The sequence below is a fragment of the Microbacterium wangyouchuni genome (assembly GCF_051546305.1).
In the GTDB taxonomy this organism is placed as follows: domain Bacteria; phylum Actinomycetota; class Actinomycetes; order Actinomycetales; family Microbacteriaceae; genus Microbacterium.
This window is the reverse complement of sequence record NZ_JBPTMA010000008.1, coordinates 1-80,770: the sequence shown is the minus strand read 5'-3', so window position 1 is coordinate 80,770 and position 80,770 is coordinate 1. Positions and strand designations below refer to the sequence as shown.

Genomic DNA, 80,770 nt, shown 5'->3' with positions numbered 1-80,770 from the left:
CTCGCCCTCCGCGGCCAGCCTCCGAATCAATGCCCAATCTTCCAAAGTGATCACTCTCCAATAGTTGAGTGTTCACTTTTCAAGCGCCGCTACTGTCCAGTTTTCAAGCGCCGCCGACAAGCGGCAGCGCCCACGGGGGATAACCCCCGTGGAGAATCGGATGCTGGCCTGCTGGTTGTTCGAAGCAGGTGAAGCGAGGGTGGATCTATGACCAATCTCTTACTCAGCACCCAACCTGGTGGCGATTCTGACACGCTGGGACACGTGACTTCTTCGCCGCCCATCGAACGACCGACGCGCGGCTCTGGCTACGGCAGGCTGTGGCGGTCCCTTCCGCGTGAGCTGGGCTTCCTGTTACTTACGCTCCCCATCGTGACGGTGGGTTTCTCAATCGGGTGGGTGCTCTTCGCTGCCGGTCTCGGGACGCTGATTATCTGGATCGGCCTCTTCATCCTCGCTGCCGCCTTGTTCGTCGCCCGCGCCTTCGGCACCTTAGAACTCACCAGGCTGAGTTGGGCCGGACTTCCGGCCATCGCCCGGCCTGGTTGGACGCCGGTCGTGCATCGTCCGGGACTCGTCGGCTGGTTCAAAGACCTATTCAGCAACGCTCACTATTGGCTCTATCTGCTGCACACGGTGCTGCTCGGGTTCATCCTGGGGGTATTCACATGGGCCGTCAGCCTCGTGTGGGTGGCAGTCGGTCTCGGTGGCGTCAGCTACTGGTTCTGGGGTCGATTCCTTCCGCAGAGCGAGCAAGACGTCTGGTTGCACGACGTCGCACTCCGGTTCTTCTTCCCTGGTTTCCAGATAGCAGACAGCTACCTCGGGCGTTTCAATGGTGAGAGCGTGATGTACGCGGTGGCCGGCGTCGTCTTCCTTGTGACGCTGCCATGGGTGGCCAGGGGGCTCATCCTGCTGCACCATGGACTCGCAGTAGGTGTTCTCGGCGCATTCCGTTCAGAGGCGCTCGAGCGAGAGGTCGCCGACCTCGGCGCGTCGCGTGGTGCGGCGGTCGCCGCCGAGGACCACTCGCTGCGCCGCCTTGAGCGCGACATCCACGACGGACCTCAGCAGCGGCTCGTGCGGCTGCAGTTCGATCTGGCTAGCGCAGGACGCAAATTTGAGAGCGATCCGGGTGCTGCCCGCGCGCTACTCGATGGCGCCATGCAGCAGTCGCGCGACACCCTCGAAGAGCTCCGCGAGCTGTCTCGCGGATTCGCGCCACCGATCCTGCAAGACCGCGGTCTTGCCGCTGCAATCGATTCGCTTGCCGGACGAAGCACAGTTCCCGTCACCACAACGCTGACACTCATCGGTCAGACGCTCCCGCCCGAGGTCGAGCGCAGCGCATACTTCGTGGTGGCAGAACTTCTCACGAACGTGACGAAACACGCATCTGCGTCGCGGGTGGAGCTCACAGTCGACTCGACCAGGGCGATTGCCGGCGCGGGAAACCTGCTGTCGATCGTCGTTTCCGATGATGGCGTCGGAGGAGCGAACGCTGCAGTTGGGCACGGGCTCGCCGGTCTCAGCGAAAGAATCCACGGACTCCGCGGCAGCCTCCACCTCACGAGTCCGGCAGGCGGTCCGACAGTCATTTCGGCCAGCATCCCGTATCAGGCGACAGAGGGCACGGTATCTTGATCGGATGGCAGGCCAGAGGGATGACGATCGCACAGTGGTGAGAATCGTGTTGGCCGAAGACTCCCTGCTTCTGCGCGAAGGTCTCATCAGACTCTTCGACGAGGCCGGGTACGAGACCGTAGGCGCCTACGGCGACGCGGATGCCCTGCTCGCCGAGGTGACGGAGCTGCAGCCCGACCTCGCCGTGCTCGACGTACGGATGCCCCCGACCTTTCGCGATGAGGGGGTGCGTGCGGCCATCGAGTTGCGCCGACGGCATCCGAATGTCGGCATCCTGCTTCTCAGCCAGTACGTCGAAGAGACCTACGCGGTGGAATTGCTCGCCGCTGGAGACACGGGTCTTGGTTATCTGCTGAAAGACCGGCTCGCGTCAATCGATGAGTTGAAGGATGCTGTCGCGCGGATTGCCGACGGCGGAACTGTGCTCGACCCGCAGGTCGTGAGCCAGCTCCTCGGGCGCCGCCGGGATCCGCTCGCAGCTCTCACCCCTCGGGAACGCGAAGTCATCGCGCTGATGGCGGAGGGCCGCACCAACGCCGGTATTGCTGAAAGTCTCGTGATCGGCGTCGGTGCGGTTGAGAAACACGCCACATCAATCTTCAGCAAACTGAGTCTCGATGGCTCTGGCTCGGCGCACCGCCGGGTGCTGGCTGTACTCGCCTGGCTGCAACGCTAGGTCCGACAATGATCATCCGATGAAATGGAGACACCACGGTGGCTACTTACGTACTTGTTCATGGTTCCTGGCATGACGGCTCGATGTGGGAGCCCGTTGCCGCTGAACTGCGCAACGCCGGGCATGAGGTCTTCACTCCGACGGTCGCCGGCCACGGTAAGGATGGAGACAAGTCGGCCACCCACGCAGACGCAGTCGCCTCGATCGTCGATGCGATTGTCGGGGCAGGGCTCTCGGAGATTATCCTTCTCGGACACAGCTACGGTGGCACTGTCATTGCCCGGGTGTACGAGGAGATCCCCGCTCGCATCCGTCGCCTGATCTTCTGGAATGCGTTCGTCCCGGAGGCCGGGAACTCCCTCATGGATGAGGCGCCGCCACACTATCGAGACCTTTTCGCGCACCTTGCGGAGACGTCCCCTGACCGCACCGTCAGTCTGCCGTTCTCGATCTGGCGTGAGAACTTCATCCAGGATGCGACGCTCGAGCTCGCCGAGTCGACATTTGATCTGCTGTCTTCGGAACCTTTCGATCCGATGCTCGAGAAGCTGCCACTGGATCGCTTCTATGCCACGTTGTCGCAGGTGGGACGCAGCTTCATCAACGGCACGGAAGACACAGCGCTCCCGCCCGGTGAGTGGGGATGGCACCCGCGTATGTCTGGTCGGCTCATGGGAGCTCGCCTCGTTCAGCTCCCCGGAAGCCACGAGGTGATGTTGACGAACCCGGTCTTGCTGGCGCAGAAGATCCTAGAGGCCGGCCGCGACTGAAGAAAGTTGGCTCCCAGCGGGTGAGATCAAGGTGATTCCGAAGTGTTTCTGCGGGGAACTTCAGCACACACAGACCGTAACCCCGCAGAGTCGATGCATGTCATCTGTGTCACGGGCGATAGCGGCCACCGCCCTTCTTGGAATCATGTGTCTATCCGGCTGCAGTACTCAGATATCGTCCGGTGGTACTGGGACGTTCGAGCCACAGTTGGGGAACGTCGCGCTCGACGACCACGTGCGTGACGCGACCGTGCTGGTGGTCGGGGATTCTCTGGCTCACGCTCTTGGCGAGGGAATGGCCGCGGTAGTGGCCGCAGGTGAGCCGCGCAACGTTACGATTGTGAACGCCGCGATTGGCGGTTGCGGCATTCTGCTTCCCGAACAGCAGCAGGTCGGCGGCGTGATGGCTCCAACGAACCCGGAGTGCAATACCTGGCAAACGCGCTGGCCGGAACTTGTCCAGGAATATCAGCCGGATTACGTGTACTTCACGACTTCTTTCTGGGATGTTGCTCAACAGATTCTTGAAGAGGGCGATGTCGCCACGTCGATCGCGGACGAGGACGTGCAGCAACGGTGGATCGACAACGCGTCCGAAGCTATCGACACCCTGTCTGCTGGCGGCGCGCACGTTTTTCTCGATGACATCAACTCCGATGCGATGTATGGAGTGCAGAGTCGGACAGCCGAGGCCAACACATCCGTTGCCGTCACATTACTTTCCTTAAGAGGGCAAATCTGCACTGAGAACGGTTGCCCGCCATCGATCGATGGCATCCAAGTGTTTGACGACACCGGGCACCCGGCTGGCGAATCTCGTGACCGACTTGCCCGCTGGATCCTCAACCAGATGTTCGCCACTTCGTGACCCAGATCACAGCGGATACAACGGCGCATTCCCCGCGGGCTTCGGTGTTCCCGCTCGTTGCTGGACGTGGCGTACGGATCGATGCGATCGACGGTCTGCGGGCGATCGCTGTGGCCGGGGTTATCGCCTTCCATTTCGGTCTTGGCCCGAACGGAGGGTTCCTTGGCGTCGACTTGTTCTTCGTTATTAGCGGCTTCGTCATCACGCGTGCTCTCATTCGCGAGCATGATGCCACCGGACGTATCAGCCTCTCGCAGTTTTGGAAGCGGCGCTTTCGGCGCATTTTCCCCCTTCTTGCACTGATCCTCATCGCCGTCGCGATCTGGTCATGGACGCTGGAGGTATCTGCCAGCTTCCGGCACGCTGTATTCGAGGGCACTCTTGCAACGCTCATCTCCGCCGCGAACTGGTGGCAAATCTTCGGCTCGAGTGGGTACTGGTCGCTGACAAGCGACCGTGACCCGCTTTCGCACCTGTGGTCGTTGGGCGTCGAGGAACAGTTCTACTTGATCTTCCCGTTGCTCTTCGTCCTTCTTGTTCGCTTCATCGCGCCGGCTCTGCGATTGCGGGTCATGCTCACGGCCGCAATCGCGGCGTACTTGTGGACAGCGGTGTTCGCGACCACATCGCTCGCCAGTGTCGGCGTTGACCGGATCTACCTGGGCACAGATACGCGAAGCGGAGCGTTGTTGAGTGGCTGCGCACTCGCATTGTTCCTCGCGCGCCGAGAACAACGCGCATCGATGCTATTGACGCCAAAAACACGGAAACAGACGCGTCAGTACGCGCGTATCGTGTCGGCGTTCTCATTCGCGGCCGTCGTCGTGCTCATCGCATTGTGGACAGCCTCCGATGTCACAAACCCGTTGTTCTTTACGGTCGAGTTGCCCCTTTCAGGTCTTTTAGCGACGACACTCATCGGATGCCTCGTTCTCGCCCCTGCAAGCCCACTTGCTCGGCTCTTCGCTTTGCGACCGCTGGCGCTTTTGGGCCGCTGGAGCTACGCGCTGTATCTCTGGCACTGGCTGGTTTGGGTATTCCTTCAGCAGACTCCGTTGCGAGGGACAGGGTTTGTCGTCCCCGTCGCACTGGTCGCGACCTTGGCGCTGAGCGGGGCGAGCCACTACCTCGTCGAGCGCCCGATCCTACGTCGCTCATGGTCATGGCGAGTCATTGTGATATCCGTCGCGGTTGTCTCCGCTGTATTGGCGGTCTCGGCGACTATCGCACTCGTCACTACTCCGCTTCCTGAACCCGGGACGGGTGACGTTGTCGTGTCCACCCACTAAACGAAGGTCAGGGACTGCTGCACGGTTAGGTGACAGTTTCTAGTCACGCCGCCAGTGCGACGGTCGTGTTCATGATGGTCTCGAATTCGACGGGCGTCAAACGCCCCAGAGTGGCCTGCCGGCGGCGTCGGTGGTAGGTCCGTTCGATCCAGGTCACGATCGCGATGCGCAGCTGCTCGCGGGTGGTCCAGGAACGGCGATCGAGGACGTTCTTCTGCAACAGGGCGAAGAACGATTCCATGGCCGCGTTATCTCCGCATGACGCGACCCGTCCCATTGATCCGACCAGGCGGTGGCGGGCCAGAGCGCGCAGGAACTTCCGACTTCGGAACTGCGACCCGCGGTCGGAATGGACCACGCAGCCGGCAACATCACCACGCATCTGAACGGCGTTCTCCAACGCGCGAACGGCCAGGCTCGACTTCATCCTGGAGTCGATCGAGTACCCGACGATCTTGTTGGCGAACACGTCCTTGATCGCGCAGAGATAGAGCTTGCCCTCCGCGGTCTTGTGTTCAGTGATGTCGGTCAGCCAGAGCCGGTTCGGACCATCGGCGGTGAACACGTGCCTCACCCGCCCGTTCTCATCGGTCACGGTGCAGAGATCATCGTGAACGGCAGGGCCCGGCTTCTTGCCGTTCTTGCCCCGCTTCTTCCCGAACACGCTCCACCAGCCGTTCGCAGCCGCGATCCGCCACGCCGTCCGGTCCGCCATCGATTCCCCAGCGTCACGGGCCTCGTCCGCGAGCAACCGGTGACCGAACTCAGGATCGTCACGGTGCGCATCGAACAACGCATTCGCACGATATGCCTCCACCACCTCGCTACGCGTGATGGGGTCAGCCAGCCACCGGTAGTAAGGCTGACGAGCAAGCTTCAGAACCCGACACGTCACCGTCACGGGGATCCCCGCAGCGGCGAGCTCAATTACGAGCGGGTAGAACCTTTTCCCGGGAGATTCGCCTGCGACAGATACGCCGCCGCACGTCGCAGAACCTCATTCTCTTGCTCCAGCAGCCGAATCCTCTGACGCGCCTCCCGCAACTCCACGGTCTCACTGCGCGTCACACCGGGCTTGACCCCGTCATCGACCGCCGCACGCTGCAACCACTTGTGCAACGTCACCGTATGAACTCCGAAGTCTTTCGCGACCTGCTCGATGGTCACACCGGGCTCGCGGTTGCGCACGACGCGCACGACATCGTCACGGAACTCTCGCGGATAGGGCTTAGGCATGATGCCATCCTTCCAGGCCAGCCCGCCGGGCTAGCCAACTCAGATGTCACCTATTCATGCAGCAGTCCCTCATCTAGATGCTTCGAAATGCTTGCAAGCTACTATTCTCTGGGGTGCTCATAGCCCTATTCTGCGGATTCGCCACTCCCGCCGTTGCCTCGGAAGTCGTCACCGCAGACGTCGCTGATGTCGAGGCAGTGACGCTGGCTGATTCCTCTTTGGTGAGCGAACGGTCTGAACTCGTAACGCGGGATGAGGTACTTGCGCCGGCCGAATCGATAGGGGGCTGCTGCGGCCAACTGTGATCATCGACGATTTCGAGGACGCCACCGATGTCGTAGAGAATCCATTTCATCCCGGCAACCTATCCCGAGTGGATCACAGATGCAGTGTGATCTCGCCTTCTTCACGCAACTGGGCCGCCAGCGCCTGGTAAGCCTCGGATTTCTTGGTGTTCACGGCCTGTTCGACGATCTGCGGTTTCACCTCTTCGAATGTCGGCAGCGCCTCGCCACCGGACTGCTCCTGCTGGGCTACCGCCTGATCGTAGATTTCGCGAAGTTCCTGCTCGGTCGGTTCCGTATCGCCGACTTCCTCAGTCAGAAGTCGGTCCACCCGCTGCTGCATTTCCAGCTCGGCGTACACCTCTTCCTCGCCCATGCCCTGTTCCTTCAGCGCTGCGAGTAGTTCGTCCGTCGATCCCATCTGGTTGGCTGCGGCGAGCTGCTCCAGTGCGGAATCAAGTTCATTCTGAGTCAATTCGATCTTGCGTTCGTCAGCTTCCTGCGAGAGGAGTTCCGAGTCGACCATCGCTTCCGCCGTCTGCGTGCGCAACTGATCCTGATCGAGCGCTTCGCCAGTCTGCTGCGCTTGCATCTGCCACTGCGTGAACTGCATCTCATAGATACTGACGAATTCGTCCTTGGTGATCTCCACGCCGTTCACCTCCGCAACCACGTCGGGGACGCCCTCCAGATCAGGCTGCTGCGATGAACCCTCCTGTTGACTGCTCTCAGCTGGTTCCTCTGAACCGGTGCTGCTGCATCCGACGAGGCCCAACAATGCAACTGCGACGCCTAGCCCTACCCAAATTTTGCGACTCACTCAACTGTCCTTTCGCTGACGGGCGACGCTAACAGTGCGACCTGTGCGGCAGATCAATCGGGGGTGCGGAGTGTCAGCGTCCAAACGCCGACTTGCATCTCAAGCCGCTTGAGGTTGCAAGGTGGGAACATGAACATCTCAGATGACACTCTCTACTCCATCGGCGAAGTCGCGCATCGCACCGGGCTCAGCGTCAGCGCCATCCGTTACTACGCCGATGAAGGGCTCGTGCACCCGACGGACGCGACTGACGGCGGTCACCGCCTGTATGACGTGGATGCGATCGCCCGCCTGGAGTTCGTCCGCACGCTGCGCGACCTCGAGACCGGCCTGGATCAGGTGCGCCGCGTCCTCGCCGGTACGACATCGCTGCGCGATATTCTCGCTGAACATCTCGATGTCATCGAGAAACGGTCGAAGGATATTCAGTCGAAGCGGGCAGTGCTCCGCGCGCTTGTGCGGCAGGAGGGCACGGCCGAACGCGCGAACCTTCTGCGCAAACTGGTGACGATGTCCGACGCCGAGCGTCAGCGGCTGGTCGACGACTTCCTGGAGGACGTCTCCGCAGGGCTTCCGGCGGAGACGATCGAGCGGATCCGTGCAGCGCAGCCGATGCTGCCGGCGGACCCCGCCCCAGAGCAGCTCGATGCGTGGGTCACCTTGGCGGAGCTGCTGCGAGATGACCGGTTCCGCGCGGCGACCCGTTCCTATCTGCACGAGACGTACGCGGAGTTTCCCGGCTCGGAGATGGCGAAACCTCACGTGCAGAACTTCATCAACTCGGCGGGCGCTGATCTGACGCCGAAGCTGAAGGCTGCTCACCAGGCGGGATTCGCCGCCGATGACGCTCAGGTGATCGCCCTCGCCGCACAGATGGTCGAGCAATTGGCGCAGGCGTTCGGAGTCGCAGCCGACGACGACCTCCGACGGCGGCTCGCCGGCCGCTATCGCGATCTCGACAGCACCACTCTCGAGGCGCTCCAGGATCCGGAATACAACGCCACCGAGGGGCGCTACCTCGAACTGGTCTCGATCATCAATGATCAACCGCATCCGGATGCGGCTCTCCTGGACAGCGCTCGCCGAGAGCAGAGCGACGGTGACGGACCCAGTTTCCGAGACCTCGGCCGGTGGCTGTCCGCCGCAATACTCGCCGCACGGTGATTCAGAGGTCTGCACGAACGGAGGCGCCTCGTGATGATCTTTACAGGCTGCCCCGGAGCTGCGTCTAGACGGGTCAGGTCGGGCACGAGACCGTCTTCGTGTCGACCGGACGCCTCAAGGTCGCGGTTTCGTGGGCGAAGGAGCAGACTGGCTTGATGCTGATTCGCGACGCTACCCCCGCCGATTGGCCCACTATCTGGCCCTTCCTGCAAAAGATCGTAGCGGCGGGAGACACCTTCACCTACTCCCCGGAACTGAGTGAGGAAGAGGCCGAGGCGGCGTGGATGGTGCGGGCGCCGGGTCGCGTGGTCGTAGCTGAAGCAGCCAGTGGCGGCGTGGTCGGAACCGCAAATATGTATGCAAATCGCGCTGGCCCTGGCGCCCATATTGCCAGCGCGAGCTACATGGTGGACCCAGACCACCAGGGCAGAGGGGGAGGGCGGGCGCTCGTCTCGGACTCACTCCGCTGGGCACGAGCGCGAGGCTTCCGTGGGATGCAGTTCAATGCTGTCGCCGAGACCAACTCCTACGCAATCAGGCTCTACGAGTCGCTCGGCTTCACCATAATTGGAACCACCCCAGGCGGCTTTCGCCACCCAGCGGAAGGCGATGTGGGGCTGCACGTCATGTTCTGCCCGCTTTGACCAAAGCTACCGGTTTGAGCCCGCTTACCACCGTGTGTGAAATCCTCGCTCGGCATGAGTTGTCTCCGGGGACGAGCGCATCGAGGTGCGCTCCGCAGGTTCCGTCCCCGCCGACCTCCGCAATCAGGAGAGGAGGAACCCGTCCGATAGCCTGGCGCAATGAAGCGCAGGAGATTGGTAGCCCCGACAGCAGTTGCTCCGGAACCCGCACCCCCGGCTCTCTCGCCGGCGTTGCGCGTTCTCATCGGGCTTGCCGCCGCAGTGGTCGTGCTCGCGGGGATGTTCTTCGCACGGGAGGTGATCGGGCCGCTCGCGCTGGGCGCAGTCATCGTCATCATCTGCCATCCGCTGCGGCATCCGCTCGAAAAACGCGGATGGCCGCGCTGGGCAGCGACTACCGCCGTCATCGTCGTTGCGTACCTGATCCTTGCCGCGCTCGCCGCAATGCTCATCTACGCGGGCGCACAGTTCGCGAAGCTCGTCGGCGATGTGTACAGCGACCTCCAGGCATCCGTACGTGATCTGACCGGCTGGTTGCAATCAGTGGGGCTCGGCAGCGAGGTGACCGAGGCCACGGCCGCAATCCTCAAGCCCGCGAACGTACTGTCGTTCGTCTCGTCACTCAGCGGGTCTGTTCTCGCCGTGCTGACCGCGTTCTTTTTCGTTCTCGCGTATGTCATCTTCATGGCCGCCGACGGATCGCGGTACGCGCGCGCAGAGGCATCGTTCGGTCCCGCCGCGCGCCCGGCCATCGCACGCTTTCACACCTTCAACGCGGGTGTTCGTCGCTATTACATCGTCAACGCGACGTTTGGTGCCATTGTCGCCATCGTCGACGGGCTTGCACTGTGGGCGTTGGATGTGCCGGCGCCGATCGTGTGGGCGATTCTTGCGTTCGTCACGAACTTCGTGCCGAACATCGGGTTCGTGCTGGGTCTGCTTCCGCCGGCCATGCTGGCGTTTGTGGTCGGAGGCTGGCCGCTCATGCTCATCGTCATCGCGATCTACATCGTCGTCAACGTCACACTGCAAGTGCTCGTGCAACCGAAGTTCGTCAGCGACGCGGTCAACCTGAGCCTGACGCTGAGCTTCTTCTCGGTGATCTTCTGGACGTTCGTCATCGGTCCGCTCGGCGCTATCCTGTCGATTCCGCTGACGCTGCTCGTCCGAGCTCTCGTTCTCGAGGGGGACCCCGGCGCGCGCTGGTTGCGCTGGCTTTCCGGAGATGCGGACGCCGCGGTCAATCCCGCGTGATCAGCGTTCGAGGATGCCGCGTGTCATCGTAGTGGGACGAAGATCGAGCCGGCGCAGCAGCTGAGCATTGAGCGCGACAACGATGGTGGACAGTGACATCAGGATCGCGCCCACCGACATCGGCAGGATGAAACCGATCGGTGCGAGGACGCCGGCGGCGAGCGGCACGGAGATGAGGTTGTAACCCGCGGCCCACCAGAGGTTCTGACGCATCTTCCGGTAGGCGGCGCGAGACAGCTCGATAACAGACAGCACAGAGCGCGGATCGTCGCTGGCGAGGATCACACCGGCCGATGCGATGGCAACATCCGTTCCTGCGCCGATCGCCAAACCGACATCCGCCTGGGCAAGAGCGGGCGCATCGTTCACACCGTCACCGACCATGGCGACCTTCCGGCCTTCGCGCTGGAGTTCCTGAACCTGTGCGGCCTTGTCTTCTGGACGGACACCGGAGAAGACACGATCGATTCCGAGTTCGTGGGCGACCGCCTGGGCGACAGCTTCCGCATCTCCCGTGATCATCACCACCTGCAGGCCCAGACCGTGCAGCGCGTCGACGGCGCTGCGCGATTCTGAGCGGATCTCATCGGCGAGTTTGAGCGCACCGATGACCCGGCCGCTGTCGAGGACATGGAGGATGATCGCGCCGTCGGCGCGCCACTTCTCGGCGATCGCGAGCTCATCGACGCGTTCTTCGCTGAGCAGGTGAGGCCCGCCCACGCGAACAGTGCGACCTTCGACCGTGGCGGTGACACCCACAGCAGGCGAGGACGCGAACTGGGAGCTGTCGGGCACGGCCAGCTGCTTGTCGGCGGCGGCGCGCACGATGGCCCGCGCGAGTGGATGCTCGCTGTCGGCTTCCGCCGCCGCTGCCAGCACCAGCACCCGGTCGGCGTCGAGGCCGTCGACCGCGACCACCTCGGAGACGACCGGCTCACCTCTGCTGAGGGTGCCGGTCTTGTCGAACAATACGGTGTCGACCGTGCGCATACTCTCGAGTGCCAGACGGTCCTTGACCAGTACGCCAGCGCGCGCCGCACGCTCGGTGGCGATGGACACCACAAGCGGGATGGCAAGGCCCAGAGCGTGCGGGCAGGCGATGACGAGCACAGTGATGGTGCGGATCACGGCGGCGTCCGGCATCCCGACCAGCGTCCAGATGAGCGCGGTGAGCAGCGCGGCACCCAGTGCGAACCAGAACAGCCAGCCGGCGGCGGTGTCGGCCAGGCGCTGCGCGCGAGAAGACGAGTTCTGCGCGTCGGCTACCAGACGACGGATGCCGGCGAGCGCCGTGTCGTCGCCCGTCGCGGTGACCTCGATCCGAAGACCGGAGTCGGTGGCGACGGTTCCCGCGGTGATCTGGTCACCGACGCTGCGGCTCACCGTGCGGGACTCTCCGGTAACCATGGATTCATCCATCGATGCCCGCCCGTCGACGATGCGTCCGTCAGCAGGGACGCTGCCGCCCGGCCGCACGATGACGAGGTCGCCGATGATGAGATCGGCGGGAGCGACGGTGACGACGTCATCGCCCTCGATGCGTTCGGCCTCGTCGGGGAGAAGCGCGGCGAGTGAATCCAAAGCTGATGTGGTCTGGGCGAGCGAGCGCATCTCGATCCAGTGCCCCAGCAGCATGATCACGACGAGGAGTGCGAGTTCCCACCAGAAATCGAGTTCGTGGTGCAGCAGCCCCAGCGTCGCGCCCCAGGACGCTACGAATGCGACGGTGATGGCCAAGCCGATCAGGAGCATCATGCCCGGTTTGCGAGAGCGGATTTCGCTGACCGCGCCGACCAGGAACGGCTTACCGCCCCAGAGATACATGACCGTTCCCAGTGCGGGCGAGACCCAGTGCAGCAGCGGGGCATCCGGAAGCGGGTATCCGACGATCATCGCGAACATGCCGGACAGCGCGACCGTCGGGATCGCGAGCGCGAGCATAATCCAAAACAATCGGCGGAACTGGCCGGCGTGATCGCCATGCCCGCCGTGCCCTGCGTGGCCGCCATGACTATCGTGCTCTGCGTGACTGCCGTGTGCGTCGGGCGCGTGCTCTGCGTGCTGTCCGTGCGAGTCGTGCTCTGCGCCCTCACGCCCGCCATGGTGCTCGTGGTGTGTCGAGGTCATGATGCGCCCAACCTTATACCCACCCGGGGTATGGGTGGGAGTCACTCGGTGGAACGACTCCCCGTGGTGTGGCGCTGCCTGGTCGCCTCATAAAGGATGGCCGCGGTCGCATTCGCCGCGTTCAGGGAAGACGCGTGCCCGGTCATCGGAATGCGAGTGAGGACATCGCACGCCTCTTTCCACGCGGCCGACATTCCGGAGTGCTCGTTGCCGGTCACGATCAGGGTGGGACCGGTGAGATCGACGTCCCAAACATCAGCCGTGCCGGCTTCATCGGTGCCGACGATCTGCACATTGATGCCCTGGTCGCGCAACTGCGCGACCCAATCGAGAACCTGACGGATGCTGGAAAGCCGCACTGTCGGGGTCATGATCGCCGATCCCGTCGAAGCTCGCAGTGCCTGCGGGTCGTAGGGATCGGCGGCGTGGCCCGTGGTGATCACGCCGTGCCCGCCGAGCGCATCGACCGTGCGCACGATCGAGCCGATGTTGCCTGGTGAGGCTGGGCGATCCAGTGCCACGTACAGCCCGTCCGCCGGCGTCGGCAGGCGCGACAGATCATCCGCCGGAATGCCGGCGATCAGCAGCAGTTCCGGTGCGTCATCGCTCTTCTCGCCGAGCTCTGCCATCAGCTCCGGCGCCACCAGATACGGCACCGCACCTGCGCGCTCCGCAGCCTCGATCGTCTCCGACGCCCACGACGAGCGTGTGCTGCCATGCGTGATCAGCACCGCACGCAGCGACAGGTCCGATGCCAGCGCGAAGTTGATGGGGCGCACGCCCTGCACGATCATCTCTCCCGCGCGATTGCGCTTGGTGCGATTGCCGAGCAGGGTCTCCCAATACTGGAAGGTCGCGTTCCTGGTCGATACGGCCTTGGTGCGACGCGGTCGAGAATCCGGAGACATCGTGTGGGCTGGGCCTCTCTGCGGGGGTGTGTCGCCGGGGAGGCGACACCTTCGAGCGTACCGAGACTCAGTACCAGTTGACCGCCTGCGAGTGACCCCACGCGGAGCACGGTGAACCGTACACGCGCTGGATGTAGTCCAGGCCCCAGCGGATCTGGGTCGTGGCGTTGGTCTGCCAGTCGGCGCCGAAGCTTGCCATCTTGTTTCCGGGCAGTGACTGGGGGATGCCAGTGGCGCCGGAGGGGTTATACGCCTGGTAATCCCAGCCGGATTCCTTCTGCCACAGCGAGTTCAGGCAGGAGAACTGGTCGGCGCCCCAGCCGTAATCGCTGGCCGCGATCTGCTGCGCCACGGCCCGAGCGCCATCCGGAGTGTTGGCCGCCGCGAGGGCAGCCACGGCAGCTTCTGCCGCCTGCTTCTGTGCGACCGCAGCATCCAATCGCTCGCGCACGGCCGCGCTCTGGGTCACCACCTGCTCGGTTTCCGACGCCAGATCGCCGGTGCGCTCTACGCGATCCAGTACCGCGTCCGCATCGGGGTCATCGAGCCGATCCAGCGCGCTCAGTAGCCCCGCCGTATCGATCGCGATGGAGTCTGGGCCCAAATCGAGTCCGGAGGAGCGTGCATCCGTGACGACGACGGCTGCGTCGTTCAACGCAGCGCGCGACGCCGCGGTCGCAGCTTCTGCCTCCTCGAGGCCGATGCCGAGGTCAGCCGCCTCCATAACGACAGCTCGAGCCGGGCCTGCCGCAGATGCGGGGGCTGCGGTGGCGATACCAAGGGTGGCGAGAACGCCGATCGCTGCGCCGGCGACAAGCGTAAGGGCGGCGATGCGTGGGCGGACAGGGGTGAGCAGAGCAGTTTCGGGCATGACGAACGTAACGATCCTTTGAAGTAACGGGGGCCGAATGGCCGGCGCGCTGTCGGGTCAAGTGCGCAAGGTAACGATTCTGCATCAGCGTCCCTGTGTGTGGCCTCCCGGATTCCTGGATGCCCGGTGTGAGCGGTGTGAAGGGAAAACTCGCTACTCGGCGTTGCCAAGTAGCGGTACCTGTTCGACGTCGCCGCAGCGCCGAACGATGTGCGTGAATCGATCAGCCTGACCTGGTAGGAAACCCCTCGATCGTGGGCACGGGCGCGCTCCGACTTGTTCGTGGGGGTTAACCGGGGGCGAACTTTGTGGCCATGTCGTGGCGGGAATCGAATCGGGCACCGCCGAACCCTATATTCGGAGTCAAGTCGCCCTGCGATATTCCGGTCCGCAGAGCGACAGAGACACACAGCGTTGCCGTTGCACGTGCCGCCCGACTTCGTCGCGCGTACGTCAGCGGCGTGGCAGTGGTTGAGCGCCGAGGGGGCAGCAGTGATGAGGAATGCGCAGAGACGCCGTACACGCGGACGTGGCACAGAGGAGCTCGGGTTCGGACAGCACATGCGGCGTATCGCTGCCCTCGCCGCCTCAGCACTCGTCGTCGGATTGTTCGCAGCAGTGTCACCGCTGGCAGCTCCCACCGCGAGCGCCGCGCCGGGCGATCCGTTCGATGGCTCACGGCCTACGGTATTCGTCGCGCAGTCGCAAACAGGCGACCCTACGGGGATGTACCGCTCGGAGACCTCCGGAGACGGCACGTACGCATTCACGCCCGAGGGTGGTCCGATCGCCAGCGGCAACTACAACGCGATCAGCTACAACGCCGATACTCAGCTTGTTTATGGCGCAGTGATCACCGCCATCGGAGCGATTCCGCGGAACGCGTTCGTGCGCATCGGCGAGGGCGGTTTCGTGACCCGAGTCGGCTCGGCGACCTACCCAGTGGCGCAGTGGGCTGGTGCGTTCAACCCTGCAAACAACCGGCTCTACACGACCAATGGCGGGGTGGGCATATCGGCCGTTCTCTACCAGGCGAATCCCGCCACGGGAGCGATCACCGCCGGTGCCACGATCACCGGCACGAACTGGACGCTGGCAGACTTCGAGTTCCACGACGGATACCTCTGGGCCTTCAATTACAACGCCGCTCAGCCGGCCGGCACAATCGCCCGCATCGATCCGACCACGGGCATCCTCACAAACTTCCCCGGAGTGATTCCGGGTGCGGTGGGTGGCGCCTGGGGTGCAGCCTGGAAGTTCGGAAACGGGAACCTCGGATTCTCCAACAACGGCACCGGCAACATTGCGCAGCTTCGCATCACGGATGGCGCTTCCGCGACGCCCACGTTCGAGGTCATCTCGATGTCCGCAGGTCCTCCCTCATCGGGTAATGACGGCACGGCGATCCCCGGCGACCCGGTGGATCTGGTGATGGACAAGGCCGCTCCGCCGACGTTCGTTCCCGGTGGTGACGTGACATACACCCTCACGGTGATGAACAACGGCCCCGGCGAATCAAGCGGCTGGGCCTTCTCCGACGTCGTACCGGCCGAGTTGACGGGCGTGACTGTCACGAGCGCCGACGCCACCTGCACCGCCAACGGCAACACGGTGAACTGCGCGGGCGGTCGCCTGCTTGCAGGGGACAGCGTAGAGATCACGATCACGGGTACCTCCTCTGCGACAGCGGTGGCCTGCTTCAGCAACACCGCGACCGTGCTCGGCAACGAGCTCGACCCGGATGAGACGAACAACTCCGATTCCGCGGAGGTATGCCCTCGCATCCTCGAGATCACCAAGCAGTCTGACGCCACGCAGGACACGCGCGTGGGCGACACGGTGACGTACATCGTCACAGCGACCAACGTCGGTGCTGCCGACTACACCGACGCGGATCCCGCCTATGTGTTCGACGACGTCTCGGCAGTTCTCGACGATGCGACCTACAACGCTGATGCTTCCGCGACGCTTCCAGGCACGGTGTCCTACACCGCTCCGACACTCAGTTGGTCTGGTGCACTCGCTGCCGGCGCGACGGTCGAGCTGGAGTACACCGTCACGTTGGTTGCGGGCGGCGATGGCGACGTCCGCAACGTGGCGTGGGAGCCCAACGTCCCGACGGACTCGACTCCTCCGACGTGTGCTCCGCCCGTCGACGGTCGTGACCCGGTGACCGGGGAGAGCTGTGCAGAGGTCGAGTTCCTGCTGCCCAAGCTCACCATCACGAAGACCGCGGATCGCACCGACCTTCCCGCGGTCGGGGAGAGCGTCGAGTACACCGTCGTCGTGACCAACGTCGGCCCCGGTGTGTTCACCGCGGCAGAGCCGGCAACCTTCACCGATGATCTGACTGAGGTTCTCGACGACGCCACCTACGTCTTCGGGAATTTGTCGTCGGGGGTCGTGATGTACGTCGAGCCCAAGCTCTCCTGGTCCGGCGCCCTCGGTGTCGGCGAGTCGGCCACCGTAACCTACTCGGTCGTCTACACGGGTGCCGGCGACCAGCTCCTCGACAACCGGGCGTGCATTCCCGCCTCGGAGACGGCTGCCGGCCAGCCGAGCTGCGACACTGTGCAGATACCTGGCTCTGATCTGACGCAGTGGAAGCAAGCGACGCCGTCGTCGGATCCCGTAGTTGCGGGATCGACCATCACTTACACGCTGTTCTTCAACAACACAGGGGAAGCCCCGGCAACGGTCAACGCCGTGGACAACCTCGTGCACGTTCTCGATGATGCTGAGGTCACCATCGAGCCGGTCTCGCCCAACGGGTTGACCGTCGTGCGCGATGGGGACGAGATCGCGATCAGCGGCGAGGTGCCGGTAGGCGAGCAGTACACCGTCACCTACACCGTGACCGTTCTGCCGGATGCCGAGCGCGGCGACAGCATCGCGACGAACTTCCTGCTTCCGCCGGGAGAGACACCTCCGGGGGCCGATGTGTGCGTGCCGACCGATCCGCAGCAGCCGGACTGCACGACCACTCCGATCAGCGGGGTTACCTACGCCAAGTCCGTGGTCGCCTCGGAGAATCCGGTGAGCGCAGGCACGGAGCTCACCTACACGATCGTCGTTACCAACACCGGCGCGACCGATGTCGCAGTCAACCGCGACGACGACTTGAACGGCGTGCTCGACGACGCGACGATCACAACCGCCGTCGCATCCGACACGGCAACCGTCACAGCGACAGGACCCGATGCGGGGATCATCGCCATCCGCGGCACGCTGCCGGCAGGCGCAAGCGCCGAGATCACCTATACCGTGACGGTGAAGCCTGCGGCAGAGCGTGGCGACAGCACCGCAGCCAACTACCTGGTGAACCCGGGAGAGGAACCAGACCCGAATTGCGACCCCGCAAGCGGGCAGTGCACATCGACACCGATCAAGAGCTACAGCGTTTCGAAGACCGCAGACAAGGACACCGTTGTTCCCGGTGAGATCCTCACCTACACCGTCTCGGTCGTGAACACCGGAGCCGTCCCCTTCGATGCGGCAGAACCAGCGTCGTTCGTCGATGATCTCGCGGAGGTGCTCGACGACGCGACATACAACGACGACGTCTCCGCCGGCGGCACAGTGGCGGGCGACGAGCTCAGCTGGACCGGCCCGCTCGCCATCGGAGAGACGGTGACGGTCACCTACTCCGTCACAGTCAACGATCCGGCGACTGGTGACGGCGTTCTCGGCAACGCGGTCGTACCGAACCAGACGATCGGCGAGTGCGATCCCGCACTCGTCTGCGAGACGCAGACCCCGGTGCGTTCGCTCACCGTGGAGAAGACTGTCGACGTCGCTTCGGCGATGCCTGGTGACGTCGTCACCTACACCGTCATCGTGACGAATACCGGTCGGGCCGACTACACCGACGAGGTACCGGCGGCTTTCGCCGACGAGCTCGCGGCGGTCCTTGATGACGCCGTGTACAACGACGACGCGTCCGCCGGTGCGACACTCTCCGGCACGGTGTTGTCCTGGTCCGGCCCGCTCGCAGCGGGACAGTCCGCCACCGTGAGCTACTCGGTGACCGTCAACGACCCGATCAGCGGCGACCAAAACCTCGTCAACACTGTCACGTCCCCGTCTCCCGGAAGCACATGTGCGCTCGATGCAGAATGCATCACCGAGACCCCGGTCGCGTCGTTCACCGTGAACAAGGAAGCAGATCAGGTCTCTGTGCTGCCCGGCGGGATCATCAACTACACGGTCACCGTGACGAACACGGGCGAAGTTGCGTACACGACGAGCAAACCGGCGAGCTTCTCCGACGATCTGTCCGGGGTGTTCGACGATGCCGTCTACAACGACGACGTCTCCACCGGCGGTGAGATCAGCGGCAACACGCTCACCTGGTCTGGTGCGCTGCCAGTGGGGGAGAGTGTAGAGGTGACGTACTCGGTCACCGTCGATGCCTCTGTCACCGGCGACTTCACGCTGAACAACGAGGTCGTACCGACCGCCCCCGGTGGTGCCTGCGATGTGTGCCTGACGGAGACCCCGGTCTCTGCCTTCCACGTCAAGAAGTCTTCCGCGTCAACCGAAGTCGTCCCCGGCAGTGTCGTCGACTACCGGATCGTCATCACTAACACCGGTCAGGTCGACTACACAGATGCCGAACCTGCATCCTTCAGCGACGACCTCGCCGCGGTCCTCGACGACGCAACTTACAACGGCGACGCGGCCAGCGACAGCGGTGCGGGCGTCGAATACGTCGATGGCGTGCTCGAATGGACCGGGCCACTGGCGATCGGCGCATCCGTGACTGTTACGTATTCCGTCACCGTCAACGACCCCGCCACCGGCGACCGTCGCCTCGACAACACCGTGGTGACGCCGCCCGGGGGTAACTGTGAGATCGGATCGAATGATCCCGATTGCACGAAGAAGATTCCGGCGGCATCGTTCTCGCTCTCCAAGAGCGCGGATGTGACGAGCGCGGTTCCCGGTGACATCATCACCTACACCGTGACGGTCACGAACACCGGCACCGTCGACTACACGGCCGGCTCGCCGGCGTCGTTCAGCGATGACCTGTCGCGTGTGCTCGACGACGCGGCATACAACGACGATGTGTCCACCGGCGGTGTCGTCACCGACGATCTGCTCGAGTGGAGCGGAGCGCTCGCCGTGGGCGAGGCCGTGACCGTGACCTACTCGGTCACGGTGGACGACCCGGTCACCGGCGACTTCGTCCTGAGCAACGTCGTCACACCGACGGCTCCGGGCGGAGAGTGCATCGAGGGCGAATGCGCGACGACGACACCGATCGCGTCGTACCTCGTCTCGAAGGCTGCTGACCCGGCGACCGTCGTGCCCGGTGATGTCGTGATCTACACGGTCACCGTCGAGAACATCGGCGCCGTTGCGTTCGATGTCGACTACCCGGCGACGTTCACGGACGACCTGTCCGAGGTGCTCGACGACGCCACGTACAACGGCGATGTCACCGCTGGAGGCAGTGTCGCAGGCGAAGAGCTCAGCTGGACCGGCTCGGTCGATGTGGGTGCGACGTCGATCGTCACGTACTCCGTCACGGTCAACAACCCGGCGACGGGTGATGGCACTCTCATCAACGCAGTGATGCCCGATGGTCCCGGTGGCGATTGCGACCCTGATCTCGAATGCGTGGTGGAGACACCGGTGCAGTCGTTCTCCGTGGAGAAGACAGCCGACGTCCCTACCGCGATGCCAGGTGACGTGGTCGCATACAGCGTGACCGTCACGAACACGGGGCACGTGGACTACACCGACGCGGCACCGGCATCCTTCACGGATGACCTCACCGCTGTACTGGATGACGCCGTCTACAACGACGATGTGTCATCTGGTGCAACGGTCGACGGAACGGTGCTGGCCTGGGCTGGAGCGCTGGCAATCGGCGAGTCCGTGACCGTCACCTATTCGGTGACAGTCAACGATCCGATCAGTGGCGACCAGACGCTGCGCAACTCGGTCACCCCCACCGCCCCAGGCGGAGTGTGCGTTACGGACACCGATTGCGTGGTCGAAACACCGGTGGCCTCGTACACGGTGAGCAAGCAGGTGGATGCTGCGACGTCGCTTCCCGGCGGTGTAGTCACCTATTCGATCACGGTGACCAACACCGGCGCGGTTGATTACACCGAGGCGAACCCGGCGAGCTTCTCGGATGATCTCGCAGGTGTGCTCGACGACGCCGTCTACAACGGCGACGTCTCTGCGGGCGGCACTGTCAGCGGCAACACGCTCACATGGACCGGTCCGGTCGCGGCGGGTGAGAGCATCACGGTGACATACTCCGTCACCATCGATGACCCGATCCTCGGCGACTACACGCTTGTCAACGCCGTGATTCCAACGGCGCCCGGCGGAGAATGCGACCTGGAGTGCACGACTCGGACACCGTTGGCGTCATTCCATCTGGCAAAGACGACCGCATCGACCGAGGTGGTCCCGGGTGATGTCGTCGAGTACAGCATCGTCATCACCAACACCGGTCAGGTCGACTACACCGATGCGATGCCGGCTTCCTTCACGGATGACCTCGCGGCGGTGCTCGATGACGCCACCTACAACGGCGATGCGACAAGCGACAGCGGTACAGGCATCGAGTACGTCGACGGCGTGTTGTCGTGGTCCGGCTCGCTTGCGGTCGGGACCAGCGTCACGGTGAGCTATTCCGTGACGGTCAACGATCCGCTCACCGGTGATCACCGACTCGAGAACGCGGTCGTGGCGCCTGAAGGGATCGGTGGCAACTGTGCACCGGGTTCGACGGACCCCGACTGTGTGGCCAACGTTCCCGCGGCATCCTTCACCGTTTCGAAGAGTGCGGATCAGGCATCCGTACTTCCGGGTGACACCGTCACCTACACCGTGACTGTCACGAACACAGGCGAGGTCGCCTACACACAGGAGGAGCCCGCCTCCTTCACCGACGACCTGTCGCGTGTTCTCGACGACGCCACCTACAACGATGACGTCTCAGACGGCGGCACCGTGGATGGTGACACGCTGAGCTGGAGTGGCCCATTGGCCGTCGGCGAGAGCGTCGAGGTGACGTACTCGGTCACCGTGGACGTTCCCGTCGAGGGAGACTTCACGTTGCGCAACGTCGTCATGCCTTCCGCCCCCGGCGGCGAGTGCATCGAGGGGGAGTGCGTCACTCAGACGCACGTCGCGTCGTACACGGTCTCGAAGGCCGCGGACGTCGAAGACGTGATCCTCGGCGGAGTCGTCACCTATAGCGTCACGGTCACGAACACCGGCCAGGTCGCGTACACGGCGGATGCTCCGGCATCCTTCGTCGATGACCTTTCTGACGTCCTCGACGATGCCTCCTACAACGGAGACATCTCGGAGGGCGGCGCGGTAGACGGAGACGAACTGACCTGGTCCGGGCCATTGGCGGTGGGCGAGTCGGTGGTCGTCACCTACTCCGTCACCACCACTAAGCCGGCAACGGGTGACGGGATCCTCCGAAACGCGGTGTTCGCCGACGGGCCTGCAGGCGGCTGCGCCATCGGCACGGAATGCATCGTGGAGACGCCCGTCGCATCCGTGCACGTGACGAAGAAGGCGTCCACGAGTACCGCAGCGGTGGGCGACACTGTGACCTACACGATCACCGTGACCAACACTGGACAGGTCGACTACACGGATGCGCGCCCCGCAGCGTTCACAGACGACCTCAGCTCGGCGCTGAAACTTGGCGTCTACAACGACGATGCTTCTCAGGGCACGACGTACGAGAAGCCGGTGCTGCGCTGGCAGGGAGCGCTTGCGATCGGTGAAAGCATCTCGGTGACGTACTCGATCACGACGACGCGCGTGGGAGAGATCCGCAATATCGTGGTGACGCCGCTGGATTCCGGCGCGAACTGTGCGCCGGAATCGGACGATCCTGATTGCCTGACGACCACTCAGGTCGTTCCGGGACTGGCGATCACCGGTGGCTCCGCCTGGGTACTCGGCGGCGCTGGGGGAGTGGTGCTGGTGGCGCTCGGGATCTGGCTATATGCCAGACGTCGCGGCCTCCACGCCGTGGCATAACAACTCTCCGGACGCTCCTGCCCACCGCCCCACCGATGGGCAGGAGCAGTTGGAGCAGTGCCTCCCGACAGCGGATTCCTCCCCAGGGCGCTCGTTCGGGAGGCATGGCAAGAGGCCAGCTGCACATGCGCTGGCCTCCTCTGCCCGATTGGCCGACGATGCCACGTCATCGATATGGTCGAATCGATCAGAGTGGACGGAGCCGCATTGCAGACGGGCGAGAAGACAATCGATGCCCTCGAGTCTGGGCGGCGAGCCCCGGCTGCTTACCGGTTGGATGGCCCAGAACGATTCGTCATCATCCCGGCCGGGTCAGCATCCGAGAGCATCGATCATGTAGTGGCTTGGACGCGGGGTTCGGCCGCCGCGGCATCCGCCGTCGTTGTCTGGCTGGATCCGCGCTCGCAGGCCGAAGGAACGACCGCGCGTGCTGGCGCGCTCTGGGTACGGATGATCACTCTTCTGCACTCGCACGGGCACATCGACGATGACAGGCTCTATCGTGATCTCATGGCTGCCTCTGCCAGTGGGGACAGCGCACTTGGCATTCTGGCGAGAATCATTCAGGACCTGGACCGCGCGGTCGTCGTGGTTTTTCATGGCGAGGGAGCGGCACCGGCTTTCGCCGCGCAGGTGGAATCCGATGTCGCAGACCTGCTCGCCCAGACGACGAAGTTGCGAGTGATCGTGGTGAAAGAGGTCGCTCCTTCGCTGGCGGAACCCCTCGAGTCTTCGAAGGCGGCACCCCGTTGTGTCGACCTTGCGATGCAGAGATTCATCCGTGACACAGGAGCGGCGCCTTATCTCGATGCGCAGCTCGCGAGAGCATTGACGGGTCACGACGACGCGGCGCTCCAGCTCGATCGGCTGGTGCAGAAAGGGCTCGGCACCTGGCACGCAACATCCGATGGCAAACCGGAGTTTTACTACGTCGACGGCGTGTACGAAGAAGCGCAGGCTAACGCCACAGGCTTCTCCCGGAGCCGCACCGAGCAGGGCACGGCAGCGGTCATAGCGCGCTGGTTCCTCACCGAGCGATTCGATCCGAGCGCAGCGTTGCCGTTCGCCGTGCGCAGCGGCGACATCGACCTGATCGCTGCGGTCGGCATGCGATTGTTCCCCCTGGGCGGAGACGACGGTGATGTGTACGCAGACATGATCCGGCGCATTCCACGATCCGAGCAACTGGCGCATCCGATCCTGGCGCTGTGGATGGGCACCCAGCTCGCCCTTCAGCCCGACGGCATGGATCGCGCAATGGTGTATCTCCGGGCAGCAGGTGACAGGGCTGCTGCTACCGCGCGTTCGCTCCCGCCTACCGAACGTGCGATCCTCGACGGAGTGGAGGCGTATGTGCTGCGCCGGAGTGGTCAGGTGAGCGCGGGACGTGCGAAGGCGAGGATCGCGTCACGTGACCTGGCGAAGCTCGCGCTGAATCGAAAGCTCGATCCCTCTCTGAATCAGGTTCTCGTGACCGTGTGGCATCAGGTGGGCGTCAGCCTCGTCTACGCCGGGGCGCGCAACGAAGCGGTCGAGCTCTACCGTCTTCTCTTCGACTACTGCGACGAGCATGCGCTGGGGCATCGGCGCAACTCATCGGCGTCGATGCTCGCGTTCATCGCCGCCGACAACGGTTCCGTTCGCGAAGCCGAGAGGTGGCTGGAACTGGTCATCGAGGAGGATTGGCCGTCGGCGTGGCGTACCGGTTACACCAGAACCTACCGTGACCTCGCCGAGATACTGATCGCTGTGAACCAGGTGGACGCGATGCGTCTCGACGGAGTCTTGTCACGCTTCATCGCGTTCGAATCAGAGACGGAGCATTGGGATATTGTCGTGTTCGCGCAGGTATGCGCCGCGTTGATCCGGGGCGATGTCTCGGCGGCATCGACCTGGTTCGATGAGCGTGTCGGTGAGCGGCTCGATGGGACGACGCATCCAGTCATCCGTGAACGCCTGCGCCTGTTGCGCCTGATGCTACGAGCGGCCGGCGCCGATCCTCACCAGGAGATCACGGGGCGACGGACGGTCGCAGCCAGGGCCACGCACGCTGCTCTCAGTGCAATTATCGCCGCGCGCACGGCGGATGCGGACCGGGCGGTGGCAGATGCCGTCACCGCAGGCCTCTCGGCACGCACCCCGCTTGAGCAGGGCTTTGCGATCATCGCCTCGCTGCTCGTGGCCCGCCACAGCGCCCACTCCGTCGATCTCGTGACTGCGCGCACCAAACTCCATATGCTGGCTGAGATCCATGGACTGCGCTTCCCGCTCATCTATCTGTCCGCGTCTGATCGTCAAGCATTGCTCGCCGGGTCAGGTGCCGGCACCGAATCGCCGCATCCCCTTCAACCGGTGCTGCGGGCGGTGCCGACCTGTGTGCAATCGGACGGAATGGAGACCCGCCGGGCTCTGCTGACGCGTCAGGAGATCGCCGTGCTGCGCGCCCTGTGTGCTCACAGCTCACGGCAAGACATAGCGGAGCAACTGCACTTGTCGGTGAACACGGTGAAGGTGCATCTCGGATCCGTGTATCGAAAGCTCGGTGTTCACTCGCGCGCCGAGGCTCTGGTGGCCGCATCGCTGCTCGGTGTGCTCCCGAAAGAACGATGAATTTCGGCGTGCCCGCGTTACTCGACGAGCTTGCCCTCGGACGAGACGCTGCGGATGAGCGCCTGGATCTCGGCCGGCACGGGCGGGATCTCCTCGCGGGTCACGCCGGCGGCGGGTGACCAGACGAGGTTCACCTGCAGTGCCGGATCAGTCTCGGGGAAGTCGCTACGGTTGTGGCATCCGCGGGTCTCGCGCCGCTCCAACGCCGCTTCGAGAGTTGCCCGCGCAGCCAGGGCCGAGCCCTTGAGGTCGCACGCGTGCGCGAGATCCTGGAAGCCGGCGATGTCGGGATGGATTCCGACGTCGTTCATGCGTTCCTCGATGAGGGCGAGCTCCGCAAGACCGGTACGCAGCCCGTCCTCGGAGCGCACCACGCCGGCATACTCGGTCATCATGTTGCGGATGCCGCGCTGCAGCGCGCGCACATTCTCACGCCCGTCGGCTGCCAACAGATCATCGATCTCGGCGCGCGCCTGCGCGACAGCGACCGGGGAGCGTCGTTGCGAGTCCAGCGCCGAGGCATGTGCGACCGCCGCCTGGCCGACCAACCGCCCATACACCAGCAGCTCGATCAAAGAGTTGCCTCCGAGACGATTCGCGCCGTGCAGGCCGCTGGATGCTTCGCCGATCGCGTAGAGTCCGTCGACGTCGGTGCCATGGTCCTCCGGGCGTACCCATACGCCGCCCATCGAATAGTGCGCGGTCGGGGCGATCTCGATCGGATCGGTCGTGATATCGAGCATCTGCAGTTCCATCATCGTCTGGAAAACGCGGGGGAGGCGGGACATGATCGTCTCGCGAGGAAGATGCGACACGTCGAGCCAGACTCCGCCGTTCTGCGTTCCGCGGGCTTCAGCGATCTCGGTGTATGCAGCGAGAGCCACACGGTCGCGGGTCGACAACTCCATCCGCTCGGGGTCGTACTTCGACATGAAGCGCTCGCCGAGCGCGTTGCGCAGGATGCCGCCCTCACCGCGCGCCGCCTCGGAGATCAGCGTGCCGGCTGCATTCTCGGGTTCGATGATGCCGGACGGGTGGAACTGCACGAGCTCGGGATCGCGCAGCCGCGCCCCGGCGTCGACTGCCAGGCGGAACGCGTCCCCGGTGTTCTCATCGCGACGCGATGACGTGCGGCGCCAGATCCGGGTGTGTCCGCCCGCAGCCAGGATCACGGCATCCGCGTGGATCAGATAGCGCGTGCCGTCTGACTGGTCGAACCCGTACGCGCCGAAGACGACGTTGTCCTTCACCAGGATGCGTGTGATGTACACGCCGTCGAGGATCGGTACATTAAGCTGCTCGGCCCGTCGTACGAGCGTGCGCTGAATCTCGAGTCCGGTGTAGTCGCCCGCAAATGCGGTGCGGCGGAAAGTATGGGCGCCGAAGAACCGCTGCGAGATGCGCCCGTCGTCTTCGCGAGCGAAGTCCATACCCCAGCGCTCCAGATCACTGATGCCTCGTTCAGCACCGCGGGTGACCACTTCGACGGTGTGCGGGTTCGCCAGGAAGTAGCTCTCCTTGATGGTGTCGGCGGCGTGCTGCTGCCAGCTGTCGTCAGGATCCATCGTGCCGAGAGCAGCGTTGATGCCGCCCGCCGCGAGCGAGGTGTGCGCGTCATCGCGGTGACGCTTACCGACCGCCAGCACATCGACACCGCGTTCGGCGACTTCGATGGCTGCGCGGAGGCCGGAACCGCCGGTTCCGATGACCAGGACGGTGGTGGAGATCTGTCGCTCGCGTGTCGTCATCCTTCCACGCTAAGAACATGCACCCAATAACTCCAATGCATTGTTCTTCTGGTGTCAATAGACTAAGCACATGAACCTGGAGCAGTTGCGCGGTTTCGTTGAGATCGCCGAGATCGGGCACTTCACGCGCGCTGCTGAGAATCTCCACCTCGCTCAGCCATCGCTGAGCCGGCAGATTTCAACGCTCGAGCAGGAACTCGGTTCGGAACTGTTCCATCGCGCTCGCGGCAACATCTCGCTTACCGCAGCGGGGGAGGTTCTGTTGCCTCGGGCGCGGCGGATGCTGGCGGATGCCGAAGCAGTTCGCTCCGAGATGGCCGAGCTGGCCGGGCTTCAGCGCGGGCGCGTGCGCCTGGGGGCTCCACCCACGCTGTGCATCAGTCTGGTGGCCGAGGTGATGAGCGCATTTCACGCGGCCCACCCCGGCGTCGAACTGCAACTGACCGAGGCAGGCACGCATCCACTCGTCGAAGATCTTGCCGCCGGAGCGCTGGATATGGCACTGATCACCGCGTCAGAAGGGCTCCCGGTCGCGGGGGCGGCGCTGGTGCGCACTCCGCTGCTCACCGAAGAGCTCGTTGTGGTCTCGTCAGCTGCGCAGCCGCCGGTGGCTGATGGGGAGAGCATCGGCCTGCACGACCTCGCTCGGTTGCCGCTGGTGTTTCTTGCGGAGAGCTATAGCCTGCGCGCAGCGACCGATGCGGCCTTCCGTGCCGCCGGTCTCAGCCCGACCCCGGTGGTCGAAGGGGCCGAGATGGACGCAGTGCTGCGCTTCGTCGAACGCGGACTCGGCGTCGCCGTCGTTCCGGCGATGGTGCTGCTTGATCGGCCGAGTCTGCGGTCGATGCGGTTGGGGGATCGAAGGCTGACTCGGACGGTCAGTCTCGCGCATCGCTCGGACGTGAATCTGACCCGGGCAGCCACCGCCATGCGGGCCAGCATTCTCGCCACTGCGGACGACTTCGCCGCCCGCTCACCGGGCACAACCAGTCTCACTTCGTGAATCACTGAAGGTCTCAGTTCGGTCACATGCTTGCGGATTAATTAATAAGTGTGGATTATTAATTAATCCACCGTTCGCGGTGGTCCACCGAGAGACTCACAGAGGAGTTCAGATGCGTAAGATCATGCGCGTGGCAGCGTTCGCCACGGCTGGAGTGGCCGCCCTAGCGCTGGCCGGATGCGGTTCAAGCGGCAGCGCCGCCGGCGGAAGCGAGCTTCCCGAAGGAATCCCGGAAACGGTGGATGCTTCAGGTGAGACCCTCACCGTCTGGATCATGCAGGACGACTACAACGATGCGTCGCTCGAGGCCATCAAAGCCGAGTTCACCGAGCGTACCGGTGCGGAAGCTGATGTCCAGATCCAACAGTGGGACGGCATCGGCACCAAGCTCTCCACCGCGCTGGGGACCTCGACCCCGCCGGACGTCGTCGACATCGGCAACACGCAGGTGGCCGGTTACGCTGCAAACGGTGCCCTGATGGATGTCACCCCGTACAAGGACGACCTCGCTCAGGGGAACACCTGGCTGTCCGGACTCGAAGACCCGGCGACGGTTGACGGCACCCTGTACGCCGTTCCCGGCTTCGCCGGCAACCGTGCGGTGATCTACAACAAGACCATGTGGGCTGAAGCCGGTGTCACCGAGGCACCCACCAGCTGGGACGAGTTGACCAGCGCTCTGGACAAGGTCCAGGCCGCCAACGCCGCCAGCGACTTCTCGGCCCTCTACCTGCCGGGCCAGCACTTCTACGTCGGACTGCAGTTCGTCTGGGACCATGGCGGGGAGATCGCCACGCAGAACGACGACGGCACGTGGACGTCGACCGCGAGCGACAATATCGAGGCGCTGGCAGAGTGGCAGAAGTTCCAGGACGCCTACTCGGTGGCCGCCGCAGACACAGTATTCACGGACAGCCCTGAGCAGGAGCAGATCCTGGCCGACGGCAAGGCTGGCGCGATCATCGCCACCAACGGCGCGATGGCAACGGTCCTTGCTGCCAACCCAGACCTCACCGAGGACGACCTCGGCACCTTCGCACTGCCGAGCCAGACCGGCACGGGCACACAGCCCGTCATGCTCGGCGGCTCGGACTGGGGCATCGCAGCCAAGAGCGACAACCAGCTGCTCGCCCTGATCTGGATTCAGATCGCGACCAGCGACGTGATCCAGAAGGACCACGTCTTCGGCGACCAGGGCCTGATGCCCAACTCTGTCGAGGTCGGCGAGCAGATCCTCGCTGATGTCCCCGAGGTCAAGAGCGGATTCTTCTCCGCAGCGCTGACCTCGCGCGCCACACCGGCCTCGCCCGGATGGACCGACGTCGAGAGCTCGGGAGTCCTGAAGGACATGTTCTCCACGATCGCCTCTGGTGCCGCGACACCGGAGGAGGCCGCGGCCACGTACGACGAGAAGGCCAACGCGTACCTGCAGTGACATATCGGGGTGGGCGCCAGAACGGCGCCCGCCCCGTTCGGCTGCACTCGACCCGGAGAACGAAGTGACCCAGAAGACACCAAGATCGGCCCGTGCTTTCGCGGACCGTCGACTGCCAGCATTCCTGCTGATGACGCCAGCGGGCCTCCTGCTGCTGGCGGTGACGATCATCCCGCTTGGCGTGATGATCTGGATGGCCTTCACCGACTACAACAGGAAATCGCTGTTCACCGGTGCATACTCGATCGTCGGGTTCGATAACTTCCTCGACATTCTCACGAACGACGAATTCTGGTGGTCGTTCATCCGCACGATCCTCTTCACCGCCGCCCTCGTCGTCGGCAGCCTCCTCATCGGCGTCGCGATCGCCCATCTCATGACGCGCCTGGGATCGAAGATGCGCGTCCTCGTCACGATCGTGCTCGTGTTCACCTGGGCGATGCCCAACGTCGCCGCCTCCCTGGTGTGGAACTGGCTGTTCCAGCCCGGTTACGGAGTGTTCAACTGGATGCTCACGCAGCTGCGTGTGTTCGGCGACATGACCAATACGGACTGGGGCTCGGACACCGGTCTCGCATTCACCTCCATCTGGTTGCTGGTTGTCTGGCAGGCTGTGCCCTTCCTCGCGATGACCGTCTACGCCGCTGAGACTCAGGTCTCGCCGGAGTATAAGGAGGCTGCGCGACTGGATGGCGCCTCCGAACGGCGGATCTACTTCAACGTGACCCTGCCCTTCCTGCAGCCCACGATCCTGCTTGTCACGATCCTCTCCGTGATCTGGGACTTCAACGTGTTCAACCAGATCTGGCTGGTCTCCCAGGGCGGCCCGGACGGCACCACCGCGACGCTCGGCGTCTTCACCTACATCACTGCCTTCGTCTCCTTCGACCTCGGCACCGGAGCGGCGCTCGCACTCATCACGGCCATCCTGCTTGCCGCGCTGACGAGCGTCTACATCCGCCATCTCATCCACTCCGGGGAGGACGACCTGTGAGCACCATCACTTCGACCAGGAGCCGACGCGCGGGGAAACTGAACCGCACGTCGCCGACGGCAAACGTCATCGCGTTCGTCTTCTGCGTGCTCTGGGCCTTCCCGATCTATTGGATGGTCAAAACCGCGTTCACGAAGCGTTCCGATGCGCTCAGCTCCACGCCGCAGTTCTTCCCCACCGACCCGACGCTCGCCAACTTCCACACCGCACTGTTTCAAGCAGGCTTCTTCGAGAACCTGCGCAGCTCGGTGATCGTGGTGGTCGGCGCCGTCGTGTTCGCGATCGTGGCCGGACTGTTCGCTTCTGCCGCACTGTCGCGTTTCCGCTTCAGTGGCCGCCGCACCATCTTGGTGACCATCCTGCTGATCCAGATGATCCCCGGGGGAGCGACGCTGATCCCGCAGTACTTCGTCTTCAACGCGACGGGGCTGCTGGGAACATACTTCGGGCTCATCCTCGCCTACGTGTCGGCAACGCTCCCGTTCTCGATCTGGATGATGCGCAGCTTCTTCCTCGCGCTGCCCAAGGAGCTCGAAGAGGCCGCGCAGTTGGACGGCGCGACGACGTGGCAGGTACTCACCCGCATCCTTTTCCCCCTCGTGCTGCCGGGCGTGCTCGCCACGAGCGTGTTCACCTTCATGAACGCCTGGAACGACTACCTCATCGCCTACACCTTCATGAAGGATCAGTCGATGTACACGCTCCCGGTGTGGCTGGCCTCATTCAGCTCTCCCATTACCGGAACAGACGTCAGTGGGCAGATGGCGGCATCCGTGCTGTTCTCGCTGCCTGTGGTCGTGCTGTTCGTCTTCCTGCAACGAAAACTCGTCACCGGCATGACCGGCGGGGCGGTGAAGGGCTGATGATGAAGCACACTGTGATTCCGCGTCCACGTCAGTTTGTCGAGCGCGTCGGAGAGTTCGTCATCGCCGAGTCGGTCGAGGTGCTCAGGGTTCCGGATGCCGCGGATGCTGTCGCCCTGCTGACTGAGCGGCTGTGGGCCGGAGCGTGCATCCGCGTCGATAACGCTGAATTCGATTCGGCCGGGATCTGCTTCGTCGATGATGCCGCGCTGCAACCGGAGGCCTACCGGCTGGAGGTCGCACCACTGGTCATCACGATTCACGCGTCGGATGCGGCTGGCTTCCACCACGGCGTCATGACACTGCTGCAGCTGATGGGCGAGCACGTCTGGCGCGCAGCATCCACTCATCCGCGCACCGTAACGATCCCCGCCTGCCGGGTCGAAGACGAGCCGGCGTTCGCCTGGCGCGGCATCATGATCGACGTCGCTCGGCACTTCCTGCCGGTGCGCGAGGTGCTGCGCATCATCGATCTCATGGCGATGCACAAGTTCAACCGACTGCACCTGCACCTCACCGATGATCAGGGGTGGCGCATTGAGATCCGTGCCTTCCCACGGTTGACCGAGATCGGCGCCTGGCGAGACCGCACGCAGGAGGGGGCCGACGACGCGAACGCTCCCGAAGTGATTCGCCCGCACGGCGGCTTCTACACGCAGCAGGACATCCGCGAGATCGTGGCGTACTCCGCTGCCCGCGGCGTCACCGTCGTTCCTGAGATCGACCTACCCGGTCATTCCCAGGCGGCGATCTCCGCCTACCCAGAGCTGGGAGTTCCCGGCCCCGATGGCGCGCAACCGCAGGTCGAGGTCTACCCGCGCTGGGGTGTGAGCGCGTACCCGCTGAACGCGGAGAACGTGACAGTGGACTTCTTCCGCACCGTGCTCGACGAAGTGCTTGAACTTTTCCCCGCTGTCGACATCGGGCTGGGTGGCGACGAGGTTCCTGCCGGCCCCTGGGAGGCAGACCCGCGCTCGCAGCAGCTGGCCCGGGAACGCGGACTCACCGGTCCTCGCGAACTGCAGTTCTGGTTCCTCGAGCAACTGCGCGCGCATATCGAGCAGAGCGGTCGGCGCATGCTCGCCTGGGACGAAGTGCTCGAGCATGACGTCACCGCGGATGTGACGGTGCTCGGCTGGCGAGGGGACGCCGGCATCGGTGAAGCCCTGCGTCGCGGCATCCCGGTCATCGCGTGCCCCGACAATCAGCTCTACTTCGACTACCGGCAATCCGATGATCCCCGCGAGCCGATCCCGGTCGGCGTTGTGGTGGGGCTGCGAGAGGTTTACGACTTCGACCCGATCCCGGCATGGGCGAGCGAGCATCAGGCCACCTTCCTGCGCGGTGCCCAGGCGAACCTGTGGGCCGAGCACCTGGATTCCGGACGCGTCCGCGACTACATGCTGTGGCCGCGCGCTTGCGCGCTCGCTGAGGTGCTGTGGAGCGGGCCTGGTGGCGACTTCGACGAGTTCTCAGCACGGCTCGATACGCACCTCGGACGACTCGACGAGCGTGGCGTGGAGTACCGGCGCGGCTCGGGGCCGCTACCGTGGCAGGAACGGCCCGGAGTCAGCGGGCGGATTCAGAATCAGGCGGAACGTCAGCAGCAGATCGACGAGCTGACCTCGACGATCGTGCGGTGACGGAGCCAGGAGAGCAGGACGAAGTGGTGGTGGCACGAAAGCCCAACGACGCCGATGCGCGGGGCATCCTGTCGCTGACTCCCGATGAACTCAAGGCGCTTCGTCGCTCACGAAAGCACTCCGGCGGTGAGGCGATTCACGTCACGCGGCAACACAACCTGTCGGTGATTCGACGGCTGCTGTACGCGAACGGCCCGCAGACCAGGCCGGAGCTTGCTCGGTTGAGCGGGCTGTCGTTGCCGACGGTAGGCGGGCTCGTCTCCGAGCTCGTGGGGGCCGGCACCGTGCATGACCTGGGCGTGGTGGCCGAGGCGCGCGTCGGTAAGCCCGCTTCTCGTGTGGCGATCGACGCCGAAGGCAACTGCACCATTGTGCTCGATCTCACCCACGACGACACTTTCACCGGAGCGATCATCGACCTCGACGGCACCGTCGTAGATCGGGCACAGCTCAGTATCGGCGGCGCGCACGGCGAGCCGGCGCTGGATTATGCCGTCGACCTGGCGAGACTACTGATCAAGCGCGCCTCCAGTCAGGTGATCGGCATCGGCGTCGCATCCCCGGGGCTCGTGGACGACACCGGTCTCGTGCATGTTGCCGACCGGCTGCGCTGGCGAGACGTGCCGCTGGCAGACACGATCCAAACCCGCACCGGTCTTCCGACCGTCGTCGGCAACGACGTCAACCTGCTCGCGCTCGGCCTCAGCCGTTTCCGCAACCGATCCGGCCGCGACGCGATCGTCGTCGACATGGCGAACGGCGTCGGCGCGGCCGTGCTCGAGGGCGGTGAGCCGGTGCTGGGCGAGCAGTTCGCGGCGGGTGAGATCGCACACCTCACCGTTGACCCCGGCGGCGAGCTGTGCCCATGCGGTCGGCGTGGATGCCTCGACATGGTCGTGGGCGCACCACACCTTCAGCGACGGGTCGCAGCCGTTGGCGCGGAGGTGCTGGAGCCGGCCGGTCGCACGCTCGGCGAAGTGCTCGCACCGATCGTGATCATGCTGAACATCAACGTCGTCGTTGTGGTGGGCCCGGGAGGCCTTGTCGAAGGGGCGTTCGCGGACGGTGTGGTCGACGGCATCCATTCACGGCTGCGCCCGGCGATCATCGAGGGGCTGAAGATCGAAGTCGGCGCGAACGACCCGGACCTCGTGCTGCTCGGCGCCGCGGCCGCAGTCATGGAGTCTCAGCTCGGTGTGCGCTGAGCGCTCGCCCTGAGCGCCCGCCACCCACCGCGCGTACCACCCACTGCGCGCGCCCCCACTGTTCCCGTCGCACTTCGTGTCGCTAAAAGCCGCGAATAGCGACACAAAGTGCGACCGGAGCGGCTGATTATTGGGTCCCTTGAGCCGTGCCTTCCGCCGGCTCACGGGCCCGCAGCCTCATGCCTGCGGCGTCAGTGCGGAGCGTGATACTCCGGCTCGTCACGCTTCCAATAGCCCTTCACAACAGCCTGCTTCGGGTCGACGCCCCAGCGCCCGAGCAGAGCGCGTCCGGGCTTCACGATTTGCTGCTCGGCGGCGATGAAGACGAACGGGTCGTCGCCCGGAGTATCCGTCACGCCATCGATGAAGGAGATGAGCGCAGACCCGGCCGGCGCATCTCCACGATGCGCCCACTCGACCGTGACGGGAGCATCGAGCGGGATCTCGTCCTCTGAGCCGCGCACCTCGATGACGATGCGTGCCGGCTGATTCTCGATCAGCGCCGCGAATCGGCGGATTGCCGGGATTGCCGTCTCGTCGCCGGCGAGGAACCATGAGCCGGGTGTGCCGGTGATGACCGCTGATCCGCGGGGGCCGCCCACGCCGATCTTCGAGCCGATGGGGGCATTGGCTGCCCAGACCGAGGCCACGCCTTCGCCTCCGTGAACGGCGAATTCGACTTCGAGCCAGTTCTCGGCCCACACCAGCGGGGTGTACTCGCGGCTGGGGGCAGCGCGCAGTTCCTCGACGGTGTCCGGCATCTCGTCCGGGAAGAACAGGCGCATGTGATCATCGCTGCCGGGGGAGGCAAAGCCATACAGATCATCGCCCTCCAACCGCACGCGAACGTAGTTCGGCGCGACCTCTTCCCGTGCCGTGAGCGTGACGACCCGGAAGTGCAGATCGAGCGGATGACGCTCCAGAGAAAAGGAAGATTTCGATTCGGCCATAAAGTTAGGCTAGCCTACATAACGAGCAGTTGAGGTAAGCCTTACCTAGCCGCCAGATCCCCTCTCTTCCGTACAAGGAGCTTCATGTCTTCACGCCGCCCGCTGGCCGCAGCATCCCTCGTCCTCGTCTCAGCACTCACACTCGCAGCCTGCGCAGCGAGCCCTGCCGCAGAAGCCGAAGCGCCCAGCTCCGCAGACGAGCCGACCACGGTGATGGTTGAAGACAACAACGGTGAGCACACGATCGACCTTCCGCTCGCGTCGATCGTCGCAACCGACAACCGCACCTTCGAGACGCTCGAATCATGGGGCGTCGAACTGACCGCGGCTGCCGTCTCGCTCATGCCGAACACGAACTCCTACACGGAGGACGAGACGATCATCGACCTCGGCAGCCACCGCGAGCCGAACCTCGAAGCGGTCGTCGCGGTCGAGCCCGACCTCATCATCAATGGCCAGCGCTTCGCGCAGTTCCACGACGACTTCGTCTCGTACGCGCCGGATGCCGTCGTGCTCGAACTCGACCCGCGCGAGGGCGAGCCGTTCGAGGAAGAGCTCAAGCGTCAGACCACCATCCTGGGCGAAGTGTTCGGCAAGCAGGCCGAAGCGAAGGCCCTCAACGACGCCCTGGACGCGGCCATCGAGCGGGTCGCGGCGGCATACGACGACTCGGAAACCGTCATGGCCGTCACAACCTCGGGCGGAGAGATCGGCTACATCGCCCCGCATGTCGGACGCACGCTCGGCCCAGTCTTCGATTTCGCCGGACTCACTCCTGCGCTTGAGGTTGCTGAAGCCACTGACGACCACCAGGGTGACGACATCGCCGTCGAGGCGATCGCCGATTCCAACCCGGACTGGATCCTCGTGATGGACCGGGATGCCGCAGTCGGCGCTGACGACCCGAACTTCTCGCCCGCCGCTGACGTCCTCGAGAACTCGGAGGCACTGGCCAAGGTCACCGCCGTCGTCGAGGGAAACATCATCTACATGCCCGCTGACACCTACACGAACGAGGGCATCCAGACCTACACCGAGTTCCTGGAATCCTTCGCGGACGCACTCGAAGGAAACTGATCTCAGCGCAGGTGTGGGGCCGGTGCGTGCACGACCGCCCCCACACCTGCGAGACAATAAGAGAAACACCATGATGCGAACGACTCTGAGCCCGACGCCGCGAACGCGCGGTCGGCTCTTCGACCCCAAGCTCGTGATCGGGATCGTCGTTGTCGCTCTGCTGCTGGTCGTGTCGTTGTTCGTCGGGGTCTACGACATCTTCGGCGCGGATGACGGCGCCGAGATGTTCGCCATCACTCGCATCCCGCGCACCGCGGCCCTCATGCTCGCCGGAGCGGCGATGGCCATGTCCGGTCTGGTGATGCAGCTGCTGACGCAGAACCGTTTCGTCGAACCGACCACCACCGGCACCACCGAATGGGCGGGCCTCGGACTGCTCGCCGTGATGATCATCTTCCCGACGGCCGGCATCGTGCCCAAGATGACCGGCGCGATCATCGCCGCATTCATCGGCACGATGGTCTTCTTCCTGTTCCTGCGGCGGGTGTCGCTGCGCTCGTCTCTGATCGTGCCGATCGTAGGGATCATGCTCGGCGCGGTCGTCGGCTCGATATCCACCTTCATCGCCCTGCAGACCGACATGCTGCAGAGTCTCGGCGTCTGGTTCGCCGGCAGCTTCACCTCGGTGCTGCGCGGACAATACGAGGCATTGTGGATCGTGGCCATCGTCGGCGTCGTCATCTTCATCGTCGCCGACCGCTTCACTGTCGCTGGCCTGGGCGAGGAGATCTCCACCAACGTCGGCCTCAATTACAACCGCGTCGTGCTGCTGGGCACCGCCCTGATCGCGGTTGCCACCGGTGTCGTCACCGTCATCGTAGGCAACCTTCCGTTCCTCGGACTGATCGTGCCGAACATCATCTCGATGATCCGCGGAGACGATCTGCGCAGCAACCTGCCCTGGGTCTGCCTGCTCGGCATCGCCATCGTCACAGTGTGCGACATCATCGGTCGCACGATCATCATGCCGTTCGAGGTCCCTGTCTCACTGATCCTCGGTGTCGTCGGATCGCTCGTGTTCATCGCCCTTCTGCTGAAACAGCGCCGTCGTGCTTAGGGCCGTCGATTCCGCACGCGCCCCGCGGCTGGCCGAGCGCCGTTCAGGCCCGCTGCCGAGCGGACGCGCCAGGCGCAGATACTTCACGATCCTCGGCATCCTGATCGCGCTCGCGGCATTCTTCGCCATCGGGATCCTGGTGTGGGACAACCCGGTGCCCTTCGGCACCGACGGATTCTGGCGCATCACGCAGATGCGCACCACGAGCATCATCGTGATGCTGGTCGTCGCGTTCTGCCAGGCGATCGCGACGGTCAGCTTCCAAACTGCCACCGAGAACCGCATCATCACCCCGTCGATCATGGGATTCGAGGCGCTGTACGTCGCCGTGCAGACAGCCGCGGTCTACTTCCTCGGGGTCACCGGACTCGTGATGCTGCAGGGCAACGCCCAGTTCGTGTTGCAGATCGTGGTGATGGTCGCGCTGTCAGTGCTGCTGTACGGGTGGTTGCTCTCGGGTCGCTACGCCAACCTGCAGGTGATGCTGCTGATCGGCATCATCATCGGCGGCGGGCTCGGATCGGTGTCGGCGTTCATGCAGCGCCTGCTCACACCCAGCGAGTTCGACGTGCTCACCGCCCAGATGTTCGGCAGCATCTCCAACGCCGACCCTGAGCAGTTGCCCATTGCGATCCCGCTGTGCCTGGTGGCCGGCATCCTGCTCTGGATGAACGCCAAGCGACTCAACCTGCTCGCGCTCGGCAAGGACATCACGACAAACCTCGGGCTGAACCATCGACGTGAGCTCATTCGCGTGCTGCTGCTGGTGTCGATTCTGATGGCGGTGTCGACGGCGCTGGTGGGACCGATGACGTTCCTCGGATTCCTCGTGGCGACGTTGGCTTACCAGTTCGCCGACACATACGACCACCGGTATATCTTCCCGATCTCGGTGCTGACCGGCTTCGTCGTGCTCGCCGGAGCATCGTTCGTGATGAAGCACCTCTTCTACGCGCAGGGCGTCGTCTCGATCATCATCGAGCTCGTCGGGGGCGCGCTCTTCCTCATCGTGATCCTCAGAAAGGGTCGACTGTGATCAGTCTTACCGACGTCCGCAAGCAGTACAGCGACACCGTCTCGATCGGTCCCGTCGACCTGCAGATTCCGGCCGGGGGAGTCACTGCCCTGGTCGGGCCGAACGGTGCCGGCAAGTCGACACTGCTGACCATGATCGGTCGATTGCTGGGCTTGGACGAGGGGACGATCGAGATCGGCGGGTATGACGTCGTCAGCACGCCCTCGAAGGATCTCGCCAAGATCGTGTCGGTGCTGCGCCAGGAGAACCACTTCATCACCCGACTCACGGTTCGCCAGCTCGTCGGTTTCGGCAGATTCCCACACTCGAAGGGGCGGCTCAACGTCGAGGACGAGCGGGTGATCAGCGAGGCGATCGAGTTCCTCGGTTTATCTGATCTTGAGACCCGGTACCTCGACGAACTCTCCGGCGGACAGCGCCAGCGAGCGTATGTCGCGATGGTGCTCGCCCAGGACACTGATTACGTGCTGCTGGATGAGCCGCTGAACAACCTCGACATGCGCCACTCGGTGCAGATGATGCAGCACCTGCGGCGCGCGGCTGCTGAGCTCGGACGCACGATCGTGATCGTGCTACACGACATCAATTTCGCGGGACACTATGCCGATCACATCTGTGCGGTCAAGGACGGCAAGGTCGTGCAGTTCGGTGCACCGGACGAAATCATGACGGATGCTGTGCTCAGCGACGTCTTCGACACCCCAGTACAGGTGATCGACGGTCCGCGCGGGCGGCTTGCGGTCTACTACTGAGGGCTGCGCTTAGAGTTCGATGCCGCGAGACTCGTCGTTCACGCCGCTGTTTCCGCCCTTGCGGGACTCCGCGGCGATCAGCCAGATCAGCGACACGATCAGCGCGAGCAGCAGCCCGAGCCAGACGTTCTGCAGGACCAACCCGATCACCAACCCGAGGATGAACAGCGCGATGGTGCCGCCGAGCCAGGTCCAGCGTTGCTTCTTCGTTGCCGCCATGGCCCCAGCATAGGGGGAAGCGCGTTTCCGTGCCGTGGTGCGGCGTGGCGTTGGCGCGAGGGATTCGTCTAGCGCCGGCGATGGTCCTCGGGTGCGAGGCGTGGTCCACGGCGTGCTTCGCGTACGCCGCTGGCGAGGATGAGGCGGATGACCCGGTGGCGGTGGCCTGCCCACGGCTCAAGGAGCGCCAGCATCCCGTCATCGTCGGCGCGTGCGCCGGTCAGTGTGAAGCCGACCTCGTGGGCGAGGTGGTAGTCACCGACGCTCACGGCGTCCGGATCGCCGAGGGCGCGCACGCGGGTTTCGGATGCGGTCCAGGGGCCGATTCCCGGCAGGCTGGTGAGAACACGGTCGCGATCGGCGCCGGTGGGAGCTGCGAGCACGGCATCGGCGATGCGCTGCCCTCGTTCGGCCGCGCGCACCAGCGCACGTGACTGCGGCGGCTCGACGCCGGCTTGATGCCAGTCCCATGACGGGATGCCGTGCCAGCCGGCGACGGTCGGCGGTGCGAACATCGCGCGCGGCGTCGGGCCGGGGGCCTGCTCACCGAAGCGGGTGACGAGCACACGCCAGGCTCCGAACGCCTGGAACGACGTCACCTTCTGCTCGATGACGGCGCTCGCGAAGGCGTCGAAGACGAGGTCGGTGCGGGTGAGGCGGAGCCCGGCGTGACGGCGCGCAGCCTCGGCGATGAGCGGATGCAGCGATGCGTCGAAGCCGGCCGGATCGTCGTCGGCACCGCACAGCGCCGGAAGCTGTGTCAGGGCCCACTCAGCACCAGGACCCCAGGCGGTGGCATGCACGCCCTCCGTGCTCTGCCGCAGTGCCAACGTCGCGATGCCCTGCGGGGTGCGCGAGGCACGCCACAGCGTGGTGCCGTGGACGAGCATCGTCGGATCTTTCGGTCCGCGCATGAGAGCGCGGACCGTGCGGAACATGTTCAGCGGGTGCGGGGGCCGATACACCGCCGTCAACGGCGGGGCCGACGCGGCAGCGGGGGCCGTGGCATCCGCTGTCGTGGTCATGCAGATACCCTACGTCCGGTCTCTGACAGTGCCCGTTGCCGTCGCGCCGTCCCCGGTTGCCGTGGCCCCTGTGCACAACTCCTGAACTTTGGGCTGGAACGGTCCGGATCCGGCCGGTTTTCGCTCCGAGCGGCCCAATCTTCAGGAGTTATGGCCGAGGAGGCGGACTGGCCGATCAGGCTGGATGCAGGGTCGAACTGACCGCCGACAGCCTCAGAAGCGGTCGGGCGAAGGCGTGCCGTGTCCGTAGCGGATGGCAACATCGGCGTGACGGTCGAACCGGTAGCCGACACCGCGGACGGTGCGCACGATGTCCTCGTAACGGCCGAGCTTCGCGCGCAGGCGCCGCACGTGCACGTCGATGGTGCGCTCGCCAGGGGTCTCGTCATCCGGCGACTGCCAGAGCGCAGAAACCAGCTCCGTGCGCTCGATCGTGCGGCCTTCGCGCAGAACGAGATATTGCAGCAGCTCGAACTCTTTGTAGGTGAACGCAGCGGAATCGCCGTCGATCAGAACGCGCTTGCGGGAGATGTCGACGGTAACGCCGTAGTTCTCGTCCTGCTCCTCGTCCTCGGCCGCCTTGGAACGGGCGATCGCGCCCGGTTCCTGCAGGGCGAGGCGGACGACATCGAGGTCGCGTCCACCGGCACCGTGCGGTGCGAGGGCGACGGTGGCGTGCGTCTCAGCTCCAGGAGCGAGCTCGGCGAGCGTGCGGCGCAGTGCGTCGACAAGCACCGGCAGGCTCACACCGGCTTCGGCGGCCTTGATCTCGTCGAGACCAACGTAGAGGGCGAAGCCGCGCGGCGAACGGGTGGCGGGAAGATCAGCGGCAGTCGGCGCAACGGCGGCAGACACTGCCGGCGGCTGGACGGCACGAAGGTGCGCGGCGGAAGTAACGGGACGCTCGAGGAGTGCAGTATTCGACATGATGATGAAGTCCTTGTGAGGGTGAGCTGATACAGCTCTGATGTGTTGCATGAATGACCGGAAAGGCCGGGAACGAGCACAAGGGGTGGATGCTCGGGGGCTCAGAATTCGCAGATGGCGATTCCGTCGAGCCAGACGGGTTGGCTGGGGTCAGCTACACATTCGGCAACACATGCCAACGCAGCCGGGCATCATCATCCCGGCAGTCCTGTTCGCCTCCTGGGCGGACAAAGGGCGCGCGTTGGTGGTCATGGGGGGATTATTACTGACGATGTCGTCTCGTGTCAAAACGAGTCCCTGCGTGTCGGTGTGGCCTACCGTGTAGAGATGAGTGAATCCACGATGATTGACGGTTTCCTTCTCACCGACGAAAAGGATGCTTCGCGCTACACGCTCACCCGAGACGGAGTGCTCGTCAGCGCTCTTGATTATCGCGACGACGGGGCGACGATCGCGCTCACCAGAGCCTTCACCATCCCGACTTTCCGCGGAAACGGGCATGCTGCCCGTGTGGTCGCCGGTGCCGTCGCCGATATCGAGAACCGCGGCGATCGCAAGGTCGACCCGGTCTGTTGGTACGTCGCCGAGTGGTTCGAACAGCACCCCGCGCACGCCGGGCTGCTGCGCCGGCGCTGAGCGCTCAGGTGTGTGACCTTCTATTACGCATCGTGTGGCGTCTGCAAAGATGAGGGCATGAAACTCGCTGAGGCACTGACGGCCAGAGCAGACCTGCAGCGCCGCTTCGAACAGCTGCGCGCACGCGTCACCGCGAACGCCCGCTACCAGGAGGGCGAGGAGCCTGCAGAGGATGCCGCAGCACTGCTGGGTGAAGCCGAAGCCGACCTCGGTCAGTTGCGCGATCTCATCCGGCGGATCAACGCGACCAACTCCCGGCTCTCCCTCGGCGCGGACGGGACAATGACGGATGCGCTCGCCGCGCGCGATGTGCTGCGCCTGCAGCATTCTTTATTGGCGGATGCTGCGGCCGCAGCATCCGGAACCAACTCCGTCGGCATGCGCCAGATGCGATCAGAGCTGCGGCAGATCGCAGCGCTCCCTGTCTCAGAAGTGCGCGCGGCGGCCGACGGCGTCGCGCAGGAACTGCGCGAGCTGGACAATCGGATTCAGCAGGCCAACTGGACGCACGACCTGGAGGAATAGAGCGGAAGTCGGTAGCCACGACGAAGCGGGCACAAGCCCTGCCGGAGGGTCAATTCCGGCTCCTGTAGGGCGGAGGGCAGTCCAGATCTCGCATCGTGCAGCCCCGTACCCCGCACAGGTGAAAGTGCAACGCGCACACTGTATGACCACGTGTCGATCGTCGCGGTGAGGGTGGGTCAGGGGACCTTCCGGCTCGAATCCACAGCGTGGCCTCAGATACAATGGAACTCTGCTCAGCACCGTTAGCTGAGGCGGTCAGCCTCTGAACGGAAGCTGGTCCGAGGCTTGAAACCTCCGGCATCCTCACCAGACACCGGAGGTATTTTCATGTCTCAGACCCTGCGCGCCCGCCCCAAAGCCAAATGGTGGGCCCTGTTCGTCATCTCGTTGACCCAGCTCGTCGTCGTCCTCGACGGCACCATCGTCAACATCGCTCTGCCGCAGGCGCAGATCGCTTTGAACATGGATGATCATCTGCGGCAGTGGGTCGTCACCGCCTACGCCCTCGCCTTTGGGGCGCTGCTGCTGCTCGGCGGACGCATCGCCGACTACTGGGGCCGCAAGCGCACGTTCATGGTCGGCATGATCGGCTTCGGCCTGGCGTCGCTGTATGCAGGCTTGGCGACCGCCGGGTGGGAACTCATCCTCGGTCGCGGGCTGCAGGGCGTCTTCGCCGCGATGCTGGCGCCGGCCGCGCTCGCACTGCTGACCACGCTGTTCCCCTCCGGCAAGGAGCGCAACGTCGCCTTCGCCGTGTTCGGAACGGTCGCCGGCACCGGCGCGGCCGTCGGCATGGTGCTCGGTGGATTCCTCACCGAGTTCTTCGACTGGCGCTGGTGTCTGCTGGTGAACCTGTTCTTCTGCGCTGTCGGTATCATCGGCGGCGCGCTGTTCCTCACCGAGAGTAAAGCGGCGGGCGACAAGCGCTACGACCTGTGGGGTGCGCTGCTGGTCACGGCTGGCCTGGCATCCTTCGCGTACGGTTTCAGCCTCGCGGAAACGGGCTGGACCAACCCGTTCACGATCGGCTTCATCGTGCTGGGGCTCATCATCCTCGCGGCGTTCGTGTGGGTTCAGGCGAAGGTTTCGAACCCGCTGCTGCCGCTGCGCGTTGTCGCCAATAAGGTGCGCGGCGGGGCGTTTCTCATTCAGGCCGTCGCCGGCAGCGTCATGATCGGCGCGACGCTGTACCTGACCTTCCACCTGCAGATCGTGCTCGGTATGGGAGCGCTCGAGGCCGGAGTGGCCAGCCTGCCGCTGCCACTGGGAACGATGGTGCTGGCCGGATTCGCGACGAAGATGCTCGGTCAGGTCGGCCCGCGTCCGATGCTCATCGGCGGTCCTCTCGTCGTCGCGGCGGCGCTCGTCTACCTGTCGTTCATCACTGCCGACGGCAACTACTTCGTGCAGGTCGCCCCGGCCCTGCTGGTCATGGGCCTCGGAATGGCGTTCGTCTTCATCCCGTTGCAGAATGTCGCCCTCACGGGGGTAGCGCCGCACGATGCGGGTGTCGCATCCGCCGTCACCAACTCGGCCATGCAGATCGGCGGCTCGGTAGGTCTGTCGATCTTCACTGCGGTCTACGCCGCGATCATCGGCGGTCACGCCCAGGGTGAGGTCGGACGAGACGTCCTCACGAACGGCTACGGCGGAGTTTTCCTCGCCGCCGCGGTCGGTATGGTGCTGGCATCCGTCGTCGCGTTCACCATGGTGCGCGGGCGCAAGGAGGATCTCCTGCCGCGCGAGCCGATGACGCAGGACGAATCCGTCTCCGAGGACGGTCCCGTTTCCGAGGACACCGGCACCCTCGCACTGGCCAACTGATCGGGATGCCACGGCACGCCTCTGAGGGAATGTCCGCGGCCCTCCGTACGGTGTGAATATGCGAATCCTGCACACCTCCGACTGGCACATCGGCCGCACGTTCCATGGCAACTCGACCATGGATGCGCTGGCTGATGTGCTGTCGGCGCTGGTGCGGCAGGTGGCTGAGCTCTCGGCCTCTGAAAACCCAGTGGATGTCGTGATCATCGCCGGCGACGTTTTCGACTCCGCGACTCCGGCAGGCCCCGCGTACACACTGCTCGGGAACACGCTCGTCGCGCTGCATGAGACGGGCGCTCGCGTCATCGTCACCAGCGGGAACCACGATTCTGCTGCCCGGCTGGGATTCCAGGCGCAGCTGCTGCGTGACGGCATCCATGTGATGACCGATCCGCTCGCGATCGGTCGGCCGGTGACGATCGACGATGCAGATGGTCCCGTGCACTTCTACGGCATCCCGTACCTCGAGCCAGCGATCGTGCGACAGCACTGGCCCGAGGCCACCCTGCGCACGCAGGCGCAGACCATGGCGCACGCCATGGGTCTGGTGCGAGCCGATTTGGCGTCGCGTGCGGGGCGTTCGGTCGCGATCGCACACTGCTTCGCGGCTGGCGTCGAGGCGACAGACGGCCTCGAACGCGAGGTTCGTCAGGGCGGGCTCGACGTTGTACCGCTGAACGTGTTCGACGGACCTGACTATGTCGCACTCGGCCACATCCACGGGCGACAGACCCTCAGCGAACGCGTGCGATATGCCGGGGCTCCGCTGCACTACAGCTTCGGCGAGCAGCATAAGGAGCGCGGTTCCTGGCTCGTCGACATCGACCGCGTGGGGGCTGTGTCCGCGCAGTGGCTCGCTCTGCCAGTACCGCGCAGGCTCGTGACGCTGACCGGAGCGCTCGACGAAATCCTCTCCGCCGAGAACGTCGCAGCCCACGCCGACGACTGGGTCTGCGCCGTCTACACCGACACTCTCCCACAGGCCGAACCGATGCGGCGCCTGAAAGAGCGATTCCCTTACTGTGCGATGGTGCAGCACGCGCCCGTCGGGGCAGCTGAAACCGAAGAGCGCTCGTACTCGGACCGGCTGAAGACGGCCGTCACCGATACCGAGCGCATCGAGGCCTTCCTCGAGCACGTACGCGCAGGTCACGGGGCCAGCGAACGCGAAAGCGAGCTGATCGACGAGATCCTCGATGAACGCGTTGCCGCAGAGGCGCTCGTCTAGTGCGTCTGCATCGGCTGGAGATCGAGGGGTTCGGGCCGTTCCTCGACCGGCAGATCGTCGACTTCGACCGCTTCGCTGACGATGGCATCTTCCTCATCGCGGGGCGCACGGGCGCGGGTAAGTCCAGCATTCTGGATGCTGTCTGCTTCGGCCTGTACGGGGGCGTTCCGCGGTACGAAAGCGGTGACAAGCGCCTGCGCAGCGACCACTGCGCTCCGGACGACATCAGCGAGGTCGTCATCGAGTTCAGCACCACCGCCGGACGATTCCGGGTGACGCGCTCGCCGGAGTATCTGCGTCCGGCCAAACGCGGTGGCGGCATGACCAAGCAGGCGTCGGCCGTCGCCCTCGAAGAGTGGGTCGACGAGACCTGGGTCGGTATCGCGGCGCGGGCTGTGGACGTGGCAGGCGAGCTCGACATGATCCTGCAGCTCAGTCGCGAACAGTTCCTGCAGGTCATCCTGCTCGCACAGAACCGTTTCGCACGCTTCCTGCTCGCCGACAGTAAGGAGCGCCAGTCGCTGCTGCGCCGGTTGTTCGCGACGGAACGCTTCGAAGACGTGCAGGCGCGATTCGACGAGCGGCGCCGCTCAGCCGAGTATCTCCTGGAGGGGCGTCTGGCGGCTGTCAACGCTGGCCTCCAACAGGCCGAGCGCATGGTGACCAGCACTCAGCTGTGGGGCGAGCATGAGCTCGATCAGGTTTCCAGCGGAACCACCGAGGAGCGCCTCGAGAAGCTTCGGGCTGCGCTCGAGCGCGCCCAGTACCATCTCGAACGCCGAGATGCCGAAGGTGCAGAAGCCGAGACGCGACTCACCGCGGCCGACGCGGCACTGACAACCGCGCGCGAGGAGCAGAACGCGCAACAGAACAGGGACGCGGCCAGGGTTGCGATGCAGCAGCTGGACGCCCAACAGCCCGAGATCGCGGCGGCCCGCACCACCCTGCAGCGTGCCCGGGCAGCAGAAGCGCTGCGCGGCACGATCAGCGCCGCCGATCGTGCCGCGAGCGACCGTGAGAAGGCTGAGGTCGCCGCATGCGCGGCCCGCGAGGCGTGGGCTGCGGCAGAGGTCGAACTCGAGGAGGTCACCGCAGAGACGCTGGAAGTATGGGCGGAACAGCGGACCAGTCAGAGCGGCGAGTGGAAGCGCGCAGCCGAGCTCGAGCAGAACGCCCCGAACCTCGCTGCGCAGAAGACGGATGCTGAGACGCAGGCGGTAGCGGCATCCGAGCTCGTCGACGCGCGCGACGCGGAACGGGCAGAGCTTCCGGCCCGGATCGCCGAGCTGATCGCACAGCGAGACACCGCGAGGCGCAGCGCCGACCGGGCCGACGACCTGGACAGGGCGATGAGCGCCGCGGTGGCACGCCGAGACGCAGCGGTAAAAGCCGAGCGGCTTCGGGAAGATCTCAAGCAGGCGGAGCGGTCGCTCGTGGACGCGAGCAGTGCCCTCGACGATGCACAGCTTGCGCTCACACAGCTGCGCCGCCGCCGTCTGGACGGCTTCGCTGGAGAGCTCGCGGCCGCACTGGTGCCGGGGGAAGCATGCTCCGTGTGCGGGGCGACGGAGCACCCCGCGCCGGCCGAGCACAGCGATCCCATTTCGCAGGACGACGTCGCCACCGCCGAAGCCGCGCGTGATGTCGCCGCCAAGGGCGATCGTGAGGCGCTCGATCGCGTAACAGAGCTTAAGCGCGAGCTGGCCGTCGTAGACACGGTGACGGAAGGCCGCACCGCCGTCGTCGCCGAAGATGAGCTCACCGCTGCGACAGCGCTGTGTGCCGAGGCACAGGTAGCCGTCGGCACACTCGCTGACGCCGAGCAGGCGCTGCGTGAGACGACAGCACGATCGGCGCAGCTTGAGAAGGACCGTGCCGAAGCGGCAGCAGCGTTGGCGCAGGCGCGCGAGGCACTCGCCCTGATCGCGCAGCGCAGCACTGAGGCTGAGGCAGCTGTCGCCGACGCACGCGGCCCCTTCGGATCGGTCGCTGAGCGCATCGCCGCGGTCACCGCGCACGTCGGAACTGCTCGTGCTCTTGCCGATGCGCTGGAGGAAAGCGCCCGGCGGACGACGACACACGCCGAGGCTGTGGCCGAGCAGGAGCTGGCGCTCGATGCATCCGACTTCGACGATGTCACGGCCGCACGTCAGGCGCTGCTACCGGCAGCCGAGCAGCAGGAGCTCGACTCGCGCATCACATCGCACACCGTGCAGCGCGAGAAGCAGCGAGAGCTGCTGCTGGCATTGGAGATGCGCGCGCTTCCCGAGGCTCCGATCGACCTCGGCGGGCCCGAGGACGCAGCACGTGCGGCGCGCACGGCATGGACGGCCGCGCTCGACGCCGCAGCGAGAGCGAAGACCACCGTCGAACAGCTCGGCGAACTCATCGAATCAGCCGCAGTGGAATATGCCGCCAGCGCCGAGCAGCAGGCCGATTTCGCGGTGCTCAAGAGCCTCGCTGACACGATCGCCGGGCGCTCCGGAAACACGCACAAGATGACGCTTGAGACGTTCGTCCTCGCCGCGGAACTCGAAGAGATCGTGGCGGCTGCCAACCGACGGCTCAGTGATATGTCGACCGGTCGGTATCAGCTGCAACATTCCGATGCACTCGCAGCCCGTGGCGCGGCATCCGGTCTCGGAATCGTCGTCTTCGATGCCTTCACCGGCCAGACCCGGCCCGCGCAGTCACTGTCCGGCGGCGAGACCTTCCTCAGCTCGCTTGCGCTCGCACTCGGACTGGCCGAGGTTGTGACCGCGCGCGCCGGTGGCATTCAACTCGACACGCTCTTCATCGACGAGGGCTTCGGGTCACTGGACGGCGACACTCTCGACGTGGCCATGCGCACGCTCGACGAACTACGCTCCGGCGGACGCACTGTCGGCATCATCAGCCATGTCGAGTCGATGCAAGAGCAGATTCCCGCTCAGCTTCTCGTCGAGCAGACCGACAGCGGCGCCAGCCGGATCAGAGTCTGAGTCTGCAGGATCGCACTCCGGCTGTCTCAGACGTTCGCCGGGCTCCACTCCGATACCGAATCCACCGCACCCAGTTCATCTGCGGTCAGCTCCAGCGCGGTGCTGGCCAGCAGATCTGCCACCTGCTCCACACGTGACGCGCTGGCGATGGGAGCGGCAACCGTCGGCTGTTCGCGCAACCACGCGAGAGCAACGGCGGCAACTGACGCGCCGTGCGCCGCAGCCACGTTCTCCAACTCGGCGATCACCCGCAGTCCGTGTTCCGTCGCGTACTTCGATGCTCCGCCGGCGCGCGGTGAGTTCACGGTCGTAGCATCCGTCGAACGGTACTTTCCGGTGAGGAAACCGCTGGCCAAGGCGTAGTAGGGCACCAGGCTCAGCCCGAACTCCTCGGCGACCGGGATGATGTGCTCCTCGACGTCGTTTCGGTGCACGATGTTGTAATGCGGCTGCACGGCGACCGGTAGCGCGATGCCGGCATCCTGCGCGATCTCGATCCACGAGCGGATGCGGTCGGCCGAATAGTTTGACACGGCGATGTGACGGACGAGGCCATCGTCGACGAGCTGACCGAATGCGGCGACCGTGTCCTCGAGAGGGGTCGCGGCATCGTCGAAGTGCGCGTAGTAGAGATCGATCGACTCGACGCCCAGACGATTCAGCGATGCCTCCGCGGCCGCGCGGATGTTCTTCGCTGACAGACCCCTAAATTCCGGATGGCTGCTGACCTTCGTCGCGATCGTCAATCCGCGGGGCTTGCGGGAAGCGAGCCACTCGCCGATGATCGTCTCACTCTCGCCGCCGCTGTTGCCCGGTACCCAGGCGCTGTACCCATCGGCGGTGTCGATGAAATTCCCGCCACCGGCGACGAAAGCATCGAGGATCTCGAAGGAGGCGTCGCGGTCGGCGGTCCAGCCGAACACATTGCCGCCCAGCGCGAGGGGCAGCACATCGAGGTCGCTGTGGCCGAGAACAGTCATGAGGAGCTCACTTTCTTAGCCGCTGGTGGGGCAACCAGCGCCGTACGCCACCCTATTGCCGGCTTCGCGGGATCGCGTCATTGCTTCGTAACAACCAACGACGATACTGGAGACATGACGCTTCAGAAGGAGATCGCACAGGCCCTTGGCGTGCAGGCAGACATCGACCCGCGCGAAGAGATCGAGCGCCGGGTTCAGTTCCTCGTTGACTACCTCACGACAACAGGCGCTGCCGGGTACGTGCTCGGCATCTCCGGTGGTCAGGACTCGACCCTCGCCGGGCGCCTCGCGCAGTTGGCTGTCGAACGTGTGCGTGAGTCGGGCCGTACGGCATCATTCATCGGTGTGCGTCTGCCCTACCGGGTCCAATATGACGCGGATGATGCCATCGCGGCTGTCGCGTTCGTCGCTGCCGACCGCGCCGTGGATGTCAACATCCAGCACGGCGTCGACGGTGTCGAAAAAGATATCGAGCAGGCGGCCGGCGCAGAACTGACGGACTTCAATCGCGGGAACATCAAGGCGCGCATTCGAATGGTGACGCAGTATGCGTTGGCCGGACACGACGGGCATCTGGTGCTCGGTACCGATCACGCGGCCGAAGCGGTGACAGGTTTCTACACGAAGTTCGGTGACGGCGCAGCCGACATCCTGCCCCTTGCCGGGCTCACCAAACGGCAGGGCAAGGCGCTGCTTCGTGAGCTGGGTGCCCCGGACCGCCTCTGGATGAAGGTGCCCACCGCCGACCTGCTCGACGGGCAGCCGGGACGAGCCGACGAGGACGAACTCGGGCTGACCTACGAGCAGATCGATGACTACCTCGAGGGCAAGCCAGTGGATGCTGCCACCGCCGCGCTAGTGGAAGCCAAGTATCTGGGCAGCCGGCACAAGAGACACCTTCCGGTCACCCCAGACGACACCTGGTGGCGCAGCGCTCGTTGAGCCGCGCGCCCGCGGTGATGTCGGATGCCGCGGCTAGTGTCGAAGCATGCGAATCGACACCCACGCTCAGCGCGTTATCTGGAGCGCCAGCGACCTGAAGGCCGCCGCCGAGTGCGAGTTCGCCTGGGCACGCGCAATCGATGCGAAGCTCGGCCGTGTGCCCCGGGTGGAAGAGCCCGAAGACGCTACGCTCGCCCGGGCCGCTCGGCTCGGAGACGTGCACGAACTGAATGTGCTCGAGGCATATCGCCAGCGTTTCGGCGTCGACTCCGTGTACGAGGTTTCCCCGGTCTCATCGGCCGAACCAACGGCGCTCGCGGCCGCTGTGGCACAGAGTACGGTGGCGCTTCGCTCCGATGCGCGGGTGGTGTTCCAAGCAGCCTTCTCCACCGACGAGTTCGTCGGCTTCGCGGACTTTCTGCTGAAGGATGACGACGGCCGCTGGCGGGTGCAAGACTCCAAACTCGCCCGCACTGCGCGAGTCACTGCCCTCATGCAGCTTGCGGCATATGTCGACCAGCTCGATCGCCTCGGCATCCCGCGTGCCGACGAAGTCGACCTCATTCTCGGCGACGGCACCATTAGCACGCACGCCGTCGATGATCTGCTGCCGCTGTTCCACGTCCGTCGAACACGTCTGCGCGCAATCATCACCGATCGTCGAGTTTCTGACGGTCCAGCGGGTGAGGCACTGGCCTGGGGCGATGGGCGCGATGAGCTCGATATCACCGCGTGCGGGCGCTGCGCCACCTGCACCGAGCAGGTCGATGCCGCCAGAGACCTGCTGATGGTGGCGCGCATGCGTCCGGTACAGCGTGCACGACTGCGTGCCGCCGGCATCCAGACGATCGATGAGCTCGCCGCCGCGGTACAGGCTCCGACGGGCATGAACGTCGATTCTTTCGAGTCTCTCCGTGATCAGGCGCGACTGCAATTGCGGGCAGACGCCGATGACGCGCCGGTGTTCGATGTCTACCATCCGCAGGCCATCAACACGCTTCCGCGTCCGAGCCGCGGTGACATCTTCTTCGATTTCGAAGGAGATCCGCTCTATACCGAGCCTGCACCTGACGGGCACACCCAGTGGGGGATCGACTACCTCTTCGGCTGGGTCGATAACGACGACCAGTACACGCCGCTGTGGGCGCATACCTTCGCCGATGAGAAGCGTGCGCTCGAGCAGTTCCTCGATTTTGTGAACGCTCGCCGCGCCGCCCACCCCGACATGCACATCTACCACTACGCGCCGTACGAGACGTCGCACCTGGTGGCGATGGCTGCGCGTCACGGGACCGGTGAAGCGGCCGTCGACAAGCTCCTGCGTGACGGAGTGTTCGTCGACCTGTACCCGCTGGTGCTGCGCACGGTACGTGTCGGTTCGCGTTCCTACTCCATCAAGAAGCTCGAACCGCTTTATATGGGCGAGGACGTGCGCACGAGCGACGTGCAGAAGGGGGATGACTCGATCGTGCAGTACGTCGCCGCGCGGGAGCTCTCCGCTGCTGGCGAGGCTGCGCAGGCGCAGGCGGTGTTCAACGACCTGGCCGATTACAACCGTTACGACTGCGTCTCCACCCGCCGGCTGCGTAACTGGTTGATCGAGATCGCCAAGCAGAAGGGGGTCAACCCGGCACCGCCTGATATCCCCGAAGAGCTTGTCTATGAGCCATCGCACCGCTCCGTCGCGCTGCTGGCCGACGCCGCTCGTGACGTCGAAGCCGGGGGAGACGGCGAAGCGCACCGGGTCGCCGCGGCAGCGATCGACTATTTCCCGCGCGAGGCCAAGAGCTTCTGGGTCGGCCACTTCCAACGTCTGCGTGAGCCGGTATCGATGTGGGACCAGACCCGCGACGTCGTTCGGGTCGATGCTGCGCAGAGCACGCTCCGGCGCGATTGGAGTGTCGAAGAGGGACGACGCGTCTCCTCGCGTGAAATAGAGATCCGCGGCGAGGTCTCACCAGGCACGACACTGGGCGAAGGGTCGAACCCGTTCGCGCTGTACCCGTATCCGGCTCCCTTCGATGCGGAAGCACCGTCGCGCGCGGTGCATGTTGCCCGCACTCTTACAGTGCTCGAAGTGCTGGACGACGGCTACGTGGTCGTTGAGACGGCAATCGGCGGTCAGACCTGGGATGAGTTGCCTCTCGCTCTCACCCCGGCGTCCCCGCCACGTGTCGCATCTCTCCAGGGCGCGATCGATGAGTGGGCGGATGCGGTGCATGCCGAGGCACCCGCGTTCCCGCAGGACGCCGCGACCGACATCCTGCGTCGCATCCCGCCGCGTACTGTTTCCGGAAATGCGTTGCCGGCAGCGGACGACGACCGAATCGATGCGATCGTCCGGGGCATTCTTGATCTGGACCGCAGCTATCTTGCCGTACAGGGCCCGCCCGGCACCGGGAAGACCTACACCGGCTCGAAGGTGATCGCCCGCCTCGTGAACGAGCACGGGTTCCGGGTCGGAGTAGTGGCGCAGTCGCACGCGATCGTGGAAACGCTGCTCGAACGGGTCATCGTCGATGGTGTGCCACCGGGCCAGGTCGCAAAGGCCCCGAAGGACAAGCACAGCAACCCGACGTACACCCCGATCCCGAAGCCCGGGATGGCGGCGTTCCTCGCTGAACGTGGTGAGCAGGGTGTGGTCGTCGGGGGCACCGCTTGGGACTTCAGCCACACCGGCCGTGTCGAACGTCACGGGCTCGACCTGCTGGTCATCGATGAAGCCGGACAGTTCTCCATCGCCTCGACGATCGCGGTGGCAGCCGGTGCGAAGCGGCTACTCCTCCTCGGCGACCCGCAACAGCTGCCGCAGGTCAGTCAAGGAGCGCACCCGGAGCCCGTGAACACCTCGGCGCTGGGATGGGTGATGGACGGCGACGCCGTCGTCCGAGCAGAGTACGGGTATTTCCTCGACCGCAGCTGGCGGATGCATCCGGCAGTTGCCGCTCCCGTCTCCCGGCTCTCCTATGCCGGCAAGCTCGCTTCCGCGCCCGGCACCGAACGACGCTCCATCGCCAGTATTGAACCCGGCGTGCACATCGTCCCGGTGCGTCACCGGGGCAACGCCACGCAGTCTCCACAAGAGGCCGCCGAGGTCGTGCGAATCATCGGCGAATTGCTCGGCCGCGAGTTCACCGATATGGATCAGGACTCTTCTCCTAGGCCCCTGGGCGAGTCCGACTTCATCGTCGTGGCACCGTACAACGCGCAGAAGCAGCTGGTCTCCGACGCTCTTGCCGCTGCCGGGTATCCCGGGGTCCCGGTGGGCACCGTCGATAACTTCCAAGGCAAGGAAGCGGCTGTCTCGATCGTCACGCTCGCGGCATCCAGCGGCCGTGATGCGCCGCGTGGTCCCGAGTTCCTGCTGCTGCAGAACCGGCTGAATGTCGCAATCTCACGAGCGCAGGTGGCTTCGTTCGTCATCCACTCGCCCGCCCTCCTCGATGACCTGCCGTACACGCCGGAGGGCGTGGCGCGGCTGAGCGCATTCGCGCGGTTGGTGGGTGCAGACCGCGACGAGAGTGCGAAGGACGACCGCGCGGACTCGATGTCGCCGGCCGGTGCTAGCGTCGCGCCATGACAAGAAGTGGGCGGTCTGCTCGTCGCATCCGAGTCGCGGGCGAGCGGCGGACCGTTCGTGCTCTTGTATTCAGATGACCTCGATGCCACGGCGCGCGCGATCGCTCAGGCGGGCGGTCGCATCGTGCAAGAACCGTACGAGTTCCCCGGCGGGCGACGGCTGCACTTCGCCGACCCGAGCGGCAATGAACTCGGAGTGTGGGCGCTGCGCTGATCGCCGGAGCGCTGTCGCCCGGTCGTGCTTAGGTCGTGTTCCCGGTCGCGCTCAGGCCGTGCCGTACAGGCGGTCGCCGGCGTCGCCGAGGCCCGGCACGATGTAGCCCTTTTCGTTGAGGCCCTCGTCGAGTGCTCCCAGCACGAGCGTCACGTCGCGGTCGCCGACGATCTTCTCGATCGCGGCAACGCCCTCGGGCGTGCCCAGCAGGCAGATCGCCGTGACATCCTGCGCACCGCGCTGGAAGAGGAACTCAATGGCGGCCCCCAGCGAACCGCCGGTGGCGAGCATCGGATCGATAGCGAAGCACTGCCGATCGCTGAGGTCATCGGGAAGGCGCTCGGTGTAGGTCGTCGGCTCGAACGTCGTCTCGTCGCGGATCATCCCGAGGAAGCCGACCTCCGCGGTGGGCAGCAGCTTCACTAGGCCCTCCAGCATCCCGAGCCCGGCGCGCAGAATCGGCACGACGATCGGGCGCGGCTCCGAGATCTTCACGCCCATCGTGGTGGTGACGGGCGTGGTGATCTCAACCGGACTCACCTTGACATTGCGCGTCGCCTCATAGGCGAGCAGCGTCACAAGCTCCTCCGTCAGCTGCCGAAAAACAGGCGACGGGGTGCGCACATCGCGCAGCACCGAGATCTTGTGGGTGATGAGAGGGTGGTCGGCGACGTGAACACGCATGGTTACAGGGTAATGCGCTGCACGCCTGCGACACGACTCTGATTGCACTAGATCAGGCTTTGGACGCTGCACGAGCGGCGATACGGGCCTCACGGCGCTCACGCCACATAGCGTTTGTCTTCTTAGCGTTCAGAGTGGTGATCACGGCGACGAGCAGCGGACCGGCGGAGATGGTGGCGATGTATGCGAAGTTTTCCATGTCTTCAATCTTGCCGACGCCAGCGGATGAGCGGATCAGCCCGGTGGCTGATCTTCGGCATCCGCCCTGAGGGGGATGCCGACACGACCGAGAACTAAACTCGACGCATGACCCGCTCCGATGACCGTGCGATGCAGCGTGCGCTCACGCTCGCCGCTGAGGCTGCTGCAGCCGGCGAAGTCCCGGTTGGTGCGGTGGTGTTGAATGCCGAAGGTCAGGTGGTTGGCGAAGGGCGCAACAACCGCGAAGAAACGCACGACCCCACCGGGCACGCTGAGATCGTGGCGCTGCGGCAGGCCGCGGCATCCACCGGATCATGGAACCTCGAAGCGCACACCCTCGTCGTCACGCTGGAGCCGTGCGTGATGTGTGCTGGCGCGATCCTGCAGTCCCGGATCGGGCGGGTGGTGTTCGGGGCGTGGGACGACAAAGCAGGGGCCGCCGGGTCGATGTACGACGTTCTGCGTGATCGCCGCCTTCCCTACCGTGCGGAGGTTGTCGCCGGTATGCAGACGGATGCCGCAACCGCACTGCTGCGCGAATTCTTCGAGCAGCGCCGCTGAGTCTGTCGTCGCGCTCGACGCGCTCGTCGCGGACGTCAGTCCGCGGACTTCAGAACGAACACGTCCGTCGACGGCTCGGGGTCGATCGCTGGACGGTAGATGTCGGGCTGGATGTAGATGGCGCGTGCCGTGGGAACGGTGTCGCGGATCTGCTGCTCGATCACTTCGATGTGATCGGCCAACTCCCGCACGGTCTTCTCCGCCGGGAAAGCGATCTTCGCGGCGACGAGTAACTCACCGGGCGCAACGATGAATGTCTTCAGGCTGATGAGCTTCTCGATGTCGGGGCATCCGATGATGGCATCGATGATCAGGTCCACGTCGTGTTTGCTCGCAGATGCACTCATGACGGTGATTCTAGTTCGCGCCGCTCAGGATGCCCAGGACCTGATGGCGGATGCCGCTAATAGGATGGCCGCATGGCTGAATCGCTCCCGTCTCTCGCGTTCCTCGGTGCCGGATCGATGGGAGGCGCCATCCTGCACGGCGTCGTCGCCTCCGGCCTCGGTGTCGACGGCGGCATCATCGCCACCAACCGCACGGCCGAGAAGGCCGCGGCTCTCGCCGAGCTCGAGAATGTCACGGCGGTCGCGCTGGAGGAGCACCCGACCGGCAACGTGGATGCCGTGGCGTCGGCCCGTATCATCCTCGTGGGTGTGAAGCCTGCGATGGTGCCCGATCTGCTGCGCGAGATCGTGCCGGCTCTGCGCGAGGATGCCATTGTCGTGAGCCTTGCCGCCGGCGTCACCCTGGCGACCTTCTCCGAGCACCTCGGGCCGGACGTCAGCGTGATCCGGTCGATGCCGAACACGCCCTCGACCGTGGGCAAGGGTGTGACCGGCCTCGCGGCCAGCGCGGCCGCATCCGCTGATGACCTCGCGGTGGTGCGCCGACTGTTCGAGCTTGTGGGCGCGGTCATCGAGGTGCCAGAAGAGCGCATCGATGCGCTCTCCACGATCTCCGGTTCTGGGCCCGCGTATGTGTTCCTCCTGATCGAAGAGCTGACGAAGGCAGCGATCGGCAAGGGCTTCGATGAGGCGGATGCGCGTCTGATGGCCGAGCAGACATTCATCGGAGCGACCGCGCTGCTGGCGGCATCCGGCGAGACCCCCGCCGAGCTGCGCCGCCGTGTGACCAGCCCGAAGGGCACCACGGAGCGGGCCATCGCCGTGCTTCAGGAAGCGCACCTCGACGAGCTTTTCGCCAGCGCGACCGATGCTGCGCTGGCCCGTGCGCGGGAGATGGCAGCCGGGAACTGAGCGCGCTCAGCCGCGGGGATGCCGCATGACGCGCAGCAGCGCCGCGCGGAAATCCTCCGGACGCTCGAGGTGCGGAGAGTGTCCAACACCTTCCCAGACGACCTCATCGACCTCGCCGCCCGCGGCGGCGTAGGCGTCGAGCACCGCTCTCGTCTGCGACACCATCTGCTGGGCGGGAGCAACATCTGCTCCGGGCCAGCCAGGGATCGCGCCGATGGCGCCGAGGTGGTTCAGATCGAACAATGACGCATCCGACACGATGGCGTCAGCGGTTCCGCGGACCCAGAGGATCGGCGGCTTCTCGACCAGGTCGATCAGGCGCGAGACGTTGAAGTTCCCTGGCGCCATCGTGTTCAGCACACCGGTGTCGCCCGCGCCGAAACCGGGCCAACTCGTGCTTGTGACGCTGTTGCCGGGGTAGTTTCCGGGTTGGGTTGAGGTCGAATTCATTGCGGCCACCCAGATGTCCTCGTGTTCGGCGATGTGCCCGGGGGCGACGTAGCTGGCGCGGAACACGTTGCGCGGCGATGTTGGCGCATCGGCAGAGGTGTCGCCGGCGCGCAGACGGTCGATGAAGTCCGGATTGCCGCCGCCACCTCCGCAACCGGCATCATCATCAGTCAGTCGCGATCCATCCAGGCGCGTTCCGCCGAAGCCATAGGGCGAGACCGGAGCCTGAAGCGTCAGACTGAGCACCGGGTAGTCGAGTGCGTACTGCATCACGACGCCGCCGCCCATCGACCATCCGACCAGGTGTGCCGAGGGCACGCCGATCTCCTGCAACGTGGCATACACGTCATCGCTGAAATCGCTGAGGCCGCGCGTCGCATCCACCGGCAGCGCCTCGCTGCCACCGAAACCGCGCAGATCCACGGCGATCGACCGCACATCCGCAGGAAGGCTCAGCATCGTCTCCTGCCAGAACAGGGCCGATGAAACGTTTCCGTGCACGAAGACGACCGTGCGCAGCGGGGGAGTGGAGGGGGCATCGGCCGTGCGCTCGAGGATGTTCACGCGCAGTCGCGACGTCTCGATCACCCGCGCGGAGATACCGTCAAGAAGGATATTTTTGGTGATCGACATAGCCAGTTGCTCAGCGGTCGAGAGCGGCGAAGCGTTCGATATCGCTGTTGGTGCCGGAAACGATGATGAGGTCGTGGTTGGTGACCACGGTCGTCGCCTCCGCGTAGCGGAAAGGCTTGCCCGGGCTCTTGACTCCGACGACGGTGACTCGGTACTTGGACCGTACGCCGGATTCGTTCAGTCCCACGCCGCGGATGAACTTCGGCGGGTACATCTTGACGAGCACGAAGTCGTCGTCGAAGCGGATGAAGTCCAGCATCCGCCCGCTGACCAGGTGCGCCACGCGTTCGCCGGCCTCGCGTTCCGGGTAGATGACGTGGTTGGCGCCGACACGGGCGAGGATTTTGCCGTGCGACTGCGAGACGGCCTTGGCCCAGATCTGCGGCACCTTGAGATCGACAAGGTTGGCCGTGATGAGGACGGATGCCTCGATGAGCGAACCGACCGCGACGACGGCGACCTGGAAGTCCTGGGCGCCGATCTGCTTGAGCGCATCGAGGTTGCGGGCATCGCCCTGCACCGTGTGCGTGACTCGGTCGGACCATTTCTGAACGAGCTCGAGGCTTTCGTCCATCGCCAGCACGTCGCGGTCCAGACGGTCGAGCTCGCCAGCACATGCGGCGCCGAACCGACCGAGGCCGATCACGAGTACGGGGGCGTCGCCCCGGAGGACTTCAACCAACGATCGGCCTTTCCACGGGCAGCGAATAAAGCTGCGAACGCGATGTCGCGGCGACTGCCGCGGCGAGAGTCACTGTACCAATGCGCCCCATGAAGATCGTGGCTGCCATGACGTATGACGCCGAATCCGGCAGCTGTGCGGTCAGCCCCGTGGAGAGCCCGACGGTTCCGAACGCAGAGATCACATCGAAGAGCACCTCGGCGATGGGTGCTTTGGTTATCTGGGCGATCACGATCGTCGACAGGGCGACGATCGTGGCGCCCCACGCGACGACGCTGAGTGCGACCCGCTGCACATCGCTCGGGATGCGGCGGCCGAATGCCTCGACGGACTGGCGTCCGCGCGCCTCTGACCACACCGCAATGGCGAGGACTGCGAGCGTGGTCACCTTGATGCCGCCTGCGGTGGATGCTGAGCCGCCGCCGACGAACATCAACATGGATCCCGCAACCAGTGAAGAGCCGTTGAGATCGCCGATGTCGATGACGCTGAAGCCGCCAGAACGGGTCATAGCCGAGAGGAAGAACGCCTGGAATGTGGTGTTTCCGGCATCCATTGATCCGAATGTCAGCGCGTTGTCGTATTCCAGCACGAGGAAGACCCCGGCGCCCGCGACGAACAGGATTGTGGTGGTGATGAGGGTGAGTTTCGCGTGCAGTGACCAGCGCTTGACGTGCCAGTGGTGCTTGGCGAGCGTGTAGATCACAGGGAAGCCGATGCTGCCGAGGAAGACGCTCACCATGAGCACGGAGAGCACGAAGTAGTCGTCGGCAAACTCCAACACGCCGCCCGTATTCGGGGTGAAACCGGTGTTCGTGAACGACATCGCCGCGTAGTAGGGGGCCTCCCACAGCGCCGCGAGCGGGGGGATTCCGGCCATCACCAGCCCGGGGTAGAGCAGAACAGCCACGACGAGCTCGATGATGAGCAGCGACAAGGCGACTGTCTTCAGTAGCTGTCCGACTTCACCGAGGCGCACAGTCTGGCCCTCATTGACAGGACCACCATGTGCACGCAGCGGGTTGCTGTCACCTGCGGCGAGAAGCTTGGCCCGCAGGCCGAGCTTCTTGGAGATCACCAAGCCCAGCACGGAAGCCAGCGTGAGCACACCCATTCCGCCGATGTTCACGCCCAGGAAGACCAGCACGTGTCCGAATGGTGACCAGTGTGTCGCCATGTCGACTGTCGCGAGTCCGGTGACACAGATCGTGGATACCGCGGTGAACAGAGCATCGCTGAGAGGCGTGACCGTTCCGGATGCCGACGCGATCGGCAGTGAGAACAGTGCGGTGAACACGAGGATCAGCGTGGCGAAGATGGCGATCGCGAAACGTGAAGGGGATGACGTCACGATTCGTCGCATGAAGTGCCACGCGTCGCGGATCTTCCCCTGCGACGACGGAGATGCCCAGGCGCTCGACATCGGTGTCCCTCCCTGCGCTTCATCTCAGGCTTCTACGAGGATCGCTGAAGCGCCTTCGACATGGTACTCCGGGCCCGGGACGGCTAGCCTGATCTCATGACCGACATCTTCGACGTGATCGCAGACGGCACAAGGCGCGACATCCTTCAGCTGCTTCTGCGTCGCTCGACCGAGGAAGATGCCGGCACGAGCGTCTCGCAGATCGTCAGCGAGCTGGGCATCAGTCAGCCGACCGTGTCGAAGCACCTCAAGGTGCTGCGCGAGGCGCAGCTGGTGAGTGTCCGCGAAGACGGGCAGCGTCGGTTCTACAGCATCGATGTCGGTCCGCTCGAAGTCGTCGACGACTGGCTCGTGCCCTTTTTGATGGATGCCTTCGGCGATGACGCGCCAGACATCGATTTTTCGTTCACTCCGCTTCCGGACGGCGCATCGCACGCGGCCGAGGTTGTCGGCCGCGCCGCAGCATCAGCGAGGCACGTGGTGACCACGGCGTTGAAGCGGCTCGGGGCCTGATCACTCCGGCAGTCCCGAACGGGGCCTGCATCCACGACGGTGCGTCCTCAGTGATTGCACAGTGGTCACATAGGTCACAATCACCACATGGGTTTACATGCGTCCCGCATTCCCCATAGGATCGGGGCAGAGAAAGGGGTAATGGGGATGCCCGAAGTTCCAGATGTCCGATTCTTGACCGTCGCAGAGGTCGCAGAGCTCATGCGTGTGTCGAAGATGACCGTCTATCGACTGGTGCACTCCGGCGAGTTGCCGGCGATTCGATTTGGTCGCAGCTATCGCGTGCCCGAATCGGCTGTTGCCGACGCTCTCCAGCGCCCGATCTCTGAGGTTGGCTGACCGCTTCGGATCAAGTCTCGACAATGTGCACTTTGCACCGGTCGTGGTTTGCTAGAATGATCCGAGGCATTTACCGTGCCCGTACTCGGGCGTCCGAATTTTTTGACGCCCAGCCACTGACTTAGTGAGGTTTCCGTGGGTTCTGTCATCAAGAAGCGCCGCAAGCGCATGGCGAAGAAGAAGCACCGCAAGCTGCTTCGTAAGACTCGCCACCAGCGCCGCAACAAGAAGTAAACGCGGCAAGACACGAGCGCCTGTCTTCGGACGGGCGTTTTGTGTATGCAACCGCGTTCTGAGGAGAGTCATGAAATCGATCACCATCGCCGAACTTGCTGCACGCGAGAACACTCCGCTTGTCGATGTGCGCGAGGAAGATGAGTTCGCGGCCGGGCACGTGCCCGGAGCGGTGAACATCCCGATGTCGCAGCTCGGCGACCGGCTCGACGAGCTGCCTGCCGAGGCGTTCGACGTCATCTGCCAGGCCGGTGGTCGCTCCGGTCGCGTGGTGGAAGCGCTCGAGCCACGCGGTTACGACGCCACCAACGTCGATGGCGGCACCGGTGAGTGGATTGCTGCCGGCCACCCGGTCGAAGTACCCTCGGCGTGACCACCGTCACCATCATCGGCAGGCCCGGCTGTCATCTGTGCCCCACAGCACGAGAGATCGTTGAGGCCGTCGTGGCGGATCTTCCCGATGAAGTCGGCGACGGCATCGAGATCGTCGAGAAATCAATCGATGAGGATGCTGCGCTGTATGAGCTGTGGTGGGAAAAGATCCCCGTCGTTCTCATCAACGATGAATTTCATGCGCAGTGGCGGGTCTCGCCCGAGCTGCTGCGCCAAAGACTGGAGACGCAATGATTCGCCACGTGGTCACTTGGAAGCTTGCCAGCGAGGATGCTGCTGAACGCGGTGCGCAGGCAGCCGAAGTCGCGCGGCGGCTGAACGCTCTGGACGGCGTCGTTCCGCAGTTGCGGTCGATTTCGGCTGGAGCGAACTCGATCTATCCAGAAGCGAACTGGGACGTCACCCTGGTTGCAGATTTCGATTCTGTTGAGGCGCTGGAGCAGTACGTTGTGCACCCGGCCCACGAAGAGGCCGCGGTCTACATTCGCTCGGTCGTCGCCTCTCGCGTGGCCGTCGATTTCGAGGTTTGAGCAGCCGACACCGCCCGCGTGTGCAGGAGTGCAACGCAAACGTAACCGTCTGAACGGGATTTCTTCGTCGCTGCGTGTCAGGATGATCTGCATACCCGTCCGAGGGCATCGTTGCCCCGTCACTCTGGAGCGGTAATGTCCCGACGCCGTAATCTCATCTTCGGTCTCGCCCTCGCGGCGACCGCCACTCTTGCCCTTTCTGGGTGCGCCGGTGGTTCCGACACCCCGGGAGGAGAAGCGGCTCCCGAATCCAGCGGAGACGACTACGGCCTCATCTCTGCCGGCGAGCTCACTGTCTGCTCAGACATCCCGTACCCGCCGTTCGAGTTCGAGGACTCCAGCACTGAGACGGGTTACTCGGGCTTTGACATCGATCTGCTCGGCGCTGTCGCTGAGAAGCTCGACCTGAAGCTGGCCGTCCAGGATGTCGGCTTCGACGCGTTGCAGTCGGGTACGACCCTCGCCGCCGGACAGTGTGACGTCGGCGCATCGGCAATGACGATCACCGAGGAACGCAAGGCGAACATCGATTTCGCGGACCCGTACTATGACTCACTGCAGTCGTTGCTGGTCCGCGCTGACTCCAGTATTAAGAGCATCGCTGATCTGGACGGCAAGACCGTCGGTGTCCAGCAGGGCACCACAGGTGAGGCCTACACGAACGAGAACGCCACCGGAGCCGAAGTCGTCTCCTACCCCTCCGACGGTGAGCTGTGGCCGGCGTTGCAGGCCGGCAACATTGACGCGATTCTGCAGGACCAGCCGGTGAACATCGAGCATGAGAAGGCCGACTCGACGTACACGATCGTCGAAGAGTATGACACTCAGGAGCAGTACGGCTGGGCGTTCGCCAAGGGTGAGCGCGACGCTCTGATCGAGGCCGTCAACACTGCGTTGCAGGAGTTGAAGGACGACGGAACCTACCAGACGATCTACGACTCCTACTTCGCGGCGAACTGACCCGCGGCGCCCGCGAACAATGGCAATGAGGCGCACGACTCGCGCGAAGCTCTATCGGTTCACGATGTACGCGATTTTCATCGCGGCCGTCGTCGCTGTCGCCTTGGCGACCGACTGGGTGAAGATCGGCACGGTCTTCTTTAACGTCGAAGTCGCGATCAAGCAGTTCCCGAACATCATCGTGATCGCCCTGCGAAACACGGTGCTGTTCACCCTGATCGCATTCGTCGGAGGAACTCTTCTCGGCGTGGCTTTCGCCGTGATGAAGCTGTCGAGCGTCGCCCCCTATCGCTGGTTCGCTACGGCGTGGATTGAGCTCTTCCGCGGGATGCCAGCGATCCTGACGCTGTTCATCATCGCCTACGGCCTGCCGATCGGTCTGGGATTCAAAATGCCAGGAGGCGCGATCGTCTCGGGTCTTCTGGGCCTGATTCTGGTGTCGTCCGCGTATATCGCAGAGGTCGTGCGCGCGGGGATCCAGGCAGTTCCGAAGGGCCAGATGGAGGCCTCGCGGTCGCTGGGAATGTCACCGCTGAAGACGATGTTCTGGATCATCCTTCCGCAGGGCTTCCGCATCATCATCCCGCCGATGACGAACGAGTTCGTGCTGTTGCTGAAAGACACGTCTCTCCTGTTCGTCGTGGGCTCGACCCTAGCGACGAGGGAACTCACCACGTTCGCTCGTGACGGGCTGTCCTCGGAGGCGAACTCGACGCCGTTGATCATGGCTGCGCTGTTGTACCTGGCGGTGACCATTCCGCTGACCCGGGCGGTTGCGTGGCTCGAGCGAAGGATGGCGAAGCAGCGATGAGCACAGATTTGATTGATATTCACGCGCCGGCGATCGAAGTGCAGCAGCTGCGCAAGAGTTTTGGTGACAACGAGGTTCTCAAAGGCATCGACCTGACGGTCTCTGCTGGGGAGGTTGTCTGTGTGATCGGGCCCTCGGGGTCGGGTAAATCAACGCTGCTGCGCTCGGTGAACCTTCTCGAAGAGCCCACGGAGGGGAAGATCTTCATCGAGGGCATCGATATCATCGACCCCGAAACTGACATCGACCGGGTGCGCACGCGCATCGGCATGGTGTTTCAGAGCTTCAACCTGTTCCCGCACCTAAGCGTGCTCGGAAATCTCACCATCACACAGCGGCGCGTTCTTCGGCGATCTAAGGCCGAGGCTGAGAAAGTCGCTCACGCGATGCTCGAACGAGTGGGACTGTCTGAGAAGGCGGACGCCTACCCTGGCCATCTCTCGGGCGGTCAGCAGCAACGCGTCGCGATTGCGCGGGCGCTGTGCATGAACCCCGACATGATGCTCTTCGATGAGCCGACCTCGGCACTTGATCCTGAACTCGTCGGCGAGGTGCTGCAGGTGATGCGCACGCTGGCTGATGAGGGGATGACGATGCTCGTCGTGACCCATGAGATGGGCTTTGCACGAGAAGTCGGCTCACGCCTGATCTTCATGGATGGCGGAGTGATCCTCGAAGAGGGCGATCCGCACGAGGTGCTCGCGAATCCGCAGCATCCGCGCACGCAGGACTTCCTGTCGCGGGTTCTGTAAGTCTTTCAGCGAGTTACGGTGTACAAGTCGCTCAGTGGGTGACTGGGTACTTGAAGCCGATGTGCGAGCCGGCGTATCCGAGCCGCTCATAGAACCGGTGCGCATCGGTCCGGGCGGCATCCGAGGTGAGTTGAACCATCGCAGCCCCCAGGGCAGGGGCGGCGGCATCCGATACCCAGCGCATGACGGCGGATCCGATGCCCGATGAGCGAAGCGTGCTGCGCACCCGCACAGCCTCGACCAGCAGCCGGCGCGATCCGCGGCGTGTCATCCCGGGAATCGACGTGAGCTGCAGTGTGCCGACCACGCTCCCGTCCACGTCGACGACGAGCAGGTCATTCGAGGGGTCCGCGAGGATCTCCGCGAGCGCGCTCGTATAGGCGAGGCGGTCAGCGTCGGATGCGACATCTCCACGCGAAGCGCTGATCGCATCGTCTGCGAGCAACTCGATCAGAGCGTCGGCGTCCTGCGGCGATGCGCGTCGCAGAGTCGCCCGGCCTGCGGCGCAGTCGAATGCGTGCGGTAGGGGAAGAGCATCGAGCATGCCGCCAGTCTGCCACCACCCGTGCGTCGCCGCGTGCGGCAGCACGTGCGTGCGGACGTATTCTGATCTGATGGAGATCGGTGAGCTGCTCGGGCTGGAACAGCTCACCTGGGGGATGCTGGTGTTCGTCGTCTTCGCGGCGTTCGCGGCCGGCTGGATCGATGCGGTGGTCGGCGGTGGCGGGCTGCTGCAACTGCCCGCGTTGCTGCTCATCCCCGGCATCGCGCCGGTGCAGGCGCTTGCGACGAACAAGCTCGCGTCGGTCTTCGGCACCGCCACCAGCAGTGTTACGTATTATCGGCGTGCGAAACCAGACATCCGCACCGCTCTGCCCATGGCCGGGATTGCGCTGGCGGGCTCATTCGGGGGAGCGGCGGTGGCCACCGTGCTGCCACCAGCCGCATTCAAACCGATCATCATCGTCGCCCTGCTCGCCGTGGTGATCTTCACGGTGTTCCGGCCCGAGTTGGGAGCGGCGACCAAGCTACGCTTCTCCGGTCGCAAGCACCACATCATGGCGGGGACCGCCGGGCTGGTGATCGGGTTCTACGACGGGATGATCGGTCCCGGAACCGGCACGTTCCTCGTCATCACGCTCGTGGCGCTCATGGGATACGACTTCTTGCAGTCCAGCGCTAAGGCGAAGATCGTCAACCTCGCAACGAACGCTGGGGCACTGCTGCTGTTCATCCCGCACGGGGCAGTGCTGTGGCTGCTGGGCGGCATCCTCGCCGTCGCGAACGTTGCCGGCAGCTACCTGGGCTCGCGGATGGCGATCGCGCGCGGGACGACCTTCATCCGCGTGGTCTTCCTCATCGTCGTAGTCGTGCTCATCGGGAAGCTCGGTTTCGACGTGTGGAACGAGAACATCGTCCCCGCGCTCGCGCTACTCGCGCCCTGAGCCGTGCATACGGCGAAACCCCGTCATATGCACGCTTGGGGTCAAGCGCGATTACGACGGGGTCTCGACGAAGAGCGAAGAGGCGAGGCTCAGGCCTCGGTGTCCTCCGCGACAAAGTCCACGCCGGCCTCGGCGCGCTGCGCGTCGGTGATCGGAGCGGGGGCACTCGTCAGCGGGTCGAAGCCGTTGCCGGTCTTCGGGAACGCGATGACCTCGCGGATCGAATCGGTCTTGGTCAGGTGCTGTAGCACGCGGTCCATGCCCAGCGCGATGCCTCCGTGCGGCGGGGCGCCGAACTTGAATGCATCCAGCAGGAATCCGAACTGCTCCTGGGCAACCTCATCCGAGATGCCCATGACCTCGAAGACGCGCTTCTGCACGTCCTCGCGGTGGATGCGGATCGAGCCGCCGCCGAGCTCGGTTCCGTTGCAGACGATGTCGTACGCGTAGGCGAGCGCGGACCCTGGATCGGTGTCGAACGTGTCGGCAAACTCCGGCTTCGGGCCGGTGAAGGCGTGGTGCACGGCCGTCCACGCACCAGCACCGACGGCGACGTCACCGGATGCCACGGCATCCGCCGCAGGCTCGAACATCGGGGCATCGACCACCCACGTGAACGCGAAGACATCAGGGTCGAGCAGCCCCAGTCGGCGCCCGATCTCGACGCGTGCAGCGCCCAGCAGTGCACGCGAGTCCTTGGCAGAACCGGCCGCGAAGAACACGCAGTCACCTGCCGCAGCGCCCACGAGGTCGGCGAGACCGGCCTGTTCCTTTTCGGACAGGTTCTTGGCGACGGGGCCGCCGAGCGTGCCGTCCTCGTTGAAGAGGACATAGGCGAGGCCGCGGGCGCCGCGCTGCTTGGCCCAGTCCTGCCAGGCATCCAGCTGCTTGCGTGGCTGTGAAGCGCCACCGGGCATGAGGACCGCACCGACGTAATCGGACTGGAAGACCCGGAACGTGGTCTCGGAGAAGTACTCGGTCGCATCGACGAGTTCAAGACCGAAGCGCAGGTCGGGCTTGTCCGAGCCATACTTGGCCATCGCGTCGGCATAGGTGATGCGCGGCAGCGGTGTCTGCACGTCGACGTCGATCGTCTTCCACATCGCGACGATGAGAGACTCCATCATCTCGATGACGTCTTCCTGGTCGACGAAGCTCATCTCGATGTCGAGCTGCGTGAACTCCGGCTGGCGGTCGGCACGGAAGTCTTCATCGCGGTAGCAGCGGGCCATCTGGTAGTACTTTTCGACACCGCCGACCATGAGCAGCTGCTTGAACAGCTGCGGGCTCTGCGGCAGTGCGTACCAGCTGCCCGGGTGCAGACGGGCGGGCACGACGAAGTCGCGGGCGCCCTCGGGGGTCGAGCGCGTCAGCGTCGGGGTCTCGACCTCGATGAACTCGCGCTTTTCGAGTTCGTTGCGGACCGCCCTGTAGACGTTCGATCGCAGGCGAAGAGCGGATGCTGCGGACGGGCGTCGCAGGTCAAGATAGCGGTGCTTGAACCGCACATCTTCGCCCGCCGTCTCGGAGTCGCCAAGGCCGGTGGAGACCTGGAACGGCAGCGGAGCGGACTCGTTGAGAACCTCGACCGCAGTTGCGATGACCTCGATCTGGCCGGTGGGCAGGTTCGGGTTCTCGTTGCCGTCCGGGCGGCGGGAGACCTCGCCGGTGACCTTCAGGACGAACTCACTGCGCAGCGGGTGCGCAGTCTCTTCGTCGCGGATGACCACCTGGGCGATGCCCGAGGCATCGCGGAGATCAATGAACGCGACTCCTCCGTGATCACGACGACGATCGACCCAACCCGTGAGGGTGACGGTCTGACCGATGTTCTCGGCTCGCAGGGAGCCGGTCGTGTGAGTGCGAAGCACGGAAGATTCCTCCAGTTCAGTAAAGGGAACTCGCCCATTCTACGTGGGCGTGCCACCCTTCGAAGAGACAACCTCCTCGGGTGGGTAGACTCCGTCGCAAGAGGCGGACAGCGCCTTTCACACAAAGGAGTGAACCCGTGGATTCAAATCTGGTCACCGAACAGCTGTTCTCGACGAGTTCGGTGCTGTTGGGCATCGTGGTCTACGTGATCTATGCGATCACAATGTGGAAGGTGTTCGCCAAGGCAGATTATCCGGGCATCCTCGCTCTGATTCCGATCGTCAACTGGATCATTCTCGTGAAGATCGCCGGGATGAGTGGCTGGTTCGTGCTGCTGTATCTCATCCCGATCGTGAACATCGTCTTCGCGATCGTTGTGGCGTTCAAGGAGGGCGCCAATTTCGGCAAGGGCGGTGTCTTTTCGTTCTTCCTGCTGTGGATGTTCCCCTTCATCGGGCACTTGATCATCGGGTTCGGCTCCGCGAAGTACCGTCGCGTCTGAGCGACGACACGGTGTCTGGGGGATCCCTAGACTGAGCGGTATGCCTGCCGAACGCCTCCATCTCGTCCGCCACGGTGAAGTGCACAATCCGGGGCGCGTGCTGTACGGCCGCCTCCCGCATTACCGTCTGAGTGAAGACGGCAAGCTGATGGCGCGCGCCGCAGCCGAGCACATCGCCGATCTTGGGCGACCGGTCACCTCGTTGCGCTGCTCGCCGTTGCAGCGTGCTCAGGAATCCGCCGAGCCGTTCACCCAGGTCTTCGGGCTGGAAGCGGCAATCGACGAGCGCGTCATCGAGCCGACGAACGTGTTCGAAGGCACGCAGATGCGGCGATCGCTGCGCGACCCGCGCAACTGGTGGCATCTGCGTCGTCCCTCTGTGCCCAGCTGGGGCGAGCCATACTCGTCGATCGCCGAACGCATGCAGCAGGCGATGAACAGTATCTGGGATGACACGGTCGAGGGTGACGCGGTGATCGTCTCTCACCAGGCGCCGATCTGGATCACGCACCTGCGCGTCGCTGGTCTCCGGTTGCCGCACGACCCCCGAACCCGGCGCTGTGCTCTGTCGAGTGTGACGTCGTTCGAGCGCGTCGGCGACGTCTGGCGAGAGGTCAGCTACGCCGAGCCCGCTTCGGGGGGAATCGACCTCGGCGCGGTCTGAGCCCGTCAGGCGCTCAGCTCTTGGACGACGAACGACGCCGCCAGCTGTCCTGCGGCAGCGGCTTGAATGACGGATGCCATCGGCCCCGGCATGCTCGCCCGGTGCGCAAGATCGCCCGCGGCGAAGACTCCCGCAACCGACGTGCGGCCGAAATCATCGATCTCGATGCAGCCGCTTTCGAGCATCCGCAGCCCGAGCTGCGCGGCGAACGGGGTGCGCTGGTGGAAGCCGCCTGCGGCGAGGAACAGTCCCGCCACGGTGTGGCTCTCCTCGCCTGTGACGACCGTGACTCCGCCGTCGTCTGCGGCCTGCACGCGGTCGACGACGGCCGCTGAAACACGGGCACCGGCTGCCTCCAGTGCGGAGATCTCTTCGGTTGCGGGTGGGGTGTCGATCGGGAATACAGCGATGCTCTGGGCGATGCGCCCGAGCATGCCGAGCAGGTGCTGCGCGCGCGGACCGGCACCGATGATCCCGATGGTGGCATCGTGAAGTTCATGGCCGTCGCAGAACGGGCAGACGAATGCGCGTCGTCCCCACAGCTCGCCGAGTCCGGCAATGTCGGGCAGGTCATCGACGAGTCCGGTGGCGAGGATGATGCGACGGGCGCGTTCGCTGCAACCATCGGGGAAATGGACGGTGAAGTCGTCGGCGCTTCCGGTGATGGCCGATACGGCACCGCGGGCCACGGTGACATCGCGATACGCCGCAAGCTGTTCGCGAGAGCGTGCGCGGTAGTCCGCGGGGGCCGTTCCATCATCGCCCACCACATTGTGCATGTGCGCGACGGTGCCGTTGCGGTACTCGCCGGAATCGACGACCATCGTGCGGCGGTGCATCCTTCCCAGCGTGAGTGCCGCCTGCAGGCCTGCGGGGCCGGCGCCGATGATGATCGCGTCGTACATGAGATCTCCTTCTGATCTTGTGTTCTCGACCAGTGTGTGACTTCATGTCAACATGAAGTCAAGTTCGAAGCATCCGTGGTCTGTCGGCGAAGTCGCCGAACGGTTCGACCTGCCCACCAACGTGCTCCGGCACTGGGAAGCCGTCGGACTCCTGACACCCGCGCGCGACACCGCGGGGCGGCGACGCTACGGTCAAGACGAGATCGTGCGGATCGCGGTGATCCAGCGCAGCAAAGCGGCGGGGATGAGTCTGGAGCAGATCGCGGTGCTGCTCGATGACGGCAGAAGCGGTCGGCACGAGGTGCTCTTCGCGCATCTGGCCGACCTTGACCGCCGGATGCTTGAGATGCAGCTGTCGAGGGCGATGACCGAACATGCCATCAGGTGCAGCGCGCACGACATCACCACCTGTCCGCAGTTCCGCGCCGGAGTCGAGGATGTGCTCGCGAGATTCTAAGAACCAATGTGCGTGCGGTGCCGACAGGGGAGTGGCCAGAGCATCCAGAGCACCCATAGGATCTCGCGCCTAAACTGGGGTCGTGCCTCTCGCCTCGACGAATCGTGACGGCCGCCTCTCCCGCACTCGACGTTCGCGTCGGATGATCGGAGCCGCGTTCGCCGTGCTGTCCGCTGTCGCCCTGAGCGCGTGCACACAGGACTCCGTCGCCGAGCAATACCTCGAAGGCAGTGACAAGGGGTACATCTCCGCCGATCTGACCGTCGTGGAGATCGCGCCGGACGACCGCGGCGAACCCGTCGAATTCGGTGGAGTCACCGAGAACGGCGACGAGTTCACCAGCTCCGAGATCGCCGGAGACGTCACCGTCGTCAACTTCTGGTACGCGGCCTGCGGCCCGTGCCGAGTCGAGGCGAAAGACCTCGAGGCCGTCTGGCAGCAGTACGAAGACGAAGCCGTGTCTTTCGTCGGTGTCAACACCTACGACCAGCCCGACACCGCCCGCGCATTCGCTGACGAGTACGGCATCACCTACCCGAGCCTCATCGACGTCGACTCGGGTGATGCGAAGCTCTCCTTCGCGGAAGTCACCCCCATCCAGGCGACACCGACCACGCTCGTGCTCGACAAGCAGGGACGCGTCGCCGCTCGGATCATCGGCCAGCTCGACGGGCCGAGCATCCTTTCCACGCTCGTGAGAGACGCGCTCGCGGAGAGCGCGTGAACACTCAGGAGTTAATCGGCTCCGGGGCCCTCTGGCTGGCGATTCCGGTCGCCATGCTTGCCGGGCTCGTGTCGTTCCTCTCGCCCTGCGTGCTGCCGCTCGTGCCGGGATACCTCGGTTTCCTCGGGGGGACAGGGGCAACGACCCGAGGCACACGTGGACGCCTGGTGCTCGGCGTGCTGCTGTTCATCCTGGGCTTCAGCGTGGTCTTCATCGCGTTCACGGTCATCGGCGGCACGGCATCAGTGTTCTTCCTGCAGTGGGGCGACATGATCACCCGCATTCTGGGCATCGTGATCATTGCCATGGGCCTGATCTTCGTCGGATTGTTCGGATTCATGCAGCGTGAAGTTCGGCTGCAGGTCAACTCCAAGACCGGTCTCATCGGTGCGCCGCTGCTGGGCTTCGCCCTCGGTATCGGGTGGGCTCCGTGCATCGGACCGACCCTTGCCGCCATCACCGCCGTCTCCTGGACCCTCGGTGACCCCGTGCGCGCCGGCTTCCTCGGGCTGGCCTACAGCCTCGGCCTCGGCATCCCGTTCCTGCTTGTCGCCCTCGGGTTCGGCTGGGCGACGAAGGCGATCGGGTTCCTGCGCCGTCACATCCGCATCGTGAACATCGCCGGCGGCGTGCTGCTCGTCCTGCTCGGCGTGCTCATGGTTACCGGCCTGTGGACGGACATCATGTCGCGCCTCGGGGCGGTGATGGGCAGTGTCATCCTCCCGCTCTGATTTCTCCGCTCACTCCCAGAACAAGAACAAGGATGCCGTGAACAACGACGCCTCGGATCCGCTGCGCCCCTCCGACCACATCGACGGCGATGGTGGCAGTATCAACCAGCCCAAACTGGGCTTCGTCGGCTGGTTGCGGTGGGGATGGCGTCAGCTGACCTCGATGCGCACAGCGATCATCCTGCTGCTGGTACTGGCAATCGCTGCCATCCCCGGCTCAATCTTCCCGCAGCGGATGGCCGACCCGAACGGCGTCACCCAGTGGCAGACCGACAACCCCGATCTGTTCCCTGTGCTCGATGCCATGAGCCTGTTCGACGTCTACCTGTCGCCATGGTTCTCGGCAATCTACCTGCTGCTGTTCATCTCGCTCGTCGGCTGCGTCATCCCGCGCATCAAGCATCATCTGAAGGCGCTGCGCTCGCGTCCGCCACGCACACCTGCTCGGCTGCAGCGACTCGAGGACTACCGCGAGGTCACCCGACCCATCCCGGCTGGACAGTCGACGGGCTCCGACTCCGAGGCAGAAGCATCCCGCTCGGTCGATGTCGCACAGAAGCAGCTGCGTGCGCTCGGGTACCGCGTCGAACGCTACGACAAGGGGCGCTCCTTCTCAGTCTCGGCAGAGCGCGGATACTGGCGTGAAACCGGCAACCTCGTCTTCCACCTCGCTCTGGTCGGCGTACTCATCACCGTCGGCGTCGGCGGCAGCTTCGCATACACCGGCCAACGTGTGATCGTCGAGGGGCAGACCTTCGTCAACACGCTGCTGGATTATGAATCGATGAACCGCGGGCGATTCGTCAGTGACGATGCACTCCAGCCCTACGCGATGACCCTCGACTCCTTTGATGTGACGTACCAGGAGTACGGCTCCGCAGCATCCGGTCAGGCGGGCAATTTCTCGGCCAACGTGACCGTGCGCGAAGACGGCGAAAGTCGCGAGGAATCAGTGCGGGTGAACCACCCGCTGGGCCTCGCCGGAGACAACGTCTACCTGCTCGGCAACGGCTACGCGCCCACGATTACGGTGCGAAACGCCGACGGCGACGTCGTCTACAGCAACTCGGTGCCGTTCCTCCCGCAGGACAACAACATGACCTCGCTCGGTGTCATCAAGGTCACCGATGGGATGCCGCAGCAGCTCGGCATCGCGGCATTCTTCTACCCGAGTGCTGCGCGTCTGGACACCGGTGCTTTCACATCTGCGCACGGCGATCTCCTGTCGCCGTTACTCACCCTCGACGTCTACGAGGGCGACCTCGGGATCAACGAGGGAACGCCGCGATCGGTGTACGTGCTCGATACCGGGGAGCTCACCAAGCTCACCGGCCGCACCACCGATGTGGATTCGATCGAACTCCTTCCCGGTGAGACTGCCGACTTACCGGGTGGCCGGGGCACGATCACCTTCGAGGATGAAGCTCCCGCCGGTGCGACCACATACGAAGACTCGGTGAAACGCTTCGTGTCGCTGCAGATCCACCATGACGCCTCGGCCGTATGGGTGCTCGTGTTTGCATTGCTCGCATTGGCCGGACTCATGATCGCGCTGTTCGTACCGCGCCGGCGGATGTGGGTGAAGGCGACCGCAAACGACGACGAAGTGCAGCTCGAATACGCCGGGCTCGCTCGCGGCGAAGACCCGACCCTGGCCGCTGCCGTCGATGACCTCGTCGCCGGTCACACCCGGCTGCTCGATACCGACTCCACTCCGCAAAACCCACGAAAGTAGAATGGGATCATGCCCGACTTCGACTCTCTCTCGATCCTGTTCATCTGGACAGCGATCGCGATCTACGCCGCAGCATTCATCGCCTATGCGTTCGATCTTGCGCGTCGCTCCGAGGTCACCTCTGACGCACGCCTCGCGCGCGAAGCGGCACTGGTCGGTGCTGGCGGAGTTTCGGTCGACACGGCGGATACAGCATCCGCCCCGCCTGCCAAACCCCGCTACGTAATGGCGCGGATCGGAACCACGCTCACCGCGCTCGGCTTCGTACTGCACCTCGCCGCCACGGTGCTGCGCGGCATCGCCGCCGAACGGGTGCCGTGGGCGAACCTGTACGAGTTCGCGATGATCGGCACATTGCTGGTCGTCTTCGTGTATCTGCTCGTGCTCACGCGTGTGGACCTGCGTTATCTCGGCACCTTCATCACGGGGCTGGTCGTCGTGCTGATGGGCGCGGCTGCGATCAGCTTCTACGTCGGCGTCGTGCCGCTGATGGATCCGCTCAAGAGCGTCTGGCTCGTGATCCACGTGTTCGTCGCTTCGCTGTCGACAGCATTCTTCGCGCTGGCCTGCGGGCTCTCGGTGCTGCAGCTGATGCAGTCGCGCCGCGAGCGCCGTCTCCTCGAGAACGTGGACAAGCCAGGGCCGCGGTTCCTCAGCACGCTGCCGAACGCCGACCGGCTGGAAGGAACGGCGTTCCGCTTCGCGATCATCGGCTTCATCTTCTGGACCTTCACCCTCATCGCCGGCTCCATCTGGGCGCAGGATGCCTGGGGCCGCTACTGGGGCTTCGACGTCAAGGAGACCTGGACGTTCATCGTGTGGGTGCTGTACGCCGGGTACATTCACGCTCGCGCCACTCGCGGCTGGCGCGGCAACCGTTCAGCATGGCTGTCCATCGTCGGATTCACCGCGGTGATCTTCAACTTCACGATCGTGAACGTGTTCTTCAAGGGGCTGCACGCGTACTCCGGCCTGAGTTGAGTCGCGGGGGCTGTGTGCCTCGTCCCAGGTGCCAGACGCCACGGCGTCGCTGCGGCGTGGCAGGGCAGGATTCTGCTGTGACACGCCGCCCATGACACTTCCCGTCTGGGATTCGGGCCTGGTGGCCGAACGTGTTCTTCGCGGGGGCTGTGTGCCTGGTCCCAGGTGCCAGACGCCACGGCGTCGTTGCGGCGTGTCAGGGCAGGATTCTGCTGTGACACGCCGCCCATGACACTTCCCGTCTGGGAATCGGGCCGGTGGCCGTACGTGTTCTTCGCGGGGGCTGTGCGCCTCGTCCCAGGTGTCAGACGCCACGGCGTCGCTGCGGCGTGTCAGGGCAGGATTCTGCTGTGACACGCCGCCCATGACACGTCCCGTCTGGGATTCGGGCCTGGTGGTCGACGACCAGCGGATGCTACGCCGAGGCGAGCACCGCCTTCGTCGACGTCGTGCGACGCAGCGCCACGGCGATCGTGGTGCCCACGATCGACAGCACCCCCCACACGATCAGTGCGGCAATGGCTCCACCGTTCGCACTGATCAGACCGGTGAACGCCGGGGCTGTGGGAAGCGCAGCGCCGAGGGAGGCGAGCCACCCCGGCACAGTCGAGATGAGTCCGGTCGCCACCGCGATGACCCCGACCAGTGCGCTGATCCAGCGACCCACGCCGCCGAATACTGCGACGAGCGCCTGGTTCACCGCGGCGAATGCGACCCCGGCGACAACCGCAGTACCCGCGAACGCCCACCAGGTGCCGGCTTCATACTGCGCCACGATCTGCACGATCAGAGCGACGAGCACGCCCTGTCCTGCTCCGATCAGCGCGGCGGGCAGGAACGCCCGCAGCGTGAGTGCAGCAGACGAACGCCGTGAGGTCAGAGTGCGAGCTGTGTGCGCGCGCATCACGATGAAGGACGCCAGCCCACCGAACCACAGCACGACGGCAGCGAGCAGCGGGATCGCGGTTGGGCCGAACAGGGCGTTGCCGCCAGCATCCGATGACACCGGATCGGCGATGACCGACGCCAGTGAGCTGGATTCCTGATCGGTGAACGAGGGGAGGGAATCCGCCGCGGTGCGTAGGCCTCCGGCGAGGTCTCCGGTTCCGGTGGCAAGAGTGTCCAGTCCCGTTGCCAACTCACCGGCTCCATCAGCGAGCGCCGAAGCGCCCGTGCCGAGGTCAGTGGCACCGGATGCGAGCTGGCCGGCACCGCTGGCCAGTTCCCCTACGCCGCCGGCGAGCTCGTTCGCCCCGGCAGTCAACGCAGCAGCGCCGCCGCTGAGATCGCCGGCACCCGTGCTGAGCGCGGTCGCGCCAGCCTGGGACTGGTCGACGCCGCCAGCGAGCTGGTTTAGCGCGTCGGCGAGTGAGCTCGCACCGGTGCCCGCGGTGCGCAGCTGCTCAGCGATCGTGGCTGTGGCCTGGCCGTCGAATGCTTCGAGGCCTCCAGCCGTTCCGGCAGATGCCTGTGCGGCCGCGTCGGCCGCGCCCTGAAGCTGCGGCATCGACTGGGACATGCCGGCCAGCCCCACGCAGACCGGGTCGGTGCTCTCGCGGCCGGCGCACGCGGCGAGCAGCGCGCTCATGCCGTCGGCGAGCTGGTCAACGCCGGACTTCACCCCGACCGTCGCCTGCTGCGCGCCGTTTGCGGCGGTGAACAGCTCATCGGGGACAAGCCCGCTTGCGTCCAGCGCGGCTGCGCCATCGGTGAGGCCGGAGCCGAGTTCGGTGGCGCCGCCCGCCGCCTGGCGGGTGCCGTCGGCGATGGAGCCCAGACCGGTGGCCAGATCGGATGCTCCGGTGCCGAGCTGTGCTGCACCATCTCCGAGTTGCGTCACCCCGCCGCCCAGCTGGTTCGCGCCCGCTCCGAGCTGTGTCGCACCGGAGCCGAGCTGCGAGATACCGGAGCTGAGCTGAGTCGCACCGTCAGCGAGCTGGGCAGCACCGTCGGGCAGGGCTGCTGCGCCGTCGGCTGCGGCATGGGCGCCGTTCGCGAGCTCCAGCGCACCGGAGGCCGCTTCGCCGATCTGGTCACCGAGCGTGGTGAAGCCGACGAGCACATTCTCCAGGGTCGCCTCAGACAGCATCGTGCCGAGAGACGACGCAGCAGCCGCAGCGATCTGCGAAGTGATGAGATCATCGGCGATGAGTGCGTCATCCGGCGTGGCCACGACCATGGTGGCCTGTTGCGGCGTGGCATCGCCCGCGATCGCCTGACCTGCCGATGTCGCGGCCGTCGAGAACTCCGCAGGAATCGTGACGACCGCCTGGTAACTGCCATCGGCGAGCCCGTCGGCAGCGTCATCCTCGTTGGAGATCACCCAGGTGAGGTTCGAGTCCAGGTCGTCCGACCCCTCGACGAGCCCGGCGGCCAGCTGGCGTCCGAGCGGCGTGTACTGGCCGTCGATCGTGACCGGTTCATCGAGGTTGACGATCGCCGCGGTCATGCTTTCCAGCCGCTCAGTCGGGTTCTGCAGCGCAGCGACGAGCACGCCACCGATGAGCGCGGGCAGCAGCAGCACACCCAACAGCGTCAGCCAGGAGACAGGCCTCGACGAGCGGGCGCGTTCAATGAAGAGGGTCATGCGGTCACCTCAAAGGAATCGTTGTGAGTAGACGCCGATGGCGTCGAGATGTCGAGAATGTCGAGCGTCGGCCAAGATGCCTCCGCGAGGATGCTGCCGGCGACACTCGCATCGGCTGCCGTGGCGAACACCGCGAGTTCACGAGCGGATGCCGCATCCCGCAGCATCGCCGTCGCCTGATCGCGCTGCGCTCCGGTGAAACGATCGATGCTGTCGATGATGACGAGCGGTGAGCGCCCGCGCAGGGCCTCCTGCAGGTCGAGCAGCGCAGCATCCGCGTCGTCGACGAGCACGCAGCCGACGTGACTGCGCACCCAGGCTGCACGTCCTGGCAGCAGATGCCCGGCCACGCGCAATCGCCCGGCTGCCGGGGTGAGCCGGCCGGCGACGGCCAGGCTGAGCGCGCGTCGAGTGCGTGCGTTCAAGCCGGTCGCGACGGTGGCAGCGCCCGGTGAGATGCGCAGAGTGAGCGCGTTCGCGGAGTCGTCCGCGTCGAGAACGAGATCATCGACGGCTGCGACTGAACCGTCCCCGGGCCATGCCTGCAGATGCCGCTCACGCTCGACGGCCTCGCCCTCGATGTCGACGCTGGGCAGGATCTTCTCGAGCCAAGCTGGGATCTCCCACGCGCGTTCACCGAGGATGGCCATGAGCGCCGGGATCAGCGTCATCCGCACGAGGAACGCGTCGATCGCGATGCCGGCAGCAAGGCCGAGCGCGATGGGTTTGAGCGAGGAGTCGCCCTCCGGGACGAACGCTACGAAGACGGCGAACATGATGAGGCCTGCGGCCGTGACGACCTTGGCGGAGCCGGTGAAGCCGCTGCGCACGGCGCGCTGCGCGGCTGCGCGGCGTTCGGCGCGGTTCGGCGACTTCGAGGCGGCGTCGTGCACGAAGTCCTCGCGCATCCGTGACACCAGGAACACCTGGTAGTCCATTGCCAGGCCGAACAGCACGCCCATGAGGATGATCGGCATGAAGCTGATGATCGGTCCGACCTTCGCGACGTGCAGGACATCGGCGAGCCATCCCCATTCGAATACCGCGCCGACGACGCCGAACGCCGCGACGATGGAGAGCAGGTAGCCCAGCGCTGCGGTGACCGGCACCCAGAGTGAGCGGAACACGATAGTCAGCAGGATCAGCGACAGCCCGATCACGAAGATCCCGAACGGCAGCAGGGCGTCACCGAGCTGATCGGAGATATCGATCGCGACGGCGGTGAAGCCGGTGATTTTCACATCGATGCCGAATTCTTCGAGCCACTGGTCGTGGTGCGAGCGCAGTTCACGAACAAGGTCGCTGGTGGCCGGGTCATCCGGCGCCGTCTCGGGAATCACCTGGACGATACCGGTGTCAGCCGTCTCGTTCGGGGTGGCGAGTGCAACCTCCTTGACGCCGTCGATCTGGGCGACAGCATCCCCGAGGTCTTCCATAAGGGTGAGCGGATCGGTCGAGGTGACGATCGTTCCGGTGAGGACGAGCGGGCCGTTGAATCCCGGACCGAACTCCTCCGCTACGAGGTCGTAACTCTGGCGTGCCTCGTCGTCAGCGGCGAGCACACCGGCGTTCGGAAGAGCGAGGTTGAGGCTGAGCGCGGGAATCGCGACGGCGCCGAGGCCGACGACAATCGCGAGAGAGGTGAGCACCGGATGCTTCGTGATGCCGCCGACCCAGCGCTCGCTGAATCCGCGTCGGGTCTTCGCTTCCGTGCCCTTCTTCGGGGGCTTCACCCTCTTCGGGCGTCCGACGACGCGGCCCTTGAGGAACCCGAGCACGGCGGGGGTCAGGGTGACGGCGATCGCGACGGCGATGGCCACAGCGACGGAGGCCGCGATACCCATGGTCGTCAGGAACGGGATGCCGGCGAAGCCGAGGCCGATCAGTGCAATGAGCACCGTGATGCCGGCGAACACCACTGCGGATCCGGCCGTGCCGACGGCGCGTGCGGCGGATTCCTCAGGATCCACGCCGTCGCGCACCTGGTCCTGATGCCTGGCCATGATGAACAGTGCGTAGTCGATGCCGACGGCGAGCCCGAGCATCAGCGCGAGCAGAGGTGTTGTCGAGGACACGCTCGCGAAGGCGGTGGCGGCGAAGATGCCGCACATCGAGATGCCGACGCCGAGCATAGCCGTGAGAAGGGGGAGACCTGCGACCACGAACGAACGGAATGTGACGATGAGTACGAGCAGGGCGATCACAACGCCCACGGCCTCGGTCAGCGTCACCCCGGGGATCGAGATGGCGAACAGGTCACCGCCGAGCTTCAGCTGTGCAGCCTCCGGCAGCTCGCCAGCGAGAGCGTCGACAGAGCGGGTGAGGACATCTTTCGTCTCGTCGGAGACGTCGGTTGACTGACCGTCGAACTGCAGCTGCACGATGGCGGCCGTCTCGTTCTCATTGATCATTCCCTCGATCATCTCGTCGTAGGGCGAGGTGACCGCGAGGACGCCGTCGAGGTCCGCAAGCTCGTCGACGGCATCCTCGATCGGCACGCGATAGTTCTCGTCCGTGATCGAATCCCCATCGGCTGCGACGACGATGAACTGCGCATTCGTGCCGCTGACCTGGGGGAACGAACGGGAGAGCTGCTCGAGGCCGTCTTGCGATTCCGTGCCGGGGATCGAGAACGAGTTATCCGTGCCCTGGTTTAGGGCGAGAGCACCGCCTCCCGCCGCCGCGAGGATGAGCAGCCAGGCGACGAGTACGCGCCAGGGGTGGCGGAATGACCAGCGTCCGAGCGACGACAGGAGTGTAGACACGGAATCCTCCGAGACGAGGGGTGGCAAAATGGATACAGAGATGTATCCGATACATCTGTGTATCCTACGGTGGGTTGTGCACCAGAAACTGTGCGCCGGATGTGAAGCTGGTGAAGGAGGATCAGATGGCCGTTCCGATGACCAAGCGCCGTGAGAACACCCGCTCACGACTGCTCGAAGCAGCAACGCAGGTGTTCGCTGAGGTGGGCCTCGACGGTGCCAGCGTCGAGGCGATCTGCGAGCGCGCCGGATTCACTCGTGGCGCGTTCTATTCGAACTTCGAGTCAAAGGACGAACTGTTCTTGCAGTTGGCTTCCACGATCGCCGAGAAGCGTCTGACGCTCGTGCGCTCGCGCATTGACGAGTTCGTGGAGTCCGGGCTGCTCACCAATGACGCCGACCCGACCGAGCTCGTGCAGCAGGTGATGGAATCCGGTGAGGATGACCGCCTCAGCGTGCTGATGATGAGCGAGATCCGTATCCGGGCCCTGCGCGATGACGTGTTCCGGGCCGCATATCTCGCGCAGGATCAGGCGCTGACTGCGAGCATCGAAGGCATTATTCAGGGCATCGTCGACTCCGGGCTGTTCGCGTTGCGCGTCGATGTGGCGGTTGCTGCGCAGATGCTGATGGTGCAGTGGGAAGGATGCATGGGGCGCGGCGTGCTCGCCGGTCACGACGGCGAGAAGCTGCACAGTGTCGGCGCCGAGGCGCTCGGCCACATCGTCGAACTGATCATCGCTCCCGCCGAGGGGTGACTTCGCCCGCCGGGGGATGAGCTCGCCCCGCGAGAAACGTCCTTCTGCATGAGACAGGTCGTGTGAAGTCTCAGGACATTGGTGACGGTTGTGTCTCAGGACATCGGTAACGCTTCTTGCTGATTTGGTGGTGACACTTCGGTATGGCGTGATCGGGTGATGCCGCCGAATGAGCCGATC

70 protein-coding genes are annotated in these 80,770 nt (G+C 64.8%); 48 read left to right on the top strand and 22 right to left on the bottom strand.

Annotated features, from left to right (window positions below):
• The first annotated feature begins 207 nt into the window (after positions 1-207).
• From ACSS7Z_RS14595 to ACSS7Z_RS14575, 5 genes are all read left to right on the top strand, one after another.
• Entirely contained in the window at positions 208-1,644 is a 1,437-nt protein-coding gene (locus ACSS7Z_RS14595; protein WP_438255601.1) for a sensor histidine kinase, read from the top strand.
• A 4-nt stretch (positions 1,645-1,648) separates the two neighbouring features.
• Entirely contained in the window at positions 1,649-2,320 is a 672-nt protein-coding gene (locus ACSS7Z_RS14590; RefSeq protein ID WP_438255600.1) for a response regulator, read from the top strand.
• Positions 2,321-2,358: 38 nt separating this feature from the next.
• Positions 2,359-3,090 (top strand): alpha/beta fold hydrolase, encoded by a 732-nt coding sequence (locus tag ACSS7Z_RS14585; RefSeq protein ID WP_438255599.1) that lies wholly within the window; start codon positions 2,359-2,361, stop codon positions 3,088-3,090.
• Positions 3,091-3,187: 97 nt separating this feature from the next.
• Entirely contained in the window at positions 3,188-3,958 is a 771-nt protein-coding gene (locus ACSS7Z_RS14580) for an SGNH hydrolase domain-containing protein (protein ID WP_438255598.1), read from the top strand.
• Positions 3,955-5,247 (top strand): acyltransferase family protein, encoded by a 1,293-nt coding sequence (locus ACSS7Z_RS14575; protein WP_438255597.1) that lies wholly within the window; start codon positions 3,955-3,957, stop codon positions 5,245-5,247. The genes ACSS7Z_RS14580 and ACSS7Z_RS14575 overlap by 4 nt, the downstream gene beginning before the upstream one ends.
• Before the next feature lie 43 nt (positions 5,248-5,290).
• Here ACSS7Z_RS14575 and ACSS7Z_RS14570 read toward each other — a convergent pair.
• Together ACSS7Z_RS14570 and ACSS7Z_RS14565 are read right to left on the bottom strand one after the other, a co-directional pair.
• Positions 5,291-6,483, bottom strand: a protein-coding gene (locus ACSS7Z_RS14570; RefSeq protein ID WP_438255596.1) for an IS3 family transposase whose coding sequence is annotated in 2 segments (ribosomal slippage) — positions 5,291-6,196 and positions 6,199-6,483 — 1,191 coding nt in all. Because the reading frame shifts where the segments join, the coding sequence is not laid out codon by codon here.
• A gap of 378 nt (positions 6,484-6,861) precedes the next feature.
• Positions 6,862-7,587, bottom strand: a complete 726-nt coding sequence (locus ACSS7Z_RS14565; RefSeq protein ID WP_438255595.1) for a SurA N-terminal domain-containing protein — start codon at positions 7,585-7,587, stop codon at positions 6,862-6,864.
• 129 nt (positions 7,588-7,716) lie between these two features.
• Between ACSS7Z_RS14565 and ACSS7Z_RS14560 the strand changes: the two genes are divergently transcribed.
• The 3 genes from ACSS7Z_RS14560 to ACSS7Z_RS14550 all read left to right on the top strand — a co-directional run bounded on the left by ACSS7Z_RS14560 (position 7,717) and on the right by ACSS7Z_RS14550 (position 10,649).
• Complete coding sequence (locus tag ACSS7Z_RS14560) at positions 7,717-8,751, top strand: helix-turn-helix domain-containing protein (RefSeq protein ID WP_438255594.1); 1,035 nt, start codon at positions 7,717-7,719, stop codon at positions 8,749-8,751.
• 98 nt (positions 8,752-8,849) lie between these two features.
• On the top strand, positions 8,850-9,395 hold the full coding sequence (locus ACSS7Z_RS14555) for a GNAT family N-acetyltransferase (protein ID WP_438255593.1): 546 nt from the start codon (positions 8,850-8,852) through the stop codon (positions 9,393-9,395).
• Between the two features lie 159 nt (positions 9,396-9,554).
• The gene (locus ACSS7Z_RS14550) at positions 9,555-10,649 is read left to right on the top strand and encodes an AI-2E family transporter (protein WP_438255592.1); all 1,095 of its coding nucleotides are present in this window, start codon (positions 9,555-9,557) and stop codon (positions 10,647-10,649) included.
• Here the strand turns inward: ACSS7Z_RS14550 and ACSS7Z_RS14545 are convergent, their stop codons facing one another.
• The 3 genes from ACSS7Z_RS14545 to ACSS7Z_RS14535 all read right to left on the bottom strand — a co-directional run bounded on the left by ACSS7Z_RS14545 (position 10,650) and on the right by ACSS7Z_RS14535 (position 14,555).
• Positions 10,650-12,776 carry a heavy metal translocating P-type ATPase gene (locus tag ACSS7Z_RS14545; protein ID WP_438255591.1) on the bottom strand — a complete coding sequence of 709 codons (2,127 nt, stop codon included), beginning with the start codon at positions 12,774-12,776 and terminating at the stop codon, positions 10,650-10,652.
• Between the two features lie 41 nt (positions 12,777-12,817).
• Positions 12,818-13,684, bottom strand: a complete 867-nt coding sequence (locus tag ACSS7Z_RS14540; protein ID WP_438255590.1) for a TrmH family RNA methyltransferase — start codon at positions 13,682-13,684, stop codon at positions 12,818-12,820.
• A 67-nt stretch (positions 13,685-13,751) separates the two neighbouring features.
• Entirely contained in the window at positions 13,752-14,555 is an 804-nt protein-coding gene (locus ACSS7Z_RS14535; RefSeq protein ID WP_438255589.1) for an aggregation-promoting factor C-terminal-like domain-containing protein, read from the bottom strand.
• A 561-nt stretch (positions 14,556-15,116) separates the two neighbouring features.
• Here ACSS7Z_RS14535 and ACSS7Z_RS14530 point away from each other — a divergent pair.
• Both ACSS7Z_RS14530 and ACSS7Z_RS14525 read left to right on the top strand, forming a co-directional pair.
• Complete coding sequence (locus tag ACSS7Z_RS14530) at positions 15,117-22,586, top strand: DUF7927 domain-containing protein (protein ID WP_438255588.1); 7,470 nt, start codon at positions 15,117-15,119, stop codon at positions 22,584-22,586.
• A 174-nt stretch (positions 22,587-22,760) separates the two neighbouring features.
• A complete protein-coding gene (locus tag ACSS7Z_RS14525; RefSeq protein WP_438255587.1) occupies positions 22,761-25,196 on the top strand; it encodes a helix-turn-helix transcriptional regulator in 2,436 nt (811 codons plus the stop codon).
• 17 nt (positions 25,197-25,213) lie between these two features.
• Here the strand turns inward: ACSS7Z_RS14525 and ACSS7Z_RS14520 are convergent, their stop codons facing one another.
• A complete protein-coding gene (locus ACSS7Z_RS14520; RefSeq protein ID WP_438255586.1) occupies positions 25,214-26,944 on the bottom strand; it encodes an L-aspartate oxidase in 1,731 nt (576 codons plus the stop codon).
• 70 nt (positions 26,945-27,014) lie between these two features.
• On the opposite strand from ACSS7Z_RS14520, the gene ACSS7Z_RS14515 reads away from it, so the two are divergent.
• The 6 genes from ACSS7Z_RS14515 to ACSS7Z_RS14490 all read left to right on the top strand — a co-directional run bounded on the left by ACSS7Z_RS14515 (position 27,015) and on the right by ACSS7Z_RS14490 (position 34,087).
• The gene (locus tag ACSS7Z_RS14515; RefSeq protein ID WP_438255585.1) at positions 27,015-27,947 is read left to right on the top strand and encodes a LysR family transcriptional regulator; all 933 of its coding nucleotides are present in this window, start codon (positions 27,015-27,017) and stop codon (positions 27,945-27,947) included.
• A gap of 112 nt (positions 27,948-28,059) precedes the next feature.
• Positions 28,060-29,382, top strand: coding sequence for an extracellular solute-binding protein (locus ACSS7Z_RS14510; protein ID WP_438255584.1), 1,323 nt, complete (start codon positions 28,060-28,062; stop codon positions 29,380-29,382).
• A gap of 64 nt (positions 29,383-29,446) precedes the next feature.
• Positions 29,447-30,376, top strand: a complete 930-nt coding sequence (locus tag ACSS7Z_RS14505; RefSeq protein WP_438255583.1) for a carbohydrate ABC transporter permease — start codon at positions 29,447-29,449, stop codon at positions 30,374-30,376.
• Positions 30,373-31,239 carry a carbohydrate ABC transporter permease gene (locus ACSS7Z_RS14500; RefSeq protein WP_438255582.1) on the top strand — a complete coding sequence of 289 codons (867 nt, stop codon included), beginning with the start codon at positions 30,373-30,375 and terminating at the stop codon, positions 31,237-31,239. Before ACSS7Z_RS14505 ends, ACSS7Z_RS14500 begins: the two co-directional genes overlap by 4 nt.
• Complete coding sequence (locus tag ACSS7Z_RS14495; RefSeq protein ID WP_438255581.1) at positions 31,239-32,882, top strand: beta-N-acetylhexosaminidase; 1,644 nt, start codon at positions 31,239-31,241, stop codon at positions 32,880-32,882. Before ACSS7Z_RS14500 ends, ACSS7Z_RS14495 begins: the two co-directional genes overlap by 1 nt.
• The gene (locus ACSS7Z_RS14490; protein ID WP_438255580.1) at positions 32,879-34,087 is read left to right on the top strand and encodes an ROK family protein; all 1,209 of its coding nucleotides are present in this window, start codon (positions 32,879-32,881) and stop codon (positions 34,085-34,087) included. The genes ACSS7Z_RS14495 and ACSS7Z_RS14490 overlap by 4 nt, the downstream gene beginning before the upstream one ends.
• A 191-nt stretch (positions 34,088-34,278) precedes the next feature.
• Here ACSS7Z_RS14490 and ACSS7Z_RS14485 read toward each other — a convergent pair whose 3' ends face one another.
• Positions 34,279-35,037 (bottom strand): siderophore-interacting protein, encoded by a 759-nt coding sequence (locus ACSS7Z_RS14485; RefSeq protein WP_438255579.1) that lies wholly within the window; start codon positions 35,035-35,037, stop codon positions 34,279-34,281.
• Between the two features lie 84 nt (positions 35,038-35,121).
• Here ACSS7Z_RS14485 and ACSS7Z_RS14480 point away from each other — a divergent pair, with 84 nt between their 5' ends.
• The 4 genes from ACSS7Z_RS14480 (at position 35,122) to ACSS7Z_RS14465 (ending at position 38,959) form a co-directional block, all read left to right on the top strand.
• Complete coding sequence (locus tag ACSS7Z_RS14480; protein WP_438255578.1) at positions 35,122-36,114, top strand: siderophore ABC transporter substrate-binding protein; 993 nt, start codon at positions 35,122-35,124, stop codon at positions 36,112-36,114.
• Between the two features lie 70 nt (positions 36,115-36,184).
• Positions 36,185-37,171, top strand: coding sequence for an ABC transporter permease (locus tag ACSS7Z_RS14475; RefSeq protein ID WP_438255577.1), 987 nt, complete (start codon positions 36,185-36,187; stop codon positions 37,169-37,171).
• Entirely contained in the window at positions 37,164-38,207 is a 1,044-nt protein-coding gene (locus ACSS7Z_RS14470) for an iron chelate uptake ABC transporter family permease subunit (protein WP_438255576.1), read from the top strand. The genes ACSS7Z_RS14475 and ACSS7Z_RS14470 overlap by 8 nt, the downstream gene beginning before the upstream one ends.
• Positions 38,204-38,959, top strand: a complete 756-nt coding sequence (locus ACSS7Z_RS14465; RefSeq protein WP_438255575.1) for an iron ABC transporter ATP-binding protein — start codon at positions 38,204-38,206, stop codon at positions 38,957-38,959. The genes ACSS7Z_RS14470 and ACSS7Z_RS14465 overlap by 4 nt, the downstream gene beginning before the upstream one ends.
• 9 nt (positions 38,960-38,968) lie before the next feature.
• Here ACSS7Z_RS14465 and ACSS7Z_RS14460 read toward each other — a convergent pair whose 3' ends face one another.
• The 3 genes from ACSS7Z_RS14460 to ACSS7Z_RS14450 all read right to left on the bottom strand — a co-directional run bounded on the left by ACSS7Z_RS14460 (position 38,969) and on the right by ACSS7Z_RS14450 (position 41,130).
• On the bottom strand, positions 38,969-39,178 hold the full coding sequence (locus ACSS7Z_RS14460) for a hypothetical protein (protein ID WP_438255574.1): 210 nt from the start codon (positions 39,176-39,178) through the stop codon (positions 38,969-38,971).
• Between the two features lie 68 nt (positions 39,179-39,246).
• A complete protein-coding gene (locus tag ACSS7Z_RS14455) occupies positions 39,247-40,203 on the bottom strand; it encodes a DNA-3-methyladenine glycosylase family protein (RefSeq protein ID WP_438255573.1) in 957 nt (318 codons plus the stop codon).
• 213 nt (positions 40,204-40,416) lie between these two features.
• Positions 40,417-41,130: a winged helix family transcriptional regulator gene (locus ACSS7Z_RS14450; protein WP_438255572.1), complete on the bottom strand. Its 714-nt coding sequence runs from the start codon at positions 41,128-41,130 to the stop codon at positions 40,417-40,419.
• Between the two features lie 327 nt (positions 41,131-41,457).
• Here ACSS7Z_RS14450 and ACSS7Z_RS14445 point away from each other — a divergent pair, with 327 nt between their 5' ends.
• The 5 genes from ACSS7Z_RS14445 (at position 41,458) to ACSS7Z_RS14425 (ending at position 48,324) form a co-directional block, all read left to right on the top strand.
• Entirely contained in the window at positions 41,458-41,766 is a 309-nt protein-coding gene (locus ACSS7Z_RS14445; protein WP_438255571.1) for a GNAT family N-acetyltransferase, read from the top strand.
• 57 nt (positions 41,767-41,823) lie between these two features.
• A complete protein-coding gene (locus ACSS7Z_RS14440; protein ID WP_438255570.1) occupies positions 41,824-42,291 on the top strand; it encodes a DIP1984 family protein in 468 nt (155 codons plus the stop codon).
• Between the two features lie 327 nt (positions 42,292-42,618).
• On the top strand, positions 42,619-44,115 hold the full coding sequence (locus tag ACSS7Z_RS14435) for an MFS transporter (RefSeq protein ID WP_438255569.1): 1,497 nt from the start codon (positions 42,619-42,621) through the stop codon (positions 44,113-44,115).
• 58 nt (positions 44,116-44,173) lie between these two features.
• A complete protein-coding gene (locus ACSS7Z_RS14430; RefSeq protein ID WP_438255568.1) occupies positions 44,174-45,343 on the top strand; it encodes an exonuclease SbcCD subunit D in 1,170 nt (389 codons plus the stop codon).
• Entirely contained in the window at positions 45,343-48,324 is a 2,982-nt protein-coding gene (locus tag ACSS7Z_RS14425; protein WP_438255567.1) for an AAA family ATPase, read from the top strand. The genes ACSS7Z_RS14430 and ACSS7Z_RS14425 overlap by 1 nt, the downstream gene beginning before the upstream one ends.
• 26 nt (positions 48,325-48,350) lie before the next feature.
• Here ACSS7Z_RS14425 and ACSS7Z_RS14420 read toward each other — a convergent pair whose 3' ends face one another.
• Positions 48,351-49,304, bottom strand: coding sequence for an aldo/keto reductase (locus tag ACSS7Z_RS14420; RefSeq protein ID WP_438255566.1), 954 nt, complete (start codon positions 49,302-49,304; stop codon positions 48,351-48,353).
• Between the two features lie 114 nt (positions 49,305-49,418).
• Here ACSS7Z_RS14420 and nadE point away from each other — a divergent pair, with 114 nt between their 5' ends.
• The 3 genes from nadE to ACSS7Z_RS14405 are packed head-to-tail and all read left to right on the top strand — an operon-like array spanning position 49,419 to position 54,039.
• A complete protein-coding gene (gene nadE, locus ACSS7Z_RS14415; RefSeq protein ID WP_438255565.1) occupies positions 49,419-50,246 on the top strand; it encodes an NAD(+) synthase in 828 nt (275 codons plus the stop codon).
• A 46-nt stretch (positions 50,247-50,292) separates the two neighbouring features.
• Positions 50,293-53,826: a TM0106 family RecB-like putative nuclease gene (locus ACSS7Z_RS14410; protein WP_438255564.1), complete on the top strand. Its 3,534-nt coding sequence runs from the start codon at positions 50,293-50,295 to the stop codon at positions 53,824-53,826.
• A gap of 6 nt (positions 53,827-53,832) precedes the next feature.
• Positions 53,833-54,039, top strand: a complete 207-nt coding sequence (locus ACSS7Z_RS14405; protein ID WP_438255563.1) for a VOC family protein — start codon at positions 53,833-53,835, stop codon at positions 54,037-54,039.
• A 51-nt stretch (positions 54,040-54,090) separates the two neighbouring features.
• Here ACSS7Z_RS14405 and upp read toward each other — a convergent pair whose 3' ends face one another.
• Both upp and ACSS7Z_RS14395 read right to left on the bottom strand, forming a co-directional pair.
• Positions 54,091-54,723 (bottom strand): uracil phosphoribosyltransferase, encoded by a 633-nt coding sequence (upp, locus tag ACSS7Z_RS14400; protein WP_438255562.1) that lies wholly within the window; start codon positions 54,721-54,723, stop codon positions 54,091-54,093.
• 52 nt (positions 54,724-54,775) lie between these two features.
• Complete coding sequence (locus tag ACSS7Z_RS14395) at positions 54,776-54,922, bottom strand: hypothetical protein (RefSeq protein ID WP_438255561.1); 147 nt, start codon at positions 54,920-54,922, stop codon at positions 54,776-54,778.
• 107 nt (positions 54,923-55,029) lie between these two features.
• Between ACSS7Z_RS14395 and tadA the strand changes: the two genes are divergently transcribed.
• Positions 55,030-55,485, top strand: a complete 456-nt coding sequence (gene tadA, locus ACSS7Z_RS14390) for a tRNA adenosine(34) deaminase TadA (RefSeq protein ID WP_438255560.1) — start codon at positions 55,030-55,032, stop codon at positions 55,483-55,485.
• Positions 55,486-55,520: 35 nt separating this feature from the next.
• On the opposite strand, the gene ACSS7Z_RS14385 is transcribed toward tadA, so the two are convergent.
• Positions 55,521-55,832: a cation diffusion facilitator family transporter gene (locus ACSS7Z_RS14385; protein ID WP_438255559.1), complete on the bottom strand. Its 312-nt coding sequence runs from the start codon at positions 55,830-55,832 to the stop codon at positions 55,521-55,523.
• Positions 55,833-55,904: 72 nt separating this feature from the next.
• On the opposite strand from ACSS7Z_RS14385, the gene proC reads away from it, so the two are divergent.
• Positions 55,905-56,744 carry a pyrroline-5-carboxylate reductase gene (gene proC / locus ACSS7Z_RS14380; RefSeq protein WP_438255558.1) on the top strand — a complete coding sequence of 280 codons (840 nt, stop codon included), beginning with the start codon at positions 55,905-55,907 and terminating at the stop codon, positions 56,742-56,744.
• Between the two features lie 6 nt (positions 56,745-56,750).
• Here proC and ACSS7Z_RS14375 read toward each other — a convergent pair whose 3' ends face one another.
• Genes ACSS7Z_RS14375 through ACSS7Z_RS14365 form a run of 3 tightly spaced genes read right to left on the bottom strand, consistent with a single transcriptional unit; the run spans position 56,751 to position 59,932 of the window.
• Positions 56,751-57,827: an alpha/beta hydrolase gene (locus tag ACSS7Z_RS14375; protein ID WP_438255557.1), complete on the bottom strand. Its 1,077-nt coding sequence runs from the start codon at positions 57,825-57,827 to the stop codon at positions 56,751-56,753.
• Positions 57,828-57,837: 10 nt separating this feature from the next.
• A complete protein-coding gene (locus ACSS7Z_RS14370; RefSeq protein WP_438255556.1) occupies positions 57,838-58,509 on the bottom strand; it encodes a potassium channel family protein in 672 nt (223 codons plus the stop codon).
• On the bottom strand, positions 58,502-59,932 hold the full coding sequence (locus ACSS7Z_RS14365; RefSeq protein WP_438255555.1) for a TrkH family potassium uptake protein: 1,431 nt from the start codon (positions 59,930-59,932) through the stop codon (positions 58,502-58,504). The genes ACSS7Z_RS14370 and ACSS7Z_RS14365 overlap by 8 nt, the downstream gene beginning before the upstream one ends.
• A 96-nt stretch (positions 59,933-60,028) precedes the next feature.
• Here ACSS7Z_RS14365 and ACSS7Z_RS14360 point away from each other — a divergent pair, with 96 nt between their 5' ends.
• From ACSS7Z_RS14360 to ACSS7Z_RS14320, 9 genes are all read left to right on the top strand, one after another.
• Positions 60,029-60,445, top strand: a complete 417-nt coding sequence (locus tag ACSS7Z_RS14360; protein WP_438255554.1) for an ArsR/SmtB family transcription factor — start codon at positions 60,029-60,031, stop codon at positions 60,443-60,445.
• Between the two features lie 147 nt (positions 60,446-60,592).
• Positions 60,593-60,784, top strand: a complete 192-nt coding sequence (locus ACSS7Z_RS14355) for a helix-turn-helix domain-containing protein (protein ID WP_438255553.1) — start codon at positions 60,593-60,595, stop codon at positions 60,782-60,784.
• 135 nt (positions 60,785-60,919) lie between these two features.
• Positions 60,920-61,018: a 30S ribosomal protein bS22 gene (locus ACSS7Z_RS14350; protein ID WP_003792170.1), complete on the top strand. Its 99-nt coding sequence runs from the start codon at positions 60,920-60,922 to the stop codon at positions 61,016-61,018.
• A gap of 70 nt (positions 61,019-61,088) precedes the next feature.
• On the top strand, positions 61,089-61,391 hold the full coding sequence (locus ACSS7Z_RS14345; RefSeq protein WP_438255552.1) for a rhodanese-like domain-containing protein: 303 nt from the start codon (positions 61,089-61,091) through the stop codon (positions 61,389-61,391).
• Positions 61,388-61,645, top strand: coding sequence for a glutaredoxin family protein (locus ACSS7Z_RS14340; RefSeq protein ID WP_438255551.1), 258 nt, complete (start codon positions 61,388-61,390; stop codon positions 61,643-61,645). Before ACSS7Z_RS14345 ends, ACSS7Z_RS14340 begins: the two co-directional genes overlap by 4 nt.
• An 8-nt stretch (positions 61,646-61,653) precedes the next feature.
• Positions 61,654-61,941: a Dabb family protein gene (locus ACSS7Z_RS14335; protein WP_438255550.1), complete on the top strand. Its 288-nt coding sequence runs from the start codon at positions 61,654-61,656 to the stop codon at positions 61,939-61,941.
• A 135-nt stretch (positions 61,942-62,076) separates the two neighbouring features.
• On the top strand, positions 62,077-62,901 hold the full coding sequence (locus ACSS7Z_RS14330) for a basic amino acid ABC transporter substrate-binding protein (protein ID WP_438255549.1): 825 nt from the start codon (positions 62,077-62,079) through the stop codon (positions 62,899-62,901).
• A 25-nt stretch (positions 62,902-62,926) separates the two neighbouring features.
• On the top strand, positions 62,927-63,712 hold the full coding sequence (locus ACSS7Z_RS14325; RefSeq protein WP_438255548.1) for an amino acid ABC transporter permease: 786 nt from the start codon (positions 62,927-62,929) through the stop codon (positions 63,710-63,712).
• Entirely contained in the window at positions 63,709-64,464 is a 756-nt protein-coding gene (locus ACSS7Z_RS14320) for an amino acid ABC transporter ATP-binding protein (protein ID WP_438255547.1), read from the top strand. Before ACSS7Z_RS14325 ends, ACSS7Z_RS14320 begins: the two co-directional genes overlap by 4 nt.
• Positions 64,465-64,495: 31 nt before the next feature.
• Here the strand turns inward: ACSS7Z_RS14320 and ACSS7Z_RS14315 are convergent, their stop codons facing one another.
• A complete protein-coding gene (locus tag ACSS7Z_RS14315; protein WP_438255546.1) occupies positions 64,496-65,008 on the bottom strand; it encodes a GNAT family N-acetyltransferase in 513 nt (170 codons plus the stop codon).
• A 70-nt stretch (positions 65,009-65,078) separates the two neighbouring features.
• Between ACSS7Z_RS14315 and ACSS7Z_RS14310 the strand changes: the two genes are divergently transcribed.
• Complete coding sequence (locus tag ACSS7Z_RS14310) at positions 65,079-65,909, top strand: sulfite exporter TauE/SafE family protein (RefSeq protein WP_438255545.1); 831 nt, start codon at positions 65,079-65,081, stop codon at positions 65,907-65,909.
• 89 nt (positions 65,910-65,998) lie between these two features.
• On the opposite strand, the gene aspS is transcribed toward ACSS7Z_RS14310, so the two are convergent.
• On the bottom strand, positions 65,999-67,780 hold the full coding sequence (aspS, locus tag ACSS7Z_RS14305) for an aspartate--tRNA ligase (protein WP_438255544.1): 1,782 nt from the start codon (positions 67,778-67,780) through the stop codon (positions 65,999-66,001).
• A 137-nt stretch (positions 67,781-67,917) separates the two neighbouring features.
• Here aspS and ACSS7Z_RS14300 point away from each other — a divergent pair, with 137 nt between their 5' ends.
• Both ACSS7Z_RS14300 and ACSS7Z_RS14295 read left to right on the top strand, forming a co-directional pair.
• Positions 67,918-68,283, top strand: a complete 366-nt coding sequence (locus tag ACSS7Z_RS14300; RefSeq protein ID WP_438255543.1) for a DUF5684 domain-containing protein — start codon at positions 67,918-67,920, stop codon at positions 68,281-68,283.
• Positions 68,284-68,323: 40 nt separating this feature from the next.
• Entirely contained in the window at positions 68,324-68,947 is a 624-nt protein-coding gene (locus ACSS7Z_RS14295; RefSeq protein ID WP_438255542.1) for a histidine phosphatase family protein, read from the top strand.
• Positions 68,948-68,952: 5 nt separating this feature from the next.
• Here the strand turns inward: ACSS7Z_RS14295 and ACSS7Z_RS14290 are convergent, their stop codons facing one another.
• Entirely contained in the window at positions 68,953-69,852 is a 900-nt protein-coding gene (locus ACSS7Z_RS14290) for an NAD(P)/FAD-dependent oxidoreductase (RefSeq protein WP_438255541.1), read from the bottom strand.
• A gap of 52 nt (positions 69,853-69,904) precedes the next feature.
• Between ACSS7Z_RS14290 and ACSS7Z_RS14285 the strand changes: the two genes are divergently transcribed.
• From ACSS7Z_RS14285 to ccsB, 5 genes are all read left to right on the top strand, one after another.
• Entirely contained in the window at positions 69,905-70,309 is a 405-nt protein-coding gene (locus tag ACSS7Z_RS14285) for a helix-turn-helix domain-containing protein (RefSeq protein WP_438255540.1), read from the top strand.
• Positions 70,310-70,391: 82 nt separating this feature from the next.
• Positions 70,392-71,033, top strand: a complete 642-nt coding sequence (locus ACSS7Z_RS14280) for a TlpA family protein disulfide reductase (RefSeq protein ID WP_438255539.1) — start codon at positions 70,392-70,394, stop codon at positions 71,031-71,033.
• The gene (locus tag ACSS7Z_RS14275) at positions 71,030-71,764 is read left to right on the top strand and encodes a cytochrome c biogenesis CcdA family protein (protein ID WP_438255538.1); all 735 of its coding nucleotides are present in this window, start codon (positions 71,030-71,032) and stop codon (positions 71,762-71,764) included. The genes ACSS7Z_RS14280 and ACSS7Z_RS14275 overlap by 4 nt, the downstream gene beginning before the upstream one ends.
• Positions 71,745-73,499, top strand: coding sequence for a cytochrome c biogenesis protein ResB (gene resB / locus ACSS7Z_RS14270; protein ID WP_438255537.1), 1,755 nt, complete (start codon positions 71,745-71,747; stop codon positions 73,497-73,499). The genes ACSS7Z_RS14275 and resB overlap by 20 nt, the downstream gene beginning before the upstream one ends.
• A 9-nt stretch (positions 73,500-73,508) precedes the next feature.
• Positions 73,509-74,480: a c-type cytochrome biogenesis protein CcsB gene (ccsB, locus tag ACSS7Z_RS14265; protein ID WP_438255536.1), complete on the top strand. Its 972-nt coding sequence runs from the start codon at positions 73,509-73,511 to the stop codon at positions 74,478-74,480.
• A 415-nt stretch (positions 74,481-74,895) separates the two neighbouring features.
• Here the strand turns inward: ccsB and ACSS7Z_RS14260 are convergent, their stop codons facing one another.
• Positions 74,896-77,067, bottom strand: a complete 2,172-nt coding sequence (locus ACSS7Z_RS14260) for a YhgE/Pip family protein (RefSeq protein WP_438255535.1) — start codon at positions 77,065-77,067, stop codon at positions 74,896-74,898.
• On the bottom strand, positions 77,064-79,832 hold the full coding sequence (locus ACSS7Z_RS14255) for an MMPL family transporter (RefSeq protein WP_438255534.1): 2,769 nt from the start codon (positions 79,830-79,832) through the stop codon (positions 77,064-77,066). The genes ACSS7Z_RS14260 and ACSS7Z_RS14255 overlap by 4 nt, the downstream gene beginning before the upstream one ends.
• A 125-nt stretch (positions 79,833-79,957) precedes the next feature.
• On the opposite strand from ACSS7Z_RS14255, the gene ACSS7Z_RS14250 reads away from it, so the two are divergent.
• Positions 79,958-80,590, top strand: coding sequence for a TetR/AcrR family transcriptional regulator (locus ACSS7Z_RS14250; RefSeq protein WP_438255533.1), 633 nt, complete (start codon positions 79,958-79,960; stop codon positions 80,588-80,590).
• Positions 80,591-80,770 lie beyond the last annotated feature (180 nt).

Excerpts from the sequence above, each read along its gene's own strand:
- ACSS7Z_RS14595 (WP_438255601.1), top strand. The coding sequence starts at position 208 with ATGACCAATCTCTTACTCAGCACCCAACCTGGTGGCGATTCTGACACG.
- ACSS7Z_RS14590 (WP_438255600.1), top strand. The coding sequence starts at position 1,649 with ATGGCAGGCCAGAGGGATGACGATCGCACAGTGGTGAGAATCGTGTTG.
- ACSS7Z_RS14580 (WP_438255598.1), top strand. The coding sequence starts at position 3,188 with ATGTCATCTGTGTCACGGGCGATAGCGGCCACCGCCCTTCTTGGAATC.
- ACSS7Z_RS14560 (WP_438255594.1), top strand. The coding sequence starts at position 7,717 with ATGAACATCTCAGATGACACTCTCTACTCCATCGGCGAAGTCGCGCAT.
- ACSS7Z_RS14550 (WP_438255592.1), top strand. The coding sequence starts at position 9,555 with ATGAAGCGCAGGAGATTGGTAGCCCCGACAGCAGTTGCTCCGGAACCC.
- ACSS7Z_RS14545 (WP_438255591.1), bottom strand. The coding sequence starts at position 12,776 with ATGACCTCGACACACCACGAGCACCATGGCGGGCGTGAGGGCGCAGAG.
- ACSS7Z_RS14540 (WP_438255590.1), bottom strand. The coding sequence starts at position 13,684 with ATGTCTCCGGATTCTCGACCGCGTCGCACCAAGGCCGTATCGACCAGG.
- ACSS7Z_RS14535 (WP_438255589.1), bottom strand. The coding sequence starts at position 14,555 with ATGCCCGAAACTGCTCTGCTCACCCCTGTCCGCCCACGCATCGCCGCC.
- ACSS7Z_RS14530 (WP_438255588.1), top strand. The coding sequence starts at position 15,117 with ATGCGGCGTATCGCTGCCCTCGCCGCCTCAGCACTCGTCGTCGGATTG.
- ACSS7Z_RS14525 (WP_438255587.1), top strand. The coding sequence starts at position 22,761 with ATGGTCGAATCGATCAGAGTGGACGGAGCCGCATTGCAGACGGGCGAG.
- ACSS7Z_RS14520 (WP_438255586.1), bottom strand. The coding sequence starts at position 26,944 with ATGACGACACGCGAGCGACAGATCTCCACCACCGTCCTGGTCATCGGA.
- ACSS7Z_RS14515 (WP_438255585.1), top strand. The coding sequence starts at position 27,015 with ATGAACCTGGAGCAGTTGCGCGGTTTCGTTGAGATCGCCGAGATCGGG.
- ACSS7Z_RS14510 (WP_438255584.1), top strand. The coding sequence starts at position 28,060 with ATGCGTAAGATCATGCGCGTGGCAGCGTTCGCCACGGCTGGAGTGGCC.
- ACSS7Z_RS14495 (WP_438255581.1), top strand. The coding sequence starts at position 31,239 with ATGATGAAGCACACTGTGATTCCGCGTCCACGTCAGTTTGTCGAGCGC.
- ACSS7Z_RS14485 (WP_438255579.1), bottom strand. The coding sequence starts at position 35,037 with ATGGCCGAATCGAAATCTTCCTTTTCTCTGGAGCGTCATCCGCTCGAT.
- ACSS7Z_RS14480 (WP_438255578.1), top strand. The coding sequence starts at position 35,122 with ATGTCTTCACGCCGCCCGCTGGCCGCAGCATCCCTCGTCCTCGTCTCA.
- ACSS7Z_RS14475 (WP_438255577.1), top strand. The coding sequence starts at position 36,185 with ATGATGCGAACGACTCTGAGCCCGACGCCGCGAACGCGCGGTCGGCTC.
- ACSS7Z_RS14460 (WP_438255574.1), bottom strand. The coding sequence starts at position 39,178 with ATGGCGGCAACGAAGAAGCAACGCTGGACCTGGCTCGGCGGCACCATC.
- ACSS7Z_RS14455 (WP_438255573.1), bottom strand. The coding sequence starts at position 40,203 with ATGACCACGACAGCGGATGCCACGGCCCCCGCTGCCGCGTCGGCCCCG.
- ACSS7Z_RS14450 (WP_438255572.1), bottom strand. The coding sequence starts at position 41,130 with ATGTCGAATACTGCACTCCTCGAGCGTCCCGTTACTTCCGCCGCGCAC.
- ACSS7Z_RS14445 (WP_438255571.1), top strand. The coding sequence starts at position 41,458 with ATGAGTGAATCCACGATGATTGACGGTTTCCTTCTCACCGACGAAAAG.
- ACSS7Z_RS14440 (WP_438255570.1), top strand. The coding sequence starts at position 41,824 with ATGAAACTCGCTGAGGCACTGACGGCCAGAGCAGACCTGCAGCGCCGC.
- ACSS7Z_RS14435 (WP_438255569.1), top strand. The coding sequence starts at position 42,619 with ATGTCTCAGACCCTGCGCGCCCGCCCCAAAGCCAAATGGTGGGCCCTG.
- ACSS7Z_RS14430 (WP_438255568.1), top strand. The coding sequence starts at position 44,174 with ATGCGAATCCTGCACACCTCCGACTGGCACATCGGCCGCACGTTCCAT.
- ACSS7Z_RS14420 (WP_438255566.1), bottom strand. The coding sequence starts at position 49,304 with ATGACTGTTCTCGGCCACAGCGACCTCGATGTGCTGCCCCTCGCGCTG.
- nadE (WP_438255565.1), top strand. The coding sequence starts at position 49,419 with ATGACGCTTCAGAAGGAGATCGCACAGGCCCTTGGCGTGCAGGCAGAC.
- ACSS7Z_RS14410 (WP_438255564.1), top strand. The coding sequence starts at position 50,293 with ATGCGAATCGACACCCACGCTCAGCGCGTTATCTGGAGCGCCAGCGAC.
- upp (WP_438255562.1), bottom strand. The coding sequence starts at position 54,723 with ATGCGTGTTCACGTCGCCGACCACCCTCTCATCACCCACAAGATCTCG.
- ACSS7Z_RS14395 (WP_438255561.1), bottom strand. The coding sequence starts at position 54,922 with ATGGAAAACTTCGCATACATCGCCACCATCTCCGCCGGTCCGCTGCTC.
- tadA (WP_438255560.1), top strand. The coding sequence starts at position 55,030 with ATGACCCGCTCCGATGACCGTGCGATGCAGCGTGCGCTCACGCTCGCC.
- ACSS7Z_RS14385 (WP_438255559.1), bottom strand. The coding sequence starts at position 55,832 with ATGAGTGCATCTGCGAGCAAACACGACGTGGACCTGATCATCGATGCC.
- proC (WP_438255558.1), top strand. The coding sequence starts at position 55,905 with ATGGCTGAATCGCTCCCGTCTCTCGCGTTCCTCGGTGCCGGATCGATG.
- ACSS7Z_RS14375 (WP_438255557.1), bottom strand. The coding sequence starts at position 57,827 with ATGTCGATCACCAAAAATATCCTTCTTGACGGTATCTCCGCGCGGGTG.
- ACSS7Z_RS14365 (WP_438255555.1), bottom strand. The coding sequence starts at position 59,932 with ATGTCGAGCGCCTGGGCATCTCCGTCGTCGCAGGGGAAGATCCGCGAC.
- ACSS7Z_RS14360 (WP_438255554.1), top strand. The coding sequence starts at position 60,029 with ATGACCGACATCTTCGACGTGATCGCAGACGGCACAAGGCGCGACATC.
- ACSS7Z_RS14355 (WP_438255553.1), top strand. The coding sequence starts at position 60,593 with ATGCCCGAAGTTCCAGATGTCCGATTCTTGACCGTCGCAGAGGTCGCA.
- ACSS7Z_RS14345 (WP_438255552.1), top strand. The coding sequence starts at position 61,089 with ATGAAATCGATCACCATCGCCGAACTTGCTGCACGCGAGAACACTCCG.
- ACSS7Z_RS14330 (WP_438255549.1), top strand. The coding sequence starts at position 62,077 with ATGTCCCGACGCCGTAATCTCATCTTCGGTCTCGCCCTCGCGGCGACC.
- ACSS7Z_RS14325 (WP_438255548.1), top strand. The coding sequence starts at position 62,927 with ATGAGGCGCACGACTCGCGCGAAGCTCTATCGGTTCACGATGTACGCG.
- ACSS7Z_RS14320 (WP_438255547.1), top strand. The coding sequence starts at position 63,709 with ATGAGCACAGATTTGATTGATATTCACGCGCCGGCGATCGAAGTGCAG.
- ACSS7Z_RS14315 (WP_438255546.1), bottom strand. The coding sequence starts at position 65,008 with ATGCTCGATGCTCTTCCCCTACCGCACGCATTCGACTGCGCCGCAGGC.
- ACSS7Z_RS14310 (WP_438255545.1), top strand. The coding sequence starts at position 65,079 with ATGGAGATCGGTGAGCTGCTCGGGCTGGAACAGCTCACCTGGGGGATG.
- ACSS7Z_RS14295 (WP_438255542.1), top strand. The coding sequence starts at position 68,324 with ATGCCTGCCGAACGCCTCCATCTCGTCCGCCACGGTGAAGTGCACAAT.
- ACSS7Z_RS14290 (WP_438255541.1), bottom strand. The coding sequence starts at position 69,852 with ATGTACGACGCGATCATCATCGGCGCCGGCCCCGCAGGCCTGCAGGCG.
- ACSS7Z_RS14285 (WP_438255540.1), top strand. The coding sequence starts at position 69,905 with ATGAAGTCAAGTTCGAAGCATCCGTGGTCTGTCGGCGAAGTCGCCGAA.
- ccsB (WP_438255536.1), top strand. The coding sequence starts at position 73,509 with ATGCCCGACTTCGACTCTCTCTCGATCCTGTTCATCTGGACAGCGATC.
- ACSS7Z_RS14260 (WP_438255535.1), bottom strand. The coding sequence starts at position 77,067 with ATGACCCTCTTCATTGAACGCGCCCGCTCGTCGAGGCCTGTCTCCTGG.
- ACSS7Z_RS14250 (WP_438255533.1), top strand. The coding sequence starts at position 79,958 with ATGGCCGTTCCGATGACCAAGCGCCGTGAGAACACCCGCTCACGACTG.